The following is a 115,343-nucleotide window of genomic DNA, read 5'->3' as shown; positions in this document are numbered from 1 at the left end:
GGGGCGCGCTCCCAGCGGACCGGGCCTGCCCCCGTCTCCGAGGGCGGCAGGGCGATGTAGCCGCCCTCGCCGTGGAAGCGCAGCGAGCCGGGCACGAAGTCCTTGGCGTAGAGCAGTTCGCCGAGCCGCTCCAGGGAGTAGGGCTCGACGAGGATGGACCAGCGCGCCGACGAGGCGACGACCGGGCCGAGCCGCATGCCCGCCCGGTCCAGGGTGCGCAGGGCGCTCGCCGCCGCCAGCGCCGGCAGGCTCACCGCGCAGGGCGCCTTGCCGCCGGTGGCCAGGACGATCGGCGCGGCGGGCCGGTTGGTCCACCACCAGCGGACCATCCGGGCGTCGGTGGTCGCCGCGAGCAGGCCGGGGTCGAAGGGGTGTGCGCCGGGCACCGTGCACTCGGGGTCGGGGCAGGCGCAGCGCTCGGGCCGCCGCGCGTCCCTCGCCACGCCCGGGAGCACCGGCCACTGCCACTGGGCGGCGAAGGTCAGGGCCGCGTCGATCGGCTCGGGCCTCCCGTCACCGCGCCTGGACAGGAGCCTGCGTCGCCTTCCGGGGATCTCGCGCATGAGCGCTCGTCCTTTCCGTTGCACCGCTGGCAACACCGTGGACCACATCACACCATGTGTCGATCACTTCACTGGGCGTACCTGTTGGCGCATCACACCCCTGCCGTCAGCACGGGGAACCCTCTGGGCCGGGCACCGGCTGCTTCCGCTGCAGCCCTGCCCATACGCGTCTCTCAAGAGCATGGGCGTGGCGCGGGGTGGCGGAGTGTGGCGTTTTGCTGTCGCGCGTTCTGCTCTCCGCCGCCGTCACGCGAGGATGGGGCACGGCCGTCGGTGGATAGGACGCCCGGGTCCGTCGCCAGGTTCCGGGCAGCTCCCAACCACCCCTGGTCTTCTCCGAGTACGTACCCATCACGACCGCTGTGACGCTCTGTGGAGCGAAACCAGTCGACCGCAATAAGCCGTTACCCGAGGCAGTTTCAAGCCAACTTCGTTGATACGCAAGAGTCCAGGCACATCACCACGGCAGGCGCGCTGACACCAGGAATCCCGGCAGGACAATGCTGGACATCCCCTCACGAGTGCGTGTACATGTGGAGACACTGCCGGCGGCGCAGAATGACATGGGGGTTTGCGATGCTTTTGAGCAGTACGCACCGGTCGGAAAGCCGGACGCCATGAACGCCCCGCACCCTCCGAAAGTGGCCGGAATCGATTCAACGGTTCCCGCACCCGCACACACTGTCGCGCCCGTCCCCCCTGCCGCGGACGCCTCCTCCGCCGCCGGCGCGAGCAGCGCGCACTCCGCGCACACCGCCCATCCGCCGGGCGCCCTCCTCCAGGACCGGCTCGCCGGCTGGGTCTCCGACCTCACCACGCTGCACGAACTGACGGAGCGGCTGGCCCGTACGAACCGGCTCGACGCCGCGCTGGAGGAGCTGCTGCACGCCGGCGCCGCCCTCGTGGGCGCCCGGCGCGGCCTGGTCGTCCTCGAACCGGACGACGGACTCGGCCCCGACACGACCGTCGGCCTGGGTCTGGCCCGCGCCGACCTGGGCCACATCGAGACCGTCCCGCGCGCCTCGATGCCCTACGGCGCCCTGCTGGACACCGCGGCGGGACTGCCCGGCGGCGACGGTGAGATCGTGCGCGCCGACCTGTTCGCCGAGGAGGGCCTCGACCCCCGCCACCGCGAGGTGGCCGCCCGGCTCGGCTACGCGGCAGGCTACGCGCTGCCCCTGTCCACCGAGGCCGCCGGCCGGCTCGGCGCCGCGACCTGGCTCTACGACGAGCCCGCCGAACCCGACGAACGGCAGCGCCACCTGGCCGGTCTCTACGTCCGCTTCGCCACCGAGCACCTGGCCCGGCTGCTCGAAGGCGAACGCACGCGCGCGTGCATGGCGACGATGCGCGAGGAACTGCTGCCGTCCCGGCTGCCGCGGGTGCCCGGTGTCCGGCTGGCCGCCCGGCACCGCACCGGCCCGCGCGGCGGCGGCGACTGGTACGACGCGCTGCCGCTGCCCGACGCCGCGCTCGGCCTCGCGGTCGGCTCGGTGACCGGTTCCGGGCCCGGCGCGGTCGCCGCGATGGGCCGGCTGCGCGCCTCCCTGCGGGCGTACGCGGTGATGGAGGGCGAGGACCCCGTCGCCGTCCTGTCCGATCTGGAGCTGCTGCTGCGGCTGACCGAGCCCGCCCGCTCCGCCACCGCCCTGTTCGCCTACTGCGAGCCGGCGCTGCGCCGGATCACCGTGGCCGGGGCGGGGCACTGCCCGCCGCTGGTGCTCGGCGAACGGCGCACCGAGTACGTGGAGACGACCGTGTCCGCGCCGCTCGGCATGCTCGCCTGCTGGGAGGCGCCCAGCGTGGAGTTCCAGGTCGGCGCAGGCGAAACGGTGCTGCTGTACACCGACGGGCTGCTGCACCGTACCGGCGACCCCGCCGACCGTGCCTTCGCGCGGCTGCGCGCCGCCGCGGCCGGGGTCCCGCGCGCGGTGCGCCACGACCCGGACGCGGTCGCCGACCATGTGCTGCGCACCGTCCTGCCCGACGGCCTGGACGTGACCGACGGCATGGAGGACGTGGCCCTGCTGGTGGCCCGTTTCGAGTAGCTCCCCCGGCACTCCGGGTCACTGCCGCGCCCGTGGCGGACGCTCTCCTCGGACCCCTTCCGTACGACCGTACGATGGGAGTGGTCCAGTGCCGTATCAAGGAGGAAGACCGTGGCGAAGGAGCTCCCGGAGACCCCGGAGACTGCCGAGGAAGAGCCGATCAAGCAGCGCAAGAACGGCCTGTACCCGGGCGTGTCCGACGAGCTGGCCGAGAGCATGAAGTCCGGCTGGGCCGACACCGAGCTGCACGAGCTGGAGCCCGTCGAGCAGGCCGCGCACACCGCCCGGCGCCGCGCCGCGCTCTCCGCGCGCTTCCCCGGTGAGCGCCTGGTCGTCCCCGCGGGCAACCTGAAGACCCGCTCCAACGACACGGAGTACTCCTTCCGCTCCTCGGTCGAGTACGCCTACCTCACCGGCAACCAGACGGAGGACGGCGTCCTGGTCCTGGAGCCCACCGCCGACGGCCACCAGGAGACCATCTACCTGCTGCCCCGCTCCGACCGCGAGAACGGCGAGTTCTGGCTGGACGGGCAGGGCGAGCTGTGGGTCGGCCGCCGCCACTCCCTGACCGAGTCCGAGGCGCTGTACGGCATCCCGGCGGCCGACGTCCGCGAGCTGGCCGACGCGCTGCGCGAGGCCACCGGCCCGGTCCGCGTGGTGCGCGGCCACGACGCCGGCATCGAGGCGGCCCTGACCGACAAGGTCACCGCCGAGCGCGACGAGGAACTGCGCGTCTTCCTGTCCGAGGCCCGCCTGGTCAAGGACGACTTCGAGGTCGGCGAGCTGCAGAAGGCCGTCGACTCCACGGTGCGCGGCTTCGAGGACGTGGTGAAGGTCCTCGACAAGGCCGAGGCGACCAGCGAGCGCTACGTCGAGGGCACCTTCTTCCTCCGCGCGCGTGTGGAGGGCAACGACGTCGGCTACGGCACCATCGCCGCCGCCGGCCCGCACGCCTGCACGCTGCACTGGGTGCGCAACGACGGCCCGGTCCGCTCCGGCGACCTGCTCCTGCTGGACGCGGGCGTGGAGACGCACACCCTGTACACCGCGGACGTGACGCGCACGCTGCCGATCGACGGCACGTACAGCGAGATCCAGAAGAAGATCTACGACGCCGTGTACGACGCCCAGGAGGCGGGCATCGCGGCCGTGAAGCCCGGAGCCAAGTACCGCGACTTCCACGACGCCGCGCAGCGCGTGCTGGCCGAGCGGCTCGTCGCGTGGGGCCTCGTCGAGGGCCCGGTCGAGCGGGTCCTGGAGCTGGGCCTCCAGCGCCGCTGGACGCTGCACGGCACCGGTCACATGCTCGGCCTCGACGTCCACGACTGCGCCGTCGCGCGCACCGAGACGTACGTGGACGGCACGCTGGAGCCGGGCATGGTCCTCACCGTCGAGCCCGGCCTGTACTTCCAGGCCGACGACCTGACGGTCCCCGAGGAGTACCGCGGCATCGGCGTCCGCATCGAGGACGACATCCTGGTCACCGAGGACGGCAACCGGAACCTGTCGGCCGCGCTGCCGCGCCGGTCCGACGAGGTCGAGGCGTGGATGGCGGCCCTGAAGGGCTGATCGGCGAAGAGCGGCCGGGCACCCGAGCGGTGCCCGGCCGTACACATGCCCAGGGGGAGGGTTTCGTGCAGGTGGACGGCTTCTTGCCCGGTGCCGGGGTGGATCTGCATCTGGAACCGGACGCGGCGGCGGGCCGCCGGGCCGGACTGGAGAAGGCGCTCAGGGCCGCGGTGCGGGAGGGACGGCTGGCTCCCGGGGCCAGACTGCCCGCGACCCGGCGTCTCGCCCTCGAACTGGGCGTCTCGCGGGGCACCGTGAAGGCCGCCTACGACCAGTTGGTCGCCGAGGGGTACCTGACGGCGCGGCAGGGCTCGGGCACCCGGGTCGCCGCGCTGCCCGCCGTGGACGCGGAACAGCCCGGAGCGGCGGCACGCGCGCGTGCGCCCCGCTTCGACCTCAGGCCCGGCAGCCCGGACGTGGGCGCCTTCCCGGCGGCCGCCTGGCTGCGGGCGCTGCGCCGCGCCATCGCGACGGCGCCCTCGCTGGCGTACGACTACGGCGACCCGCGGGGCCGCATCGAGCTGCGCACCGCGCTGTCGGGGTACCTGGGGCGGGCCCGCGGGGTGGTGGCGCCGCCGGAGCGGATCGTCGTCACCTCCGGATACGTGCAGGGGCTGGCCCTGCTCACCCGGGTGCTGGACGGCGCCTCGGTCGCCATGGAGGACCCCGGGCTGCCCTTCCACCGGGACGTGGTGCGGCACAACGGCGGGACCGTGGTGCCGGTCCGGGTCGACGAACGCGGGGTGCGCGCGCAGGACCTGGGCGAGCAGTCGGCCGTCGTCGTCACCCCCGCGCACCAGTACCCGACCGGCGTCACCCTGCATCCCGAGCGGCGGCGGGCGCTCACCGACTGGGCACGCGCGCGTGGCGCCCTGATCGTCGAGGACGACTACGACGGGGAGTTCCGTTACGACCGCCAGCCGGTGGGCGCGCTCCAGGGCATGGCGCCCGGTCATGTCGCCTACCTCGGCACCGCCTCCAAGACTCTGGGGCCCGCACTGAGACTGGGCTGGATGGTGCTCCCGCCGCACCTGGTCGACGCGGTGGCCGAGGCCAAGCTGCACAGCGACCACCACACCGAGTCCATCGGGCAGCTGGCCCTCGCCGAGCTGATCGACAGCCACGCCTACGACCGGCATGTGCGCGCGTGCCGGCTGCGCTACCGGCGCCGCCGGGACCAGCTCCTGGGGCGGCTGGGCGGGCGCCGTCCGGTGCGCGGGATCGCCGCCGGGCTGCACGCCCTGGTCGATGTGGCGGACGAGGAGCGGGTGCTGGCCCGCGCCGAGGAGGCGGGGCTGGCGCTCGGCCGTCTCGGCGAGCACTGGCACACGCCCGGCGCGGGCCACCCGCAAGGGCTCGTCGTCGGCTACGGGACGCCCAGGGAGCGGACCTACCCGGAGGCGCTGGAGGCGCTGGCGAAGGTCCTGGACGGCGCGTGAGGCCGCGCTGCCGCCGGGGCGGCGGGGTGGTGCCACCGGGGGTGGCGGGGGCTACGGGGGCGACCGCAGTCAGACCGCCGCCAGCGGAGCGTCGTCGCGCCACTTGAGGATCTTGTCGAAGCTCACCACCGCACCGCCCCGCCCCGGCTCGTTGCCGATGTGGACGTGGTCGGCCAGCTCCCGGATGAGGCACAGGCCACGGCCGTGCTCGGCGTCCGTGTGCGGGGCGCGGACCGGCACGCGGTGTCCCTCGCCCGGGAAGCCGGGGCCGGTGTCGGCCACCTCGATACGGCACTTCTCCCCGTCGAGGTAGGCGGTCACCCGGTAGTCCTGCGAACTGGCGCCGTCCCCGCCGTGCTCCACGGCGTTCGCGCAGGCCTCGCTCAGGGCGACCGACAGGTCGAAGGAGATGTCGGGGTCGACGCCCGCGGTCTCCATCGTGCCGAGCAGGAGCCGCCGGGCGAGGGGCACGCTCGCAGCGTCACGCCGCAGATGGAGTGACCACCAGATGCTCATGCTCCAGCCTCCTGGCCGCGGCTCGACATACCGATACGTATTGCCCGGCGTGCCCGGCCGTAAGCACCGCGTTGACACGGCGACGCCCGTTCGGCGGATGCGAGGACGGAGGGGATCGGTGTATGCACGGGCGCATACGCCGTGGAAGGTGACCTGTCCGGAGGTACCGCACCTTGTGGACCTGCCGTACGGAGCACCGGTGCCCAGTGGGATGATGAGGCCGCCATGACTGCCCCCCACTCGCGCGCGGCATCCGCCGGACGCGATCTCAGGCTGCTGCGGGCCGCGGTGTTCGCCGCGGTCTGCGTCGTGCTGGCCGCGGCGGGGCACACCCTGGGCTCCTGCGCCACCGTCCCGCTGTGGACGCTGGGCGCGGGTTTCCTGGGGGCGCTCGTGGTCGTCGTACCGCTGGCCGGGCGCGCCCGCTCGCTGCCCGGGATCGCGGCGCTGCTCGCGGCGGGCCAGCTGGTGCTGCACGTGCTGTTCGGACTCGGACAGCACGGGGCAGGCATGGTGTCCGGCGCGATACCGATGGGCTCGACGGGTTCCATGGGAGCCATGGGGCCCCTGGGCTCGACGGTTTCGGCGGGCGCGGCGGGTTCGGCGGTGCCGGGCGGTTCCCTGGGCCACGCGGGCCATGTGCTGTCCGACGCCGCGCTGGTGGAGCGGGCCGCGCGATACCTGTGCGGCACCACCACCGCGGGGATCACCCCGGCACGGGCCTACCGGATCCTCGTCGACGCCCATGTCTACCCGTCCGGAGCCGCGGCACCGACCGGCGCGACCGGTCCGGCGGCCGTCCCGCACGGCGCCGGGTCCCTCGCCGCGCTGCTGCCGTCCCTGCCCATGCTGCTCGGCCATGTGCTCGCCGCGCTGGCCGCGGGCTGGCTGCTGCGCCGTGGCGACCTCGCCCTGGTGCGGCTGATCGCACTGTCGGCGCACGGAGTCGCCGAGGGCGCGCTCGTACGGTCCCTGCGCGGGGCGCTCGCCCTGGTGTGCGCCCTGTGCGCCGGGCTGCCGGCGCTGCCGGGCACAGGCCCGCGCGTCCCGCGCGCCGCCGACCGCGTCCTGCCGCCGCCGACCGCCACCGCCCTCCAGCACACGGTGATCCGGCGCGGTCCGCCTGCCGCCGTCCTCGTCCTCGCCGCCTGACACGACGCGACCAGCACTCCACGGTCCCGGCCCACCCGGCCGGAACGGAGGGGGAGGCCGCCGTCGTGCGGCGTCCCCGCGCGTGCCCGCCCCGCGGGCGGTGCGCACCGGCGTACGTCCCGGTGCGCACGCTCCCTCGCACCGCCCCGGAGTACGCGCCCTCTCCCGACCACCGGATCCACCGGACCACCGGACCACCGGACCCACTCGAAGTGGAGTGTTCTCTGTGATGCAGGCCATCAGCCGCAAGACCTCTCGTCTCGCCACCGTCGGCGCCCTCGCGGGCGCGGCCGTCCTCGCCGTCTCCGTCCCCGCGTTCGCGCACGTCACCGTGGCGGCGGAGGGCGCCGCGGCCAAGGGCGGCTACGCCGTCGTCGACTTCAAGGTGCCCAACGAGCGCGACAACGCCTCCACCACCAAGCTGGAGGTCGCCTTCCCGACCGATCACCCGCTGGCCTCGGTGATGCCGGAGCCGGTCAACGGCTGGAAGGTCGAGGTCACCAAGTCCAAGCTGGACAAGCCCCTGGAGATGCACGGCAAGCAGATCTCCGAGGCGGTCAGCAAGGTCACCTGGACCGCCACCGACGGCAAGGGCATCCTGCCGGGCTACTTCCAGAAGTTCCCGGTGTCCGTGGGCGCGCTGCCCCAGGACGCCGACCAACTCGTCTTCAAGGCCCTCCAGACGTACTCCAACAAGGAGGTCGTCCGCTGGATCGAGGTCCCGCAGAAGGGCCAGGCCGAGCCCGACAACCCGGCACCGACGCTCCAGCTGACCGCCGCGGCGGACGACGCCCACGGAGCGGCGGCCCAGAACACCTCCGCCGGTTCCAAGTCCGCCGAGAGCACCCCCACCGCCGCCGCCGCCGAGAGCGGCAGTGACACCACCGCCCGCGTCCTCGGCGTCGTGGGCATCGTCGTCGGCGCGGCCGGCGTGGCGTACGGCGTGTTCGCCGGGCGCCGCCGGACCGCCGCCTGATCCTGCTCGTCCGTGCCGCGCACCGGGACCGCACGAGGTCCGGGTACGGCCGTCCCCCCGTGTGGGGCGTACGGGCCCGGTGCGCGCCGGAGTTCTCACATCTGGGACATTTTTCTATGCGCAAGAAGACGTTCGCCGCGGCCGCACTGCTCGCCGCCGCGACGATGACCCTGTCCGCCTGCGGCAGCGGCGACGGCGACGAGAAGGCCGCCACCGTCGTCGCCGAGCAGCCCTCGCAGCAGCCCGCGACCGTGCTCGACCAGCCCTTCGAGAAGCCCGACCTGGTGCTGACCGACGTCCACGGCAAGAAGTACGACCTCCGCAAGGAGACCGCGGGCCGGCCCACCCTGATCTACTTCGGCTACACCCACTGCCCCGATGTCTGCCCGCTGACGATGAACAACCTGGCGGTCGCCAAGAAGGCCCTGCCCAAGGCGGACCAGGACAAGCTGCGGGTGGTGTTCGTCACCACCGACCCCGGCCGAGACACACCCGCCGAACTCGGCAAGTGGCTCAACGGCATCGACCCGCAGTTCGTCGGTCTGACCGGCGACTACGCCACCATCGAGGCCGGTGCGCGCAGCATCGGCATCACCGTCGAGCCGACCAAGAAGGACAAGAACGGCAAGCTCGTGTCGGTGCACGGCGCCCAGGTCGTCGCTTTCTCCCCGAAGAACGACACGGGTTATGTGGTCTACGACGAGGACGCCACCGTAGGCGACTACACCAAGGGCCTGCCCAAGCTGATCAAGGGAGAGAACCCGTGAGGCGCCGGGCGGCGGCCGGACTGACGGTGGTGGCCCTGGCCGGCACGGCCCTGCTGAGCGGCTGCGGCGGCTCGGCCTCCGGCGCCGAGTCCGCCGGGAAGGCCGAACTGTCCGTCAGCGGCGCCTACATGCCCCAGCCGGTGTCCGACTCGATGGCGGCCGGTTTCCTGACGATAGTCAACAAGGGCGACGCCGACGACGAGCTGACGTCGGTGACCAGTGACGCCGCGGGTTCCGTGACCGCGCACCGCACGGTCGGCCAGACGATGCAGGAGGCGGACCGGCTCACCGTGCCCGCCCACGGCCGGCTGGTGTTCAAGAGCGGTGCGAACCACCTGATGTTCGACATGCTCAAGCACCGGCCCCAGCAGGGCCAGACGGTCTCCGTCCAGCTGCACTTCGCCAAGTCCGGCGATCTGCGGGTCGAGATGCCGGTGAAGCCCGCCACGTACGTCCCCGAGACCGGACACTGAGGGAGGGACCACCTTGACGCCGACCATCACCCCCCGCGTACGGAACCTGGTGCTGCTGTTCCTGGCCGTCGCCTGCGCGGTCCTGGCCGGTGCCGCACCGGCCTCCGCGCACGCCGCGCTGACCGGCAGCGACCCCCGGCAGGGGGCGGTGGTCGCCCAGGCACCCGCCCAGGTCTCGCTGACCTTCTCCGAGGAGGTCGCGATGAACGGTGACTCGCTGCGGGTGCTCGATCCCAAGGGTGCCCGCGTCGACACCGGAAAACCGGCCCACGTCAGCGGCACCACGTACAGCGTGCGGCTGCGCGGCGGGCTGGCCAAGGGCACGTACACCGTCACCTACCAGGTGGTCTCCGCCGACAGCCACCCCGTGGGCGGCGCCTACACCTTCTCCATCGGGGCGCCCTCCAAGACCGCGGTCGTGGCCGGCGGCCAGGACGTGGGCGGCGGGTTCGTCGGCTGGCTGTACGGCATCGGGCGCTATGTGTCGTACGCCGGTTTCATCGTCCTGACCGGCGGCGCCGCCTTCGTCCTGGCCTGCTGGCAGCGCGGCGCCGGGGTGCGGGCCGTGCAGCGGCTCGTCGTCTCCGGCTGGGTCGCGCTCACCGCGGCCACCCTGGCGCTGCTGCTCCTGCGCGGCTCCTACACCACCTCCGGGAAGGCCGGGGACATCTTCGACCTGAACCTGCTCGGAGAGGTGCTCCAGACCAAGACGGGCGCCGCCCTCGTCTCCCGGCTGCTGCTGCTCGCCGCTGCGGCGCTCTTCGTCGCGGTGCTCTTCGGGGCGTACGAGAAGCGGCAGGACGAGGAGAAGCGGGACCTGACGTTCGGGCTGGCGATCGGGGGCGTCGTGGTCGCCGCCGGGCTTGCGGCGAGCTGGGCCCTGGCCGAGCACGCCTCGGTCGGCCTCCAGCCGGGCATCGCGATGCCGGTCGACGTCGTCCATCTGCTGGCCGTCGCCGCCTGGCTGGGCGGACTCGTCGCGCTGCTGGTCGCGCTCTACCGGGCGCCCGCCGACACCCCGGTCGAGGCCGCGGCCGTACGCCGCTTCTCCCGTCTCGCCTTCGGCTCCGTGGTGGCCCTGGTCGCCACCGGCATCTACCAGTCCTGGCGCCAGGTCGGCTCCTGGACGGCGCTGACCGGCACCCGCTACGGGCAGCTGCTCCTGATCAAGGCCGGTCTGGTGCTGCTGATGGTCGCGGTCGCCTGGTTCTCCCGGCGCTGGACGGGGCGGCTGGCGGACACGGTGGGCGGTGGTGCCGCCGACCGGACGGCCACCGGATCCGCGGCCGGTTCCTCGGCTGGCTCCTCGGTTGGTTCCGCAAGCGGCTCTGTCACGGGTCCGCGCAAGGCGCCGGCCGGCGCGAAGAAGCCGGTCGGCGCGCGGAAGGGTGCGGCGGACGGGGAGACGGGGGGAGACGGCGCGGACGGGGACGCGGCGGAAGAGACGGACAGCGGGGCAGCCGGTAAGGGCGGGGCAGCCGGTAAGGCGGCTGCGAAGGCGAGCGACTCCGGTCGGGCCGCCCAGCTCGCCCGGCAGCGGGCCGCCGTGGACGCGGCACGGCAGAAGCGGCTGCGAGACGGTGACCCGAACCGGTTCGGGTTGCGCCGCTCGGTGCTGATGGAGGCCGGTGTCGCCGTCGTCCTGCTCGCCGTCACCACCGTGCTGACCCAGACGGAGCCGGGCCGCACGGAGGAGGAGGCCAAGGCGGCCACCTCGTCCTCGTCCACCTCCGCCGCCTCGTCCTCGACCGGTGCGGCCGCCCTCGACCTGCCGTTCGACACCGGCGGCCAGAACGGCCGGGGCGTCGTCCGGATCGACCTCGACCCCGCACGCGTGGGCGCCAACGAGCTGCACGTCTACGCACAGCGGCCGGACGGCAAGCCGTTCGACGTCGCCGAGCTCAAGATCGCCTTCACCCTCCCCGACCAGAAGATCGGGCCGCTCCCCGTCGCCCCCGACCACATCACCACCGGACACTGGGCGGCGGACGGGGTGCAGATCCCCATGGCGGGCGACTGGGAGGTCGCCGTGACCGTGCGGACCTCCGACATCGACCAGGTGACCGTCACCAAGAACGTCAAGATCGGCTGAACCACCATGCCCGACCAGTCCACCCCGAAGAACGCCTCCCGGAACACCCGGGCTTCCCGGGCTTCCGTCCCCGCCGCCGGCTCCGGCTCCGCTTCGGCCGTGCCCGAGCCCAGGGCGGCCGACGCCGCCGCCGGGGCGGGCATCTCGCGGCGGCGGCTGCTCGGCACGGCCGGTGCCAGTGGGCTGGTCCTGGGTGCGGCAGGCGCGGCCATCGGATACACCGCCGCGCCCGCCGGTGCCACCCCGCTGACCGCGCTCGGCTCCGATCGGGCCGTGTTTCACGTGAAACACCAGCCCGGGATCACGGAGGGGCTCCAGTCCAGCGGCCATCTCGTCGCCTTCGACCTGACGGCCGGGTCGGGCCGCAAGGAGGCGGCGGCCCTGCTGCGCCGGTGGTCGGGGACCGCCGAACGGCTGATGGCGGGCGAGCCCGCCGCGCACGGTGACACCGGCGTCGCACGGGACGCGGGCCCCTCGTCCCTGACGATCACCTTCGGCTTCGGCCGGTCGTTCTTCGACCGGACCGGCCTGGCACAGCAGCGGCCCGCCGCCTTGGAGCCGCTGCCCGCCTTCTCCTCCGACCGGCTCGACAAGGCCCGCAGCGACGGCGATCTCTGGGTGCAGATCGGCGCCAACGATGCCCTGGTCGCCTTCCACGCTCTGCGTGCCCTCCAGAAGGACGCGGGCAGCGCCGCCCGGGTGCGCTGGCAGATGAACGGTTTCAACCGTTCCCCGGGCGCCACCGCGCACCCCATGACGGCCCGCAACCTGATGGGCCAGGTCGACGGCACCAACAACCCTAAGCCCAAGGACCCCGACTTCGACCAGCGCATCTTCGTCCCTGACGGGGGCCGGCCCGCCTGGATGGCGAACGGCTCCTACGTCGTCGTACGCCGGATCCGCATGCTCCTGGACGACTGGGAGAAGCTGTCCCTGCCCGAGCAGGAGAACGTCATCGGGCGCCGCAAGTCCGACGGCGCACCGCTCAGCGGGGGCACCGAGACGACCGCCATGGACCTGGAGAAGGCCGGCCAGGACGGCACCTACGTCGTCCCGGTCAACGCGCACGCCCGCATCACGCGCCCCGACCAGAACGGCGGCGCGGCCATGCTGCGGCGCCCGTTCTCGTACCACGACGGCATCGCACCGGACGGCACACCGGACGCGGGGCTGCTGTTCATCTGCTGGCAGGCCGATCCGCTGCGGGGCTTCGTACCGGTGCAGCGCAAGCTGGACCGCGGCGACGCGCTGTCGCCGTTCATCCGGCACGAGGCGAGCGGGCTGTTCGCCGTGCCGGGCGGGGCCGCACGGGGCGAGTACGTCGGGCAGCGGCTCCTGGAGGGATGACGCCTCGGAGGGCACAGCCCCGGAGGGCACACCTCTTCGAGGGTGAGGGGAACCGGGGCGGACCGTAGGGTGAGGGCATGTCAGCGAGCTACGCCTATCTCGGTCCGGAAGGCACCTTCACCGAAGTGGCGCTCCGCAGACTTCCGGAGGCGGCCACCCGGGAGCTGGTTCCGCATGTGTCCGTGCAGTCGGCACTGGACGCGGTCCGCGACGGAGCGGCCGAGGCCGCGTTCGTGCCCATCGAGAACTCCGTCGAGGGCGGCATCACCACGACGCTCGACGAACTGGTCGCGGGCCGCCCACTGATGATCTACCGCGAGGTGCTGCTCTCGATCGCCTTCGCGCTGCTGGTCAGGCCCGGTACCGGCCTCGACGCCATCCGGACGGTCACCGCCCATCCGGCCGCCCAGCCACAGGTGCGCAACTGGCTGAAGGCGCGTCTGCCCGACGCCCGCTGGGAGTCGGCCGCCTCCAACGCCGACGGCGCCCGGCTGGTCCAGGAAGGCCGCTACGACGCCGCCTTCGCCGGTGCGTTCGCCGCGGCCCGGTACGGGCTCGAAGCACTGGAGACGGGCATCCATGACGCGGAGAACGCGCAGACCCGGTTCGTTCTCGTCGGCCGTCCCGCGCGGCCGGCCGCGCCGAGCGGTGCGGACAAGACGTCCGTGGTCCTCTGGCAGCGGGCCGACCATCCCGGCGGACTGCGCGACCTGCTGGGCGAGTTCTCCGGCCGGGGGATCAACCTGATGCTGCTCCAGTCCCGTCCCACCGGCGCGGGCATCGGCAACTACTGCTTCTGCATCGACGCCGAGGGACATATCGCCGACCGCCGGATGGCCGAGGCGCTGACGGGCCTGAAGCGAGTCTGCCCGGAGGTGCGCTTCCTCGGCTCGTACCCGCGCGCGGACATCGGCGCCGCGGACGTGCGGCCCCCGTTCGCCGGAACGTCGGACGAGGAGTTCATGGCCGCCGCCGAGTGGGTGGCACGCTGCCAGGACGGCCGTTTCTAGTCACTTCCGACCGGGTACGACCAGTCCTACCTGCAGATCTTCGTTATCCACAGAAGTTATCCACAGGTCCGCTTCTCGACCTGGGGACAAGTCGACACCGGCAGGTGAGTCGGTCGACAAATCGCCCTTCAGGCCCCAGGGCGGGCCATCGGACGGCAGGTCACCCTTCGTCCACTCGTTTCCCATGGTTCATCTTTTGGGGCGACCCTTTTCCACCCGAAAGTGGGTGTCGAACCCGTTTGGGCCGGGAATTCTTGCGGTGCCCCGTACTTCCGGAGTGATCAATTCCGAAGTCCACAGATCTTTCGCACAGCCTGTGGATAACTTTTCCGCAGTCCTGGATTCCTGTGGACAACCCATCCTCCAAGTCCGGTTGCCCACAAGGGAATCCAGTCAACAGGACGGCCACCGGCCGCCCTCTTCCAGGGGCCCGCCGGGGCCCCTATTGACACGGTGCGCAATTCTGCCCTGACCGTGCGTACGGCCCCGCGGAGCGGCGGGCCCGAATCGCAGGGGAGCGGACCCGAATACTGGGTCGTGAGCCGGAACGCCGCACCGGTAGCCTTGAGCATGTGATTGACCTTCGTCTGCTCCGTGAGGACCCTGACCGTGCGCGCGCCTCGCAGCGCGCCCGTGGAGAGGACGTCGCGCTCGTCGACTCCCTCCTGTCTGCCGACGAGCGGCGCAGGTCGTCCGGCGTCCGCTTCGACGAGCTGCGCGCCGAGCAGAAGGCGCTGGGCAAGCTCATCCCCAAGGCCGCCGGTGACGAGAAGGCCGAGCTGCTGAAGAAGGCCGGCCAGCTCGCCGCCGACGTCAAGACGGCCGACGCCGAGCGCGACGCGGCCGACGCCGAGACCCAGGAGCTGCTGCTCCGGCTCGGCAACCTCGTCCACCCCGAGGTCCCGGTCGGCGGCGAGGAGGACTTCGTCACGCTGGAGACGCACGGCACCCACCGCGACTTCGCCGCCGAGGGCTTCGAGCCCCGGGACCACCTGGAGCTGGGCCAGCTCCTCGGCGCGATCGACGTGGAGCGCGGCGCGAAGGTCTCCGGCTCCCGCTTCTACTTCCTCACCGGTGTCGGCGCCCTGCTGGAGCTGGCCCTGGTGAACGCGGCGATCGCCCAGGCCACCGCCGCCGGCTTCACGCCCATGCTCACCCCGGCGCTGGTGCGCCCGCAGTCCATGGCCGGCACCGGTTTCCTCGGGCAGGCCGCCCAGGACGTCTACCACCTCGACAAGGACGACCTGTACCTGGTCGGCACGTCCGAGGTGCCGCTGGCGGCCTACCACATGGACGAGATCATCGACGCCGACCGGCTGCCGCTGCGCTACGCGGGCTTCTCGCCCTGCTTCCGCCGCGAGGCCGGCTCGCACGGCAAGGACACCCGGGGCATCTTCCGTGTGCACCAGTTCGACAAGGTCGAGATGTTCTCCTACGTCGCCCCCGAGGACTCGCGGGCGGAGCACCAGCGGCTGCTGGAGTGGGAGAAGCAGTGGCTGACCTCGCTGGAGCTGCCGTTCCGCGTGATCGACGTCGCCTCGGGCGACCTCGGTTCGTCGGCCGCGCGCAAGTTCGACTGCGAGGCGTGGATCCCGACCCAGGGCAAGTACCGCGAGCTGACCTCGACCTCGGACTGCACCGAGTTCCAGTCGCGGCGGCTGTCCATCCGCGTCCGCGACGGCAAGCAGGTCAAGCCGCTGGCCACGCTGAACGGCACGCTGTGCGCCGTACCGCGCACCATCGTCGCCCTGCTGGAGAACCACCAGCAGGCCGACGGCTCCGTGCGCGTGCCCGAGGTGCTGCGTCCCTACCTCGGCGGCCGGGAGGTCCTGGAGCCGCTGGCCAAGTGACCGCCACCGCCACCACGGCCGTCGGCGAGAACTCCGGCGGCCTCCCCTACCGGCTGGTCGCGACCGACCTCGACGGCACCCTGCTGCGGTCCGACGAGTCGGTCTCGCCCCGCACCCGTGAGGCGCTCGCCGCGGTCACCGCGGCGGGTGCCGCGCACATCGTCGTCACCGGCCGCGCCACCCCCTGGACCCGGCACATCCTGGACGACCTCGGCTACCGCGGCCTCGCGGTCTGCGGCCAGGGCGCCCAGGTGTACCACGCCGGCGAGCACCGGCTGCTGACCTCGGTGACCCTGGACCGGCAGCTGGCCGGGGTGGCGCTGGCCAAGATCGAGGCCGAGGTCGGCCCGCTCTACCTGGCGGCCAGCCGGGACGGGCTGGACGGCGAGGTGCTGGTGGGCCCCGGATACGCCGTGACCGGCGCCCTGCCCGCCACCCCGCTGACGGACGCCTCCGATCTGTGGAGCGCCCCGCTCAACAAGATCTACATCCAGCACCCGACGCTCTCCGACGACGCGCTCGCCGAGGCCGCGCACCGGGCGGCGGGCGGCTTCGTCTCGGTCACCATGGCCGGCGAGGGCATAGTGGAGCTTCTTCCGCTCGGCCTGTCGAAGGCGACGGGGCTGTCACTGGCCGCCCGGCGGATGGGTCTGAAGCCGGCCGACACGATCGCCTTCGGCGACATGCCCAACGACATCCCCATGTTCGCCTGGGCCGCCCACGGGGTGGCCATGGCCAACGCCCACGAGGAGCTGAAGGCGGTCGCGGACGAGGTGACGGCCTCCCACGAGGAGGACGGCATCGCGGTGGTGCTGGAACGGTGGCTGGGCTGAGCCCGGAGCATCACGCCACCCAGCCCGACCACGCCCTGTGATTTGCGCCCGTGCGTCGTGCGCTTTCTGGTCTCTGGGGCCTCTGGTCTCTGCGGAGGATGCACGGATCGAACGTGCGCGGGGGTGACCCCGACCACGGCTTAGCAAGCCGGTGCCTTACCACTCGGCCAATCCTCCGGGTGGGCGGCTCACGCGACAGCGGGTCGCGTGCTCGAAGCAGCCGCCCCGGGCAGTGCCCCGTGCGGGGCGGGCTCCACGGAGCGGCTCAGCGCTCCGGACTCCGCCGCGGGCTGCCCTGTCGGGAGCCGGGCGTACTGCCGTGCATGGGCATCGCCTCGCTCCTCTCCCGGAACATGGGCGCCGGTCCGATCCGGCGCTGCGGACATCACCACTGTGCCCACCCGGCAGCCACGGCGCCACTGAATTAGCCCCGGCCGCCCGGCCGTTCGGCACCGCCCTCGTCGGCAACGGCCCTGCCGGGCGAGCTGGCGGCCGGGCGAACTGCCGACCGGGTGAGCGAGGGGCCGTGCCCGCTCGCCCACCCCGGGACATGTCCGGTTCTCACTCCTCGCCGGCGAGGGTCAGGGCCCGCAGCTTCTGCCCCGCGTACCAGGTGGCCAGCACGGTCACCAGCACCAGCAGGACCGTCGCCGTCGTCAGCCCGACCTCGGAGGTCACCAGGTCCCCGCCCGCGACCTTGTGCGCCACGGCCAGGGCCCACTGCTGGATGCTCAGGGTGCGCGCCCCGGGCACCAGGGAGCCGAACAGCGCCTCCCAGACCAGCGCGTAGACCAGTCCGAAGACCACCGCGTGCCGGGAGACCGTGCCCAGCAGGAGGAAGAGGGCGGCGTAGGCGATGGAGGCGACCAGCGCCGCCACCGTGTAGGCCACCGCGACCTGCTGGCCGTTGCCGTTGAGGATCAGTCCGGCGATCAGCGTCGGCACCGCGGAGAACACCATCGTCACGGCGATGGCCACGATCAGCTTGGTGAAGATGATGACCGGCCGCTTCAGCGGCTTGGACAGCAGGTACACCACCGAGCCGTCGTCGATCTCCGGTCCGATGGCGCCGGTGCCGGCGATGACGCCGATGATCGGCACCATCGTGGCGAGGGCGAAACCGCCGAGGACGTTCACCGCGGTCTGGTCGTCGGCGCCGGTGAGGGCGCGGACGGCCACGGCGATGACGATCAGCAGCAGGGGCAGCGCGCCGAGGATGAGGGCCCGGCGGCGGCCGAGCAGAGCCCGATAGGTGAGCCGGGCGACTGTGGGGTCGTACATCGTGGGGCCTCCTACGCCGCGACAAGATACGAGAAGACGGACTCGAGGGACTCGTCGGACGGCGAGACCGTGTGCAGCCGGATGCCGTGGTCGCGGGCCACCCGCGGCAGCAGCGTGGTGAACCGGCCGAAGTCGACGGCCTGGATGCGCAGCGCGCCCTCGGCGAGGTCCACCTCGATGCCGGAGGTCGACGGGTCGGCGATCAGCGCCGCCGCGAGGGCCCGGTCGTCACTGGAGCGCACCAGGTAGCGGTGCGGACGGTCGGTCATCAGACGGCGGATCTTGCGGAAGTCACCGCTGGCCGCGTGCCGGCCGGCGACGATGACCTCGATGTGCCAGGCGAGCTGCTCGACCTCCTCCAGGATGTGGGAGGAGAAGAGCACCGTGCGGCCCTCGTCGCCCATGCGCCGCAGCAGATCCATCAGCTGCATGCGCTGGCGCGGGTCCATGCCGTTGAACGGCTCGTCCAGCAGGAGCAGCGAGGGGTCGTGCACGAGGGCGCTGGCCATCTTCACGCGCTGGCGCATGCCCTTGGAGTACGTGGAGATCTTCCGGTCCTGCGCGTACTCCATCTCGACCGTGGCCAGTGCCTTCTGCGCGGCCTTGGCGCCCAGGCCGTGCAGTTCCGCGTTGGCGACGACGAATTCGCGGCCGGTGAGGAAGTCGTACATCGCCTCCCGCTCGGGGACCACGCCGATGTGCCGGTAGATCTGTTCGTTGCGCCAGACCGGCTGGCCGTCGAGGGTGACGGTGCCGGTGGAAGGGGCGAGGAAACCGCCCATCATGTTGATCAGCGTGGACTTCCCGGCGCCGTTCGGGCCGAGCAGGCCGGTGACGCCGGGGCCGATGTTCATGGTGATGTCGTTGACGGCGACCACGTTGCCGAACCAGCGGGAGACGTGGTCGATGCTCAGCGTGGTCACAGTCCCACCTTCTTGTAGCGGCGCAGCAGGAGACCGTAGGCGGCGGCGATGAGGCCGAGGACGACCAGGACGTAGACGACGCCCTGTCCGCTGTTGGGGCCCGCGGCTCCGGGGGCCGAGGAGGTCGCGCCCAGGAAGGCGGTCTGCACGCCGTCGATGAGGGTGACCGGTGAGAACAGGCCGATCCACGGGATGGCGGAGGTGCTGTTCTGGGCGTCCGCGATGGCTTCGAGCGTGGAGACCGCACCGTAGGAGATGACGAGCACGGCGATCACGGCGGCGATGCCGAAACCGCGGCGCGGGGTGATCGCCGCGATCACCAGGCCGATGCCGGCGAAGAGCAGGGAGAGCAGGGCCACGGAGACGAGTCCTTCGGCGAATCCCTTGGTCTGGTCGGCGAAGTCGAGCTTGGCCAGCAGGGCGCCCACGTAGAGGACCAGCAGGGGGGCGGCGGTCAGGATGAACAGCGCCGAGGCCAGCGCCGCGTACTTGGCGCGGACGTAGTCGGCGGTCTCGATGGGCCGCGAGAAGTACAGCGGCACGGTCTTGAAGCGCAGGTCGCGCGAGACGGACTGGGGCGCCTGCGCGGCGACGTACAGGCTGATGACGCCCTGCATGATGATGGCGTAGCGCGTGTAGTCGACGGGCAGGTCCTTGGCCTTGGTGGCGACCGCGACGGCGACCATGATGGCCGCGGGCACGCACATCACCACGAACAGCAGCATCGGCAGCACCTTGGACTTCACCGAGCGGCCGAGGCCGTAGGCGCCGCGCAGGGACTGCGAGTACAGGGAGCGTCGGGCGTAGGCGCGGCCCAGGCGCGGACCGTCGTAGTTGCGGTAGCCGATGTTGTGGATCCGGGTCTGGTCGCCCGAGGGCGGCACCGGGTTGCGCAGGGGCTGCTCAATTGCCATGGCCGACCGCCTCCTTCCGCTGTCCGTCGCGCTGTTCGTCGTCCCGGAAGACCTCCGAGATGTGGTGCCGGCGCTGCTCCATGCGCACCAGGCCGAGTCCGAGGTCCGCGATCACGTCCCGGACCAGGTCGTACGTCTCCTCGCTCTGGGCGGTGAGGAGCAGCACATGGCCCGCGCCGGGCAGTCCGGTGCCGTCCTCGGTCTGCACGCCGCGGGCGGTGAGGGCCTCGCGCACCGCGCGGGTGCCGTCCGGGTGTTCGTCGTTGTCGGTGACCTCGACGGCGAGGGTGGTCGTGGTCTGGGTGAAGTCGGTGGTGGAGCTGGAGCGCAGGAGCTTGCCGCCGTCGACCACGACGACGTGGTCGCAGGTGCGCTCCAGTTCGCCCAGGAGGTGCGAGGTGACCAGGACCGAGATGCCGAAGTCGGTGTGGATGCGGCGGATGAGGCCGAGCATGTCGTCGCGGCCGACCGGGTCGAGGCCGTTGGTCGGTTCGTCGAGGAAGACCAGCTGCGGGTCGTGCACCAGGGCCTGGGCGAGCTTGACGCGCTGCTTCATGCCGGTGGAGTAGCCGCCGATGGGCCGGTACCGCTCCTCGTAGAGCCCGACGTGGCGCAGGGTGTCCGCGGTGCGCTCGCGGGCGGCGGTGGGCGGCAGGCCGGACATGCGCGCCATGTGGACGACGAACTCGGTGGCCGAGACGTCCGGCGGCAGGCAGTCGTGCTCCGGCATGTAGCCGACCCGCTCGCGGATCTCGGCGCCCTTGGTGGCGACGTCGAGACCGAGCACCTCGGCGCGGCCCTCCGTGGCGGGGGACAGACCCAGCAGGATCTTGATCAGTGTGGACTTGCCGGCCCCGTTGGCGCCGACGAGTCCGGTCACACCGGGTCCGACGTCCACGGAGAGCCGGTCAAGAGCGGTCACCCGGGGGAACCGCTTGCTCAGGCTTTCGGTCGCGATCACAGTCACGTCTTCGACGATAGTGACGCCCGCCACGCGAGTCGTCAGACCCCAGAGCCGTCTTCGCGTCCCTCTGGAGTATTACGGGGCCCTAGGGGGTGCGGCTCTGAAGTCCTACAGGTTCCGGACAACCCGGCCTTGTGCGACAGGGCCGAGCCTCGCGGACACCCTATTGACGTTCAGTCTAACAACTGCCACAGTCGCCCACGTCGCATGACAGGCGCGCGTCCCCGGCCGAGGGGCGAGCGGGGGGAGCGTGCCGCCGGGCGGAGGAGAGGTGATGCGCGTGTCGCCGCTGGAGGGCGCGCGGGAACGCCGGGTACGGTCCGGCGAGGTCGAGCTGTGCGTGGCCGAACTCGGGGATCCCGGGCGGCCGACGGTCGTCCTGGTGCACGGCTACCCGGACAGCAAGGAGGTCTGGTCCGAGGTGGCCGGGCGGCTGCGCGACCGCTTCCACGTCGTGCTGTACGACGTCCGGGGTCACGGCCGCTCCACCGCCCCGCGGCCGCTGCGCGGCGGATTCACCCTGGACAAGCTCACCGACGACTTCCTGGCGGTCGCGGACGCCGTCAGCCCGGACGAGCCGGTGCACCTGGTCGGCCACGACTGGGGCTCGGTCCAGTCCTGGGAGTTCGTCACCGTCGCGCGCACCGAGGGCCGCATCGCGTCCTTCACCTCCATGTCCGGACCGTCGCTCGACCACTTCGGCCACTGGATCAACTCGCGTCTCACCCGCCCCACCCCGCGCCGGGTCGGCCAGCTCCTCGGCCAGGGCGCCAAGTCCTGGTACGTCGGCGTGCTGCACACCCCCGTACTGCCCGAACTGGCCTGGCGCGGCCCGCTCGGCAAGAGGTGGCCGAAGCTGCTCCAGCGCCTCGAACAGGTGCCCGCGGGCGACTATCCGACCGCGTCACTGCCCCAGGACGCGGCGCACGGCGCCTGGCTGTACCGGGACAACGTCCGGACGCGGCTGCGCCGGCCGCGGCCCGACGCGCGCGCCCACGCGCCGGTGCAGCTCATCGTCCCGGCGGGCGACGTGTTCCTGTCGGAACGGCTGTACGACGGCCTGGAGCAGTGGGCCCCGCACCTGGTGCGCCGCACCCTTCCCGCCCGGCACTGGGTCCCGCGCACCCGGCCCGACCGGCTGGCCGACTGGATCACGGAGTTCGTGGACACCGTCGAGGACGGCCGGCCCGCTCCGGCGGCCACCGGCCGCCACGCCGACCGCTTCGCCGGACAGCTCGTGCTGATCACGGGCGCGGGCAGCGGCATCGGACGGGCCACGGCACTCGCCTTCGCCGCCGCCGGGGCGCGGATCGTGGCCGTGGACCGGGACGGCGAGGCCGCGGCCCGCACGGCCGGGCTGGCCCTGCCGCTGGGCGCGCGGGCCGCCTGGGCGGAGACGGCGGACGTCTCCGACGAGAGCGCCATGGAGAAGCTCGCCGAGAAGGTCGCCGCCGAGTACGGCGTGGTGGACGTCCTGGTGAACAACGCGGGCATCGGCCTGTCCGGCTCGTTCTTCGACCACACCGCGGAGGACTGGAGAAGGGTCCTCGACGTCAATCTGTGGGGTGTGATCCACGGCTGCCGGCTCTTCGGGAAGCAGATGGCCGAGCGCGGCCAGGGCGGCCACATCGTCAACATCTCGTCGGCGGCCGGCTACCAGCCGTCGCGGGCGCTGCCCGCCTACAGCACGTCCAAGGCCGCGGTGCTGATGCTCAGCGAGTGCCTGCGCGCGGAACTGGCCGGGCAGGGGATCGGGGTCACGGCGATCTGCCCCGGCTTCGTCAACACCGACATCACGTCCACGACACACTTCGCCGGCGTCGACGCGGAGGAGGAGAAGCGCCGCCAGAAGCGCACGTCCCGGCTGTACGGACTGCGGAACTACCCGCCGGAGAAGGTCGCCGACGCGCTCCTGCGCGCGGTCGTGCGGGACGCGGCGGTGGTGCCGGTGACCCCGGAGGCGCGCCTCTTTCACGCCCTGTCCCGCTTCAGTCCCCGCACCCTGCGCAGGCTGGCACGGGTGCGGCCACGTCTGTGAGACCTGCCCGGCGCGTTGCCGGGCAGGTCCGGGACGGGTGAAATCCCTTCCTCTGGACGTCAGTTGTCCACAGAAACCTCAATCTGCCTGTGGATAACTCCACTTGGCTGTGGATCAAACCTGCTCGGCGAAAAAGTTCAGCGGGAGGCTCGTCTCTCGCGGCAGGCTGGTGGCATGGACGAACAACGCACCGTGAAGGTGTCGAAGTACCTCTCCCGGCATCTGCGCCACCAGCCCGAGAGGATCGGGCTCACGCTCGACGAGGCCGGCTGGGTCGGCATCGAGGCCCTGATCGCGGCGGCGGCCGGCCATCGCTTCCGGTTCACCCGTGAGGAGCTGGACCATGTGGTCGCCACCAACGACAAGCGGCGCTTCGAGATCCGGGGCGACCGCATCCGGGCCAGCCAGGGGCACAGCGTCGACGTGGACCTCGGGCTGCCGCCGGCGACCCCGCCGCAGTACCTCTTCCATGGGACGGTGGCCCGCGCCCTCGACGCCATCCGCGCCGAGGGGCTGCGGCCCATGAACCGGCACGACGTGCATCTCTCGCCCGACCGGGAGACCGCGACCCGCGTGGGTGCCCGCCGCGGACGGCCGGTCGTGCTCTCCGTGGACGCCGCCGCGATGCACCGCGACGGCCATGTCTTCCGGGTCAGTGCCAACGGCGTGTGGCTGACGCAGGCCGTACCGCCGCGGTACCTGCGGTTCGGCTCGGGTCACTGACCCGGTCCGGCATGATCGTGGGTATGGACCGTCATCTCGCCACGACCGAAGCCGCCGTCACCGCCTGTCGTGACCTCGCCGCCGCCTACGCACGCGAGATCGAGGTGACCCACGACATCGGCGCCGACCAGACCTCCCGGCGCAGCTCCGCGGGGGTCGGCGTCGCCACCGATCCGGACGGTTCGCTGCCGCACGAGGCGTTCGTCGAGTTCGGCGGGCTGCCCCGGCTGACCGTGCAGCTCTATCCGGAGGACGACGCCCTGATCACCGTCGAGGGCGTCCGGTTCCACGACGTGCCCCGCGACGACGTCCCCGCGTTCCTGCGCTCCGTCCTGGAGGGCACCGCGTTCGTCAAAGCGCGGCGTTTCCCGCCCGGCTACCGCCTGGTCGTCCCCCTGCCCGGCGACCGCACGTACAAGGAGCTGGTCCCGATGATCGGTCTCACCTCATGGCTGAGCCGCCACGTGCGGTGACTCGTTTCACGTGAAACACCCGGGGCCCTAGGCTCGGTGTCATGAGTCTGCGCCTGAGCACCGTCATCCTCCCGTACCGCCGCTGGCACGAGGGCGGCCGCGCGGCGTGGACCCGCGCCGAGCAGCTCGGATTCCACACCGGCTACACCTACGACCATCTGTCCTGGCGCACCTTCCGGGACGGCCCGTGGTTCGGTGCAGTGCCGACTCTGACCGCCGCGGCGACCGCGACCGAGCGCATGCGCCTGGGGACCCTGGTGACCTCGGTCAAGCCTTGCTCACACATCTCGTAGTGGCCGGCTGCGAAGCAGTTCGCCGAGCCGGTCGCCGATGACGGAGACTCCGGGGCGCTGCTCGGTCTCGACGTACCAGGGCTTGCGTCGGCGCAGGAGCGCGTTGCCATGCCTGTTCCAGGTGAAGTCGGGCTGCCGCAGGAGTCTGCGGAACACCGTGTCGACGGTTTTCGGGTGTGCGGCGGCCAGTCGGCGGATCGGCAGCGGCGTGATCGAGTCCTCGCGCAGGTACGTGCGGAGCAGGTCCTGATGGTGTTTGCGGCCCGGAAGGTCGGGGTTCGCGAAGAGGTCCCGCAACGATCCGTAGTCCGCGTAGAAGTTGAGTCCATCGACCTGGTCGTAAATGACGCCGACAGTTCCCGCATGCGCCAGTTCGGGTGACAGCGTGAAGAGAGACGAGTTCGAGGCGGTGTGCTGCCGATGGCGGTAGTAGGCATTGAGCCGGTCCTCGGTTTCCTCGGGCGTGAGGATCAGCTCATCGCTGCCGAAGAACTCGACGAAGGCGGCTCGGTCCTCACGCATCGAGTGCCATCCCTGCTCGATTTTCTCCGGGTTGCGGAAGACGAGGTCGGGTCGGCTGATGGCCAGGTCAAGGGTCGCAGCGGCGATCTCCGGCGCGGCGGTGCGAGGGTAGGAGGACATCACACCGGAGAAGAGCCACGCGTCGGGCACTGGTGCCAGTGCTACCAGTCGGGCGCTGAGGAAGCCTCCCTTCTTGACCGTGTGGAGGGCCGTGTGCCCGGCGTTGGTGTAGGCGCGGTACTCGAGGTCGTCCAGCAGATTGAGCAGGAGCAGGGAATCGCCGTGCTTGCTCCTCACCTCGAAGAGCCCTTCCACGGGGTCACGCCAGGCCAGGACCATCTGCCGGTCGGCATCGGTCAGGGTCGTCCGCCGGGCGACGAAGCGGTCGGCGACCGTCTTGCCGTCCGGAAGGCGGTACTGCAGCAGGAAGTGGTCGATGACGTTGGTCGCGCTCGCCTCGTCCCATACGCCTTCGGGACCGGAGGCTTCCAACAGGAGTGGGTCGAGGAACCGTTCGAAGGCGCGGCTCTCTCCGAACGCCACGAGCTCTTCCTTCAGTTCGGCACTACGGCGCAGGGCCTGTGCGAGGCCTGTAGCGGTGTTCATGGCGTGCTCCGGCGGGCTTCGGGTCTCGTCCGCTTTCTCTGCATCAGGAACCGGACCAGCGCCGGTACGCATCGATCCAATGCGTTCCCTCCGGGGGTGGCTGCGGCAGGGGCAGTTCCGCAAGGCCGATGGCCTGCTGGAGTCCATTCCGCACGCAGTGGGCGACCAAGCGGGAGTCGTTCGTGAGGCCGATTTTCACCACGTTCACGTCGACCCCCAGAACGGTCGTGGTGAACGGGACGGCCAAGTGCTCATCGATGACTGACAGGAAGGCGCTGATCGCCTCGACCTCGTCGTACGTGTCGACGATCGCTTCTTCGATCAGCACGTCCAGTTCGCGGCCACTCCTCTTCTTCACGTTGCCAGGTTAGCGAGCCTGTGCGCGCTCGATCGCCCGCCTCTACGAGACCGCCGGGACGATCGTGCTTCGCAGCCGGCGCGCTTTCCGGCGCTCGTAGAATCGTCCCCATGCGTCTGAGCACTGTCATTCTGCCGATCTACCGCTGGGCCGAAGGCCGGAGGGTGTGGGAGGGCGCCGAGGAACTCGGCTTCCACGCGGCCTACACCTACGACCACCTGTCCTGGCGGTCGTTCCGGGACGGGCCGTGGTTCGGGGCGATCCCGACGCTGACGGCAGCGGCGGCGGTGACGCGGAGTATGCGATTGGGCACCCTCGTGACCTCGCCGAACTTCCGGCACCCGGTCACTCTTGCCAAGGAACTGATCTCGCTCGACGACATCTCCGGCGGCCGGGTCACGCTGGGCATCGGGGCGGGCGGCACCGGCTTCGACGCCACCGCGCTCGGACAGGAGCCCTGGACACCGCGAGAGCGAGCCGACCGGCTGACCGAGTTCGTGCCGCTGCTGGACCGGCTGCTGACGGAGGACACGGTGTCGTACGAGGGTGACTTCTACTCGGCGCACGAGGCGCGCAACATCCCCGGCTGTGCGCAGCGGCCCCGGCTGCCGTTCGCCGTGGCCGCCACGGGTCCGCGCGGGCTGCGGCTCGCGGCGCGGTACGGGCAGGCGTGGGTGACCACCGGTGATCCCACGCTGTACGAGGAGGGCACGCCGGAGCAGTCCGTCCAGGCACTGCGTGGCCAGGTGGAGAAGCTCGGTGCCGCGTGCGAGGCGGTCGGACGGGACGTGAGCGGTCTGGACAAGATCCTGCTCACCGGATTCACCCCGGACCGGGGGCGTCCTCTGGAGTCCCTGGACGCCTTCGTCGACTTCGCGCGGCGGCATCAGGAGCTGGGGTTCACCGAGATCGTCCTCCACTGGCCGATCCCGGACTCCGATTTCGCCGCGGACGAGAAGGTCTTCGAGCAGATCGCCACGGACGCCCCCGCTCAGCTGGCGTGACCGGAGCCCGTTCAGCCCGGCGTGACCGAAGCGACGTCTCACCTGTGCGCAGACCCGCACGATCGTGCGGGGCGATACGGGACAATGAGGCGGTGACCTCAGCGACGCGACAGCCCGAGCCCCCGGCCTCCTCCCAGCTCTCGACCTCGCTCGCGCGGGAAGAGGCCCCCGCCGTCCCCCCGCGGCTGATCGCAACCGATCTTGACGGAACGTTGCTGCACGACGACAAGTCGGTCTCCCCGCGCACGGTCGCCGCCCTCGCCGCCGCCGAGGAGGCCGGTATCGAGGTCTTCTTCGTCACCGGCCGCCCGGCCCGCTGGATGGATGTCGTCAGCGAGCATGTGCACGGCCACGGCCTGGCGATCTGCGGCAACGGCGCGGCCGTGGTCGACCTGCACGGCGGGCCGGGCGCCCACCGTTTCGTCAAGGTGCGGGACCTCGCCCGGGAGAACGCGCTGGAGACCGTGCGGCTGCTGCGCGACGCGGCGCCCGGCACCGCGTACGCGATCGAGCAGACATACGGTTTCCATCAGGAGCCGGACTATCCGAAGCTGCACATGGAGGCGCCGGACACCCTGGCGCCCGCCGAGGAACTGCTGGCGCCCGACGGCGCCGCCGCCCGGTACCCGATCCTGAAGATCCTCGCCTCGCACCCGACGATCGACCCCGACGCCTTCCTCACCGCGGCCCGGCTCGCGGTCGGTGACCGCGCCACCGTCACCCGCTCCAGCCCCAGCGCCCTGCTGGAGATCAGCGGACCCGGCGTCTCCAAGGCCAGCACCCTCGCCCTGTGCTGCGCCGACCGCGGCATCTCCCACGAGGAGGTCGTCGCCTTCGGCGACATGCCCAACGACATCGAGATGCTCACCTGGGCCGGCCGGTCCTACGCCATGGGCAACGCCCACCCGGACGCCGTCGCCGCCGCGACCGGGCACACCGCGGCCAACAACGACGACGGCGTCGCCCTCGTGATCGAGCGGATCCTGGCCGAGCGGCGCTGACGGCCACCGCCCGCGGTGCGCCCGGCCCGGCCGGTCCTCGGCTCTTCTAGCGCGCCGCCACCAGCGGTTCGGCGGCCGACTCCCGCTCGGCCATGCTCCGCAGCGGACCGGGCAGGGCGAGCAGTTCCGCGTACGGTCCGCGCTGGACCACTCGTCCCTCCTCCAGGACGATCACCTCGTCCACGGCGTCGAGCCCGGCCAGCCGGTGCGTGATGAGCAGCGTCGTACGGCCCTCGGTGGCACCCAGGAGATCGGCGGTGAGCGCGTCGGCGGTCGGCAGGTCCAGATGCTCGGCCGGCTCGTCGAGGACCAGGACCGGGAAGTCGGCGAGCAGGGCACGGGCCAGCGCCAGCCGCTGCCGCTGGCCACCCGAGAGCCGGGCGCCGTGCTCCCCGACGAGCGTGTCGAGACCGTCGGGCAGGCTGTCGGCCCAGTCCAGCAGCCGGGCACGGGCGAGGGCGGCCCGCAGCGCGGGCTCGTCGGCGTCCTTCCTGGCCAGCAGCAGGTTCTCCCGCACCGAGCTGTCGAAGAGGTGGGCGTCCTGGGCGCACAGGCCCACGAACCGCCGTACGGTGTCGCCGTCGAGGGAGCGGGCGTCGACCCCGCCCAGGCGGTACGTGCCCGACGCCGGGTCGAGGAACCGCAGCAGGACCTGCGCGAGGGTCGTCTTGCCGGCCCCGGAGGATCCGACCACCGCGACCCTGCGGCCCTCCTCCAGGGTGAGGTCCAGGCCGGCCAGCGCGTCCGTCTCCTGGCCGGTGTGCCGGGCCGTGAGGGACCTCACGGTGAGCGGGAAGGGCGTCGCGGGCGCCGGGTGCGCCGCCTCCGGCTCGCGGACGGGCTCGGGGGCGTCCAGGATCTCGTACACGCGCTCGGCGCTGCGCCGCACCCGCTGGCGGTGGCGGACGGCGAGCGGCATGCCGAGGACGGCCTCGAAGGCGGCCAGCGGGGTGAGCACGACGACGGCCAGGGCCACCCCGCTCAGCCGGCCCTCGGTGACCGCCTGGGCGCCGACGAGTGCCGCCCCCGCCACGGTCAGGCCCGACAGAAGAGCGGTGAGCCCGTCGCCGAGCGCGGTCGCGGTGGCGGCGCGCGAGGCGATCCGGGTCAGTACGCCGTCGGCGCGGCGGGCCTCGGCGGTCCGCGCGGGCAGCGCACCGGCGACCGTCAGCTCGGCGGTTCCGGTGAGCAGGTCGGTCACACGGGTCGCGAGGACACCGCGGGCGGGAGCGAGCCGCCGCTCGGCCCGGCGTGCCACGGCACCGGTGATCAGCGGGACGCCCGCTCCGGCCGCCAGCAGTCCCGCGGCGAGGACCGCACCGGCCTCGGGCAGCAGCCAGGCCGTGAAGGCGACGGAGGTGGCCGACACGGTCACCGCCGCACCGGCGGGCAGCAGCCAGCGCAGCCAGTAGTCCTGGAGCGCGTCCACATCGGCGACGAGCCGTGACAGCAGATCGCCCCGGCGTGCCCGGCGCAGCCCGGCGGGAGCCAGCCGCTCCAGCCGCCGGTAGACGGCCACGCGGGTCTCGGCCAGCATCCGCAGGACCGCGTCGTGCGACACCAGCCGCTCCGCGTAGCGGAAGACGGCCCGGCCGATGCCGAAGGCCCGGGTCGCCGTGACGGCCACCATCAGATAGAGCACCGGAGGGTGCTGGGACGCCCGGGAGATCAGCCAGCCGGAGGTGGCCATCAGTCCCACGGCGCTGCCGAGGGCGAGGCTGCCGAGCAGCAGGGCCAGGGCGAGGCGACCGCGGCGGCGGCCGCAGGCCGCACGGACACGGGCTAGGACGTCGCCCGCCGCCGGTGCGGGTCCGTGCTCGGCCGCCTGTTCCTCCGCTGGGGGCGCGGCCGGTCCGGCCGTCGTGTCCGTCGCCGCCGTCGCCCCCGCCCCGCTTCGCCCGGACGCCGCTGCCGGGTGCGTCCGGCCTCGCGACTCGGTGCCCTCCAGGTGCACCACCCGGTCCGCGACCTCCAGCAGCGCGGGCCGGTGCACCACGAGCAGCACCGTGCGTCCCGCGGACAGGCGCCGTACCGCTTCCACGATGCCGGCCTCGGTCTCCCCGTCCAGCGCCGCCGTCGGCTCGTCGAGCAGCAGGACGGGACGGTCGGCGAGGAAGGCGCGGGCGAGCGCGAGCCGCTGTCGCTGTCCCGCGGACAGTCCCGTGCCGTCCTCGCCCAGCACGGTCCCGGTACCGTCCGGCAGGGCGTCGACGAACGTCAGCGCGCCCGCGTCGGCCAGCGCCGTACGGACCGCGGCCTCGTCCGCGCCGGGCCGGGCGAGGCGGACGTTCTCGGCGATGGTCCCGGCGAACAGCTGGGGCCGCTGTGGCACCCAGGCGATGTGCGACCGCCACTGCTCCGGGTCGATGTCGAGCAGGTCGGTGCCCGCGACGCGTACACGGCCCGCGGTCGGCCGGAGGAATCCCAGCAGGACGTTCAGCAGCGTCGACTTGCCCGCGCCGCTCGGACCGACGAGCGCCACGGTCTCGCCCGCCTCCACCGTGAAGGACACCTCGGACACGGCGTCCGCCGAACGCCCGGGGTAGCGGACACCGACGCCCTCGAAGGCGAAGGCGCCGGCGGGAACGGCCGCCGTACCGGTCTCCGGCACCGGTGTCCCGAGGACGTCGAAGATCTCCTCGGCCGCCGCCAGCCCTTCGGCCGCCGCGTGGTACTGCGCGCCCACCTGACGCAGCGGCAGATACGCCTCGGGGGCCAGCACGAGGATGACCAGGCCGGTGTACAGGTCCATGCCGCCGCTGACGAGCCGCATCCCGATCGTGACGGCGACCAGGGCGACCGACAGCGTGGACAGCAGTTCCAGCGCGAAGGAGGACAGGAAGGCGATGCGCAGCGTGCGCAGGGTCGCCCGCCGGTATTCGTCGGTGATGCGCCTGATCGACTCGGCCTGCGCCTTGGCCCGGCCGAACACCTTCAGGGTCGGCAGGCCGGCCACCACGTCCAGGAAGTGCCCGGACAGCCTGGACAGCAGACGCCACTGCCGGTCCATACGGGACTGTGTGGCCCAGCCGATCAGCATCATGAAGACGGGGATGAGGGGCAGGGTGCCGACGATGATGGCCGCAGACACCCAGTCCTCGGTGACGACCCTGACCAGCACCGCCACCGGGACGACGACCGCGAGCCCGAGCTGCGGCAGATAGCGGGAGAAGTAGTCGTCCAGGGCGTCGATCCCGCGCGTGGCCAGCGTGACCAGCGAACCGGTCCGCTGCGCGCTCAGCCAGCCGGGGCCCAGTGCCGTGGCGCGGGCGAGCAGCCGCCCGCGCAGCTCGGACTTCACCGCCGCGCTCGCCCGGTGCGCCGCCAGCTCGGTGAGCCAGGAGACCAGCGCCCGGCCGCAGGCGACGGCCACCAGAAGCAGCAGGGGGGTGCGGAGTTCGGCGACCGGCATCCGGTGCTGGAAGGCGCCGACCACCACCTCGGCGATGAGCATGGCCTGTGCGATGACGAGCCCGGCGCCGAGCGCGCCCAGAGCGATGACAGCCATCAGGAAAAACCGGGTGGCACGGGCGTAGCGGAGGAGACGCGGATCGATCGGTTTCACGTGAAACATGCCCTTCGGCCCATCGGGGTGCGTTTCACGTGAAACGCACCCCTCACCGGACTCAGTGCGCGGCTTCGGCGATGTGCTGTGTGCCGATCCGCTTGCGGAACACCCAGTACGTCCACCCCTGGTAGAGCAGGACGATCGGCGTGGCGATCCCCGCACACCAGGTCATGATCTTCAGGGTGTAGGGGCTGGACGAGGCGTTGGTGACCGTCAGGCTCCAGTCCGCGTCGAGCGTGGACGGCATGACGTTCGGGAACAGCGACAGGAAGAGCATCGCCACGGCGGCCACGATGGTGACGCCCGACAGGGCGAAGGACCAGCCCTCGCGCCCTGCCTGGTTGGCCACCAGCGCGGCGACCAGAGCGGCGACCGCGACGACGAGCGCCACCAGGCTCCGGCCGTTGCCCGTGTCGGCCTGTGTCCACAGCAGGAAGGCCAGCGCCACCACGGCCGTCACCAGACCCACGCGCAGCGCCAGTGCGCGGGCCCGCTCCCGGATCTCACCCACGGTCTTCAGTGCCGTGAACACCGCGCCGTGGAAGGTGAAGAGCGTCAGGGTGACGGCGCCGCCGAGGAGCGCATACGGGTTGAGCAGGTCGCCGAAGCTGCCGACGTACTCAAGATTCCGGTCGATCTTGACGCCCCGGACGATGTTGCCGAAGGCCACGCCCCACAGGAACGCGGGGATCAGCGAGCACCAGAAGATCGCGTGCTCCCAGTTGCGCTGCCAATTCTCCTCGGGCCGCTTGGCGCGGTACTCGAAGGCGACACCGCGCACGATCAGACAGACCAGGATGATCAGCAGCGGCAGGTAGAAGCCGGAGAACAGCGTGGCGTACCACTCGGGGAAGGCGGCGAAGGTCGCGCCGCCCGCGGAGAGCAGCCAGACCTCGTTGCCGTCCCAGACCGGGCCGATGGTGTTGATCAGTACCCGCTTCTCGGTCCGGTCGCGGGCCAGCAGCTTGGTGAGGACACCGACTCCGAAGTCGAAGCCCTCCAGGAAGAAGTAGCCGGTCCACAGGACGGCGATGAGGACGAACCAGACGTCGTGCAGTTCCATGACGGTGCCTTCCTCGGCCTAGTAGGAGAAGGCCATCGGCTTGTCGGCGTCACGGTGGTCGCCGCCGATCTTCGTGGGCGGGTTGAGGTCGGCGTCCGTCAGCTCGGGCGGTCCGGCCTTCACGTACTTCACGAGCAGCTTCACCTCGATGACGGCGAGGATGGCGTACAGCGCCGTGAAGACGGTCATGGAGGTGAGGACCTCGCCCTGGGAGACGCCGGGGGAGACCGCGTGCCGGGTCTGCAGCACGCCGTAGACGACCCACGGCTGACGGCCCATCTCGGTGAAGATCCAGCCCCAGGAGTTGGCGATCAGCGGGAAGCCCAGGGTCCAGATGGCGACGAGCCAGTACAGCCGGCCGAGCTTGGGGCTGAGCGCCTTGTTCTTGAAGAGGACCAGATGGGGGACCTCGTCCTCACCCACCCGCAGATGCTGCGGCAGCATGAACTTCTTCCGGGTCAGCCAGAGCCCGGCCAGTCCGATGGCGAACGAGGCCATGCCGAAGCCGATCATCCAGCGGAAGGCCCAGAAGGTGACCGGGATGATGGGCCGGTAGTCGCCCGGACCGTACTTCTGCTGCTCGGCCTTGTTGGTGTCGTTGATGCCGGGCACGTAGGAGTGGAAGTCGTCGTCCGCGAGGAAGGACAGTATTCCGGGGACCGACAGCTCGACGGAGTTGTGCCCCTTGCTGACGTCGCCGTACGCGAAGACCGAGAACGGCGCGGAGTTCTGGCCGTCCCAGAGCGCCTCGGCAGCGGCCATCTTCATGGGCTGCTGCTTGAACATGACCTTGCCGAGCGTGTCGCCGCTGATCGCGGTGAGCAGACCGGCGACGACGACCGTGATCAGGCCCAGCCGCAGCGAGGTCTTCATCACGGAGACGTTCTTCTTGCGGAACAGATGGAAGGCGGCGATGCCGACCATGAAGGCGCCACCGGTCAGGAAGGACGCGGCGAGTGTGTGGAACGCCTGGGCGACCGCGGTGTTCTGGGTCAGTACGGCCCAGAAGTCGGTGAGTTCGGCGCGCCCCTTGGCCTGGTTGATCCGGTAGCCGACCGGGTGCTGCATCCACGAGTTGGCCGCGAGGATGAAGTACGCCGACAGGACCGTGCCGATCGAGACCATCCATATACAGGCCAGATGGATCTTCTTGGGGAGCTTGTCCCAGCCGAAGATCCACAGGCCGATGAAGGTGGACTCGAAGAAGAACGCGATCAGCGCCTCGAAGGCGAGGGGAGCCCCGAAGATGTCACCGACGAAGCGGGAGTAGTCCGACCAGTTCATACCGAACTGGAACTCCTGCACGATGCCGGTGACCACGCCCATGGCGATGTTGATCAGGAAGAGCTTGCCCCAGAACTTGGTCGCCCTGAGGTACTTCTCCTTCTCCGTGCGCACCCAGGCGGTCTGCAGCCCGGCCGTGAGGGCGGCCAGGGAGATCGTCAGGGGAACGAACAGGAAGTGGTAGACGGTCGTGATGCCGAACTGCCAGCGCGCCAGTGTCTCCGGCGCCAAAGCCAGGTTCACGTCGTCACTCTCCTTACGTCGCCGTGCCCTACGGCGGCGGTTTGCCCTGGTGTGACCTGCACAACAGGGCAGCAATCGGACTAGCTTGTGAACGCGTTCACATTCACAAGCAATTATGACGCACACCCGCCCGGCACCCGAAGGGGGGTCCCTTTCCGGCCAGCCCCTTGGCAGAGCCTTCAACACATTGTTGAATCCGCGGCATGCGGACACAGCCCGGACGACCGGCACAGCCCGGACAGCCCACGCCACCGACGCAGATACGGATCTCCTGGCCGGCGGGACACCTCACCGCGGCCCTCGACGACACCCCGACCACGCGGGCACTCGCCGGTGAACTCCCCCTCGTCTCCACCGCGCGCACCTGGGGCGAGGAGGTCTACTTCGACACGGGCACCCGTGTTCCACGTGAAACGGACGCCCGGCAGGTCGTCGAGCCCGGCACGGTCGCCTTCTGGACCGACGGCGACGCGCCGGCCCTCCCCTACGGGCCCACGCCCCTCTCACAGGGCACCGAATGCCGTCTCGCGAGCCCGTGCAACATCCCCGGCCGCATCGACGGCGACCCGCGCCGCCTGGCGACGGTGCGCGACGGCGACCCGGTACGTGTGGAACTCCTCACGTCGCCCTGAGGGCCGCACGGATCCCGGGAACGGCCGGAAAAGGCCACTCGGCGGGGAGCGGCGGCCCTCAAGGACCTGTCGCCCCGCTCTCAGACTTCCTTGAAGAACGCCTCGGCCGTCTTCAGGAAGATGTCGTTCGCCTCGGTCTCCGCGACGGTCACCCGCACCCCCTCGCCGGGGAACGGCCGCACGACCACGCCCGCACGCTCACAGGTCTCGGCGAAGGCCGCCGTGCGCTCCCCCAGCCGCAGCCACACGAAGTTGGCCTGCGTCTCGGGAACGGTCCAGCCCTGCGCGCGCAGCGCGTCGACCACGCGCGTGCGCTCGCACACCAGCGAGCCCACCCGGCCCAGCAGCTCGTCCTCCGCCCGCAGGGAGGCGATCGCCGCTTCCTGCGCGAGCTGGCTCACCCCGAACGGCACGGCCGTCTTGCGCAGCGCCGCCGCGACCGGCTCGTGGGCGATGGCGAACCCCACCCGCAGTCCGGCGAGGCCGTACGCCTTGGAGAAGGTGCGCAGCACGCAGACGTTGGGCCGGTCCCGGTAGAGCACGGCGCCGTCCGGCACCTCGGGGTCCCGGATGAACTCGCGGTAGGCCTCGTCCAGCACCACCAGCACATCGCCGGGCACCCGGTCGAGGAACCGTTCCAGCTCGGCCCGGCGCACCACCGTGCCGGTCGGGTTGTTGGGATTGCACACGAAGATCAGGCGGGTGCGCTCGGTGATCGCGTCCGCCATCGCGTCCAGGTCGTGCACATCGCCCGGCGTGAGCGGCACCTTCACCGAGGTCGCGCCGCTGATCTGCGTGATGATCGGATACGCCTCGAAGGACCGCCAGGCGTACATGACCTCGTCGCCGGGGCCGCTGGTGGCCTGGATCAGCTGCTGGGCCACCCCGACGGAACCGGTGCCGGTGGCCACGTGCGCGGCCGGCACGCCGAAGCGCTCGGCCAGTTCGTTGACCAGATCGGTGCAGGCCATGTCCGGGTACCGGTTGAAGGAGGAGGCCGCCGCCGTCACGGTCTCCATGACACCGGGCAGCGGCGGATAGGGGTTCTCGTTGGAGGACAGCTTGTACGCCACCGGGCCGTCGCCCGCGGCGGCCTTGCCGGGCTTGTAGGTGGGGATGCCCTCCAGCTCGGCGCGCAGCTTCGGGTTCGTCTCGCTCACCGCAGTCCTCCTCATGGCCACCACCGACATCCAATACTCCATACCTTATGAGGATTGGGCGCTGCTGCGAATGGGTCGGAAGCCATCACCTCGGACCGGTCCCGCACTCGCCGTCGACCCCGCACGGCGGCTCGTGCGACATCACGGGCGTCTTCGTACGAATATGTACGAATGAGGGGCGCATCTCACATATATCTATGCGCCGGTGGCTTGCGCCGTGGCGCGCGTCGCTCGTGCAGGTGAGTTGAGACCTCTTCGAGACCTCCAGGGCTCGACAGGCCCATGGGTGTCGTCACATCACGTCCTGGCACGAAATCGCTTAACTGGCTCACTTTCTAAGGCAGTTGGTCCTTTATGACCATGCAGAAACGTGCCTGTCAATGCGTGCATATGCGTCCGCACTACCCCACCGCATGAGCCCTACTATCGGCTCGCCATGACAGCAGCAGGGAAGCACCAGGTGAGCCGCGCGGATACCTCTCGTCGAGGCAGCCGGCCGGGTCGGGCGGGCATCAGAGACGTGGCCGCCGCCGCCGGAGTCTCCATCACAACCGTCTCCGATGCCCTCAACGGCAAGGGCCGGCTCCCGGACGCCACCCGCCGCCATGTCCGTGAGGTCGCCGACCGGCTGGGGTACCGCCCCTCGGCCGCAGCACGCACGCTCCGTACCGGGAAGTCGGGCCTCATCGGCCTGACCGTGACGACGTACGGGGATGAACCTTTCACCTTCACCGAGTTCGCGTACTTCGCCGAGATGGCGCGGGCCGCCACCTCGGCCGCGCTCGCCCGCGGCTACGCGCTCGTCATCCTCCCGGCGACCTCGCGCCACGACGTGTGGTCGAACGTCGCCCTGGACGGCACGGTCGTCATCGACCCCTCCGACCAGGACCCGGTCGTCAGCGAGCTGGTCCGGCAGGGCTTACCGGTGGTCAGCGACGGCCGCCCGGCCGGCGCCCTCCCGGTCACCGCCTGGGTCGACAACGACCACGAGGCCGCCGTCCTCGACATCCTCGACCACCTCGCCGAGGCCGGCGCCCGCCGCATCGGCCTGCTCACCGGCACCACCACCGACACGTACACCCATCTGTCGACGACCGCCTACCTGCGCTGGTGCGAGCGCGTCGGCCAGGACCCGGTCTACGAGTCCTACCCCGCCCACGATCCGTGCGCGGGCGCCGTCGCCGCCGACCGGCTGCTGGCACGCCCGGACCGGCCCGACGCCGTCTACGGGCTGTTCGACCCCAACGGCACGGACCTGCTCGCCGCCGCCCGCCGCTACGGCCTGCGTGTCCCCGACGACCTGCTGCTGGTGTGCTGCAGCGAGTCCACGGTCTACGCCAACACCGAGCCGCCGATCACCACGCTCTCCCTCAAACCGCGCCGCATCGGCACCGCGGTGGTCCAGCTCCTCATCGACGCCATCGAGGGAGTCGAGTCGGACCAGCCGGTCGAGCAGGTCATACCGACCGAGCTGATCGTGCGCACCTCCTCGCAGCGGCGCCCGCCGCGCACGACCGTCAGCCCGCCCCGGTCACCGGAGGAGCAGTAGGAGCGTCGCGCCGCGGGCCCGCCGAAGAGTGTCCAAACGGGGCGAAAGCCACGGTGAACCTGAGTCCCGTTCCGATTCACCACCCCTGGGTCATCACACGGCGCGATCCGCATTCCTATGATGGGCGCACGACACCGCGGGCCGCTGCGACCAGGCAGTCCGAAGCGGTGCAGACGCGGCGCGATGGTGGAGGGGTCGATGACTCAGGGGGCCGGTCAGGGACCCGAGGTGGAGCGGACGGCGACACTGCGCGACTTCCGCGTGCCCGCGTACATGAACGAGGCCGCTCCGTACCCCCCCGGCGCGCCTCCCGCCGAGAGCGCGCCGCCGCTCGAGGAGGACCGCCCGGCGCCCGAGGAGGGCTACCCGGACGTGTACACGCCGACCCAGCGCGACCTGCCCGTCATCCACCGCGGCGACACGGTCCAGGTGACGGTGGACCCCGTCGCCGCGCAGGCCCCGGCCGGGCCCGGACCGCTGTTCGTCGTCGGCGACGTGCACGGCTATCTCGACCAACTGGTCGCCGCGCTCCAGGAACAGGGACTTGTCGACGCCGCGGGCCAGTGGTGCGCCGGCACCGCGCGGCTGTGGTTCCTCGGCGACTTCACCGACCGCGGCCCGGACGGCATCGGCGTCATCGATCTGGTGATGCGGCTGTCCGCCGAGGCGGCGGCGGCCGGCGGCTACTGCAAGGCCCTCATGGGCAACCACGAGCTTCTGCTGCTGGGTGCCAAGCGGTTCGGCGACACCCCCGTCAACTCCGGTGCGGGCACCGCCACCTTCCAGGCGGCCTGGCTGCTCAACGGCGGCCAGAAGTCCGACATGGACCGCCTCCAGGACCACCACCTGCAGTGGATGGCCCGCCTCGACGCGATGGAGGAGGTCGACGGCTACCTCCTCGTGCACTCCGACACCACCTCCTACCTCGACTACGGCGACTCGATCGAAGCGGTCAACGACACGGTCCACGACACCCTCACGCGCAATGACGCGGACGAGTGCTGGGACCTGTTCCGCAAGTTCACCAAGCGCTTCTCCTTCCGTGACGAGGGCGGCGCCGACGCCGTGCGCTCGCTGCTCGGCACCTACGGCGGCGCCCGCATCGTGCACGGCCACAGCCCCATCCCGTATCTGCTGGGCGAAGTCGGCTCCGAGGACGGCGACGAGACCGCGGGCCCCGTCGTGGAGGGACCGCACGTCTACGCCGAGGGCCTCGCCATCGCCATGGACGGCGGCGTGACGATGGCCGGAAAACTGCTGGTCCAGCAACTTCCGCTGGACGTCTGACCGTTCCACGACGCCCCCGTCGGTGCCGGGCCGGTCCGCAGCCCGGCACGCAATTTGTGGAAACCCCCTGTCACCGCGCACCGTCGCGGCTCTACCATCGGGTTATCCGTAGCAGGCTCCCCTCCGTTTCTGCCCGACGGCTCGCTGTCATGCGAGCCCCAAGCCCTACGGAGCATCGGGGGATGCACATGAACAGCGTTCCGCAGCACCTGCTGAGCGAGGACCGCCGGGAGTACGAGCGGATCCTCGATGAGGCGCTGCGCTCCGCCCCACACCACCTGGAACCGACCGCCGTCGGACAGCGGCTCACCACCGAACAGCTGCGCACCATGGCGCTCAACGCCACCGCTCTGATCACCGCGGCCGCGGCGACCGAGTACCACCACTACGTGACGGTCCGCGAGAAGCTGCGCCGGCCGGCACCGGCCGGAGCACCGGCCGTCCGGGGCCGCGGCACCGCGGAACCGGACCCGGCCGTGACGGAGCTCGCGGCCACCGTCGGCGAGGCCGCGGAGACCGGCGGCGCGGGGGCCGCCGCGGTGGTCGCGGTCCTCGCCCCCGTCCTCGCCGGGATCGCCGCCGCCCTCTTCCTCCTCGTCGGCTACGCCCTGAAGGTGCTCGACCCGGCGCCGGCCTTCGCGCAGAGTCTGGTCACCGTCGGCTGGGTGTTCGGCGCCGTGACCGCGGCGGCCCTCCTGGCGGCCGGTGTGGCACTGCTGGCCACCGCGCTGCGCAACCGGCCCGCACCGGACGCCGGGCCGTACGGCGTCCTCGACGAGGATCTCGCACGGGCCCGGGACGCCTGGCACGACGCCCTGCTCGAACGGGGCCTCCTGCCGTTCCTGCGCGAGGCCCTCGCGGCCTCCGCGGGTGCGGCGCCGCACCGCATGGACCCCACGGCGCCCAGCGGCCGGATGCCGCACCTGGGCTACGGCCGCCCCGGCTTCAGCAGCCCGGACGACGGTGCCGCCCCGGGCTCCCGTCCGAGCTACTCCAGCCCGGACTTCTCCAGCCCGGACTTCGGGGGTCCGGAGCACCGCCCGGAGTGAGCGACCGGACCGGTGCCGGCTGTCACACCGGTCTCACTCCGCGATCGGCAGGTACACCCGGTTGCCCGCGGCGGCGAACTCCTTCGACTTCTGGGCCATGCCCTCCGCGATGTCGGCCTCGGCCCGGCCGGTGCCGTGCTCGCGGCGGATGTCCTGCGAGATCTTCATCGAGCAGAACTTCGGACCGCACATGGAGCAGAAGTGGGCGGTCTTGGCGGGTTCCGCCGGAAGGGTCTCGTCGTGGAACTCCCGGGCCGTGTCCGGGTCGAGGGCCAGATTGAACTGGTCCTCCCACCGGAACTCGAACCGGGCGTCGGAGAGCGCGTCGTCCCACTCCTGGGCTCCCGGGTGCCCCTTGGCGAGGTCGGCCGCGTGGGCGGCGATCTTGTAGGTGATGACGCCGGTCTTGACGTCGTCGCGGTTGGGCAGGCCCAGGTGTTCCTTGGGCGTGACGTAGCAGAGCATGGCCGTGCCCCACCAGGCGATCATGGCGGCGCCGATACCGGAGGTGATGTGGTCGTACGCCGGGGCGACGTCCGTCGTCAGCGGTCCGAGCGTATAGAACGGAGCTTCATCGCAGATCTCCTGCTGAAGGTCGATGTTCTCCTTGATCTTGTGCATCGGGACATGTCCCGGGCCCTCGATCATCGTCTGTACGTGGAAACGCTTGGCGATCGTGTTGAGTTCCCCGAGCGTGCGCAGCTCCGCGAACTGTGCCTCGTCGTTGGCGTCCGCGATGGATCCGGGCCTGAGGCCGTCGCCGAGCGAGTACGTGACGTCGTAGGCGGCGAGGATCTCGCAGAGTTCCTCGAAGTTCTCGTAGAGGAACGACTCCCTGTGGTGGGCGAGGCACCAGGCCGCCATGATCGAGCCACCACGCGAGACGATGCCGGTCTTGCGGTTCGCGGTCAGCGGCACATACGCGAGGCGTACGCCGGCGTGGACCGTCATGTAGTCCACGCCCTGTTCGGCCTGCTCGATGACCGTGTCCTTGTAGACCTCCCAGGTCAGCTCCTCGGCCCTGCCGTCGACCTTCTCCAGGGCCTGGTAGAGCGGCACCGTGCCGATGGGCACGGGGGAGTTGCGCAGCACCCACTCGCGCGTGGTGTGGATGTTGCGGCCGGTGGAGAGGTCCATGACGGTGTCGGCGCCCCAGCGGGTCGCCCACGTCATCTTCTCGACCTCCTCCTCGATCGACGAGGTGACCGCGGAGTTGCCGATGTTGGCGTTGACCTTCACCAGGAACCGCTTGCCGATGATCATCGGCTCGATCTCCGGGTGGTTCACGTTGGCCGGGAGCACCGCACGGCCCGCGGCGATCTCCTCGCGGACGACCTCTGGGGAGACGTTCTCCCGGAGGGCCACGAACTCCATCTCGGGGGTGATCTCCCCGCGGCGCGCATAGGCCAGCTGCGTCACCGCCTCTCCGCCGCGCCCCCGCCGCGGCTGGCGCGGCCGGCCGGGGAACACCGCGTCGAGGTTGCGCAGTCCTCCGCGCGGCGAGGTGTGCTTGACCCCGTCGTCCTCGGGACGGACGGGACGGCCCGCGTACTCCTCGGTGTCGCCGCGGGCGATGATCCAGTTCTCCCGCAGCGGCGGCAGACCGCGCCGGACGTCGGTGTCCACGAGCGGGTCGGTGTACGCGCCCGAGGTGTCGTAGAGGGTGACCGACTCCCCGTTGGTGAGGTGCACCTGACGGACCGGCACCCGCAGGTCGGGGCGGGTTCCCTCGACATACGCCTTGTGCCAGCCGATGGATTTCCCGGCCTCCTGGGACTGTTCGTCCTGGACGGAGGCAGGCGTGCGTGCGTCCTTGTTGGTCATGAGACCTACTCCCTACGCCGGCATTACCCGGTAACAGGTTCGGCGGTCGACGCAGCGGCTTCCGTCCGGCGGCATTTCCCGGGGAACGTCGTACGTTCCACGTGAAACATCGCGAAGACGGAGGTCAGCGCCCTCTCAGCCCGGTGCTCCGAGCTCCCGCGTGTGCAAAGGTGCCTCCACGCTAGCGCCATGTGTGGCGCGGTGAACAGTGGGCCCCCGGCGTTCTTGCGATGATCGGGCGGTGACCACGACGCAGCAGTTCCCCCATCCGCCGCCGGAACCACGCCCCGGTCCCGAGTCCGGGCACGGCCATGGATCCGGACACGGTCACGGGCATGCGCACAGCCACGGTCACGGCCCGGCCGCGCCGGTCTCGCAGCACCTCCGCAAGATCATCGCTGCGGTCCTGGTCCCGTTCGCCGCCGCCGTGGTGGTCGGGCTCGTCGTGCTCTGGCCCGGCGGCGCCCCCGCGCACCAGCGCACCGGCGTGGGCTTCGACCGGCAGACGCAGCAGGCAACGGTCACCCAGGTGGTGGCGGTGAGCTGCAAGGCGGTGAACACCTCCGGCGACACACCGACCGGCGACACCTCCACCGCCGAGGGCGCCTCCGCCCAGGCGCAGGCGTCCGGCACCTGCAAGAAGGCCACGATCCGCGTCGACACCGGCAAGGACAAGGGCCGTACCTTCACCGAGATCGTGCAGCCGGACCAGTCACGGCAGTTGCACCGGGGCGAGAAGGTCGTGGCCGCCTACGAGCCCGCCGCGCCGAGGGAGTTGCAGTACTCGGTCACGGATGTGAGCCGCGGCTTCCCCATGGCGCTGCTGGCCGGGATCTTCGCACTCGCCGTCGTGGTCGTCGGGCGGATGCGCGGGGTCATGGCGCTGGTCGCGCTGGCCATCAGCTTCGTGGTGCTGGACCTCTTCATCCTGCCCGCGATCCTGCAAGGGTCGAATCCGCTGGTCGTGGCCGTGGTGGGAGCCAGCGCGATCATGCTGATCGCGCTGTACATGTGCCACGGCCTGTCCGCCCGTACCTCGGTGGCCGTGCTCGGCACGCTGGTCTCGCTGGTGTTGATCGGCGTCCTGGGTTCGCTGTTCATCGGCTGGGCGTCGCTCACCGGCAACACCGATGACAACACCGGACTGATCCATGGCCTGTATCCGTCGATCGACATGAGCGGCCTGCTGCTCGCCGGGGTGATCATCGGGTCGCTCGGTGTCCTCGACGACGTGACGGTCACGCAGACGTCGGCGGTCTGGGAACTGCACGAGGCCAATCCAGCGCTGGGCTGGCGGGGGCTGTACCGCGCGGGCATCCGGATCGGGCGCGACCACATCGCGTCCGTCGTCAACACCCTGGTCCTGGCCTACGCGGGCGCGGCGCTGCCGCTGCTGCTGCTCTTCTCGATCGCGCAGAGCAGCGTGGGGACGGTGGCCACCAGCGAACTCGTCGCCGAGGAGATCGTGCGCACGCTCGTGGGCTCGATCGGCCTGGTCGCCTCGGTGCCGGTCACCACGGCGCTGGCGGCTCTCGTCGTCTCGGTCGACCGGCCGCAGCCGGTGTCCGCCCCCGCCGCGGCGGGGCTGCCCGCACCGGCTCGCGGGGGCCGGGGCAGGCGCCGCAAACGGTGATCCGCCCCGGGGCGGGAGCATGGCCCGCAGGGACGGCGAAAGGGTCACGGACCATGTGGTGAAGCGTTACTCCTCCGCACACGCTCGGTTGCGGAAACGCTTCATCCCGCGTTCTGCTCTTCCGCCAGGATGCGGTCCAGGGCTTCGTCGAGATGCGCGTCGAAGTCCTCCAGAGCGCCTTCCTGGCCCAGCGGGACCAGTTTGTCCGTGCGGTCGAGGAACGCCACCAGCGGTGCGGTGGAGGACCGGAACAGCGCCCGGTCGGCGCCGACCTGAAGGCGGATCAGCACCTCGGCCAGCTCCTCGTTGTCGGCGGGACCGATGCGCACATCGCCGTCGCCGCACGGCCTGCCCACCCCGTCGACCAGCAGTTCCCGGCCGAAGGCCCAGGTGACGGGGGCATCGCCGGGCAAATGGAAGGTCAGCCGTACGGCATAGGGATCACGGGTCTCGTACCGCAGTTCCACCGGAATGCGGAAGGAGAGCTCCTCGGACACGAGAAAGCTCATCATGACCTCTGCCTGTACGGACTCGCGCATCGCTACCCCGTCATCTGCCGTCGACTGGCCGGGAATGGTCCCCTTGATACTGGTGGCATCTTGCTGAACGTATATGGCAGATCACAAGGAGTGAGTTTTCAGATACTGATAGCGAGCGCGAGGGAGCCGACACGCCGTCCCACCTCGGCCTGGAGCTGCCGCGCCGCGGGCAGCAGGCGGTCGGCCTGGTGCGCGGGGAGCGAGAGCGCCATCGTGGCCGCCGTGGCCCCCACAGTGATCGGCACGGCCGCGCAGACCGTCCCCAGCGCGTACTCCTGGCGTTCCGTCACCGGCTGCATCCTGGGCATCCGTTCGAGCCGCCGCAGCAGGGTGTGGTCGTCACGGACGGTGTACGGCGTGATGGACCGCGCCGGATAACGGGACAGATGGTCCCGGCGGGCGTTCCCGTCCAGCTGGGACAGCAGGCACTGGCCGATCGCGTGCGCGTGCCCGGTCTCCCGGAAGTCCGCCCACTCCTGGACGGCCGGGTTCGCCGGGGTGTCGGAGACGCACACCACCTCGATCTCACCGTCCTGGTACATCGCGTAATACACCGGGACGCCGATCAGATCACGCCATTGTGCGAGCGAGTCGACGACCGTGCTGCGACGTTTCTGCGCCGCTCCGCTGCTGCTGAGCCGCTCGGCCGCGGCCCCGAGAAAGAACAGCCCGCGGTCGCGGTACAGATAGCCCTCGTGGACCAGGGTGCGCAGCAGGTGGTAGGCGGTGGGGAGGGCGAGGCCGGTCTCCCGGGCCAGCTGTTTGGCCGGGGCACCGTGCTCGTGCCCCGCGACGGTCTCCAGCAGGCGCATCGCACGCTGCACGGATCCGATGAGGGTCTGCCCCGCCGGGGCGGGCGGCCGCTGCTGCTCCGGCACACCGACGCGCGGACGCTCCACCGCGGGCGCGGAGCGCGGCTGCGCGGGAAGCCCGGTGGAACCGGACGGCGCCCGGGGGCCCGGGGGCGCGTGCGGTTCTGCGGGTGCGGTGTCAACCGTGGCCAAGGGTCACTCCCGTAGCGCGAGGGGCAGCCCGTGCGGAGGACACGGGTGGGGGAACGCTGCCCGCGGGGGCCGGCCCCCGCGTCGATTCCCGGACCCTATCCGCCTGTCACCGCTCCAGGACGGCCTGTCCGGAAAACTTCCCTCCCGCGGGGGACCCGGCGACGCCCCTCACGGGTCACCGGTGTCCCCTGAGGCTCACCAGTCGCCGCGCGACGACGAACTCGACATGAACTTCCGCACGATGTAGATCAGACCGCCGATCAGCGCCACGAAGATCAGCAGCTTGAACAGCAGACCGATCACGAAGCCGACGACCGTCGCTATCAGGCTGCCGAAGACGACCAGGGCGATGACCGGCACCGCGATCCACTTCACCCACCACGGCAGTCCCGTGAAGACTTCTCGCATTGCCCTCGTCCTTACCTCTCCGCCGGCCCAGCGCCGGGTGCTCGATGGCCCGCACCGTCCGGTGCCGGGACCTGTCGTACGTCCTGCTTCGATGCTAGGGCCGATGCGGGCCCGGACGGGGCTTCCGCATCCCTTGTCCTCCCCTGACCGTTCCCCTAGGGAACCCTGAGACGGCGCCTCACGCTTCCGGCGGAGAGAACACCACGAGGACCCGCAGATCCTCGCTGATGTGGTGGAACTTGTGGGCGACTCCGGCCGGTACGTACACCACGCTGCCGCGCGCCACCTCGGTCGTCTCCAGGCCCACCGTCAGGGAGGCGCGGCCGCTCACGACGAAGTACACCTCGTCCTGGCGGTGCGGGTTCTGCGGGTCGTGGCCGCCCGCGTCCAGCGCGTACAGGCCGACGGACATGTTCCGCTCCCGCAGGAACTGCAGGTACGCGCCGTCGTTGGCGGCCCGCTCCGCCTCCAGTTCGTCCAGCCGGAATGCCTTCATCACCCTCGCCCGTGTTCGTGGCCGATCTCGTCTGCCACGATCAGACACATGAAGAATTTCGTAGTCAAGACGATCGCCAACGCAGGCGCCCTGGCCGTCGCCGTCTGGCTGCTCGACAAGATCACACTGACCGGGGACAACACGGCCAAGGAGGTCGGCACCCTCATCGGTGTCGCGCTGGTGTTCGGGCTGGTCAACTTCCTGGTCAAACCGGTGGTGAAGGTGCTGACCTTCCCGCTGTTCATCCTGACGCTGGGCCTGATCACCCTCGTCGTCAACGCGCTGATGCTGCTGCTGACGTCCTGGGTCTGCGACAAGGTCGACCTGAGCTTCCATGTCGAGGGCTTCTGGACCGCCGTCCTCGGCGGGCTGATCATCTCGGTCGTCTCCTGGGCGCTGCACATGGTCCTGCCGGACGAGGACTGAGCGGGTGCCGGACCGCCGCGTCCCTCGCCGCGGAGGATGCGGTACCGGCCCGGCTGCGGTGTCCTGAGAGGGTGGTTACGGCGAGCCACAGTCTGCTTGCCACGGCGAGAGAGCATGTGAAGGGACGGGCGGCATGGACGATTCCGCTGCGGGCGGCGAAAACGGTGGGCACGGGGTCGCCCGTACGCCCGTCGGTGACGGCACACGCGCCGTCCGGGCCGGACTCCCCGAGCCGGTCAAGCACGAACCCACGCTCCCCGGCCCGGTGTTCGCCGCCCACTTCCATCTGCCCGGCGACCCGACCGGGCCGTACACCTACGGCCGCGACGAGAACCCGACCTGGACCCTGCTCGAACGCGCCATCGGCGAGCTGGAGGCGCCCGGCGCGCAGGGCGCGGACGGTGTCGAGACCCTGGTGTTCGCCTCCGGCATGGCGGCCGTCTCCTCGGTGCTCTTCTCCCAGCTGAGCGCGGGCGACGCGGTGGTCCTGCCCGACGACGGCTACCAGGCACTGCCCCTGGTGCGCGACCAACTGGAGGCGTACGGCATCGAGGTGCGCACCGCGCCGACCGGCGGGGACGCCCAGTTGGAGGTGCTGGACGGCGCGCGGCTGCTGTGGATCGAGTCCCCCTCGAACCCCGGGCTCGACGTGTGCGACGTCCGGCGCCTGGCCGAGGCGGCGCACGCGCGGGGCGCCCTGGTCGCCGTGGACAACACCCTCGCCACCCCGCTGGGGCAGCGGCCCCTGGACCTGGGCGCCGACTTCTCCGTGGCCAGTGGCACCAAGCAGCTCACCGGGCACGGCGACATCCTGCTGGGCTATGTCACCGGCCGGGACCGGCCGGCCATGGCCGCCGTCCGCCGCTGGCGGAAGATCGTCGGAGCCATCCCCGGCCCGATGGAGGCGTGGCTCGCACACCGCTCGATCGCGACCCTGCAACTGCGCGTCGCCCGGCAGAACACCTCCGCGCTGGCCGTCGCCGAAGCGCTGCGCGGGCGCCCCGAGGTGACGGGACTGCGTTACCCGGGGCTGCCCGACGACCCCGCCCACGCGATCGCCTCGCGGCAGATGCGGCGCTTCGGGTGCGTGGTCTCCTTCGTGCTGCCCACGCGCGCGCGGGCCGAGCGGTTCCTCGACGCGCTGCGGCTCGTGGACGACGCGACGAGCTTCGGCGGAGTGCGCTCCACCGCCGAGCGGCGCGGGCGCTGGGGCGGTGACGCGGTCCCGGAGGGCTTCATCCGGCTGTCCGTCGGCGCGGAGGACCCTGCTGACCTGGTGGCGGACGTCCTGCGGGCGCTGGACGCGTCGGCGCACTGACGGCAGGTGCGGCGGGCGGTCCGAACCTCCCCCCCCTCGTGGCTCGGACCGCCCTCGGTTCCGCGCGCGAAGAACCGCCCGAACAAGGCTAGTTGACTCTGAGTCAGTGTCCAATCACCGTAGCGACAGGGGCCTATCGACATATTTATAGTGGGGCGGCCGGGGGCTGGACGGGGGCACCGAGAGGGGAGGGCGTTCCGTGGACCTGGCGTTGCTGCGCACCTTTGTGACCGTGCACCGGGCCGGCTCGTTCACCCGGGCGGCAGCGCTGCTCGGCCTCTCCCAGCCGGCCGTCACCTCCCAGATCCGCACACTGGAGCGGCAATTGGGACGGCCCCTGTTCCTGCGCCAGGCCCGCGGCGTGACACCGACGTCCATCGGGGAGGAACTCGCCCACAAGGCCGCTCCGCATCTGGACGCGCTGGTGGAGATCGCCGAGGCGGGCCTCGACGAGGAGTCCTCCTTGCGGACGCTGCATCTGGCCGGGCCCCCGGAGTTCACCGCCGAGCGGGCACTGCCCGCACTGAGCGAGCTGACCGGGTACGAGGGCCAGGGCTTCGCACTGCGCGCCTCGTTCGGAACCGCCGAGGAAGCTCTGGAGGGGCTGTCCGCCGGTCATCACGACCTGGTCATCAGCACGGCCCAGCCGCGTGGCGCGCTGCTCACGGCGACGGCGCTGTGCGACGAGGAGCACGTCCTGGTCGCCGCTCCGCGCTGGGCCGACGGCAACGGCTCCGTCCGGCGCGCGGGCAGGAAGGCGCCCGCCCCGGAGGACGTCCCGGTGATCGAGGTCCATGAGTCGCTGCCGTTCGTCTCCCGCTACTGGGCCTCGGTGTTCGACACCCCGCCGACCGGCTCCGGCACGGTGATCGTCGCCGACCTGCGAGCGGTGCTCGCCTGCGCGGTGGCGGGCGCGGGGCTCGCGGTGCTGCCCCGCTATCTGTGCGCCGCGGCCCTGGAGCGCGGGGACGTGGTGGCACTGCACGAGCCGGCGGTGCCGCCGCTGCGGACGTACTTCCTGGTGATTCGGACCGGCACCATGGCCATGCCGCACATCGCGCGAGCTCACGACTGGCTGCTGCGCGCGGCCGCCGACTGGTGCTGAGGACGTCAGGGGGCATCGCGGCACAACAGCGGCGATGACGTCCCGCGATGTTTCACGTGGAACCAGCGGGGCCACATTTCTCCCATGACCGTCCGACCCGTGGTCAAGCGCACCGCCCGAGCCGTTCTCCTCGACGGTGACGACCTGATCCTGATCAAGCGCACCAAACCAGGTGTCGATCCCTACTGGGTCACGCCCGGCGGCGGGGTCGAACCGGACGACACCACCGTCGTCGAAGCCCTGCACCGCGAGGTCCATGAGGAGCTGGGCGCCAAGATCGTCGACGTGGTCCCCTGCTTCGTGGACACCGTGGAGCACATCGGTGCGGACGGCGGCGCGACCGGAGTGAAGGTGCAGTACTTCTTCGTGTGCCGTCTGGAGTCGATGGACCCGTCCCTGCGGCACGGACCAGAGGTGGACGAGCCCTCCGGCGAGTACGAGATCGTACGGGTGCCGTTCACCCGGGTCGGCATCGCCTCGGTCCACCTCGTCCCCTTGTCGCTGAGGCACTACCTCGACGGGAACATCGAGGGCGTTCGGGCCCTGCACACCCCGGATCTGAGCTGAGCACGAGAACCCCGGCCGTGCCGCGCGGTCACGTTTCACGTGAAACACCCCAACAGCCCCGATCCGGGCGGGACCCCATCGGCCAGCGATTCGTCCTCCACACCCGCACCCGGCCCGTGACGTGGCCAAAAGCACGTACGTCTCTCACGAAACAAGTGGACGCCGACGACATCCATCGGACAGCCTGACCTGCGTGTCGACTCCTTCCCCCGCCGCGTGGCCCATTCGCCCTCTGACGCGCCGTGACCTCACCGCCTGCGCCGACCTTTCCGAGAACCGGGGCTGGCCACGGGAGGAACACAAATGGGGCCTCCTCCTCTCCGCCGGGAAGGGGTACGGCATCGACGACCCCGACGGGGGACTGGTGGCGGCCTGCGTCGTCACCGGGTACGGGCCGCAGGACGGACCGGACCTCGCTGCCGTCGGCATGGTCCTGGTCGCCGAGCGCCATGCACGCCGCGGCATCGGCCGCCGGCTGATGCGGCACATCGTCACCGCGGCGGGCACCACACCGCTGACCCTCTACGCCACTCCGAACGGCCGTCCACTGTACGAGGAGCTCGGCTTCAAGGTCATCGGCCGCTCCGAGATGGTGCGCGGACGATTCTCACCGGAGCCCCGGCCTGAAGGCCCCGCCACCCGTCCGGCCTCCGCCGAGGACCTCGCCGCGATCCTGCGGCTGGACGAGGAGGTGTTCGGCGCCGACCGGACCCCGATCATCACCCGGCTGCCCGCGTTCGCCGACCAGTTCCGGGTGGCCGAGGAGAACGGCCGGCTCATCGGCTACGCCGCTGCCTGGCCGAACATGGACACGCACGTGGTGGGCCCGCTGATCGCCCGGGACACCGAGACCGCGAAGGCCCTCATCGCCTCTCTCGCCGCCCACACCGACCGCCCCCTGCGCACCGACATCGACGTGCGCCACGAGGAGCTGCGGGAGTGGGCCGCACAGCGCGGACTGGCCTCCGTCTCCTTCAACTCCGTCATGACGTACGGGATCCCCGAGCTGCCCGGGGACGGCGCGCGCCGGTTCGCCCCGCTGACCGTCGCGGCGGGCTGAGCGGCCTGATCCTCCGCGACGCCTCAGCGCCGGGCTCCGTCCCCGAGCGGGATGGAGTCCGGCGCTCATTCCCGTGCGGCCGGTGTCAGACGAGCCGCTCCAGCGCGGCGACGGCGAAGCCATGATCCTGTTCCGGCGCTCCGCCGCCGACCCCGATCGCTCCGACCAGGCGGCCGTCACGGTGCACGGGCACGCCGCCCGCGATGAACAGCAGCGGCCGGTCCAGTGCCGTGGGCAGCGTGTGGAAGGGGGCGCCCGGCTGCACGGCGTCGACGAGTTCGGCCGTGGCGGAGTCCAGCTGAAGGGCTGTGTACGCCTTGCGGGTGCTGGTCTCCCCGGAGATCAGGACGGCCCGGTCGTCACGGCGGAAGGCGAGCAGATGACCGCCCGCGTCCAGCACGGTGACGCTGACGGCGACACCGGCCGCCTCGGCGGCGCGATGGGCCGCGGTGACCAGGGTCTCGGCGTCCTGGATGGTCAGCGGGGCGACGGCGTGGATGGTGCTCATCTGAGGGTTCTCCTGGTGGGTGGTGCCATGGGCGGGAGTGCCGTGGGCGGGGACGGTGCAGCCCCGGGGACGCCAGGGGCGGACGGTGCCGTGAGCTGCCACGGGCCGGGTGGGAGGGCGGTGATCTGGGCGGTGCGGCGTCGGCGCCGGCTCCACGGCGCCCGGTCGTCCCGGGTCAGTGGTGGACGGGGGCCGGGCGCTCCGCCGGGGCCGACCCGGTGACGACCGTGCCGGAGGCGCTGTCCCGGCGTTCCAGCGCGGCGGAGACGACGGCGAGCACCAGGGCGCCCGCCGCGAGTGCGGCGCCGACCCAGTTGGGCGCGGTGTAGCCGAAGCCGGCGGCGATGACCAGTCCGCCGATCCACGCGGACAGGGCGTTGCCGAGGTTGAAGGCGCCGATGTTCACGGCCGAGGCCAGGGTCGGGGCGCCGTGCGCCTGGTCGAGGACGCGCTTCTGCAGCGGCGGTACGGTCGCGAAGCCGAGGGCGCCGATGAGGACGATGGTCACGGCCGCCGCGATCTTGTTGTGCGCGGTGACGGTGAAGAGCGCCAGGACCAGGGCGAGGGCGCCCAGGGAGACGTACAGCAGGGGCATCAGGGCGCGGTCGGCGAACCGGCCGCCGACGAGGTTGCCCCCGACCATGCCGAGACCGAAGAGGACGAGCAGCCAGGTGACGGAGCTGTCCGAGAAGCCGGCGACATGGGTCATCATCGGTGCGATGTAGGTGATGGCGGCGAAGACACCGCCGAAGCCGAGCACGGTCATCGCCATGGCCAGCAGCACCTGGGCGTTCTTGAAGGCGGCGAGTTCGTGGCGCAGGCGGGCGCCTTCGGGCCGGGGCAGGTCGGGGACGAGCCGCGCGATGCCGACCAGGCCGACGACGCCGAGGGCGGCGACCGCGGCGAAGGTGACGCGCCAGCCCGCGGACTGCCCGATCAGGGTCCCCAGGGGTACGCCGACGACGTTGGCGACCGTGAGACCGGTGAACATCATCGCGATGGCCCCGGCGCGCTTGCCGGGGGCGACCAGCCCCGCCGCGACCACCGAGCCGATGCCGAAGAAGGCGCCGTGGGCCAGCGAGGCGACCACCCGGCCGATCAGCATGACGGAGAAGGAGGGGGCCAGCGCCGAGAGCAGGTTCCCGGCGACGAACAGGCCCATCAGCAGCATCAGCATCCGCTTGCGGGAGATCTTGGTGCCCAGAACGGTCATCAGGGGGGCGCCGAGCATGACGCCGAGGGCGTAGCCGGTCACGAGGAGACCCGCTGTGGGGATGGAGACCCCGAAGTCGCCCGCGACCTCGGGCAGCAAGCCCATGATCACGAACTCGGTCGTGCCGATCCCGAAGGCCCCGATCGCGAGGGCCAGAAGCGCGAGAGGCATGGGGAGGAACCTTCCCAGAAGATTGCAGGAGCGCTTTACGTTCGCTGACAATAGTTGCATACGCGGGTTAATGGCAAGCGATGGCAATTGCGCCACTGCTCTATCCTGGAAACAGCCACCCAGGGATGGAGGGACAACGCCCATGACAGCGACGGATCCGGCGCTCACCGCGCTCGCCCAGGGCTGGTGCGCCCTCTCCCTGCTGCACGGCAGGATCGAGACGCACATCGAGCGCGCCCTCCAGACGGGACACGAGCTGAGCGTGCGCGAATACTCCCTGCTCGACGTGCTCAGCCGGCAGCACGACGGCGAGGGCGGCCATCTGCAGATGAAGCAGGTCGCCGACGCGGTCGTCCTGAGCCAGAGCGCCACCACCCGGCTCGTCACACGGCTGGAGGACCGTGGCCTGCTGGAGCGGTACCTGTGCCCGACCGACCGCCGCGGCATCTACACCGACGTCACCCCGGCGGGCCTCCAGCTCCTGGAGGAGGCCAGGCCGACGAACGACACCGCTCTGCGGGAGGCGCTCGACGAGGCCGCGCAGAAACCGGAACTGGCCCCGCTGGTGCGCGTCGTGGAGTCGCTGCACGCCCCCGCCCCGGCTCCGGCGCCCGCGTAGACCCTGGCGCCCCGCGTTCATCGTCTCCGCCTAGGCTTCGGGCCATGGGAGATCTTGAGATACGCGCCGCCACCGCCGAGGACGTCCCCGCGATCGTCGCCCTGCTCGCGGACGATCCGCTGGGCGCGCTGCGCGAATCCCCCGACGACCTCGCGCCGTACCTGGCCGCCCTGGAGCGGCTCCGTGCCGATCCGAACCAGCATCTGGTGGTCGCCGTGCGTCAGGGCCGTGTCATCGGCACCCTCCAGCTCACGATCGTCCCCGGGTTGTCCCGGCGCGGAGCCACCCGGTCGATCATCGAGGGGGTCCGCGTCCACGCCGGGGAACGTGGCAGCGGCCTGGGTACCCAGCTCATCGAGTGGGCGGTCGACACATCAAGGCGCGAGGGCTGCGCCCTGGTGCAGCTGACGACCGACCGGAGCCGCACCGACGCGCATCGCTTCTACGAACGGCTGGGCTTCGAGGCCTCGCACGTGGGCTACAAGCTGCCCCTGTGACCGCTTCGCGGGCCGATGGAGGTGCGCTCCGCGCGCCCCGGGCCACACCCCCGACCGCGACCTCGGCCCGCGATGGTGGCCGTTTCACGTGAAACGGCCACCGCTCAACTCGTCGACGGCTAGCCGATGCCCCGCCACCCCTGCGGGTCCACGCCCCCGGGCACGGCAGAGCGGCTGTCGTACGGCTGACGGGTGAACACGAACGAGCCGAGATCGAGGTGGTCCACGGACCCGTCCGGCCGCCGTACGACCCGCAGCGGCTCACCGGCGTAGTACCCCTCCAGCCCCGTCCAGGTGCCGTCACCGTTCGCCCGGAACCGCGACCGGCGCCCGGGGCCGGCCAGCGGCTCCAGCGAGAGGAGCCCGTCGCCGGTCAGCCTCAGACCGAAGCCATGGGTTCCCCAGTACCACTGCCCCGCCAGCTCCAGCACCGCCGGATCGATGTCCCGCAAGGGCCGCCAGGGCTCCGGGATACGTGGTTCGGCATCGGCCACGATGCGGACCAGGTCGGCTCCCACCGTGGTCGTCGGGACACCCGAGGTGCAGTTGGCCAGCACCACGGCGGCCACATCGTCGTCCACGGCGAGGGTGAGCGAGGCGAGGAAGCCGGGCAGCGACCCCGAGTGCCCCACCAGGAGCCGTTCGCCGGAGCGCCGCAGCTCCATTCCCAGCCCGTACGCGTACCCCGTCACCACGTCCGCCGCCGCGCCCGGGGCCGCAGGAGTGCGCATCTCCTGGAGCGACCGGAGGCCGAGCACCCGGTCGTCGCCCCGGGCGAGGAAGGAGGCGAACCGGCCGAGGTCCCCTGTCGTGGACCAGAGTTGCCCGGCCGGAGCCATCCGCCCGAGGTCCTCCACGGGCTCGGGGAGCATCACATCGGCCCACGGGTGCACGGCCCAGCCGCCCGCGTGCGGCGCCCTGGGCCGTACTCCCGTCGCGCTCAGCCCCAGCGGATCGAGCACCTCGCGCCGGAGGACGTCCTCCCACGCGGCCCCGCGCACCTTCTCGACCAGCGCGCCCAGCAGGGTGTAGCCCGGGTTCGAGTAGTGGAACCGCCTGCCGACCGGGTGCCGCAGCGGCTCCTCCCCCAGGACGTCGGACAGTTCGGGGCGCAGCGTCCCCGGTGTCCGCTCCCACCAGGGGCCGGGCGCCTCGGCGGCCAGCCCGCCGGTGTGGGCCAGCAGGTCGACGAGGGTCGCGTCGCCCGCGCCGGTGCCCGGCAGATGCTTCTCCAGCGGGTCGCCGAGGTCGAGCAGGCCCTCGTCGCGCAGCCGCAGGACGAGCACGGCGGTGAAGGTCTTGGTGAGGGAGCCGATGCGGTACTGGGTGTGCTCGTCCGGTGCATGTCCGTCCACCGACGTCCGCGCGCCGTGCCAGACCGTCCGGCCGTCCCGCACGACGGACGCGACGAGCGAGGGCGCCCGCCCTTCGGCCTGGGCGACGGCGATCCGGTGCGTCAGGGCGCGACGGGTGCCGGGCAGCAGTTCATCCTGAGGTGTCGTCATGCCCCCAGTCCATCCGGGACGGCTGTGCGCGTCGAGCCCATTTCACCGGGCCGCGCCTCGCCGTGCGGCCGGACGCCCGCTCAGTCTCGGTCCGTGGCCTCCGGTACGTGGGGCAGCAGGGGGAACAGCCGCGTGATGAGTGCCACCGGCCGGGCATCCTCCGGGCGGGCCAGCGGCCGCTGTTCACGGTCCTGGTAGGGCGCGAGGGCCTGCCGGACCGCTTCCGCGACGCGGTTCATCTCCCCGGGCGTCAGATAGGCGACGGCGCTGAAGGCCGCGTCGTGGCGCCACTCGGGAGGGGCGCCGTCCCGCTGGGTCAGCCAGCGCTGCCAGCTCTCGTCCTCCAGCCCTCTGGCCAGATCGCCGAACGCGTCCTGGGCCGGCCCGTCGGCGGCGCGATCGTGCCGCACCAGGCGCCAGGGCCGGGCGCGTCCTCCGCGGTGCGGCGCCTCCTCGATGCGGCCGTGCCGGGCGAGCTGCCGCAGATGGAACGAGCACAGGCCGGAGCTGTAGCCCAGCCGGGACGCGGCCTCGGTGGCGGTGACGGTGCCGACCTCGGCGAGCAGCTCCAGCAGCGCGGTGCGGACCTCGTGCTCACGCAGTCCGCCGTCGGCGTCACCCGTGCGGCCGCGCGGGATGTCGCGGTCTTCAGTCACTTTGCAAATTCTGCTACTTTGCAAAGTCCGGCGCAAGCCGAAGAGCCGCAAACCGAAGAGCCGCAAGTCGAAGAGCCGCAAGTCGAAGAGCCGAAGAGCCGAGGAGAGACGCCGTGACCGAGCGAACCGGGCGTTCCCGCCCCGCCGACCGGCGGGTCCGCGTGCAGGGCCGTCCCGTCGACACCTTCCCGGACCGGACCGCGCGGGCGGAGCACGGCTCGTTCCGCCGGATCACGGTGGTGGGCGAGGAGGTGCTGAGCCGTCCGTGCCAGGAGGTGACCGCGTTCGGGACCGGGGAGCTGTCGGCGCTGATCGACGACATGTTCCTGACCATGTACCTGGCCGACGGGGCCGGTCTCGCCGCCAACCAGGTCGGCGTCGGCCTGCGGCTCTTCGTGTACGACTGCCCGGACGACGACGGGATCCGGCATGTCGGCCACCTGGTCAATCCGGTCCTGGAACTGCCCGAGCCGGGCGGCCGGCGGCTCATCGACGACGTCGAGGGCTGCCTGTCCGTACCCGGCGCGAACATGACCGTGCCCCGCACCGACCGCGCCGTGGTGCGCGGATTCGACCAGCAGGGCGCCCCGCTCGTCATCGAGGGCACGGGCTACTTCGCCCGCTGCCTCCAGCACGAGACCGACCACCTGGCCGGTCACACCTACCTGGACCGGCTCTCCGCACGCGACCGCAAGGACGCGCTGCGCCAGATGGCGGACCGCCGCGAGGCCGTCTTCGCCCAGCGGGCGTCCCGGGCCGCGGCGCTGAACAGCTGAGGCCCGGACGGCCGGGTGCACCGCACCGAGCCCCGAGCACAAGGGCTGCCGGCGAGCCCGGATCGCGCGCCGATGAGTTTCCCGCGCCGCTCCGGTCCGTACGCCGGACACCCACGGACGGAAGGCTGGGCCATGCGGAAACTGATCTACGGCATGAACCTGACCCTGGACGGCTTCGTCACCGCGGCCGGCGACGACATCGGCTGGAGCGGACCGCCGAGCGACGAGTTGTTCCAGTGGTGGCTCGACCATGAGCAGGCGAGCGGCCTGGCGCTGTACGGGCGCAAGCTGTGGGAGACGATGAGCTCCTCCTGGCCGACCGGCGACCGACAGCCGGGCGCCACCCCGGCGGAGATCGGGTTCGCGCGGAACTGGCGGGACACACCGAAGGTGGTGTTCTCCTCGACGCTCGACACGGTCGACCGGAACACCCGCCTGGTCACCGGCGACGCGCTCGCGGAGATCACCCGGCTCAAGGCCGAGGACGGCGGCCCGATGACCATCGGCGGCGCCACGCTCGCCGGAGCGGCCCTGCGCGCCGGGCTGATCGACGAGTACGTGATCGCCGGTTGAGGTCAGCTCGTCGCTGCACGTCCGAGGAGCCAGGCTCTTCGAGAGTCCGCGGATAGCGGCACCTCGCCGATGCGTCATCTGGGGACCGACCTGTTCCGGGGTGCCCGGTCGCGGAGGACAAGCAGGGTCCAGCCACGGCCGGCTGGATCGAGTGGTCTGGTCGCGGCTGTGAAGAGCTCGGCGGCCCGGCGGTAGGAAAGCCGTCCCCGGCCGGTCACCGGGCAGCGGTCAGCTGCCGGTGTGGGGGCCGGGGCCCGTCGGTCGGTGACGAACACCGGCCCCGCAGTGCGCCCGGCCAGCAGCATGGGCAGCAAGCGCGCCGTGCCCCGTTCCCAGCTCAGGGATGCTGCCGCGCGCGCCCGGGTGCGGCGACCAGGTAGGTCGAGGTCGTCGATATTGAGGGCAAGCACCTGTTCTACGGGGGCTCTCGACTCATGGAGGAGGTGCCACAGAGTCAACTCCCGGAGCGGAGCCCGCAAAGCGAGGGCAGCGTGGGCCCGATCCGGGTCGGCGGCGGTCACCCTCGTAGCCGTGGAAGCACCAGAGGCGTTCGGTATCGGTCCAGGACACGGAGGCGGCGGTGCCAGCCCGGCGGCCGGGTCTGCGGTGATCCAGCCTTCTGCCAGCCACCACGCCGTAGCGGCTCGAAGGCAGGCCAGTTCGCGGGCCAGTGTGCGTGGCTCGGCAGCAGCGGCGCGGTCGGTCAGTCCCCGTTGCAGCCGCTCCGGGGCCTTCGGGTCGTCGAGCAGGGCAAACGGAACAACGGGTGGGTGAGCTCCCCGGCGCTCGCGACCGGCCGGAGCCTGGCGGTCGACCAATGGCCAGGACCACCCGACCAGCGAGATGCGGTACACGCGGCGGGAGGCGCTGCCGAGATCGGCCGCAGCGAGATAGCGGTCGACGGCGGCGCTGTACTCCACCGGCGCCGGACGAGGTGTGCCCACACTGTCGGTTTCACGCTGGATCACACTGGCCATCCGCAGTAAATAAACCCCATGGAGCCTGCCCCATTCTTCTTCCGGTGAGCCTACCACCAGGCAAGTTGCAGTAAATAGAGGCCATTTACTGCGCCAGTTAAACCGGAACAATAACTACTCGCGAAAGACTCAGATTTCTTTCCCGGAAACGCTTGCCCGAAATAGGTTGATGGAGGAACAGTGCGGAGCCATGACGCTTCGCACTCGCCCGCCCGCTGCATCCAAGCCCCGAACAGCCACTCACCGCCTGCGCACGCTGCGATACTCCCGGTTCCGCCGCTTCCTCGCCGGCCAGAGCACGTCGTTACTCGGCACCGGGATGAACACGATCGGTACGACCTTCGCCGTGCTGCAGATGCCTGGCGGCGGGGTGGACGCCGTCGGCGTGGTGATGGCGGCGCGGATCCTCGCGGTGCTGGTCGTACTGCTGCTCGGCGGCGTGTTCACCGATCGGCTCGGAGCCCGTGCAGTCATGCTGACAGCGGATCTGCTCCGGTTCACCGCCCAGGGCACGCTGGCCGTACTGCTGTTCACCCATAGCGCGAAGGTCTGGGAAGTGGTCGTGCTGGCGGTGCTCCTCGGAATCGGTGAGGGAGGGTTCAGTCCGGGCCTGACAGCTCTGGTGCCCCACCTCGTTCCTGCGGATGACCTTGCGGACGCCAACTCGCTGCTGCAGATCACCCAGGCTGTGACCTCGGTCGCAGGTCCAGGTCTAGCCGGCCTGCTCATCGCTGTTTCTGATGCGGGCACCGTGGTCGCTGTCGACGCGGCCAGCTACGGCGTGAGCGTCATAGCCTTGGCTGGGCTGCCCCTGTCGCAGTTGGCCACGCCCCGCCATGGATTGTTCACCGACCTGGGACGCGGCTGGAAGGAGTTCACCTCCCGCACGTGGCTGTGGGTCACGACCCTCCACATCAGCCTCTTCAACTTCGTCCTCTGGGCACCGTTCCTGGTACTGGGCCCGACTCTTGCCCAGCAGCGGCTCGGCGGTGCCGGTGCCTGGGGGCTGGTGCTGGCCCTCTACGGCATCGGCTCAATCGGGGGCGGCCTGGCGCTGCTCGGCAGGAACCCCAGCCGGGCACTCGTCTGGTCCGTGGCCGCATCCGCGGGCTGGGCAGTCCCGGCGGCAGCGTTGGCGGCGCGGTTGTCGTTGGGCTGGGTGGCCGCAGCCGCACTCTTCGCAGGGGTCGGAGCAGCGGTGTGCAACACCCTCGTGACGACCGTCATGCAGCGCGAGATCCCCGTCGAGGTCCGCGGACGTGTCAGTGCGTTCGACAGCCTGGGTGCCTTCGCCCTGGGGCCGCTCGGGCTGGCGCTGGCCGGGCCGGTGTCGGGTGCCGTAGGGGCAGACCGGCTCCTCGGGCTTGGTGTGTTGTGGCAGCTGACCGCAGTCGGGGTGGTACTGGCGTTCCCGTCCGTTCGAAGGCACGGCGCAAGGTGACGGGTGGGGCTGTCTTCTTCGCCCTCCAGGGAGCCGAGGTCAGGTCTGGGCCATGTCCACGAAGCGGGAGTAGTGGCCCTGGAAGGCGACCGTGATCGTCGCGGTCGGGCCGTTACGGTGCTTGGCGACGATCAGGTCCGCCTCGCCCGCGCGCGGGGACTCCTTCTCATAGGCGTCCTCGCGGTGCAGCAGGATGACCATGTCCGCGTCCTGCTCGATGGAGCCGGACTCACGCAGGTCGGAGACCATCGGCTTCTTGTCGGTGCGCTGCTCGGGACCACGGTTGAGCTGGGAGAGGGCGATGACGGGCAGCTCCAGTTCCTTGGCGAGCAGCTTGAGGTTACGGGACATGTCCGAGACCTCCTGCTGACGGCTCTCGGCGCGCTTGGAACCGCCGGACTGCATCAGCTGGAGGTAGTCGATGACGACCAGCTTGAGGTCGTTGCGCTGCTTCAGACGGCGGCACTTGGCCCGGATCTCCATCATCGACAGGTTGGGGGAGTCGTCGATGTAGAGCGGGGCGGCGGAGACGTCCGGCATCCTGCGGGCCAGCCGGGTCCAGTCCTCGTCGGTCATCGTGCCCGAGCGCATGTGGTGCAGGGCGACGCGGGCCTCCGCGGACAGCAGTCGCATCGCGATCTCGTTGCGGCCCATCTCCAGCGAGAAGATGACGCTGGGCAGGTTGTGCTTGATGGAGGCGGCGCGCGCGAAGTCCAGGGCGAGCGTCGACTTGCCCATCGCGGGACGGGCGGCGATGACGACCATCTGGCCGGGGTGCAGGCCGTTCGTCAGCGAGTCGAAGTCGGTGAACCCGGTGGGCACGCCCGTCATCTCGCCGCTGCGCGACCCGATGGCCTCGATCTCGTCGAGGGCGCCTTCCATGATGTCGCCCAGCGGCAGGTAGTCCTCGCTGGTGCGCTGCTCGGTGACCGCGTAGATCTCGGCCTGGGCGCGGTTGACGATCTCGTCGACGTCGTCGTCGCCCGCGTAACCCATCTGGGTGATCCGGGTGCCGGCCTCGACCAGGCGGCGCAGCACCGCGCGCTCGTGGACGATCTCCGCGTAGTAGGCGGCGTTCGCCGCGGTGGGCACCGTCTGCACCAGCGTGTGCAGATACGAGGCACCGCCCACCTTGTTGATCTCGCCGCGCTTGGTCAGCTCGGCCGCGATGGTGATGGGGTCGGCGGGCTCGCCCTTGGCGTAGACGTCGAGGACGGCCTGGTAGATCGTCTCGTGGGCGGGCTTGTAGAAGTCGTGGCCCTTGAGGATCTCGACGACGTCCGCGATGGCGTCCTTGGACAGGAGCATGCCGCCGAGGACGGACTGCTCCGCGTCGAGGTCCTGCGGGGGGACCCGCTCGAAGGCCGAGCCGCCGCCCTCCCAGGCGTCGCCCTCCCGGCCCCGGTCGTGCTGTTCGTCGCGGCCGCGCCCTCCTTCGGGCCGCCGACGGGAGGCAGGCAGACGATCACCTGGTCCGCTGTCGGCCCACGGGTCGTCCAAGGGCTCGGAAATGCTCACCGAGCGGCCTCCTCCCGTCCGCCGAGCGGACCTCGCCGTGCCTCTCATTTCTACGGCACGGCACTGACATATCGAGCAGCCCGCCTCCGCTTCCGGCGCGTCGTCTCACGACGTGTTCGGGAGCAGGCGAAAGGAGCAGGCGCCGGACCACGGTAGGCCCCCGGGCACCGTCAGCCAATCTGGTTATCCACAGGCCATGTGGACGACGGGCCCGATGCTGTGGAGAACTCGGCGAAACCTGTGCACGACCCGGTGGACAGTGCTGTGAACAAGCCCTCGCAGGATTCCAGGGACCACTGCTGACCTGCTGGTTTCCCGTCCACCGGCTGTGCAGAAGAAAAACTTTCCCCATCGGACCAAGATCGCTTCGAACAGTGCGCACACCTGCACAGTTCACCGGCAAAAGTAAGGGTCCAAAGCGCTTTGCATCGCTTACCTGTGGACGGTTAGATTGGTGCCCATGACACAGGCCCCCGCACGACCTGCGGCCGACCGCCGTCGGCATGACCGAGAGATCGTCGCACTGGCGGTTCCGGCCTTCGGCGCACTCGTCGCCGAGCCGCTCTTCGTGCTGGCCGACAGCGCGATCGTCGGCCACCTCGGCACGGCGCAACTGGCCGGCCTCGGGGTCGCCTCCGCCCTGTTGACCACCGCCGTCAGCGTGTTCGTCTTCCTCGCCTACGCCACCACGGCCGCGGTCGCACGCCGCGTCGGCGCGGGCGATCTCCAGGCCGCGATCCGCCAGGGGATGGACGGCGTATGGCTGGCGCTGCTGCTCGGCGCCGCCGTCATCGTGGCGGTCCTGCCCAGCGCACCGGCGCTGGTGGACCTCTTCGGCGCCTCGCACACGGCCGCCCCGTACGCGACCACGTATCTGCGGATCTCCGCACTGGGCATCCCCGCCATGCTCGTCGTGCTCGCCGCCACCGGGGTGCTCCGCGGTCTCCAGGACACCCGGACCCCCCTCTACGTCGCCGTGGGCGGCTTCGTCGCCAATGCCGTCCTCAACGTCGGACTGGTCTACGGCGCCGGCCTCGGCATCGCGGGCTCCGCCTGGGGCACCGTGATCGCCCAGTGCGCCATGGCCGCGGTCTACCTCGTCGTGGTCGTCCGCGGAGCCCGCAGGCACGGCGCGTCCCTGCGCCCCGACGCCGCGGGCATCAGGGCTTGTGCACAGGCCGGTGTTCCCCTGCTGGTGCGCACGCTCTCCCTGCGGGCGATCCTGATGATCGCCACGGCGGTCGCGGCCCGCCTCGGTGACGCGGACATCGCCGCCCATCAGATCATCCTGTCCCTGTGGAGCCTGCTCGCCTTCGCGCTCGACGCCATCGCGATCGCCGGACAGGCCATCATCGGCCGCTTCCTGGGCGCCGGTGACACTGCGGGCGCCCGGGACGTCTGCCGGCGCATGGTGCAGTGGGGCGCGGTGGTCGGTGTCGTTCTCGGACTTCTCGTGGTCGTGAGCCGCCCGGTGTTCCTGCCCCTGTTCACCGGCGATGCCACGGTGAAGCACACCGCCCTTCCCGCTCTGCTGCTGGTGGCGCTCTCCCAGCCGGTCTGCGGCATCGTCTACGTCCTCGACGGCGTACTGATGGGCGCGGGCGACGGCCCGTACCTGGCCGGGGCGATGATCCTCACCCTGGCGGTGTTCACCCCCGCCGCGCTTCTGGTGCCCGTGTTCGGCGGCGGACTCACCGCGTTGTGGGCCGCGATGGCGCTCATGATGACCGTGCGCCTGCTGACCCTGTGGATACGAACCCGGTCGGGCCGCTGGCTGGTGACGGGCGCGACGCGCTGAGGCCGGCGCCCGCCCGTCACCGCCGCGGTGATCGAGCTGTTTCACGTGAAACCGTGAAAACCGGCGAGACCGCGAAACACGGACGCCCTTCCCACCTCGTGAGCCGCGCTCGCACGCCGTAGAGCCTGCACGGCACGGGCCCACCCGCGACCACGAAGAGGGGCCGCACCCAGCCGGGTGCGGCCCCTCTCTCAGCTGCGTTCAGCCGAGCACGGCGATCAGGCCGCGACGACCTCGATGCTGACCTTGGCGGCCACCTCGGGGTGCAGACGCACGGACGTCGCGTGGGCGCCCAGGGTCTTGATCGGCGCGCCCAGCTCGATGCGGCGCTTGTCGACCTCGGGACCACCGGCGGCCTTGATCGCCGAGGCGACGTCGGCCGGGGTGACGGAACCGAAGAGACGACCGGCGTCGCCGGAGCGGACGGCCAGACGGACCTTCACACCCTCGAGCTGGGCCTTGATCTGGTTGGCCTGCTCGATGGTCTGGATCTCGTGGATCTTGCGAGCACGACGGATCTGCTCGACGTCCTTCTCGCCACCCTTGGTCCAGCGGATCGCGAACTTCCGCGGGATCAGGTAGTTGCGAGCGTAACCGTCCTTGACGTCGACGACGTCGCCCGCGGCACCGAGGCCGGTGACCTCGTGGGTCAGGATGATCTTCATGAATGGCTCACCCTTCCCTTATCGCGCGGTGGAGGTGTAGGGCAGCAGCGCCATCTCACGGCTGTTCTTGACGGCCGTGGCGACGTCACGCTGGTGCTGCGTGCAGTTGCCGGTCACGCGGCGGGCACGGATCTTGCCGCGGTCGGAAATGAACTTCCGCAGCATGTTCGTGTCCTTGTAGTCCACGTACGTGACCTTGTCCTTGCAGAAAGCGCAGACCTTCTTCTTAGGCTTGCGCACAGGCGGCTTCGCCATGGTGTTTCTCCTGTGTGATCAAGAAGTGTGGGTACGACCCACCCTCGGTCGCACCGGGTCCGGGGACCCGGTGCACAGACCTAGAAGGGGGGCTCGTCCGAGTAGCCGCCACCGCCGCCGGAGCCGGAGCCGGAACCGCCGCCCCAGCCGCCGCCACCCTGGTTGCCACCGGCAGGAGCGCCGGTCGCCCACGGGTCGTCGGCGGGAGCGCCGCCACCGCCCTGCTGGCCGCCGCCGGGGCCGCCGCCCCAGCCGCCGCCACCCTGGCCGCCACCGCCACCGCCGCCGTAACCACCCTGGCCGCCGCCGCGGCCGCTGGTCTTGGTGACCTTGGCCGTGGCGTTGCGCAGGCTGGCGCCGACTTCCTCGACGTCCAGCTCGTAGACCGTGCGCTTGACGCCCTCACGGTCCTCGTAGGACCGCTGCTTCAGCCGACCCTGCACGATGACGCGCATGCCTCGCTGGAGCGACTCCGCGACGTTCTCCGCCGCCTGACGCCAGACCGAGCAGGTCAGGAAGAGGCTCTCGCCGTCCTTCCACTCGTTCGTCTGGCGGTCGAAGGTGCGGGGCGTGGACGCGACGCGGAACTTCGCGACCGCCGCACCGGAGGGGGTGAAGCGCAGCTCGGGGTCGTCGACGAGATTGCCGACGACCGTGATGACGGTCTCGCCTGCCATGGGGGTACCTCTCGGCGGGTTTGCTGCTGGCTGCTGGTGCTGCTACTCGGATCCCGAGATCGCTGAGCCGGGGCTCAGTGGGTCTCGGGGCGGAGGACCTTGGTCCGGAGGACCGACTCGTTCAGGTTCATCTGGCGGTCGAGCTCCTTGACGACCGCAGGCTCGGCCTGCAGGTCGATGACCGAGTAGATGCCCTCGGGCTTCTTCTTGATCTCGTACGCGAGACGGCGACGGCCCCAGGTGTCGATCTTCTCGACCTTTCCGCCACCGTCACGGACGACAGAAAGGAAGTTCTCGATCAGCGGGGAGACAGCGCGCTCCTCGACATCGGGGTCGAGGATGACCATCACCTCGTAGTGACGCATGTGGAACCCACCTCCTTCGGACTCAGCGGCCACGGTCGTTCCGTGGCAGGAGGGTTGTGATGCGTACGCAATCGTGTGTGCCAGTAAAACAGCCGGCACTGACAACGGGGCCGGACCGGCGGATTCTCCGGGCCGTCCTCGGGTTGTCCCGTGCACGGGCCGGGCAGACACAAGTGCAGACGGTACAGACTACCCGCACCCGGCTTCCGGTTGAAATCCGGGCACAGAACCCGGCAATCTGGACACCTCGGGTGACTCGGCGCTACGAAGCGCTGCCTCTCGCAGGAGGTGCCCCATGGCACAGACGATGCGACCGAACACCGCCGCGAACAACGGCCTCCTCGCCACGGACGGCAAGTCCCACCCTCTCCAGGACGCGCTGCTCGCGACGACCCTGGTGCTGGGCGTCCTCGCCTTCATCACCGGCCTCCTCTTCCACAGCCTGCATCTGGTGAGCTCCTGGGCCGGGCTGGTGGGCATCCTCACCGGCGCGTACGGCCAGTGGATCTCGGTGACCACGCGCGAGCGCTTCGGCCTCATCCTCGGTCTCGGCGCCTCGGCGATCGGGTTCTTCCTCGGCATGGCCCACGGCGGCCTCTTCGGCGGCGTCATCAGCTGACGCCGCACCGGGCCGGCCGGATCGCGGACGGCGTCCGCCGCACCCCGCGGGCGCCGTCCGCGCGCCGTGCGCCGCTGCCGCCCCGGGCGACAGGCCGGGGCGAAGGTGGTGTGCGGCCAGTCTGCGCGCTCCCCTGGCGCAGTAGGCTTCGGCGCGAGAGCCGGAGCCCCTGAACCCATGGGGACACGCCAGCCCGAGGAGCGCCCCGAATGAGCCTGACCCTGAGGACCATCAGTCGAGAGCAGCATCTGGCCTACATCCAGAGCCTGCCGGCGGCGAGTCACATGCAGGTCCCGGCCTGGGCCGACGTCAAGGCGGAGTGGCGCTCCGAGAGCCTCGGCTGGTTCGACGAGCGTACGGGGTACATGGTCGGCGCCGGGCTCGTGCTGTACCGCCAGCTGCCCAAGATCAAGCGCTACCTCGCGTATCTGCCCGAGGGCCCGGTCATCAACTGGTTCGCGCCCAACCTCGACGACTGGCTCCAGCCGATGCTGGCCCATCTGAAGCGGCAGGGCGCCTTCTCGGTCAAGATGGGTCCGCCGGTGATCATCCGGCGCTGGAACTCCGAGAGCATCAAGAAGGGCATCCAGGACGCGGACGTCAAGCGGCTGCGCGACCTGGAGGCCGACTTCATCGAGCCGCGCGCCTTCGAGGTCGCCGACAAGCTGCGCCGCATGGGCTGGCAGCAGGGCGAGGACGGCGGTGCCGGCTTCGGGGACGTCCAGCCCCGCTACGTCTTCCAGGTGCCGCTGGCCAACCGCTCCCTGGAAGAGGTCCACAAGAACTTCAACCAGCTGTGGCGCCGCAACATCAAGAAGGCCGAGAAGGCCGGTGTCGAGGTCGTCCAGGGCGGCTACCACGACCTGGAGGAGTGGCAGCGGCTGTACGAGATCACGGCCGTGCGCGACCACTTCCGGCCCCGGCCGCTGTCGTACTTCCAGCGCATGTGGTCCGCCCTCAACACCGAGGACCCCAACCGCATGCGGCTGTACTTCGCCCGGCACAACGGGGTGAACCTGGCCGCGGCGACGATGCTCATCGTCGGCGGGCACGTCTGGTACTCCTACGGCGCCTCGGACAACATCGGCCGCGAGGTCCGGCCCTCGAACGCGATGCAGTGGCGGATGCTGCGCGACGCCTACGCGCTCGGCGCGACGGTCTACGACCTGCGCGGCATCTCCGACTCGCTGGACGAGACCGACCACCTCTTCGGCCTGATCCAGTTCAAGGTCGGCACCGGCGGCCAGGCGGCCGAGTACCTCGGCGAGTGGGACTTCCCGCTGAACAAGCTGCTCCACAAGGCGCTCGACATCTACATGTCGCGGCGCTGACCCCGCGCTCCGCTCCGACGGCGCCGGTGGTCCCCTCCACCTCTCTGCCACACCTCACCACACCGCAGCCACGAGAAAGGTCCCAGGTCCGGCCATGGCGCTCACGCTCTACGTCGACACCGCGCGCTGGCGGGCGCATCACAAGCACGTGCAGGAGCAGTTCCCCGGACTGGTCCCGGTCTGCAAGGGCAACGGCTACGGCTTCGGGCACGAGCGCCTGGCCGAGGAGGCCACCCGGCTCGGCTCGGACATCCTCGCCGTCGGCACGACGTACGAGGCCGCCCGGATCAAGGACTGGTTCGGAGGCGACCTGCTGGTGCTGACGCCCTACCGGCGCGGCGAGGAGCCGGTGCCCCTGCCCGACCGGGTGATCCGCTCGGTGTCCTCCATCGACGGCGTCTACGGCCTGGTCGGAGCCCGCGTCGTCATCGAGGTGATGTCCTCGATGAAGCGGCACGGTGTCAGCGAGCAGGAGCTGCCGCAGCTGCACGCCGCCATCGAGAACGTCCGCCTGGAGGGCTTCGCGATCCATCTGCCGCTGGACCGGACGGACGGCTCGGACGCCGTCGAGGAGGTCATCGGCTGGATGGACCGGCTGCGCGCGGCCCGGCTTCCGCTGCACACCATGTTCGTCAGCCATCTGAAGGCCGACGAACTCGCCCGGCTCCAGCAGCAGTTCCCGCAGACCCGCTTCCGTGCCCGGATCGGCACCCGGCTGTGGCTGGGCGACCACGAGGCCACCCAGTACCGCGGCGCGGTCCTGGACGTGACGCGGGTGGCCAAGGGCGACCGCTTCGGCTACCGGCAGCAGAAGGTGGCCTCCGACGGCTTCCTGGTGGTCGTGGCGGGCGGTACGTCGCACGGCGTGGGTCTGGAGGCGCCCAAGGCGCTGCACGGCGTCATGCCGCGCGCCAAGGGAGTCGCACGGGCCGGCCTCGCCACCGTGAACCGGAACCTCTCGCCGTTCGTCTGGGGCGGCAAGCAGCGCTGGTTCGCCGAGCCGCCGCACATGCAGGTCTCGATCCTGTTCGTGCCCTCGGACGCGCCGGAACCGACGGTCGGCGACGAACTCGTCGCCCATCTGCGGCACACCACCACGCAGTTCGACCGGATCGTGGACCGCTGAGCCCGGTCGCCGTCACGCGTGGATGAGGCCCTGCCCGGTGGTCGCCGGGCAGGGCCTCATGCAGGGCATACAGGGCGCCATCAGTGCCGTTCGCTCAGAGCGAACGCCCCTCGGGGTGCTCCGGCTCTTCGCGGTGCTCCGCGGGGACACCGGCCCATTCGGCCTCGGCGTCGACGTCGGCGTCCTCGTAGAAGGCCATGTGCCGTGCCGGGCGGGCCGCGGCTCCCAGCACGAAGACGTCCTCGGCCCCGTCGAGCACACCGCCCGAGGGATCGTCGTCCCCGGACCGGCGCACCACGTCGCGGTCCGGCACGAGGATGTCGCGCACGACGACCGCGCACAGGTACAGCGTCCCCGCCAGGTGGACGGCGATCGCCCAGTGGTAGCCGTCGGTCGGCAGTCCCTTGTGGGCGTCTTCGCTGGTCGTGTACGCGAGGTACAGCCAGATCCCGAGGAAGTACGCCACCTCGCACGCCTGCCAGATCAGGAAGTCGCGCCACTTCGGGCGGGCGAGCACGGCCAGCGGGATCAGCCACAGGACGTACTGCGGTGAGTAGACCTTGTTGGTGAGGATGAAGACCGCCACGATCAGGAAGGCGAGCTGGGCGAACCGCGGTCGGCGCGGGGCCATGAGCGTGAGCGCCGCGATACCGAGGGAGCACACCACCACCAGCAGCGTGGCCACGGTGTTCACGAAGTCGGTGCTGGGCGGGTCGGTCGAGTTCTGGGCCCAGATCAGCCAGAAGGATCCGAAGTCGACGCCCCGGTCGTGGCTGAACCGGTAGAACTGCCACCAGCCGTCACCGGCGAAGGCCATCACCGGCAGATTGACGACCAGCCAGGCGACGACCGCGCCCGCGAGCGCCTTGCCGAACTCGCGCCACCGGCCGGCCCGCCAGCACAGAACGAGCAGCGGGCCCAGCAGCAGAGCGGGATAGAGCTTGGCGGCCGTGGCGAGCCCGAGCAGGACACCGAAGGCGACGGGACGCTCGCGCGCCCACATCAGCATCGCCGCGGCCGTCAGGGCGACCGCCAGCAGGTCCCAGTTGATCGTGGCGGTCAGGGCCAGGGCCGGCGCCAGGGCGACCAGCAGGCCGTCCCACGGGCGCCGGGCGTGTGTCCGGGTCACACAGACCGCGATGACGGCCGCGCACGCCATGAGCATCCCGGCGTTGACCATCCAGTACCAGCGCTCCTGGTGCTGGATGCTGCCGCTGTGCGGGGTCAGCCAGGAGGCCACCTCCATGAACACACCGGTCAGGACCGGGTACTCGAGGTAGGGCATGTCCCCGGTGAGCTTGTCGAAGTACGGCACGAGCCCGTCGGCGAATCCACGCCCCTGGTAGAGGTGCGGGATGTCCGAGTAGCAGGCCTTCGTGTACTGCGAACTCGCGCCGAAGAACCAGGCGCTGTGGTAGCACGGCGCCTTCTGGACCAGGCCGAGGGCGAACATGCCGATCGCGAGCAGGGCGATCACCCGCACCGGGGTCCACCAGGACGTCCCGAGCAGCGCGTACCGTCCGACAGGGCCGCCGATCAGCTCACTGCCGGCCGCGGCGACCTCGTCCTCCGCGGTCGGCCGGACCGGGCCTGGCTCGTGCACGCTCGCTTGCGTCGATTCAGCACTGGGCATGCCGCACATCCTGCCGTACGCGTCAGTGAAAACGCCGTGGGCCGCCGCACCCAGTGGGTGCGGCGGCCCGTGTTTCACGTGAAACGGTCCGGCGGAGCGATGCCCCGGCTCATGGCCGACGGCGGCGAGGAGGCGGCCCCAGCCGCTGTGGCACCGTCTCTACGGCCACCATGACGACTTCGTGGGCGACGGCGAGGTGCCGGTGCCTCCGTTCGCATCGCCCCCGCCACCGGGTCCACCGCCGTCGCCGCCATCACCCCCATTGCCACCGTTGGCACCATTGCTGCCGTTGGCCCCGTTGTTTCCGTTCTGTCCACCGATGTCGTCGCAGCCCCAGAAGTTGCAGTGCGTCTGCGTGGGCGACGGCGGAGGCGGCGGCGCGACCGGGCTGTTCTCCGGCTTGCTGGGAGTGGTCGACGGGGACGGAATGTTCTCCTCGGTCCGGGTGGCCGTCGGAGTGGGCGTCGGGCTGGGCGCGGCGTTGACGATCTCACCGATGGGCTCGGGCGTCGGGAACTTCTCCGCGGGCTGGCCCTTGAGCGCTTCCATCATGTAGTCGTGCCAGATCTCGGACGGGAACGAGGAGCCGTGGATCTTGTCCTGGCCACCGGTGTGGTACATCTCCAGGAACGTGCGCGACTTGTTCTTCTCGTTGTCGTCCAGCCGGAACATGCTGATCGCGGTGGACAGCTGCGGGGTGTAGCCGACGAACCAGGCCGACTTGTTGCCGTCGGTGGTACCGGTCTTGCCCGCCACTTCCCGTCCGGGCAGCTTGGCGTTGGTACCGGTGCCCTTCTCGACCACGGTCTTCAGGACGTCGGTGACGTTGTCGGCGACGTTGGCGTCGAAGGCCTGCTTGGCCGCGCTCTTGTGCTCGTAGACCGTACCGTCCTGGTTGTCGATCTTCATGACGGAGAACGGTTCGTTCTGCTTCCCGCTGGTGGCGAACGTCGCGTAGGCGCCCGCCATGCGGATCGCGCTCGGGTCGGAGATACCGATGGAGAACGACGGGAAGGTGGTGCCGGTCAGGCTGTCCTTCTTCAGGCCCGCGTCCAGCGCGGCCTTCTCGACCTTGTCCAGGCCGACGTCCATGCCGAGCTGCACGAAGGCGGTGTTGACCGACTGCCGCATCGCCTCACGCAGGTCGATCATGTAGTTGGGCGCGGTACCGACCGACTCGTTGTCGTCGTTCGTCTGGAGCCACTCCTCGCCCTTCTCGTTCTTCCAGACGGTCCCGTCGTACCTCTTGATCTTGAGCTTGTTCTTGCCGCTGAAGCGGCTCTTGGGGGAGACGAGGGTGCGTTCGTCCGCCCCCTGGTTCTCGCCCCCGTCCGGATCACGGACACCGTCACGCATGGCCGCCGCCAGCACGAACGGCTTGAACGTCGAACCGACCTGCGCACCGGTGGCGTCCGCGTTGTCGGTGAAGTGCTTGGTCCAGTCCTCACCGCCGTAGATCGCCTTGATGGCACCCGTCTTGGAGTCCACCGAGGCGCCGCCGAACTGCACGTGCGTGTCGTACTTCGGACGCTTCTTGGGGTCGATGTTGTTCTTCTGGACCTTCTCCACCGCGGCCTTCAGCTTGTCGACCTTGTCCTTCTCGAAGGTCGTGTGGATCTGGTAGCCGCCCTGCTGGAGCTTGTCCGCGGTGATGCCGGTGTTGTTGATCACGTAGGCCTTGGCGAGGTCGACGAGATAGCCGACCTGGCCGCTCAGCCGGGTGTTCGACCGGGGGCTCTGCCACTTGGGCAGCGACCGGTACTTGTCCCGCTCCGCGGCGCTCAGATGCCCGTACTCGACCATCTTGTTGAGCGTGTCCTGCATCTGGTTCATGACGCGCTTGGTGTTGGCCTGGGGTGTCGCCGACGGGTCGATGGACGTCGATCCGGCCGGGTCGTAGTACGTGGCGCCCTTGAGCACCGCTGCCAGGAAGGCGCACTCGCCGGCGTCCAGGTTCTTGGCGTCCTTGTTGAAGTAGGCCCGGGACGCCGCCTGGAGCCCGTAGGCCCCGCGACCGTAGTAGGAGGAGTTGAGGTACCCCGCCATGATCTGGTCCTTGGGCACCTTGGTCCCGACCTTGATCGACACGAAGATCTCCTTGAACTTGCGGGAGATCGTCTGCGACTGGTCGTTCAGCATCGCGTTCTTGACGTACTGCTGGGTGATGGTGGACCCGCCCTGGGTCTGCTGACCCCGGGCCATGTTGAGCAGGGCGCGCGTGATGCCCTTGGGGTCGATGCCGCTGTCGGTCTCGAAGGTCTTGTTCTCCTGCGAGATGACCGCGTTGCGCATGTTCTTGGGGATGTCCGAGTAGCTCAGGATCTGGCGGTTGATCTCACCGCCCGTCCGGACCATCTCGCTGCCGTCGGCCCAGTAGTACACGTTGTTCTGGGCGGTCGCGGTCTCCTGGATGTTCGGGACGCTCACCATCGCGTACCCGATGCCGGCCACCGCCACCAGGCTGCCGACGAAGCCGATGAACAGCCCCGTGACCAGCTTCCAGGACGGCATCCAGCGCCGCCAGCCGTACTTGCCCGCGCGCGGATAGTCGATGAACCGCTTCTTGGCGGGTGGAGCCGTCCGGCCCTGGCCGCGTCCGGGCCCGGTGGGGCCACCGGGCCCGCCTCCGCGCCGCCGGCCGCCGCGCTGCGCCGCCCGGCGGGCCTCGGCCCGGCCGCCGTAGGGGCGCTCCTCCTGTGCCGCGCCGTACGAGCCAGACCCGTGGGACGTGGACCCGGAGGCGGACCCAGCGGAGTCGGCTGAAGATCCGTTGGCGCCTCGCGGTGCCGCGCGGCGGCCGGAGGACGAGCCGGACTGGCCGCGTCGGGCCGCGGCACGTCCGCCTCCCTGCGGCTGCGGCGGTTTGCGACGGTGCTCGCTCATCGAACGATTACTCCTCGGGCAGGCGCACCCGTGCGCGCCTGGAAACAGCGGCTGGTTTCCGGTCCCCCCGAACGTACGGATGTGGCCGGTCGCGCCTTCACCCGTACTGCACCAGGGACAAGGACGTCCCCATGCGTCGCTAGGTTCCCGGTGTCATGCATGGCGGACAGACTACGCACCGTCAAAACCCACCGGGTCCCGAAGTTCACCCCAAATCAGGCAACTTGGCTGCAACGAAACGGTGATGTGATCCCGTTCACCCTGTCCCCCCTTGTCGCACGCGCGGGGTCGTTCTATCGTCTGGATGTATCGAGTCGATACATCAGCGCGACATAAAGACCGTCACGGCACCCGGTACGGCGTGAGCCGGCACCGGGTCGCGGCAGAGAGGAGGCGACGATGGGCCGGCGTTCCGGAATCCTTGAGTTCGCCGTACTCGGCCTGCTCCGCGAGTCCCCGATGCACGGCTATGAGCTGCGCAAACGGCTCAATACGTCGCTGGGTGTGTTCCGTGCGTTCAGTTACGGGACGCTGTATCCCTGCCTCAAGACGCTGGTCGCCAACGGCTGGTTGACCGAGGAACCGGGGAACACCACCGAGGACGCCCTCGCCGCCCCGCTCGCCGGGCGCCGCGCGAAGATCGTCTACCGGTTGACGGCAGAAGGTAAGGAGCACTTCGAGGAGCTGCTCTCCCAGACCGGCCCCGACGCGTACGACGACGAGCACTTCGCCGCGCGCTTCGCCTTCTTCGGGCAGACCTCGCGCGATGTGCGCATGCGCGTGCTCGAGGGCCGCCGCAGTCGGCTGGAGGAGCGTCTGGAGAAGATGCGCGCCTCCCTCGCGCGCACCAGGGAGCGCCTCGACGACTACACCCTCGAGCTCCAGCGCCACGGAATGGAGTCCGTGGAGCGCGAAGTGCGCTGGCTGAACGAGCTCATCGAGAGTGAGCGGGCCGGGCGGGACCTCAAGGGTTCCGCCGACGGGGGGACCGCTCAGCAGGACACCACCAATGGAGCGACGGGCGGCCTGCCCCGGACCGGGGATCCTTCCCGGCCGGATACGCCCGGCGACACCGCCACGTGAGGTCCCGTCGGGGCTTCACCGAGTACACACAGGGAGCAACCGGAATGGGTTCGGTTCGCGTAGCCATCGTCGGTGTGGGCAACTGCGCCGCATCGCTGGTGCAGGGCGTCGAGTACTACAAGGACGCCGACCCGGCGGCCAAGGTCCCGGGCCTCATGCACGTGCAGTTCGGCGACTACCACGTGCGTGACGTCGAGTTCGTGGCCGCCTTCGACGTAGACGCGAAGAAGGTCGGTCTGGACCTCTCGGACGCCATCGGCGCCTCCGAGAACAACACCATCAAGATCTGCGACGTGCCCTCCGCCGGTGTGACGGTGCAGCGCGGCCACACCCTCGACGGCCTCGGCAAGTACTACCGCCAGACCATCGAGGAGTCCGCCGAGGCTCCGGTCGACGTCGTCCAGGTCCTCAAGGACAAGCAGGTCGACGTCCTCGTCTGCTACCTGCCGGTCGGCTCCGAGGACGCGGCGAAGTTCTACGCCCAGTGCGCCATCGACGCCAAGGTCGCCTTCGTCAACGCCCTCCCGGTCTTCATCGCCGGCACCAAGGAGTGGGCGGACAAGTTCACCGAGGCGGGCGTCCCGATCGTCGGTGACGACATCAAGTCGCAGGTCGGCGCCACCATCACGCACCGTGTCATGGCGAAGCTGTTCGAGGACCGGGGCGTCGTCCTGGACCGCACGATGCAGCTGAACGTCGGCGGCAACATGGACTTCAAGAACATGCTCGAGCGCGAGCGCCTGGAGTCCAAGAAGATCTCCAAGACGCAGGCCGTCACCTCGCAGATCCCCGACCGGGACCTCGGCGAGAAGAACGTCCACATCGGCCCGTCCGACTACGTGGCCTGGCTGGACGACCGCAAGTGGGCCTACGTCCGCCTCGAGGGCCGTGCCTTCGGTGACGTCCCGCTGAACCTGGAGTACAAGCTCGAGGTCTGGGACTCCCCGAACTCCGCGGGTGTCATCATCGACGCCCTGCGCGCCGCGAAGATCGCCAAGGACCGCGGCGTCGGCGGCCCGATCCTGTCGGCGTCCTCGTACTTCATGAAGTCCCCGCCGGTCCAGTACTTCGACGACGAGGCCCGCGAGAACGTCGAGAAGTTCATCCGCGGCGACGTCGAGCGCTGACGTCACGCTGAACGCTCCTGCCAGGGCTGGGAGGGTCCCCGAGGCGATCGCCCCGGGGACCCTCCCGTCTGTGCCCCGGGGGCCCTCGCGTATGTGAGGCTGTGCCCCATGGCCGTCGTCCGTGACCTGCGCGTCCTGCTGCGCCAGCGGGGCTTCCGACGGCTGCTCACCATACGGTTGCTCTCCCAGGGCGCCGACGGCGTCTATCAGGTCGCGCTCGCCGCCTACGTCGTCTTCTCCCCCGAGCACCAGGCCTCGGCCGGCGCCGTCGCCTCGGCGATGGCGGTGCTGCTGCTGCCCTACTCCCTGGTCGGTCCGTTCGCCGGTGTGCTGCTGGACCGCTGGCGGCGCCGTCAGGTCTTCCTCTACGGCAATCTGGCCCGCGCGGTGCTGGCCGCCGCCACCGCCGTGCTGATGGCGGCGGGCGCAGCCGACTGGCTCTTCTACGCCTCCGCCCTGTGCGTCACCGCCGTCAACCGCTTCGTCCTGTCGGGCCTGTCCGCCGCGCTGCCGCGGGTGGTGGACGCCGAGCGGCTGGTCGTCGCCAACTCCCTGTCGCCGACCGCGGGCTCCCTCGCGGCCTTCGGGGGCGGCGGCCTCGCCTTCGCCCTGCGCCTGGCCGGGGCCGACTCGGATGCCGCCGTGGTGCTGCTGGGCGCCGTCCTCTATCTGTGCGCCGCCCTCACGTCGCTGCTGATGGCCCGGGACCTCCTCGGTCCCGACCGCGACCCGGCGCCGCCCCGGCTGGGTACCGCGCTGACCGGCACCGCGCGGGGCCTGCTGGCCGGTGTGCGGCACCTCGCCGCGCCGCCGCGCCGGGCGGCGGCGCGGGCTCTGGGCGCGATGGCGCTGATGCGGTTCTGCTACGGCGCGCTGACGGTCATGGTGCTGATGCTGTGCCGCTACGGCCTGTCCGCGCACACGGACGACGGGCTGCGGCTGCTCGGTCTCGCGCTGGGCGCGTCCGGGGCCGGGTTCTTCGCCGCGGCGCTGGTCACTCCCTGGGCCGCCGGGCGGCTCGGCCCCCTGCGCTGGATCGCCGTGTGCGCCGGTTCCGCCGCGGTGCTGGAACCCGCTCTCGGGCTGCTGTTCGCCACCGGTCCCCTGCTGGTCGCGGCCTTCGTGCTCGGGCTCGTCACCCAGGGAGCGAAAATCGCCACGGACACGGTCGTGCAGTCCTGCGTCGAGGACGGCTTCCGCGGCCGGATCTTTTCCGTTTACGACGTGCTGTTCAACGTCGCCTTCGTCGGCGCGGCGGCCGTCGCGGCGCTGATGCTGCCTCCGGACGGCCGCTCGTCGGTCCTGGTCATCACGATTGCCGTGATCTACGGAGCGGTTGCGGCGACTATGGCCCGGTTTGAACACCGCTGACTGTCACATCAAAGACACAGAGTCTCCTGGGAAGTACAGGGATGTCAGCGGGGGCCTGTAGCTTACGTGCGTCTTATTTCGACGCCGTGTTCGCGTCATCGTGTCTACGTTCCAGGGGGACCCCCAAGTGACTACTCCGCCGCCGCCCCAGGGCCAGAACCCGTACGCCCAGGCCCCCACCGCTCCCATGGGGCAGCAGCCCGGTCAGCCGGGAGTCCCGCAGCAGCCCTACCCGCCGCAGCAGCCGTACGCCCCCTTCCCGCAGCAGCAGGGCGCGCCGGTGCCGCCGCCCGCGCCGGCCGGCAAGCGTCTGGGCAAGAAGGCCATCCGCATCATCGGTGTGATCGTGGTCGCCGTCATCGTCGCGCTCCTGAAGTTCGGCGCGGGCTGGTTCCTGACCCGCGACGACGCGGAGACCACCTCGGTGGGCTCGTGCATGCACAACGACGGGTCGATGACCAAGGCCGACCTCAAGGAGGTCGACTGCTCGTCCGCCAACGCCCAGTACAAGGTGGTCGAGAAGTTCGACGGCTCCACCGACACGGAGAAGTGCAAGACCGTCACCGACGCGACGATCTCCTACGTCCAGTACGGCGGCGGCCACGACGTGGTGCTCTGCCTGAAGGAAGCCAAGTAACGCCCGGCTCGGCGGTACGACGAAGGGGCGGTGTTTCACGTGAAACACCGCCCCTTCGTCATGGCCGGGTGCCGCGGAGGTCATGTTTCACGTGAAACACGGCCTCCGCGCTGTCAGCTCTCCTGCTGGGCCCACCACTCCCGAAGGGCCGCCACAGCGGCATCGTGCTCCATCGGGCCGTGCTCCAGGCGCAGCTCCAGCATGTGCTTGTAGGCGCGGCCGACCGCGGGGCCGGGCGGGACGCCGAGGATCTCCATGATCTGGTTGCCGTCGAGGTCCGGGCGGATGGAGTCCAGCTCCTCCTTCTCCTGGAGCTGGGCGATGCGCTCCTCCAGACCGTCGTACGCACGGGACAGCGCGAGCGCCTTGCGCTTGTTCCGGGTGGTGCAGTCGGACCGGGTCAGCTTGTGCAGGCGGTCGAGCAGCGGACCGGCGTCGCGGACATAGCGGCGGACCGCCGAATCCGTCCACTCGCCGGTGCCATAGCCGTGGAAGCGCAGATGCAGCTCGACCAGGTGCGAGACGTCCTTCACCAGCTCGTTGGAGTACTTCAGGGCGGTCATGCGCTTCTTGGTCATCTTCGCGCCGACCACCTCATGGTGGTGGAAGGAGACCCGGCCGTCCTTCTCGAAACGGCGCGTACGGGGCTTGCCGATGTCGTGCAGCAGGGCGGCCAGCCGGAGGGTGAGGTCGGGACCCGCCTCCTCCAGGTCGATCGCCTGCTCCAGAACGATCAGTGTGTGGTCGTAGACGTCCTTGTGCCGGTGGTGCTCGTCCCGCTCCAGCCGGAGGGCGGGCAGCTCGGGCAGCACCCGGTCGGCCAGCCCGGTGTCGACGAGCAGGGTCAGGCCCTTGCGCGGGTGGGTGGAGAGGATCAGCTTGTTCAGCTCGTCCCGTACCCGCTCGGCGGAGACGATCTCGATGCGCCCGGCCATCTCCTTCATCGCCGTGACGACCTCGGGGGCGACCTCGAAGTCGAGCTGCGCGGCGAAGCGCGCGGCCCGCATCATCCGCAGCGGGTCGTCCGAGAAGGACTCCTCCGGGGTGCCCGGTGTCCGCAGCACTCGCTCCGCCAGGTCCTCCAGACCGCCGTGCGGGTCGATGAACCTCTTCTCCGGCAGGGCGACGGCCATGGCGTTCACGGTGAAGTCCCGACGGACCAGGTCCTCCTCGATGGAGTCGCCGTACGCCACCTCGGGCTTGCGCGAGGTGCGGTCGTACGCCTCGGACCGGTAGGTCGTCACCTCGATCTGATAGCCGTCCTTCTGCGCACCGACCGTGCCGAAGGCGATCCCGACCTCCCACACGGCGTCCGCCCAGGGCCGCACGATCTTCAGTACGTCCTCGGGACGCGCGTCCGTCGTGAAGTCCAGGTCGTTGCCGAGCCGGCCGAGCAGCGCGTCGCGGACGGACCCGCCGACCAGGGCGAGCGAGAACCCGGCCTCCTGGAAACGGCGCGCGAGGTCGTCGGCGACAGGGGCCACCCGCAGCAGCTCGCTGACCGCGCGCTGCTGCACCTGGCTCAGGGCAGGGGGAGTGTCATCGTTGGCGTTCGGCACAACAGAAGAGGGTACGTGCCCAGGCGGCCCGGCCGTGTCGTTCCGGTGCGCGCGCGGGGACGCCCCCTTGCTTACCCGTTCAAGACCGTCCCATCGTGATGTAACGAACGGCATCCCCGGATACGCGGATATCCAGGGCGCGCGCCGGATTCCCGTCGATCTTGTGGCCGCCTCCGCGGCACTTCCGCTCCGCAGGTCTCGTTACCATGCGGGGACGCACATTCCGACGACCACTGACGACGAGGGACGGGCGAGCGCGTGGCCGAGGCGGCAGACTTCCTGGGGACCAGTCCCTCACCTGCCCGCCGCTGGCTGCGGCGAACCGGGGCCCTGCTCGCCGGGGCGCCACTGCTGACCGGTCTGCTCCAGCTCTCCGCCCCGGCCGCGCACGCCTCCGGCCAGGAAGCGCCCCGGGCCGCCGTCTCCGGGTCGCGCACCGTCGCGGTGTCCCTCGACTCCCTCAGCCCCAGCATCCCCTCCGCGGGAGACACGGTGACCGTGTCGGGCACGGTGACGAACAAGGGGAAGCAGCCGGTCACCGACGCGCACGTCGGGCTGCGGGTGGGCCCGCTCCTGGACACCCGCTCCGAGATCGACACCGTGGCGCAGCGCACCGACTTCGAGCCCGGCACCGACGGCCCGGAGATCGACGGCACGTACACGCAGAAGTTCACCGCGCTCCAGCCCGGCGTCGCGCAGCACTTCAGCATCTCGGTCCCGGCCGCCAAGCTGGACCTCGGCGCCGACGGCGTCTACGAGTTCTCCGTCTCGCTGTCGGGGCAGACGCCCGTCCAGCGGTGGGACCAGGTCCTGGGCATCCAGCACACCTTCCTGCCGTGGCAGCCCTCCGCCGCGTCGGTGAAGACGAAGACGACCGCCCTGTGGCCCCTCGTCTCCACCGTCCACATGACGGCGGAGACCGGCCCCGGCACCGTGCAGACACCGGTCTTCCTCAACGACGACCTCGCCAAGGACCTCGCCCCGGGCGGCCGGCTGGAACGGATGCTCACCCTGGGCAAGGATCTCGACGTCACCTGGGTGATCGACCCGGACCTGCTGGCGTCCGTCGACGCCATGACCCGCAACTACCGCATCCGGACGGACCCCGGGGCGGACCCCGTCGCCGGGACCCACCAGGCGGTGGCCAAGCAGTGGCTCGCCGAGCTCCAGCAGGCGGTGGCGGGCAAGGAGGTCGTGGCGCTGCCGTTCGCGGATCCGGATCTCGCGGCGCTCGCCCACCGCGGCACCAGCGTCTCCGGCACCCTGAGCCTGCTCAAGGACGCCACGGACGTCGCCGCCAGCACGGTGGAGACGGTGCTCCACGTCAAACCGGCCACGGACTTCGCCTGGCCAGTGAACGGCGCCGTCGATCCGTCGATCATCCGGGTCGCCACCTCCGCCGGAGCCGACAAGGTCATCGCGCGCAGCGACAGCCTCGAAGAGCCCGACAGCATGACCTACACGCCGTCCGCGGCCCGGCCCATCGGCCAGGGCACCACCGCGGTCGTCGCGGACGCGCGCCTGTCGACCTCGTTCGAGGGCGATCTGTCGCAGGCCGGTGCCAGCACGCTCGCGGTGCAGCGGTTCCTCGCCCAGAGCCTCGAACTCAACGGTCAGACGAGCAAGCAGCGCAGCGTCGTCGTCGCCCCGCAGCGCATGCCCAGCACCAGCCAGGCCCAGGCCATGTACCAGGCCCTGCTCGCCCTCCAGCAGGGCACCTGGTCCCAGTCCCAGGATCTGGCCGGCGCGGCCAAGGCCGATCCGGACCCCAAGGCCACGACGAAGGTTCCGTCCGCGTCCCGCTACCCCTCGTCGCTGCGCAAGCGCGAGCTGCGGGGCCCGGCCTTCACGGAGATCGCCGACACCCAGGGCAAGGTCGACAACTTCGCGGTGGTGCTCACCGACGAGTCCCGGGTCGTCACGCCCTTCGGACGCGCGATGAACCGCGAGATGTCCACGTCCTGGCGCGGCCGCGACAGCGCGGCCGCGGGCTTCCGCGACGGAGTGAAGGCCTACCTCGACGACCTCTCCGAAGAGGTCAAACTGATCGACAAGTCGGAGACCAAGCTCTCCGGCCGCAGCGCGACGATCCCCGTCACGGTCCAGAACAACCTGGTGCAGGGCGTCGACCACCTGGTGCTGCGGCTCACCTCGTCCAACCCCACCCGGTTGAAGATCGGCGGCAAGGCGTACGCGGAGCAGCCGATCACGGTCTCCGGCGGGCACAGCCAGTCCGTGAAGTTCACCACGTCGGCCAACGCCAACGGGCCCGTGACGGTGATCGCCCAGCTGTACACGCAGGACAGCCAGGAGTACGGCGCGCCCGTCAGCTTCGACGTGAAGGTCACCGAGGTCACCGCCACCGTCATGCTGGTCATCGGCGGCGGTGTGCTGCTGCTCGTCCTCGCCGGTTTCCGCATGTACACCCAGCGCAAGCGGGCGGCGGCCGGGGAGGAGCCGCAGGACGGCGAGAACGCGCAGGCCACAGGGGACGCCGAGGGACCGGGCGACACCGGGGCGGACGGCGGCGACGGCCCCGGCCGCGGCGACGGCGGTTCCGGCGGCTCTCCCGCCCCCGACGGCTCCGCCGAGACCGGCCGGGAACCGGGTGACCGGGAGAACAGCGAACCGGAGAACCCCGCGGGCCCCGCGGAACGTCTCACGCAGGAGTCGGGCAGCCGGTCCCCCGCAGCAGACCGGGAGCAGGCGAGTGACCCGACACCGGACACCGCATCCGAAAGCGCCGACCCGTCCGGCACGGGTGAGAAAGTGGACCGTTGAGGATGTCGTGGCCCGGAGGGCCCGGGACGATGAGGTGGGGTAACCATGAACGCGCCGTACGACCCTGACCACGGCCGGGCCGTGGGCGGCTCGGGCCACCCCGGTACCCCGCCGCCCGAGCACGGCCAGGTGCCGCAGCAGCCGCCCGCGGACATGTACCTCCAGGACGCCTACGCCGAGGACCCGTACCGGCAGCAGGACCTCACCGCCCAGGACCCGGTCGGCGAGGCGCTGTACGACCGCGCCGCGCACCCGCCACCACCGCCGGGCGCGTACGAGCCGCAGCAGCCGCTGTACGGCAGCCCACCACCATCCCCGTATCCGCCGGACCCACGGATCTGGGCCCAGACCCCGCCGCCCGAGCCGTCGGGCACCACCCAGTACCTGCCGTACGGCGAGGATCCCCGCACCACGCAGTTCGTGGGCGTCGACGACCTGGTCAGCCACTCCGCCGAGGAGCAGCACGAGCCGGACGCCTTCGCGCACCTCTTCCGCGACCAGCAGCAGGGCGGCTACCCCCAGGACCCCCGGCAGGCGGCCTACCAGAACCAGCAGGAGGCCGGGCCGTACGGCTACGACCCCCGCCAGAGCGGTTACCAGGCCCCCGGGCAGCCCGCCTACCAGGACCAGCAGGGCTACGGGTACCCGCCCGCGGACCAGCAGGGCTACCAGGCCGGCCGACAGGACTACCAGGTCCCGCAGGACATGGGCGGGTACCCGCCGCAGCCCGAGCCGACGTCCGTACCCGGCCCCGCGCCGGTCCCGGGCGCCGGTCAGGGCCCGATGGGTCCCTACGCCCCTGCTCCCGGCGCCACCCGGACCGTGGCCGAGGCACCTGCCCCCGCCCCCTCGGCCGCCCCGGCGGCGAAGAAGGGCGGCAAGGCGTCGGGGCTGCTCAAGTCCAGTGCCGTGATGGCGGCCGGCACGATGGTCTCCCGGCTCACGGGCTTCATCCGCTCCGCGATGATCGTCTCGGCGCTGGGCGTCGGCCTGCTCGGCGACACCTTCCAGATCGCCTACCAGCTGCCGACGATGATCTACGTCCTGACCGTCGGCGGCGGCCTCAACTCGGTCTTCGTACCGCAGCTCGTCCGGGCCATGAAGGACGACGACGACGGCGGCGAGGCCTACGCCAACCGGCTGCTGACGCTGGTCATGGTGGCGCTGGGAGCGCTCACCGTGCTCGCGGTGGTCGCGGCGCCGCTCCTGATCCGGGTGCTGTCCCCGTCGGTGGCGGGCGACCCGGCGGCCAACCAGGTCGGCATCACCTTCACCCGCTACTTCGTGCCCTCGATCTTCTTCATGGGCGTCCATGTGGTGATGGGGCAGGTCCTCAACGCGCGCGGGAAGTTCGGCGCGATGATGTGGACCCCGGTCTTGAACAACATCGTCATCATCGTGACGCTCGGCACGTTCATCTGGGTGTACGGCACCGCCGCCCACTCCGGCATGGGCGTGGCGAGCATCCCGCCGGAGGGCCAGCGGCTGCTCGGTGTGGGCATCCTGCTCGGTCTCATCGTCCAGGCGCTGGCGATGATCCCGTACCTGCGGGAGACCGGGTTCCGGCTGCGGCTGCGCTTCGACTGGCGGGGGCAGGGGCTCGGGAAGGCCGCGAGCCTCGCCAAGTGGACCATCCTCTTCGTCCTCGCCAACCAGGCCGGCGCGATCATCGTCACCCGGCTGTCGACCGCGGCGGGCAAGCAGTCCTCCGTCGACGGCGTCGGCTTCGCCGCCTACGCCAACGCCCAGCTGATCTGGGGTCTGCCGCAGGCCATCATCACCGTCTCCCTGATGGCCGCCCTGCTGCCGCGGATCTCCCGCTCGGCCCACGAGGACGACACCGGCGCCGTCCGCGACGACATCTCGCAGGGGCTGCGCACCACGGCCGTCGCCATCGTGCCGATCGCCTTCGGGTTCCTCGCGCTCGGCATTCCGATGTGCACCCTGATCTTCGGCTCCTCGGGCACCGGTGAGGCCACCAACATGGGATTCATGCTGATGGCCTTCGCCCTCGGCCTCATCCCCTACTCCGTGCAGTACGTCGTCCTGCGTGCCTTCTACGCCTACGAGGACACCCGGACGCCCTTCTACAACACGGTCATCGTGGCCGCGGTCAACGCGAGCGCCTCGGCCGTGTGCTACTTCGTGCTGCCGGCCCGCTGGGCCGTGATCGGCATGGCCGCCGCGTACGGCCTCGCCTACGCGATCGGTGTGGGGGTCGCCTGGAGCAGGCTGCGCAAGCGGCTCGGCGGCGACCTCGACGGCTCCCGCGTCCTGCGGACCTACGCCCGGCTGTGCATCGCCGCGGTGCCGGCGGCGCTGGTCAGCGGCGCGGCCTGCTACGAGATCAGCCACCTGCTGGGCCAGGGCGTCGTCGGTTCGTTCGCCGCGCTGCTGGCCGGCGGTCTGCTGCTGCTCGGCATCTTCTTCGTCGCGGCCCGGCGCATGCGGATCGAGGAGATGAACTCGCTCGTGGGCATGGTCCGCGGACGGCTGGGACGTTGAGGCGGGGGTAGGCGCACAACCATCGTCCGCCGCCGTGTGTCGTGCATAGCGCCGGACTGTGGGCACAATTGGTTTCGGCGTCGGACAGCGCGATGGATGGGGAGGCAGGAGCGACGGTGGCGGAACGGAGCACGGCTGCCGTCGACGTGGCAGACAACAGCGGTGACGAACCGCTGACCGCCGAGGCGGACCAGTCCACGGCCGACGGGGTGGCCCAGAACCGGGAGCGGGACACGGACAACGACGAGGCGCAGGGGAGCGGCGGGACCGAGCGTCCCGGTCAGAAGGCCTCACCGCCCGAACTGCACAGCGGTCACAAACTGGCCAGACGCTACCGCCTGGAGGAGTGCGTCACCCGTCTGGACGGATTCAGCAGCTGGCGCGCGGTGGACGAGAAGCTCCGCAGGGCCGTCGGCGTGCACATCCTGCCCGCCGACCACTCCCGTGCCCGCTCGGTCCTGGCGGCGGCCCGTTCCTCGGCCCTGCTCGGGGACCCGCGCTTCGTCCAGGTCCTCGACGCCGTCGAGGAGAACGACCTCGTCTACGTCGTCCACGAGTGGCTTCCCGACGCCACCGAGCTGACCACCCTGCTGTCCACGGGCCCGCTGGAGCCGCACGACGCCTACCAGTTGGTCAGCCAGGTCGCCTCCGCCATGGCCGTCGCGCACCGCGAGGGCCTGGCCCATCTGCGTCTGAACCCGAACGCGGTGCTCCGCGCCTCCACCGGTCAGTGGCGCATCCGCGGCCTGGCCGTGAACGCCGCGCTCCGCGGGATCAGCTCCGAGACACCCCAGCGGGCCGACACCGAGGCGATCGGCGCGCTGCTGTACGCCGCGCTCACCCAGCGCTGGCCGTACGAGAACGACGCCTACGGGCTGTCCGGCCTGCCCAAGGCCGTCGGCCTCATCCCGCCGGACCAGGTCCGCGCCGGGGTCCACCGCGGTCTGTCCGAGCTGGCCATGCGCGCCCTGGTCAACGAGGGCGCCACCGCCTCGCGTCACGAGTCTCCGTGCACGACGCCGGAGGAGCTGGTGAAGGCGATCGGTGAGATGCCGCGGATCCGTCCCCCGGAGCCCGTCTTCACCGCACCGCCGGAGTACCAGGGCACGTCGTACCAGCAGGGCACGTACGGACGTCCGGCACCGCGCCCCGGCGTCACCCAGCCGGTGCCTGCCCCGCCGCCCCCGCTGCAGAGCCGGACCGGCAAGGCCCTGAAGTGGGCTGTCTCCGCCCTGCTCATCGCCGCGCTGGGGCTGGGCAGTTGGCAGCTCGCCGACGCCCTGATGGACCAGGGCGGCAAGTCAACCAAGGACAGCCAGACCCAGACGCAGGACGGCAGCGACAAGAAGGACAAGCAGCAGCCGAAGCCGCTCCGGCCCCTCCCCGTCCAGGGGGCGCAGGAGTTCATCGCCAAGGGGGACGCACAGCACCCAGGCGACGTCGGCAAGACGTACGACGGCAACCCGTCGACGTACTGGAAGACGAGCACCTTCATGGAGGGCCCGCCTCTCGCACCGTTCAAGCCCGGTGTGGGGATCGTCTACGACCTCGGCTCGGAACAGAACCTCAGTCAGGCGTCCGCCGGTCTCCTCTACAGCGGCGACCACACCACGGTCGAGCTGTACGCGGCGGACTCCCTGTCCCCCGGGTCGCTGGAGTCGATGCGGAAGATCGGCGACGCCACGACCAGCGGCGCCACCGTCACGGTGAAGACCGCCAAGCCGGAGAAGACCCGGTACGTCCTCGTCTGGATCACCGCCATGCCCTACTCGGGTGCCGACGCGAACACGTACAGCACCGCCGGCTACAAGCAGGCGATCACCGAAGTGAAGTTCGCCGGCTGACGCCGCACCGAGGGGGAGAGGCCCGATGGCGGACGACAGCGCCTACCACGATGCGAGCGACCAGGACCTCCTGTCCCGCCATGTGGAGGGCGACCACGACGCCTTCGGTGAACTCGTGCGGCGTCACCGCGACCGGCTCTGGGCGGTCGCCCTGCGCACGCTCGGGGACCGCGAGGAGGCCGCTGACGCCGTGCAGGACGCGTTCGTCTCCGCCTACCGGGCCGCCCACACCTTCCGCGGGCAGTCGGCCGTCACCACATGGCTGCACCGGATCACGGTCAATGCCTGCCTCGACCGGGTCCGCAAGGCGGCCTCACGGAAGACCTCCCCGGTGGACGACACCGAGCGCCTGGAGCAGCTGCTGGAGCCGCACGAGTCGGCCTCCGCGCCTGCCGAACGGAACGACGTGCAGCGGCAGCTCATCGAGGCGCTGGGCACACTCCCGGCCGACCAGCGGGCCGCTCTGGTGCTCGTGGACATGCAGGGATATCCCGTCGCCGAGGCCGCCCGCGTCCTCGATGTTCCGGTGGGCACGGTGAAGAGCCGTTGCGCCCGGGGCAGAGCAAGGCTCCTCCCTCTGCTCACCCATCTCCGGCCGAACGGCTCCGGCGCCGAGGCCGGCGAGGCGCCGGGCCCGGGACGGAACCGGACGCAGGGGGCATCCGTCCCACCGGCGGCGGGTCCTCCGGACCGGGAGACACGCAACGGCGAGCCAGGCGATTCAGCTGCGGTGAAGGGCGGAGGTGGGCGAGCGTGACTGCCACGACGGACACGGACGGGCACCCGGACGTCTCGGAGATCTCCGACTTCACCGAAGGATTGCTCGCGCCTTCCCGGGCCGAGGATCTGCGACGGCATCTGAGCACCTGCGCCGACTGCGCCGACGTCCGGGCCTCGCTCGACGAGATCCGGAGCCTGCTCGGCACCCTCCCGGCACCGCACCACATGCCGAGCGACATCGCGGACCGGATCGACGCCGCTCTCGCCGCAGAGCCCCACCCCGCCGCCCCCGAGGTGAAGATCACCGGTGGCGCCCGCCATGTTTCACGTGAAACAAGCGGCGATGTTTCACGTGAAACATCGGCACCTCCCACGGCGGACCGCCCGGTCGGCAACGTCCGCACGTCCCGGACCGGCCCCGGCCGTAAACCGCGCCCGCGCCGTGTGCGCCGCGGGATCGCTGTCCTGAGCGCTGCTCTCACCGTCACCGCGCTCGGAGTCGCCACGGTCGTCCTGACCTCTCAGAGCGACGACCAGCACGCCGACACAGCGGCTTCTGCCCGGTCGAGCACCTCCGCACAGACCTTCTCCGAGGGAAGCCTCGCGCGTCAGGTCACCAGCCTCCTCGACGGGACACCGAAGACACACGGCACGACCCACGCCCCGCACAGCTTCGGAACCGACGCCGGTCCGGACACCGGTGCGGAACCAGGCGCCACCACGCGCACCAGCCCAGGTGCCGAGCAGCCCCACATCCTCAAGGACGACCCGACCGTCGCGGTCCCCTCCTGCATCCGCCAGGGCATCGACAGCACCGGCGCCCCTCTCGCCGCGCAGCCGGGTCTCTACGCCGGCCGGGACGCCTATCTGGTGGTGCTGTCCGACCCCGCCGGCGCGAGCTCCCGGGTCACCGCCTATGTCGTGGACGCGTCCTGTGTGCACGATCCCGCCATCACAGCCCGGGTCCTGCTGTCACACACCTACACGCGCTCCTGAGCAGGGATTCCCGAAGACGCCGCATCCCATCGCCGCCCTCCGTACTTCCGCCGTGTCCGGGCGCCTCCGTGTGCCCGAGGACACCGGGAATGCACGCCCCTTAGGATCCGTTGGGTGGGGTGAGAGCACCGAGAGCAGCTCCACCGGCCGTAGGACACAGTCCAGAGACGAGGAAACAAGCCGTGAGCGACGTCCGCAACGTGATCATCATCGGCTCCGGGCCCGCCGGCTACACGGCGGCCCTCTACACCGCGCGCGCGTCGCTGAAGCCGCTGGTGTTCGAAGGCGCCGTCACCGCGGGTGGTGCGCTGATGAACACCACCGAGGTGGAGAACTTCCCCGGCTTCCGCGACGGCATCATGGGCCCGGACCTCATGGACAACATGCGGGGCCAGGCCGAGCGCTTCGGCGCCGAGCTGATCCCGGACGATGTCGTCTCCGTCGACCTCACGGGTGAGATCAAGACCGTCACGGACACCTCGGGCACCGTGCACCGGGCCAAGGCCGTCATCGTCACCACCGGCTCGCAGCACCGCAAGCTCGGTCTGCCCAACGAGGACGCCCTCTCCGGCCGGGGTGTGTCCTGGTGCGCGACCTGTGACGGGTTCTTCTTCAAGGACCAGGACATCGCCGTGATCGGCGGCGGCGACACGGCGATGGAGGAAGCCACCTTCCTCTCCCGGTTCGCCAAGTCCGTGACGATCGTCCACCGCCGGGACACGCTGCGCGCCTCCAAGGCGATGCAGGAGCGCGCCTTCGCCGACCCGAAGATCAAGTTCGTCTGGGACAGCGAGGTCGCCGAGGTCCAGGGCGAGCAGAAGCTGTCCGGCCTGAAGCTGCGCAACATCAAGACCGGCGAACTCTCGGACCTCCCGGTGACGGGTCTGTTCATCGCGATCGGCCACGACCCGCGGACCGAGCTGTTCAAGGGCCAGCTCGACCTGGACGAAGAGGGCTACCTGAAGGTCGACGCGCCCTCCACGCGCACCAACCTCACCGGTGTGTTCGGTGCCGGTGACGTCGTCGACCACACCTACCGCCAGGCCATCACCGCCGCGGGCACCGGCTGCTCCGCCGCCCTGGACGCCGAGCGGTTCCTTGCTGCTCTCGCGGACAACGAGCAGCAGGCAGAGCCCGAGAAGACCACTGTCTGACCCCCTGACCGCCCCACCCCGCACGAACGCGAAGAAACTAAGGAGCCCGCCGTGGCCGGCACCCTGAAGCACGTGACCGACGCCTCCTTCGAGCAGGACGTCCTGAAGAGCGACAAGCCCGTACTGGTGGACTTCTGGGCCGCCTGGTGCGGTCCCTGCCGCCAGATCGCCCCGTCCCTCGAAGCCATTGCCGCCGAGTACGGCGAGAAGATCGAGATCGTCAAGCTCAACATCGACGAGAACCCGGACACGGCTGCCAAGTACGGCGTCATGTCGATCCCGACGCTGAACGTCTACCAGAACGGCGAGGTCGCCAAGACCATCGTCGGCGCGAAGCCGAAGGCCGCGATCGTCCGCGACCTTGAGGACTTCATCGCCTAGCTAGGACCTGACCTAGTGACCCGCGCCGCGACCGGCGGTGCATGTTTCACGTGAAACACGAAGGGGCCGGCCCGTCAGGGTCGACCCCTTCGCATGCAACGGGTTCACAGCGGTCGCAGTGCCGGTTCCTTCTGTACCGCTCCCAGCAGCCGGTCAAGTGCCATCTCCACGTCTTCCTTCCAGGAGAGGGTCGAGCGCAGCTCCAGGCGGAGCCGGGGGTGCGCGGGGTGGTGCCGGACCGTCTTGAAGCCCACCGCCAGCAGATGATCCGCCGGCAGCACACAGGCGGGTTCCTTCCAGCGGGCGTCCCCGAAGGCCTCGATGGCCTTGAAGCCGCGGCGCAGCAGATCCTTGGCGACGCTCTGCACCAGCACCCGCCCCAGCCCTTGTCCCTGGTAGCCGGGCAGTACGAAGCCGGTCATCAGCTGGACCGCGTCCGGTGAGACCGGGCTCGTCGGGAACGCCGTGGAGCGGGGCACATAGGCGGGCGGGGCGTAGAGCACGAATCCCACCGGCACATCGTCGACGTAGGCGACGCGACCGCACGATCCCCAGTCCAACAGGACGGCGGAGATCCAGGCTTCCTTCTCCACGGCGGGCCTGCCCGCTCTGACCGCGGCCTCGCCACTGACCGGGTCCAGCTCCCAGAAGACGCATGCGCGACAGCGCTGGGGAAGATCCTCAAGGTTGTCCAGAGTGAGCGGCAGGAGCCTACGGCCCATGAAGGCTGATCCTCGCTTCCTTCGCCCGCTGCGTCACGAGCGGCCGTCCCTCCGGGACGAGGCGTCAAATGGATGCGTCATACCTGATCGCATCGTATCCACGATGGGTTTCGGTGGACACCGAGGAGAAGCAAAGGCGGGCCGTGAACCGGTGGTGTTCCGCCGGTTCACGGCCCGCCTGTGCGGAGCGTCTGTCCGCCCTGCCCGCCGAGGGGTCAGGAGTCCGTCTCGGTCTCCTCCGGACCGCCGTCCAGCAGGCCCTTCTGAAGCACGGGCCCCTCACCGGGAGCCAGTGAGCCGAGAATGCGCTCAAGGTCTTCCATTGAGGCGAACTCGACGGTGATCTTGCCCTTCTTCTGCCCCAGGTCGACCTTCACCCGGGTCTCGAAGCGGTCGGACAACCGGGTCGCGAGATCGGACAGGGCGGGAGACAGACGAGCCCCGGCACGCGGTCCCTTCGACCGCGGTGATGCCTGCGGCCGTGACCCCATGAGCGTCACGATCTCCTCCACGGCCCGCACCGAGAGGCCCTCGGCCACGATCCGGTGAGCGAGCCGGTCCTGCTCCTCCGAGTCCTCGACCGAGAGCAGCGCCCGCGCATGTCCGGCCGACAGCACTCCGGCGGCCACTCGGCGCTGCACCGCCGGCGAGAGCCGCAGCAGGCGCAGGGTGTTGGAGACCTGCGGACGGGAGCGGCCGATGCGGTCGGCCAGCTGGTCATGGGTGCAGTTGAAGTCCTTCAGCAGCTGGTCGTAGGCGGCAGCCTCCTCCAGCGGGTTCAACTGGGCCCGGTGCAGGTTCTCCAGCAGGGCGTCGAGCAGCAGCTTCTCGTCGTCCGTGGCTCGTACGATCGCCGGAATGGCTTCGAGCGCGGCCTCACGGCAGGCCCGCCAGCGCCGCTCGCCCATGATGAGCTCGTAGCGCTCGGGAGCGATCTGCCGTACGACGACCGGCTGGAGCAGGCCGACTTCCTTGATGGAGGTGACCAGCTCGGTCAGCGCCTCCTCGTCGAAGACCTCACGGGGCTGACGAGGGTTCGGTGTGATGAAGTCCAGGGGGATCTCCGCGAAGTGGGCGCCCACCGGCGGGGGCGGCACCATGGCCACCTTGGCCGCGGCCACTCCCCGGTCGGACATCAGCACCGGGCCGGGGTGGCCCGCCGGACCCGGCAGCGGGGTCCTCTCCGTCGGAGCGGCAGGGATCAAGGCCCCCAGGCCCCGGCCCAGCCCAGGCCTCCGTCGCTCACTCACTGGATCCCCTCCACCATGCTCGGGTCGCTCTGTGCGCCGATGTGGGCATGCGTGGCGTCATAGCTGACCCCGACGCCCTTCAACGCGATTTCTCGTGCCGCCTCAAGGTAGGAGAGGGCACCGCTCGATCCTGGATCGTAGGTCAGCACCGTCTGCCCGTAGCTGGGTGCCTCGGAGATACGCACCGAGCGGGGAATGCTCGTCCGCAGCACCTCGTCGCCGAAGTGGCTGCGCACCTCGTCGGCGACCTGGGACGCCAGGCGGGTCCGGCCGTCGTACATGGTGAGCAGGATGGTCGACACATGCAGGGTGGGGTTCAGATGCCCCCGCACCAGATCGACGTTGCGCAGAAGCTGCCCCAGTCCCTCCAACGCGTAGTACTCGCACTGGATCGGGATGAGGACCTCCTGGCCGGCTACCAGGGCGTTGACCGTCAGCAGACCGAGCGAGGGCGGGCAGTCGATGAGGATGTAGTCCAGCGGCTGCTCATACGCCTGGATGGCCCGCTCCAGTCGGCTCTCCCGGGCCACCAGGGACACCAGCTCGATCTCCGCACCGGCGAGATCGATCGTGGCGGGGGCGCAGAAGAGACCCTCGACATCGGGAACGGGCTGGACGACCTCCGCCAGAGGCTTGCTCTCCACCAGCACGTCGTAGATCGACGGGACTTCGGCGTGGTGGTCGATCCCCAGCGCGGTGGAGGCGTTGCCCTGCGGGTCGAGGTCGACCACCAGGACCCGGCTGCCGTGCAGAGCCAGCGAGGCAGCGAGGTTGACGGTCGTCGTCGTCTTGCCGACGCCGCCCTTCTGGTTGGCGACCACCATGACACGGGTCTGTTCGGGGCGGGGCAGGCCCTCGCCGGCCCGGCCTAGAGCCTCGACCGCCAGTTGGGCAGCACGACCGATGGGGGTGTCGTCCATCGGGGGCGGTGTTTCACGTGAAACATGCTCCCCGATCGACTCGGTACGGGGACCGGGGACCGGATCGGTCATCGGCCCCGCGATGTTGGCGTCGGACCGCAAGGATTCACTCTCCTCGACTTCAGGCTCGCGATGAACAGAGCCTCCCATGCCTTCGGGGTCGCGAACCAGTGAGGCCTGTCGTTCTGTGGAGAAATCCACCTCTGTGGACAACTCCGTTCCCTCTCTGGGTGAACCGAGAGGCTTGCGGTCGCGGGGATGGGCCGCAGCGCGGCCGCGGTTGATGATGCCGTGCAGCAGTGAGCGACGTTTCACGTGAAACACGATGACAACAATTCGCCCTTTTTGTGAGCGACACTCCGCCAGGCGCCTCCCAGCGGAGTCCGCCCGGCGGAGCAGAGACTCATCGCCTCCGGCGCACCCGGCCCGTCCGGGCCGCCTTCGCGCGCTTCGCGGCGAAGCGCACTCCGCCCGGACTCTCGCCGACCTCCACACGGACCACGGTGGACAGCGGATCCACGATCCCCTCACCCACATGCAGGATGGAGGTCTCCACCGCACCGAGTTTGCTCAGCGCGGTTCCGGCGCTCTTCAGCTCCTCCTCCGCCGTGTCCCCCTTGAGCGCCAGCATCTCGCCATAGGGGCGCAGCAGCGGGATGCCCCAAGTGGCCAGTCGGTCCAGCGGGGCGACTGCCCTGGCGGTCACCACATGGACCGGCGGAATCTTGCCCATGAGCTCCTCGGCGCGTCCCCGGACGACGGTGACATGGTCGAGTCCCAGGAGCTCGACGACCTCGGTGAGGAAGTTGGTGCGCCGCAGCAGCGGCTCCAGCAGTGTGATCTTGATGTCGTCACGGACCAGGGCCAGGGGGATGCCCGGCAGACCGGCGCCGGAGCCGACATCGCACACGGTCACCCCTTCGGGGACGACCTCGGAGAGCACCGCGCAGTTCAGCAGGTGCCGCTCCCACAGGCGGGGTACCTCCCGTGGGCCGATGAGCCCTCGCTGGACCCCTGCCTCGGCCAGCAGCTCGGCATACCGGACCGCATCCGCGAAGCGATCACCGAATACCTCACGTGCCTGCTCGGGCGCAGGGGGGAGCTCTGCTGCCTCCGTCACGGGAACCGTCCTTCCGTACCGCATCAGCGCGATCAGCGCCGACCATCAGAACTACCAGGCTGACAAGGTTCGGCCCCGTCTGCGCTACAGACGGGGCCGGTGGAACGCGGGGTCCGCTCAGGCGGGGAGCACGACGACGAAGCGCTGCGGCTCCTCGCCCTCGGACTCGCTGCTCAGGCCCGCGGCCTTGACGGCGTCGTGCACGACCTTGCGCTCGAACGGGCTCATCGGCTTGAGCTTCACGGGCTCGCCGGTGCTCCGGGCCTCGGCCGCGGCCTTGGCACCCAGCTCGGACAGCTCGGTCCGCTTCTGGGCGCGGTAGCCCGCGACGTCCAGCATCAGACGGCTGCGGTCACCGGTCTCCCGGTGCACGGCCAGCCGCGTCAGCTCCTGGAGCGCCTCCAGCACCTCGCCGTCCCGCCCGACCAGCTTCTGCAGGTCACGGGTGCCGGCGTCGCTGATGATCGAGACAGAGGCGCGGTCGGCCTCGACGTCCATGTCGATGTCGCCGTCGAGGTCGGCGATGTCCAGCAGACCCTCAAGGTAGTCCGCCGCGATTTCGCCCTCCTGCTCCAGGCGGGTCAGGGCGTCTGCGCCCTCGGCAGCGGCGGAGGTGGTGCCTTCCGTCACGGGATGGGCTCCTTCTTACTTCTTGGACGGGGACTTGGGGCGCTGCGGGCCCTTGCGCTGGCCGGACTGGGCCTTGCTGCGGGTGCCGCCCGCCGACTTGGCGGCCGGCTTCTTGGCAGCGGCGGGAGGAGTGTCCTGCGGTGCGTCGGACTCGCTCTCCGTCTCGGCCTTGGTCAGCGACGGGGCCTGCTCGGACTCGCCGGTGCCGGCTGCCTTGGCACCGCCCTGGCGCTGGGACTTGCTCTGCCGCTTGGGCTGCTGGCGCCGGGGAGTGGTGCCGGCCGTGGTGGTGACCGTGCCGTCCTCGGTCTCCACGACGGTGGCGGTGTCGCTCTTGATCACGGTGCCGTCGGCCTGGGCCGCCAGTCCGGCCTTGGTCAGGCCGTTGACGAACTTGCGCTCGAACTCGTTGCGGTCGCGGCCCTTGGCGACGATCGCCTTGACGATGGCCTTCTCGCCCCGGCTGCGGATCTTGCCGTGGTGCGTGACGTGCTTGTACAGGCGCTCCAGGTAGGCGGCCTGGGCCTTGGAACCCGGGGGTCGGGTTGTTGTGGATCACGTACATCTGCTGGCCCATGGTCCACACGTTGGTGGTCAGCCAGTAGACGAGGACACCGACCGGGAAGCGGATGCCGAAGAAGGCGAACATGATGGGGAAGACGTACATCAGCATCTTCTGCTGCTGCATGAACGGCGTCTTCACCGTGGTGTCGACGTTCTTCGTCATCAGCTGGCGCTGCGTGTAGAACTGCGACGCCGACATCAGGACGATCATGATCGCGGTGACGACCCGGACGTCGGTCAGCGAGGCACCGAGCTTCTGCACCGTGTCGGCGCCGTCCAGGAACTTCGCGGCGAGCGGCGCGCCGAAGATGTGCGCCTGACGGGCGCTCTCCAGCAGCGAGTCGTTGATGACGCCGATCTTCTTGCCCGAGGCGATGCCGTTGAGCACGTGGTACAGGGCGAAGAAGAACGGGGACTGCGCCAGGATGGGAAGGCACGAGGAGAGCGGGTTGGTGCCCGCCTCCTTGTACAGCTTCATCATCTCTTCGGACTGGCGCTGCTTGTCGTTCTTGTAGCGCTCCTGGATCTTCTTCATCTCCGGCTGGAGCGTCTGCATCGCCCGTGTCGCCTTGATCTGCTTCACGAAGAGCGGGATCAGGCAGATACGGATGAGGATCACCAGGGACACGATGGACAGGCCCCAGGCCCAGCCGGTATCAGGTCCGAAGATCGCCCCGTACACCGTGTGGAACTGGACGATGACCCAGGAGACGGGCCAGGTGATGAAACTGAAGAAACTGGCAATCGTGTCCACTAATCATGCTCCTTGGGCATGGGACGAGGTCTTCGCGGCCGGGCTCGGCGGGAGGTCCCCGTCGGTGGCCGGTTCGGCGGCGGAGGGCCCGCCCTTGCGCGCACGCCAGGCGGCACGCAGCGATTCGTGCCACCGCGGGCGTTTGCGCGGAGGAACGTGGTCCACACCGCCCAGCGACCACGGGTTGCAGCGCAGGATGCGCCAGGCGGTGAGTGCCGTTCCCTTGACGGCGCCGTGCCGGTCGATGGCCGTGTAGCCATAGTGGGAGCACGACGGGTAGTACTTGCAGACCGGCCCGAGCAGTGGACTGATCGTCCACTGGTACAGCTTGATCAGGGCCAGCAGCGGGTACTTCATCGCGTGCCCCCTCCCAGCAGTCGTTGAAGGGCGGCATCCAGGTCGCGGGCCAGTTGTGCGTGATCGGCGTCGCCCGCACCGGGTAGCGCTCGTACGACTACCAGGCTACCGGGGGGCAACTGGTCGACCCGGTCGCGCATCAGATGGCGAAGCCTTCGCTTCACCGTGTTGCGTACGACCGCGCCGCCCACTGCCTTGCTCACGACGAAACCCGCACGCGTCGGGGGAGCGCTCTCCCCAGGCGCGTGCGGGTCCGTTGCACCGCTACGAAGATGGACGACGAGGAGTGGGCGGCCGGCCCGGCGTCCTCGTCGTACCGCGGTCGCGAAGTCCTCGCGCCGCCTCAGCCGGTTCTCGGTGGGCAGCACGACGGCATGACCTGACCGGGATCAGGCGGACAGACGGGCGCGACCCTTGCTACGGCGGGACGCGAGAATCGCGCGGCCGGCACGGGTGCGCATACGCAGCCGGAAGCCGTGGGTCTTCGCGCGACGACGGTTGTTCGGCTGGAAGGTGCGCTTGCTCACTCGGGGGCTCCAGAAAGAATCGGTAGTGGCGGGGTGCCGTCCTGGCTGTCACCGTGCGCCCACGATCAGCTCGTAGTCACGCGCGTGTGTACCGCTTGACCGATCACCTTGACGCGATCTGTGCCCTTCGGAGGCAGGCGGCAGCAGCCATCGACAACTCGACCTGGTTACGGTACGCGCGGCTAGGCCATCCGGTCAAACCGCGCAGTGCCGGGACACACTTGTCCACAGCCTGGGGACAACAACTTGAACGGTACCCGCCGCGCTGACTACCGTGGGCGGACTCCCCTTCGTTCCCTTGTCCCCCCTTTACATCCCGACCCGTCCCGAACCACACGTTCGTGGGACCCCGTGAGAGAGCGTGCCCTGTGGCTGACGTACCTGCCGATCTTGCCGCAGTGTGGCCACGCGTACTGGAGCAGCTCCTCGGCGAGGGCCGGGGGCAGGGCCTGGAGACCAAGGACGGACGCTGGATCCGCCGCTGCCAGCCGCTCGCGCTGGTCGCGGACACCGCGCTGCTCGCCGTGCCGAACGAATTCGCGAAGAACGTCCTGGAGGGCCGTCTGGCCCCGGTCGTCAGCGAGAGCCTGAGCCGCGAGTGCGGCCGGCCGATCCGCATCGCGATCACCGTCGACAGCTCCATCGGCGAGTCCCAGCCCCCCGCACCATCGGCCCAGCCCTCCCCGGCGGCTCCCCCGTCCTCGAAGCAGCGCTACGACGAGTACGGGGAGTACGAGGAGCAGGAACTCCCCACCGGCCAGGGCGGATACGAGGGATACGGCCGGCACCGGGCCGAGCCCCACCGCCCGGACCGCCCGGATCACTCCGAGCGGCGCGACCAGCACGACCACCCCGACCGCCCCGACCGCCCGGGGCGGCACGACCGGCGCGAGCGGCAGGACCGCCCCGGCCGCGGCGACGAGCGCCCCGGCGGCTCCGGCAAGAGCGGCGCGAGCGGCGATCCGCTGCCCCCGCGCCCCGGCCCGGCCGACGGCGCTGACCAGCTGCCGACCGCCCGCCCCGCCTATCCCGCGGAGTACGGCGACTACCAGCGCCCCACGCCCGGGTCCTGGCCGCGCCCCGCCCAGGACGACTACGGCTGGCAGCAGCAGCGGCTCGGCTTCCCGGAGCGGGACCCGTACGCGTCGCCCGCCCAGGAGCCGTACGGCTCACGCGACCAGTACGGACCGCAGGAGAGCTACGGCGCGCCGGAGGGGTACGGCGGCGCCAAGGACGCGTACAGCGGCGGGCACGAGCCCTATCCGCCGTCCCAGGAGTACTCCCCGTCCCAGGACTACCGCCCACGTCCGGTGGAGCGCCCCGCGTACGACCCCTCGCGCTCCGACTACGACTCCGCCCGGTCCGAGTACGACCAGCGCGACCCGGTCCGCCGGGAGCTGCCTGAGCCGCCGCCGGGCGGCGGGCCCGCGCACCGCGGCGGTCCGGCGGTCCCGTCCCCGTCCGGCGGCGGCTCAGGCCATGCGGCCGGGCACTCGGGGCAGGGCCACGGACCGGGCGAGCCGACCGCGCGGCTCAACCCGAAGTACCTCTTCGACACGTTCGTCATCGGCGCGTCCAACCGGTTCGCGCACGCCGCCGCCGTGGCCGTCGCCGAGGCACCCGCCAAGGCGTACAACCCGCTGTTCATCTACGGCGAGTCGGGTCTCGGCAAGACGCACCTGCTGCACGCGATCGGGCACTACGCGCGCAGCCTCTACCCGGGCACGCGCGTGCGGTACGTCAGCTCGGAGGAGTTCACCAACGAGTTCATCAACTCCATCCGCGACGGCAAGGGCGACAGCTTCCGCAAGCGCTACCGCGAGATGGACATCCTCCTCGTCGACGACATCCAGTTCCTGGCGGACAAGGAGTCGACGCAGGAGGAGTTCTTCCACACCTTCAACACGCTGCACAACGCCAACAAGCAGATCGTGCTGTCCTCGGACCGGCCGCCCAAGCAGCTGGTCACCCTGGAGGACCGGCTGCGCAACCGCTTCGAGTGGGGCCTGATCACCGACGTCCAGCCGCCCGAGCTGGAGACGCGCATCGCGATCCTGCGCAAGAAGGCGGTGCAGGAACAGCTCAACGCCCCGCCGGAGGTGCTGGAGTTCATCGCCTCCCGCATCTCGCGCAACATCCGCGAGCTGGAGGGAGCGCTGATCCGGGTCACGGCGTTCGCCTCGCTCAACCGGCAGCCGGTGGACCTGGGGCTGACGGAGATCGTCCTCAAGGACCTCATCCCCGGCGGCGAGGACAGCGCGCCCGAGATCACGGCGCCGGCCATCATGGCGGCCACGGCCGACTACTTCGGCCTCACGGTCGAGGACCTGTGCGGTACCTCGCGCGGCCGGGCGCTGGTCACGGCACGCCAGATCGCCATGTACCTGTGCCGTGAGCTGACCGACCTGTCGCTGCCGAAGATCGGCGCGCAGTTCGGCGGCCGCGACCACACGACCGTCATGCACGCCGACCGCAAGATCCGCGCGCTGATGGCCGAGCGGCGCTCCATCTACAACCAGGTCACCGAGCTGACCAACCGCATCAAGAACGGCTGACCACCCGCCGTACGACGGCGCAGGGCAGCACGAGGCGGCACGAGGCGGCACGAAGGGCGCCCCCGCGGAACGCATCCGCGGGGGCGCCCTTCGCTGTGCCCAGGAGGCCCGGCACCGGCGGGAAGGCTTCCTGAGGCCCGGCGCGAGGCCGCCCGCGGCCCGGCACGGACCGGCACGGACCGGCCTCGGACCGCCGGGGCCCGCCCTCGGACCGCCCTCGGGCAGCCCTCGCGCCGGGCGGCCCGGACGCGATCGGCGCCCGGCCGCACCTCGCCCACCAGTCCCCGCTGTTCGATTACCTGCCGGGTTACGGCCGCCCTCCACAGATTGGGCGACTTTCTTCCGTCCACATGCTGGGGACTGGGAAGTTGTCCCGAACGGCGTCCACAGGCAGGCTGAGGATCGAGCGTCCGCCCAGCTCAGCCCCCTGTGGAATCGTGGACGAAGGATCTCCACAGCCTGTGGACAAAGCGGAGATCCACAGGCTGTGCACGAAGTTGTCCACGGACAACCCACAGGCTGTGGCTGGTTGTCCCCAATGATCGGCCGCTTCTCCACATGGTTGTCCACTGTTCGGCAACGCGACGCCCCCGGTCACCGTGTCGAGTGAAAGCCGTCACACCAAGGTGCCGGATTGGGGTGTGGGAAACGTGGGTAAACCTGGGGACGCAGCTGGGGAGAACTGCCCTCGATCTGTGGGTTAGGTGTGCAGAACTTTCTGTTCTCCACAGAGACCCCGAGTTGTCCACCGCCGTCACCCACAGGGCCAGTGGACAAAATTCCCGCGCTGAGCTGGGCAAACGTGGTTATCCACGGTATCCACAGGCCCTACTACTACTCCCAACCAGTAAGAGAGCGGAATCCGTTTCGAAGCGGGTCCTGTGCACAACTCGCGCTCTCGAGCCCGGCCGCCCCTCGGAGCGACTTGACCCCGACCGGCACCTACTGTCAGTGCGGTGCGTCAGACTGGTCCCCGGTGCTCCTCCCGTCACAGCGGGCGGTGACACCGAGTCGGAGGACTCAGTAGCAACAGCAGGAGGCGGCTTACGGTGAAGATCCGGGTGGAACGCGACGTACTCGCGGAGGCAGTGGCCTGGGCGGCACGCAGCCTCCCGGCCCGTCCGCCGGCGCCTGTTCTCGCCGGCCTGCTGCTGAAGGCGGAGGACGGCCAGCTGAGCCTGTCGAGCTTCGACTACGAGGTCTCCGCGCGCGTCTCGGTGGACGCCGAGGTCGAGGAGGAGGGCACCGTCCTGGTCTCCGGCCGGCTGCTCGCCGACATCTCCCGCGCGCTCCCCAACCGGCCGGTGGAGATTTCCACAGACGGTGTACGGGCGACGGTGGTCTGCGGCTCCTCGCGCTTCACCCTCCACACCCTGCCTGTGGAGGAGTACCCGGCCCTGCCCCAGATGCCGAACGCCACCGGCACGGTCCCCGGCGAGGTCTTCGCCTCCGCGGTGCAGCAGGTCGCCATCGCCGCCGGCCGCGACGACACGCTGCCCGTGCTCACCGGTGTCCGCATCGAGATCGAGGGCGACACGGTCACCCTGGCCTCCACCGACCGCTACCGCTTCGCGGTCCGCGAGTTCCTGTGGAAGCCGGAGAACCCGGACGTCTCCGCGGTCGCCCTGGTGCCCGCCAAGACGCTCCAGGACACCGCCAAGGCGCTGACCAGCGGCGACAGCGTCATCCTTGCGCTCTCCGGCTCGGGCGCGGGCGAGGGCCTGATCGGCTTCGAGGGCGCGGGCCGCCGGACGACCACCCGCCTGCTCGAAGGCGACCTGCCGAAGTACCGCACGCTGTTCCCCACCGAGTTCAACAGCGTCGCCGTCATCGAGACCGCCCCCTTCGTGGAGGCCGTCAAGCGCGTGGCCCTGGTCGCCGAGCGCAACACCCCGGTCCGGCTCAGCTTCGAGCAGGGCGTGCTCATCCTGGAGGCCGGCTCCAGCGACGACGCACAGGCTGTGGAAAGGGTCGACGCCCAGCTGGAGGGCGACGACATCTCCATCGCCTTCAACCCGACGTTCCTGCTGGACGGCCTGAGCGCCATCGACTCCCCGGTCGCCCAGCTGTCGTTCACCACGTCCACCAAGCCCGCGCTGCTCAGCGGCAAGCCGGCCGTGGACGCCGAGGCGGACGAGGCGTACAAGTACCTGATCATGCCGGTCCGCCTGAGCGGCTGAGCAGCCCGTCCCGGCCCGACGGTGGGGGCGTACGCGCGTACGTATGAGCGCGTATGCCCACGGATGTGCCCGAGCGTCCGGGTCTAGGCTCGGAGCCGGGCACTCCAGTGCCCCCACATCACGTCGGACACCTAAGGACACAACTGATGGAGCTCGGTCTCGTCGGCCTCGGCAAGATGGGCGGCAACATGCGCGAGCGGATACGCCGCGCGGGCCACACCGTCTTCGGATACGACCGCAACCCCGACCTCGCGGACGTCCACAGCCTGCAAGAGCTTGTGGACAAGCTGGACGGCCCGCGCGTGGTCTGGGTGATGGTCCCGGCCGGAGCCCCGACCCAGTCGACCATCGACGAGCTGGCCGAGCTGCTCGAACCGGGTGACGTGGTCGTGGACGGCGGCAACTCCCGCTGGACGGACGACGAGAAGCACGCGAAGGAGCTGGCCGCCAAGGGCATCGGCTTCGTCGACTGCGGAGTCTCCGGCGGCGTGTGGGGGCTGGAGAACGGCTACGCGCTGATGTACGGCGGCGACCAGGAGCACGTCGACCGGGTGCTGCCGGTCTTCGACGCGCTCAAGCCGGAGGGCGACTTCGGCTCGGTGCACGCGGGCAGGGTGGGCGCGGGCCACTTCGCGAAGATGGTCCACAACGGCATCGAGTACGCGATGATGCAGGCGTACGCCGAGGGCTGGGAGCTGCTGGAGAAGGTCGACTCCGTGGACAACGTCCGCGAGGTCTTCCGGTCCTGGCAGGAGGGCACCGTCATCCGCTCCTGGCTGCTCGACCTCGCCGTCAACGCGCTGGACGACGACGAGCACCTGGAGAAGCTGCGCGGCTTCGCCCAGGACTCCGGTGAAGGGCGCTGGACCGTGGAGGCGGCCATCGACAACGCCGTGCCGCTGCCCGCGATCACGGCCTCGCTGTTCGCCCGGTTCGCCTCCCGGCAGGACGACTCGCCGCAGATGAAGATGATCGCCGCGCTGCGCAACCAGTTCGGCGGCCACGCCGTAGAGAAGAAGTAGTCCTAAGGACGTCGCGGTCCGAGGACCGCGAGGACCCGGGCCCCGGACGGTCCGTACGACACGGGACCGTCCGGCGGTCCACCCGCTGGAGGAGGCCGGCGCACGACCATGCACGTCACGCATCTGTCGCTGGCCGACTTCCGCTCGTACCCCCGGGCGGAGGTCCCGCTGGACCCGGGCGTCACCGCCTTCGTCGGTCCCAACGGCCAGGGCAAGACGAACCTCGTCGAGGCGGTCGGCTACCTCGCCACCCTCGGCAGCCACCGGGTCTCCTCCGACGCCCCCCTCGTCCGCATGGGCGCCGAGCGGGCGGTGATCCGCGCGCAGGTCCGGCAGGGCGAGCGGCAGCAGCTGGTCGAGCTGGAGCTGAACCCCGGCCGCGCCAACCGGGCCCGTATCAACCGGTCCTCGCAGGTCAGGCCGCGTGACGTGCTCGGCATCGTGCGGACGGTGCTGTTCGCGCCCGAGGACCTCGCCCTGGTCAAGGGCGACCCCGGTGAGCGCCGCCGCTTCCTCGACGAGCTGGTCACCGCCCGCTCCCCGCGGATGGCGGGCGTCCGCTCCGACTACGAACGGGTCCTCAAGCAGCGCAACACCCTGCTGAAGTCCGCGGCGCTCGCCCGCCGCCACGGCGGGCGGACGGGGGCGGACCTGTCCACCCTGGACGTGTGGGACCAGCACCTCGCGCGCGCGGGCGCCGAACTGCTGGCCCAGCGCCTCGACCTGGTCGCCACCCTCCAGCCGCTGGCCGACAAGGCGTACGAGCAGCTGGCGCCCGGCGGCGGACCGGTCGCCCTGGAGTACAAGCCGTCGGCGCCCGGTGACGCGCACACCCGCGAGGACCTGTTCGCGCAGCTCATGGCCGCGCTCGCCGAGGTCCGCAAGCAGGAGATCGAGCGGGGCGTCACCCTGGCCGGCCCGCACCGCGACGATCTGGTGCTCAAGCTCGGACAGCTGCCCGCCAAGGGCTACGCCTCCCACGGGGAGTCCTGGTCCTACGCCCTCGCCCTGCGTCTGGCCTCCTACGACCTGTTGCGCGCCGAGGGCAACGAGCCGGTGCTGGTCCTGGACGACGTCTTCGCCGAGCTGGACGCCCGGCGCCGCGAGCGGCTGGCCGAGCTGGTCGCGCCCGGCGAGCAGGTCCTGGTGACGGCGGCGGTCGACGACGACGTACCGCATGTGCTGGCGGGCACGCGGTTCACCGTGTCGGACGGGGCGGTGGAGCGCGTATGAGCGGCGGGAGCGATCCGGCGGCCGGTGCCGGGAAGGCCACCGGGGCGGCGCCGCCGCCCAAGGCGTCCGGGCGGCCCCTCGAGCCCTCCGGCGTCGACCTCGCGCGCGTGGCGCTGCGCGCGGCCAAGGAGGCGGCACGCGCGCGCGGGGACGCGACGCGGCAGAAGAAGCAGGCGCGGCGCGGCGGAGGTCTGCGCTCGGGTGCCCGCGCCGACGGCCGGGACCCGATGGCGCTCGGGGCGGCCATCAACCGGCTGATCACCGAGCGCGGCTGGGAGACCCCGGCCGCGGTCGGCGGGGTGATGGGCCGCTGGCCGCAGATCGTGGGCGCGGACGTGGCCAAGCACTGCGTGCCGGAGCGGTACGACGAGGACGAGCGGGTGCTGGCCGTGCGCTGCGACTCGACGGCCTGGGCGACGAACCTGCGGCTGCTCGCGCCGAATCTGGTCGCCCGGCTCAACGAGGACCTCGGGCACGGCGCGGTCCGGCTGATCAAGGTGCACGGGCCCGGTGCGGGGCCCCGCCGCTACGGCCCGCTGCGCGCGCCCGGGAGCAAGGGACCCGGCGACACCTACGGGTGAAATGCCCCTTTTGTGCCCCGGGGTGCGGGCGGTGTGGCACCCGTGGGGCGGTCGGCGGACCACCACCCGAAAAGGTGACGGAGATCACATCGGGCGGTCACGGAGGGCTGCCGGCGGGCCGGCCGCAGCACCTCACCGCACAACCGCACGCGCTTGCGAATCCCGACCTGACCCCGGAGTAGCGAAGGGTTGACATCCGGAAGCGCTGAGTGCCGCTGTGAGCCTCTTGGAGCCCCCTTCCGCATATCGGGACCCGGCGAAGGCCGGTTCAGGGCGCCACATGCGGACTCAGGTACCCGCAAACCCCCATCACTGTCGGCGCTACCGGTAGACTGGGAGCAGATCCCGCCCCGCCCGTGGGGACCGTCCGGGAAAAGCTGAGCAACGCTGATCAAAGGCTTACCAACGCAACATGCCGCAGCCGCTCCGGCGACCCTCCCCCAAAGGGGGCACCCCCAGGAGCCCGGCTCGTGCTGTGCCAGAAAGGGCGCTTCGTGGCCGATTCCGGCAACCCCAACGAGAACATCCCGTCCACCGACGCCGACGCCGAGCCGTCGGCCGCCTCTTTGCACAGTGAGGCCACGGCCTCGTACGACGCCAGCGCCATCACCGTCCTCGAGGGTCTGGACGCGGTCCGCAAGCGACCCGGTATGTACATCGGCTCCACCGGTGAGCGCGGTCTGCACCACCTTGTGTACGAGGTCGTCGACAACTCGGTCGACGAGGCGCTGGCCGGGCACGCGGACACCATCGACGTGACGATCCTGCCCGACGGCGGGGTCCGCGTCGTGGACAACGGCCGCGGTATCCCGGTGGGTATCGTCCCCTCCGAGGGCAAGCCCGCCCTGGAGGTCGTACTCACCGTGCTGCACGCGGGCGGCAAGTTCGGCGGGGGCGGCTACGCGGTCTCCGGCGGTCTGCACGGCGTCGGCGTCTCCGTGGTGAACGCCCTGTCGTCCAAGGTCTCCGTCGAGGTCAGGACCGACGGGCACCGCTGGACCCAGGAATACAAGATGGGTGTCCCCACCGCCCCCCTGGCCCAGCACGAGGAGATCGAGGAGACCGGCACCTCGGTCACCTTCTGGGCCGACCCGGACATCTTCGAGACCACCGAGTACTCCTTCGAGACGCTGTCGCGGCGCTTCCAGGAGATGGCCTTCCTCAACAAGGGCCTGACGATCCGGCTGACCGACGAGCGCGAGTCGGCCAAGGCCACCACCGGTGCGGACGAGGCGGGCGCGGACCAGAAGGACGAGGTCAAGTCCGTCACCTACCACTACGAGGGCGGCATCGTCGACTTCGTGAAGTACCTCAACTCCCGCAAGGGAGAGGTGGTGCACCCCACGATCATCGACCTGGAGGCCGAGGACCGGGACAAGAGCCTGTCCCTGGAAGTCGCCATGCAGTGGAACGGCGGCTACAGCGAGGGTGTGTACTCGTTCGCCAACATCATCCACACGCATGAGGGCGGTACGCACGAGGAGGGCTTCCGGGCGGCCCTCACCAGCCTGATCAACAAGTACGCGCGCGACAAGAAGCTGCTGCGCGACAAGGACGACAACCTCACGGGCGACGACATCCGCGAGGGCCTGACCGCGATCATCTCGGTCAAGCTGAGCGAGCCGCAGTTCGAGGGCCAGACGAAGACCAAGCTGGGCAACACCGAGGCGAAGACCTTCGTCCAGCGCGCCGTCTACGAACACCTGAACGACTGGCTGGACCGCAACCCGGTCGAGGCGGCGGACATCATCCGCAAGGGCATCCAGGCGGCCACCGCGCGCGTCGCGGCCCGCAAGGCCCGCGACCTCACCCGCCGCAAGGGCCTGCTGGAGTCCGCCTCACTGCCGGGCAAGCTCTCGGACTGCCAGTCGAACGACCCCACCAAGTGCGAGATCTTCATCGTCGAGGGCGACTCCGCCGGCGGCTCGGCCAAGTCCGGCCGCAACCCGGAGTACCAGGCGATCCTGCCCATCCGCGGCAAGATCCTCAACGTCGAGAAGGCGCGGATCGACAAGATCCTCCAGAACCAGGAGATCCAGGCGCTGATCTCCGCGTTCGGCACGGGTGTGCACGAGGACTTCGACATCGAGAAGCTCCGCTATCACAAGATCATCCTGATGGCGGACGCCGACGTCGACGGCCAGCACATCAACACCCTGCTGCTGACCTTCCTGTTCCGCTTCATGCGGCCGCTGGTCGAGGCCGGCCATGTGTTCCTGTCCCGCCCCCCGCTGTACAAGATCAAGTGGGGCCGGGAGGACGTCGAGTACGCCTACTCCGACCGCGAGCGCGACGCGCTCCTGGAAATGGGCCGCCAGCGCGGCAAGCGGGTGCGCGAGGACTCGATCCAGCGCTTCAAGGGCCTCGGCGAGATGAACGCCGAGGAACTGCGCGTGACCACCATGGACCAGGAGCACCGCGTGCTCGGCCAGGTCACCCTCGACGACGCCGCCCAGGCCGACGACCTGTTCTCGGTCCTGATGGGCGAGGACGTCGAGGCCCGCCGCCAGTTCATCCAGCGCAATGCCAAGGACGTCCGCTTCCTCGACATCTGAGTCGGTCTCAGCTGACCGCACCAGGAAGGATCCTCACCAGCAATGGCCGACGAGAACACTCCAGTCACCCCTGAAGAGGGCGGCGACATCGCCATGCGCATCGAGCCCGTCGGGCTCGAGACGGAGATGCAGCGCTCGTACCTCGACTACGCGATGTCCGTCATCGTCTCGCGTGCGCTGCCCGACGTCCGGGACGGTCTCAAGCCCGTCCACCGGCGCGTGCTGTACGCCATGTACGACGGCGGCTACCGCCCCGAGCGCGGCTTCTACAAGTGCGCCCGCGTCGTCGGCGACGTCATGGGCAACTACCACCCGCACGGCGACTCCTCGATCTACGACGCGCTGGTCCGCCTGGCGCAGCCGTGGGCGATGCGGATGCCGCTGGTGGACTCCAACGGCAACTTCGGCTCGCCGGGCAACGACCCGGCGGCGGCCATGCGCTACACCGAGTGCAAGATGGCGCCGCTGTCGATGGAGATGGTCCGCGACATCGACGAGGAGACCGTCGACTTCACGGACAACTACGACGGCCGCTCCCAGGAGCCGACCGTCCTGCCCGCCCGCTTCCCGAACCTGCTGATCAACGGCTCGGCCGGCATCGCGGTCGGCATGGCGACCAACATCCCGCCGCACAACCTGCGCGAGGTCGCCGCCGGTGCCCAGTGGTGCCTGGAGAACCCGGACGCCTCGCACGAGGAGCTGCTCGACGCGCTCATCGAGCGCATCAAGGGCCCGGACTTCCCGACCGGCGCGCTGGTCGTCGGCCGCAAGGGCATCGAGGAGGCGTACCGCACCGGGCGCGGCTCCATCACCATGCGCGCGGTCGTCGAGGTCGAGGAGATCCAGAACCGGCAGTGCCTGGTCGTCACCGAGCTGCCGTACCAGACCAACCCGGACAACCTCGCGCAGAAGATCGCCGACCTGGTGAAGGACGGCAAGATCGGCGGCATCGCGGACGTCCGCGACGAGACCAGCTCGCGCACGGGCCAGCGCCTGGTCATCGTCCTCAAGCGGGACGCGGTCGCCAAGGTCGTCCTGAACAACCTCTACAAGCACACCGACCTCCAGACCAACTTCGGCGCCAACATGCTGGCCCTGGTCGACGGCGTGCCGCGCACCCTCTCGCTGGACGCGTTCATCCGCCACTGGGTGACGCACCAGATCGAGGTCATCGTCCGCAGGACCCGCTTCCGGCTGCGCAAGGCCGAGGAGCGCGCGCACATCCTGCGCGGCCTGCTGAAGGCCCTGGACGCCATCGACGAGGTCATCGCCCTCATCCGGCGCAGCGCGACCGTGGACGTGGCGCGCGGGGGTCTGATGGACCTGCTGGAGATCGACGAGATCCAGGCCAACGCCATCCTGGAGATGCAACTGCGCCGGCTGGCCGCCCTGGAGCGCCAGAAGATCGTCCAGGAGCACGACGAGCTCCAGGCGAAGATCACCGAGTACAACGCGATCCTGGCCTCCCCGGTCCGCCAGCGCGGCATCGTCAGCGAGGAGCTGGCCGCGATCGTCGAGAAGTACGGCGACGACCGCAAGACCAAGCTCATCCCGTACGAGGGCGACATGTCCATCGAGGACCTGATCGCCGAGGAGGACATCGTCGTCACGGTCACCCGCGGCGGCTACATCAAGCGGACCAAGACCGACGACTACCGCGCCCAGAAGCGCGGCGGCAAGGGCGTGCGCGGCGCGAAGCTCAAGGAAGACGACATCGTCGACCACTTCTTCGTCTCCACCACGCACCACTGGCTGCTGTTCTTCACGAACAAGGGCCGGGTGTACCGGGCGAAGGCGTACGAGCTGCCGGACGCCGGCCGGGACGCGCGCGGCCAGCACGTGGCGAACCTGCTGGCCTTCCAGCCGGACGAGGCCATCGCCGAGATCCTGGCGATCCGCGACTACGAGGCGGCCCCCTACCTGGTGCTCGCCACCAAGGCCGGACTGGTCAAGAAGACGCCTCTGAAGGATTACGATTCGCCTCGCTCGGGCGGCGTCATCGCGATCAACCTGCGCGAGGGCCAGGACGGCGCCGACGACGAGCTGATCGGCGCGGAGCTGGTCTCGGCCGACGACGACCTGCTGCTGATCAGCAGGAAGGCGCAGTCGATCAGGTTCACCGCCTCGGACGACACCCTGCGGCCCATGGGCCGTGCCACCTCGGGTGTGAAGGGCATGAGCTTCCGCGAGAGCGACGAACTGCTGTCGATGAATGTGGTGCGAGCCGGTACGTTCGTGTTCACTGCCACCGACGGCGGGTACGCCAAGCGGACCCGGGTCGACGAGTACCGCGTCCAGGGCCGCGGCGGCCTCGGCATCAAGGCCGCCAAGATCGTGGAGGACCGCGGTTCGCTCGTGGGCGCGCTGGTGGTCGAGGAGAGCGACGAGATCCTCGCCATCACACTCTCGGGCGGAGTGATTCGCACGCGAGTCAGCGGGGTCAGGGAGACGGGCCGTGACACCATGGGCGTCCAACTGATCAACCTGGGCAAGCGCGATGCCGTCGTCGGTATCGCACGTAACGCCGAGGCGGGACGCGAGGCGGAGGAAGTCGACGGCGACGTGGCCGTGGACGAGACCGCCGAGGGTGCCGCGACCACCGGCACGGACGAGGGTGAGGCGCCCTCGGCCGAGTAGCACGAGGAGTGAGTCATCGTGAGCGGAGCCACGGGCGCCGGATCGTCCGGTACCTCCACTGGTACGGAATCGGGCGGCGGCCGTGGCTCCGCCGCGCGTGCGACGGACTCGCACACCACCAACCTGAACGCGATCAAGTCGCCCGCGACCGACTCGCACTCTCCCACGCACGGATCCCAGGGGGGAACGGTGACGGACACCAGAGGCCCGCAGACGCAGGGTCAGCCCGGGGCGGCCCAGCAGCACGCTGCGGCCTCCCCGCTGCCCGGGGAGCGGCAGCCGCAGCAGCACGGCGGCCCGTACCACCCGCCCCAGGCCTACCCGGCGGCCGGCGCGGACCGGTCCGGCACCGTGCGCAGGCCGCGCACCGGCGCCAGGACCACCCCGCGCACCCGCAAGGCGCGGCTGCGCGTGGCCAAGGCCGACCCGTGGTCGGTGATGAAGGTCAGCTTCCTGCTCTCCATCGCGCTGGGCATCTGCACCGTCGTGGCCTCCGCCGTGCTGTGGATGGTCATGAACGCGATGGGCGTCTTCTCGACGGTCGGCGGGACCATCTCGGAGGCGACCGGCTCCACCGAGTCGAACGGCTTCGACCTCCAGTCCTTCCTGTCCCTGCCGCACGTCCTGATGTTCGCGGCGATCATCGCGGTCATCGACGTCGTCCTGGCGACGGCGCTGGCGACCCTCGGCGCCTTCATCTACAACCTCTCGGCGGGCTTCGTCGGCGGCATCGAACTGACGCTGGCCGAGGACGAGTGAGACGTCGTCCGTAGCCATCTCCGGCGGCCCCTCGTGGGCCGCCGGAGCCCGTCCTCCCACCGATTTTGGGACTGCCCCCGTCGTGCGCTAATCTTCAGGGGTCAGCGCGCGGGACATACACCGCAGAGCGCGGCGGGGCTATAGCTCAGTTGGTTAGAGCGCATCCCTGATAAGGATGAGGCCACAGGTTCAAATCCTGTTAGCCCCACCAGCGAGAAGACCCCCAGCCGGTATCGGTTGGGGGTCTTCTCCGTTCACGGCCGCCTCCGGCCGCGGTCCTGCGTGCCACCGGCAAGCAGGACCGGCCAGAACTGCCTGATTGAGGCACTGCGCCGACTGACCTCCGCTTGACATGATCCGGGCACGGCACTCCTTGCAGAGACAAAGGTGGTTGACCTCATGAGACCGACTCGCGTGATCCTCGCTGTGGCCGCAGGCGCTCTTGCCCCGGCGCTGGTGCTCACCACACCGTCCATGGCCGCCTCCACCGCCTCCACCGCCTCCACGGCCCCCGCGATCACCGCCGCGACGGCCGGCTCGCCCTACGACGACATGGGCCTGGACGACCTTCGGGTGGCGATATCCCGCATCCTCGCCGACCCGGCCAGCGGCAAGCGCGTGATCCGGGAGGCGAACGCGCTGCTCGACAGCGGCACGGTGGAGCAGATGCGCGCCTGGCTGGAGACGGGTTACCCGCTCGCGCAGGCCGAGGACGACAAGGTCGCTCTCTTCAGGATCCTGGCGAAGCCGGAGAGCGGTAAGCGCGTCGTCGCCGAAGTCAACCGGCTTCTGGACGGCAACGATGCCCAGGAGATCCGCGCCTGGCTGGAGACGGGCTACCGCCTGGCGCAGGCCGAGGACGACCGGGTCGCCATCTTCCGTGTCCTCGCCGACCCCAAGACCAGCGCCACCGTGCGGGCGGCGGCCCAGGCCGCCCTCGACGACAACAGCCCGGAGGCGCTGCGCCACTTCCTGGAGACGCACCGGTAGGAGGCCGGCCGGGCCGTAGCGGGCATGGGGAGGACCCGGTCGGCGGGCCGACCGGGTCTTCGGGCTGACGGGGTGGTGCGGTGGTGCGGTGGTGCGGTGGTGCGTTTCGGGGAGGCCGTACGCGCTTCGCCGTTACGTCAATGGGTGCGGAGGAGGGCTCCGGCGGTGCCGGGGCGGTCCTGTCAGCGCTGGAGCGGGATGCTGGGGCGGGCCGGAGGTTCGTCGGGTTCGCATTCCGGGTCGGTGGCGAGCGACTGCGCGTCCGCGAGCGGGCGGTGGCGGCAACTCGGTGACTTTCCGTGCGCCTCGGCGCGGATCCGCTGCTTCATCGTGGGGGGCAGGGACCGGGCATGGGCTCTGGGCCTGCTCGCCGTCGTCTGGGCCGGCACCCTCGCCGTGGTGCTCTTGGGCGCCGTCTCGGGCTGCGGAGCGACCGTGGCCGCGCTGGCGGTCGTGGTGACGAGTCCGAGCGCCGTGCAGAGCGCGAGGAAGGCGGTGACGATGGCGGTCCACAGCTTCTTGACCCTGAGCTGGTCCATGGCCCCTCACTTTCGGGTTGGGCGATTTGCGTACTTTGCTCATCATGTGTATGAGCGACGCGAAGTGGTGGACCGACGCCCGTGGCGCGGGGATCTTCGGATGAACACCACTCGGATGGACGCATGAGCGGCGAAAAGCTCCGGAGACGGGAGGAGCGTGGGCAAATGTCACGGTCCGTGCGGATGTGATCACCCTCCGATCGGAACGCTTCGACGGCTGTCTACTGCGTTCCGCCCCCTGACAGTTGAGGGCGGACGCAGGTCACCGATCGGTATCGACCGGTGTGTATAGTCGGGCGCCAGAGGTCCCCTACGTCAACGAAAGACGAGGTCGCGCGGTGAAGAAGCTTCTCCTGGTCGCACTGGCCGCCATCGGCGGGCTCCTCGTGTACCGCCAGATCCAGGCGGATCGCGCCGAGCAGGATCTGTGGACGGAGGCGACTGACTCCGTGCCCACGGGTTCGTGAGCACCGACCACCGGTCCTGAACAGACCCCGGCCGCCGCAGCGGTCGGGGTTTTGTGTGTCCGGAGCCGCTCCCGTGTTGCGGACCCGGACCGCGTGAGGTAGCCGTGGGGTGGCCCCCGCCTTTCGACCCCGATGTTTCGGACGCCCGTACGCGATACGCGGATGGCGCAACCCCGCCCGGGGCAGGATGGCCGACGTCCGGAGCGGCGACGGCGAACGCGAGGGGTGGCGCGGGGATGAGACGGCCCACGACAGGACGGGGGCCCCGCGCGGGCGGTGCCGGGACGGGACCGACGCGTCCGAGAGTGCGCCCGGTGGTGGTGGCGGTCGCGGCCGCGGTGCTGGGCCTGGTGGCCGCCGTGGCGGCGCCGGGGGCGTTCGCGGCCGGGACACCGGCCCCGTACGCCTTCGCCGACGGCGCCCGGTCCGTCGCCGGAGCGGCGTCCACGGGCGGCGCGCCCCGCCTCGAACCCGGCCGCACCTACCGCAGCGCCCTGCCCGGCGGCGGCCGGCTCTACTACCGCCTCGACCTCGGCGCCGCGACCACCGCCTACGTCTCCGCCACGGCGGTCCCCGGCCCCGGCGGCGCGGTCGCCGCCACGGACGGCCTCAGGGTCACCGTGCGGGACGCCCACGGCACCTCCTGCTCGTACCAGACCGCCCGCTTCGGCACGAGCCGCAGCCCGCACCCCATCGCCGCGTGGGGCGCCCGGGAGGTCTCCTCCGGGCAGGCGCTGTGCCAGGGTGCCGGCGCGTACTACGCGCTCGTCGAGCGCATCTCCGCCGAGGGCTCCGCACCGGACACCTGGCCCCTGGAGCTGACCGTGGCGTCCGAACCCGGTCTCGAGCGGGCGGCCGGGGCGACGGACACCCCGCGGGCCGTGGACTCCGCCTCCGCCGCGCCCGTCACCGGCCCGGTGGCGGACCGGGCGGGCGGCGCCGGGTTCGAGCGGGCCGCCCCGGTCGGGCAGGGCGTCTGGCGGGACCGGATCCGGCCCGGCGGGACGCTCTTCTACCGGGTGCCCGTGGACTGGGGGCAGCGGCTGGACGCCACGGCCGGGCTGGGCGGTGCGAGCGGTGGCAGCGGATACGCCGACGGGGCGCTGACCCTGTCGCTGTACAACCCGGTGCGCGGCTCGGTGGAGGAGGCGTACGCCGGTTACAGCGGGCATCCGGCCTCCGCCGCCCTGGCCCCCCTGCCGCCCGTCGCCTACGCCAACCGCCACGGTTTCACCGACCCGGGCAAGGGCATGCGGTTCGCCGGCTCGTACTACCTGGTCGTGCATCTCGCCGCGCAGACGGCCGGTGTGTTCGGGGACGGGCTCTACGACTTGACCCTGCGGGTGCGGGTGAGCGGCGCCGCGGGGCCGGGGCCGGGGTACGCGGGCCGCTCCGAGCCCGCAGGGCTGTTCGAGGTCACGGCCCGCGACCGGGAGGCGGCGGCCGGGGGCCGGGACCCCGGGGGCTCCGGCGGCCCGGGTGCGGCGACCGGCCCCACGGGGCTGCGGGTGCTCGCCGTGGCCGGACTCGGCACGGGGACCGCGCTGCTGGCCGTCCTCGGGGTGTGGACCCTGACCGCCCGGCGCGCGGCGGGGGCCGGGGCGGGGACCAGGCCGTAACCCGGGGCGGGCTGGCCCCACGGCCTCCACGCCTCCACGGTCTCCAGGTCTCTGCGGCCTCCACGCCTCCACGGGCTCCAGGTCTCTGCGGCCCTCACAGCCGGAACAGCGCCCAGAGGCCGACGGCGTAGCAGGCCAGCGCGAGCAGGAGCAGCGTGATCGCCACCGCGGTGGGCGGCCCGGGGCGCCGGGCGCGGGCGGCGCGGTGCCGGGAGAACTCCCGTGCCCTTCGGGGCGGTTCCTGCGGGGTCTCGACGGTGTAGGGCGCTGTGGAGGTGTCGTCGGCCGTCGAGGACCGGGCGGCGGGAGTTACCGGAGGGCCGGAGCGGTGGGGCGGCGCCAGGGGGAAGCCGCCGGTGTCCGGCAGGGCAGCGGACTCCCTCCGCGCGGAGGGAGGGGAAGGGAGGGGAGCCGAGGGGGCGGCGCCGGGGCGCACGGGGAGGGTGGCGGAGGGCGCGGTCGGCAACGGGGGCGGTGGAGCGGTCGCGGGGAACGGCGGCGGCGGGAAGGACGGGGTGTCGAGGCCGGGAGCAGGTCCGGTACCGCTGCCCGAGCCCGTGCCCGGGGTGGCGGGATCGGGTGGTGAGAAGTCGCTGCGGGCCACTTTGCGAGGCTGACGCGGGTGCTGCGGGCCGTCCCCAGGAGGCAGCGGCCCGGTCGAAGCGTGTCCGGGCGCCTGGGCGCCGTCCTGCACCACAGGACCGGTCGTCGGGGATACGGCCGGTCCCGATCCGGCCGCGCTTGCTCCGGCCGTGTTCGATCCGGGCGCGCTCGATCCGGGCGGCGCGGAGCCGGCGGGCGGGGTCGGGCGCGGCACCGGCCGGGCCGGCTCCGCCCCGGGCGGCAGCGGTACGCCCGAGTCGGCCGCGTCCGGCGGTGAACCGCCTGCCGCCGCCCCGCGCGGCAGTGACCCGCTCGGTTCCGCCGCACGCGGCGGCGAACCGCCCCGTCCCGCCCCGTGCGGCAGCGGGCCGCCTCCGCTGAGGCCGGCCGCGTCCGGCAGGGACGCGGGGGTGCCGGGCCCGCGCGGGGGCGGGCCGTCCGGGCCGAAGTCCGGGGGGAGGGGGCCGAGCTGGTCGAAGATCTCGATGGGTTCGTCGTCGGGGCCCGGGGGCGGGAGGAGTTCGAGGGCCGAGGCGAGGGCCTTGCGGGCTCCGGTGGCCGTGCGGAACCTGACCCGGGGGTCCGGCTCCAGCAGGCCGGCCACGACCTGCCACAGCGGCTCGGGAATGCCCTGGGGCGCGCCCGGTGTCCCGTGCTCGGCGAAGTGCTCGACGAGCGCTCGGGTGTCGGGTCTGGCGCCCTGGAGCAGATAGAGGGCGACCAGGCCGGTGGCGAACAGGTCGGCGGGGAAGTCCGGGTCGGCACCCATCATCTGCTCGGGTGCGAGATAGCCGGGCGTCCCCACGACCAGGTCGGTCTCGGTCAGCCGGGGCTCGCCCAGCCGCATCGCGACGCCGAAGTCGGACAGCCGCAGCCGCGGCCGCGCGGTGCCGGTGGCCTCCAGCAGGATGTTCGCGGGCTTGATGTCCCGGTGCACGACGCCCTCCGAGTGCACCGCGGCGAGCCCCGCGAGCAACTGGTCCAGGAGGACGCAGACGAACCGCGGCGGCAGCGGGCCGTAGTCCCCGACCAGATGGACCAGCGAGCCGCCGGCGACCAGGTCCATGGTGAACAGGACCTTGTCGTCGTCGGCGGCCCAACTGGCCGGTGCGAGCACATGCGGATGGTCGATCCGCAGTGCCTGTTCCCGCACGAAGCGCAACAGGGAGTGCGCGTCGCTCTGCTGGAGGACCTTCGCGGCCACGTACCGGCGCCGGCGGTGGTCCCAGGCGCGCCAGACCGCGCCGACCCCACCGCGTCCGATCGGGTCGGCCAGCTCGTACCGGCCGGCGAAGACCTCACCCATGGCTGCGCGTCGCTCCTCCCCCAGGGGTCACCTCCCCTTGGCTTCCCCCGCGACGCGCGGTACGACCCTTCCCGGTGGGGTCAGTTCTGGTGGGACTGGTAGTGCGCCACGGCGTCGGAGGTGCGGCCGGCGCCGTACACCCGCAGGAACTCGGCCAGTTCGGGATGGGTGGCGGTGAGGCTGTCCGCGGCGTCGATGATGTCGCCCGCCGCGGCGACCGAGCGCAGCAGCGACTGGATCTCGCGGACCACGCGCTTGACGGTGGGAGCGCCCGAACCGCTCGTCGTCTGAGTGGTGTTGCTGAGCACCGAGCCCCCCTGCGACCTCTTGATCTCTTCCATGCGCTCGGTCGCCTCGGCCGCGCTGACGCTGCCGTCCGCCACCTGCCCCGCCAGGTCCTGGAGCAACTGCACCCGCTGGACCACCGCCGGATTGCCGATCTTCGCCCGCTGGCCGCTCATCAGCTGCGAGAGCATCGGCGCGGACAGCCCCAGCACCCCCGCCAGACGCGCCTGGTTGAGCCCCAGATCGTCTATGAGCTTACGGAAGAGCGCCCCCAACGGCTCCCCGTACCAGTTCCGCTGAAGTTCCCGCGCTCTCGCGGTCGCTTCCTGCTGTGCGGCGTCCATTGCGTCTCCCCATCGCTTCCCCAAGTACCGCGGTTCGCTGTCGCGAACCCCGCCGAGCATCTTACGGAGAGTGGTCGGTCGCGGGGAGCCCCCATCTTTTTGCGAGATCCGGGGGGTGACCCGGTACTCTGGTCTGCGGCACCCGGCCGGCAGGCGGTTCACCGGACGGATGCTCCTCTTCCGGGGCCTTAGCTCAGTTGGTAGAGCGCTGTCTTTGCATGGCAGATGTCAGGGGTTCGACTCCCCTAGGCTCCACAAGCAGTAACGCGCAGGTCAGAGGCCCCCCGCCCACTCGGGCGGGGGGCCTCTCTGTACCCGGATTCCACATAGAGTCCACATCGCCACGCGATCACAGCGCCGCTATCACTCGAACGGGGGATAGCCTGCATGCATGCGCCACGTAGAGTGGCGCCCACGAGAGGGGCAGGAGTGTCTCCCCACGCACGCCTGAGACGCGCCTCTCGCGCACCTGCACGGCGCTGTCGGGGAGGACAGCCCGAGCAGGCCAAGGCCCCCACCGCAGCTGTCGGTGGGGGCCTTCTGCTGCCCAACGTAGACCGCCCCGGAGCCAGTGGCTTCCGGGGCGGGACGCTTTGACCGAGTCTTAGCGTCTAACGGCCGAGTCTGGGCGGAGACGCGTACGCCCGCCCGGCCGCTCCGATCCGCCCACCGTCCGAACAGGGCGTGCAGCAGACGGAGTCTTCAAGATCACAAAAAGCCTGGTGATGCCAGGCTGACATAGGTTCGCGCAGGTCACAGCGTTTGTCGAGTGCCTGAGAACGAGTGGCTGGACAGCGAAGGGCAGCGCATTGGCAGGCGCATCCGCGAAGTCCGCGAGCACCACAACCTCACCCAAGAGCGGGTCTTCCTGGCGGTCCCCATGAACAGGGCCCACTACCAGGACATCGAG

General features: G+C 70.8%; 99 protein-coding genes, 3 tRNA genes and 4 pseudogenes (2 of these 106 only partly in view). 63 read left to right on the top strand and 43 right to left on the bottom strand.

The features are described 5' to 3' along the window. Positions 1–563 carry the 5' portion of a bifunctional DNA primase/polymerase gene (locus tag R4Z62_RS17110; RefSeq protein WP_064533999.1) on the bottom strand. 103 nt of this gene lie to the left of the window's left edge, so only the first 563 of its 666 coding nucleotides appear in the window; it begins with the start codon at positions 561–563; its stop codon lies beyond the left edge, outside the window. A gap of 500 nt (positions 564–1,063) precedes the next feature. Here R4Z62_RS17110 and R4Z62_RS17105 point away from each other — a divergent pair, with 500 nt between their 5' ends. The 3 genes from R4Z62_RS17105 (at position 1,064) to pdxR (ending at position 5,619) form a co-directional block, all read left to right on the top strand. After that, positions 1,064–2,611 (top strand): PP2C family protein-serine/threonine phosphatase, encoded by a 1,548-nt coding sequence (locus tag R4Z62_RS17105; protein WP_491520232.1) that lies wholly within the window; start codon positions 1,064–1,066, stop codon positions 2,609–2,611. Positions 2,612–2,722: 111 nt separating this feature from the next. After that, on the top strand, positions 2,723–4,180 hold the full coding sequence (locus R4Z62_RS17100) for an aminopeptidase P family protein (RefSeq protein WP_491520231.1): 1,458 nt from the start codon (positions 2,723–2,725) through the stop codon (positions 4,178–4,180). Between the two features lie 71 nt (positions 4,181–4,251). Then, positions 4,252–5,619 (top strand): MocR-like pyridoxine biosynthesis transcription factor PdxR, encoded by a 1,368-nt coding sequence (pdxR, locus tag R4Z62_RS17095; RefSeq protein WP_389596905.1) that lies wholly within the window; start codon positions 4,252–4,254, stop codon positions 5,617–5,619. Positions 5,620–5,688: 69 nt separating this feature from the next. Here pdxR and R4Z62_RS17090 read toward each other — a convergent pair whose 3' ends face one another. Next, on the bottom strand, positions 5,689–6,135 hold the full coding sequence (locus tag R4Z62_RS17090; RefSeq protein ID WP_491520230.1) for an ATP-binding protein: 447 nt from the start codon (positions 6,133–6,135) through the stop codon (positions 5,689–5,691). A 225-nt stretch (positions 6,136–6,360) separates the two neighbouring features. On the opposite strand from R4Z62_RS17090, the gene R4Z62_RS17085 reads away from it, so the two are divergent. From R4Z62_RS17085 to R4Z62_RS17045, 9 genes are all read left to right on the top strand, one after another. Continuing rightward, positions 6,361–7,287 carry a hypothetical protein gene (locus R4Z62_RS17085; protein ID WP_385501919.1) on the top strand — a complete coding sequence of 309 codons (927 nt, stop codon included), beginning with the start codon at positions 6,361–6,363 and terminating at the stop codon, positions 7,285–7,287. 229 nt (positions 7,288–7,516) lie between these two features. Further along, positions 7,517–8,263, top strand: coding sequence for a YcnI family copper-binding membrane protein (locus R4Z62_RS17080; protein ID WP_355477825.1), 747 nt, complete (start codon positions 7,517–7,519; stop codon positions 8,261–8,263). Positions 8,264–8,379: 116 nt separating this feature from the next. After that, positions 8,380–9,030 (top strand): SCO family protein, encoded by a 651-nt coding sequence (locus tag R4Z62_RS17075; protein WP_064534005.1) that lies wholly within the window; start codon positions 8,380–8,382, stop codon positions 9,028–9,030. Next, positions 9,027–9,503, top strand: a complete 477-nt coding sequence (locus tag R4Z62_RS17070; RefSeq protein WP_491520229.1) for a copper chaperone PCu(A)C — start codon at positions 9,027–9,029, stop codon at positions 9,501–9,503. The genes R4Z62_RS17075 and R4Z62_RS17070 overlap by 4 nt, the downstream gene beginning before the upstream one ends. A gap of 13 nt (positions 9,504–9,516) precedes the next feature. Beyond that, positions 9,517–11,595 carry a copper resistance protein CopC gene (locus R4Z62_RS17065; protein WP_491520228.1) on the top strand — a complete coding sequence of 693 codons (2,079 nt, stop codon included), beginning with the start codon at positions 9,517–9,519 and terminating at the stop codon, positions 11,593–11,595. 6 nt (positions 11,596–11,601) lie between these two features. Then, entirely contained in the window at positions 11,602–12,942 is a 1,341-nt protein-coding gene (gene efeB, locus R4Z62_RS17060; protein ID WP_382848241.1) for an iron uptake transporter deferrochelatase/peroxidase subunit, read from the top strand. A gap of 77 nt (positions 12,943–13,019) precedes the next feature. Further along, entirely contained in the window at positions 13,020–13,952 is a 933-nt protein-coding gene (pheA, locus tag R4Z62_RS17055) for a prephenate dehydratase (RefSeq protein WP_064534008.1), read from the top strand. A gap of 572 nt (positions 13,953–14,524) precedes the next feature. Continuing rightward, positions 14,525–15,802, top strand: coding sequence for a serine--tRNA ligase (gene serS / locus R4Z62_RS17050; protein ID WP_064534009.1), 1,278 nt, complete (start codon positions 14,525–14,527; stop codon positions 15,800–15,802). Then, a complete protein-coding gene (locus tag R4Z62_RS17045; RefSeq protein ID WP_064534010.1) occupies positions 15,799–16,635 on the top strand; it encodes an HAD family hydrolase in 837 nt (278 codons plus the stop codon). The genes serS and R4Z62_RS17045 overlap by 4 nt, the downstream gene beginning before the upstream one ends. A 92-nt stretch (positions 16,636–16,727) precedes the next feature. On the opposite strand, the gene R4Z62_RS17040 is transcribed toward R4Z62_RS17045, so the two are convergent. From R4Z62_RS17040 to R4Z62_RS17020, 5 genes are all read right to left on the bottom strand, one after another. Continuing rightward, a tRNA-Ser gene (locus R4Z62_RS17040) sits at positions 16,728–16,812 on the bottom strand. A 384-nt stretch (positions 16,813–17,196) separates the two neighbouring features. Next, positions 17,197–17,916, bottom strand: a complete 720-nt coding sequence (locus R4Z62_RS17035) for an ABC transporter permease (RefSeq protein ID WP_064534011.1) — start codon at positions 17,914–17,916, stop codon at positions 17,197–17,199. Between the two features lie 11 nt (positions 17,917–17,927). Continuing rightward, on the bottom strand, positions 17,928–18,839 hold the full coding sequence (locus R4Z62_RS17030) for an ABC transporter ATP-binding protein (RefSeq protein ID WP_355477836.1): 912 nt from the start codon (positions 18,837–18,839) through the stop codon (positions 17,928–17,930). Further along, complete coding sequence (locus R4Z62_RS17025) at positions 18,836–19,753, bottom strand: ABC transporter permease (RefSeq protein ID WP_491520227.1); 918 nt, start codon at positions 19,751–19,753, stop codon at positions 18,836–18,838. The genes R4Z62_RS17030 and R4Z62_RS17025 overlap by 4 nt, the downstream gene beginning before the upstream one ends. Continuing rightward, a complete protein-coding gene (locus tag R4Z62_RS17020) occupies positions 19,743–20,714 on the bottom strand; it encodes an ABC transporter ATP-binding protein (RefSeq protein ID WP_382848257.1) in 972 nt (323 codons plus the stop codon). Before R4Z62_RS17020 ends, R4Z62_RS17025 begins: the two co-directional genes overlap by 11 nt. Positions 20,715–20,991: 277 nt before the next feature. On the opposite strand from R4Z62_RS17020, the gene R4Z62_RS17015 reads away from it, so the two are divergent. From R4Z62_RS17015 to R4Z62_RS17000, 4 genes are all read left to right on the top strand, one after another. Continuing rightward, on the top strand, positions 20,992–22,755 hold the full coding sequence (locus tag R4Z62_RS17015; RefSeq protein WP_491520226.1) for an SDR family oxidoreductase: 1,764 nt from the start codon (positions 20,992–20,994) through the stop codon (positions 22,753–22,755). 174 nt (positions 22,756–22,929) lie between these two features. Beyond that, positions 22,930–23,478: an RNA 2'-phosphotransferase gene (locus R4Z62_RS17010; RefSeq protein WP_064534013.1), complete on the top strand. Its 549-nt coding sequence runs from the start codon at positions 22,930–22,932 to the stop codon at positions 23,476–23,478. Between the two features lie 11 nt (positions 23,479–23,489). Then, on the top strand, positions 23,490–23,951 hold the full coding sequence (locus tag R4Z62_RS17005) for a hypothetical protein (RefSeq protein ID WP_389596886.1): 462 nt from the start codon (positions 23,490–23,492) through the stop codon (positions 23,949–23,951). Between the two features lie 41 nt (positions 23,952–23,992). Further along, the gene (locus tag R4Z62_RS17000; RefSeq protein ID WP_491520225.1) at positions 23,993–24,244 is read left to right on the top strand and encodes a hypothetical protein; all 252 of its coding nucleotides are present in this window, start codon (positions 23,993–23,995) and stop codon (positions 24,242–24,244) included. Here R4Z62_RS17000 and R4Z62_RS16995 read toward each other — a convergent pair. Both R4Z62_RS16995 and R4Z62_RS16990 read right to left on the bottom strand, forming a co-directional pair. Continuing rightward, positions 24,230–25,372 (bottom strand): hypothetical protein, encoded by a 1,143-nt coding sequence (locus R4Z62_RS16995; protein ID WP_491520224.1) that lies wholly within the window; start codon positions 25,370–25,372, stop codon positions 24,230–24,232. The two genes, R4Z62_RS17000 and R4Z62_RS16995, sit on opposite strands and share 15 nt — an antisense overlap. A gap of 43 nt (positions 25,373–25,415) precedes the next feature. Further along, entirely contained in the window at positions 25,416–25,730 is a 315-nt protein-coding gene (locus tag R4Z62_RS16990; protein WP_064534017.1) for a hypothetical protein, read from the bottom strand. A gap of 110 nt (positions 25,731–25,840) precedes the next feature. On the opposite strand from R4Z62_RS16990, the gene R4Z62_RS16985 reads away from it, so the two are divergent. After that, the gene (locus R4Z62_RS16985; RefSeq protein WP_491520223.1) at positions 25,841–26,734 is read left to right on the top strand and encodes an LLM class flavin-dependent oxidoreductase; all 894 of its coding nucleotides are present in this window, start codon (positions 25,841–25,843) and stop codon (positions 26,732–26,734) included. Between the two features lie 92 nt (positions 26,735–26,826). Further along, the gene (locus R4Z62_RS16980; RefSeq protein ID WP_491520222.1) at positions 26,827–27,735 is read left to right on the top strand and encodes a Cof-type HAD-IIB family hydrolase; all 909 of its coding nucleotides are present in this window, start codon (positions 26,827–26,829) and stop codon (positions 27,733–27,735) included. 46 nt (positions 27,736–27,781) lie between these two features. On the opposite strand, the gene cydD is transcribed toward R4Z62_RS16980, so the two are convergent. Genes cydD through R4Z62_RS16965 form a run of 3 tightly spaced genes read right to left on the bottom strand, consistent with a single transcriptional unit; the run spans position 27,782 to position 33,893 of the window. Beyond that, positions 27,782–31,309: a thiol reductant ABC exporter subunit CydD gene (cydD, locus tag R4Z62_RS16975; protein ID WP_491520221.1), complete on the bottom strand. Its 3,528-nt coding sequence runs from the start codon at positions 31,307–31,309 to the stop codon at positions 27,782–27,784. A 52-nt stretch (positions 31,310–31,361) separates the two neighbouring features. Further along, on the bottom strand, positions 31,362–32,366 hold the full coding sequence (gene cydB / locus R4Z62_RS16970) for a cytochrome d ubiquinol oxidase subunit II (protein ID WP_389596876.1): 1,005 nt from the start codon (positions 32,364–32,366) through the stop codon (positions 31,362–31,364). A gap of 18 nt (positions 32,367–32,384) precedes the next feature. Then, a complete protein-coding gene (locus R4Z62_RS16965) occupies positions 32,385–33,893 on the bottom strand; it encodes a cytochrome ubiquinol oxidase subunit I (protein ID WP_491520220.1) in 1,509 nt (502 codons plus the stop codon). 203 nt (positions 33,894–34,096) lie between these two features. Between R4Z62_RS16965 and R4Z62_RS16960 the strand changes: the two genes are divergently transcribed. Beyond that, positions 34,097–34,525, top strand: a complete 429-nt coding sequence (locus R4Z62_RS16960) for a cyclophilin-like fold protein (RefSeq protein ID WP_491520219.1) — start codon at positions 34,097–34,099, stop codon at positions 34,523–34,525. 80 nt (positions 34,526–34,605) lie between these two features. Here R4Z62_RS16960 and hisC read toward each other — a convergent pair whose 3' ends face one another. Next, the gene (gene hisC / locus R4Z62_RS16955) at positions 34,606–35,685 is read right to left on the bottom strand and encodes a histidinol-phosphate transaminase (protein WP_064534024.1); all 1,080 of its coding nucleotides are present in this window, start codon (positions 35,683–35,685) and stop codon (positions 34,606–34,608) included. A 436-nt stretch (positions 35,686–36,121) separates the two neighbouring features. Between hisC and R4Z62_RS16950 the strand changes: the two genes are divergently transcribed. From R4Z62_RS16950 to R4Z62_RS16940, 3 genes are all read left to right on the top strand, one after another. Next, complete coding sequence (locus R4Z62_RS16950; RefSeq protein ID WP_078510031.1) at positions 36,122–37,234, top strand: LacI family DNA-binding transcriptional regulator; 1,113 nt, start codon at positions 36,122–36,124, stop codon at positions 37,232–37,234. 183 nt (positions 37,235–37,417) lie between these two features. Continuing rightward, positions 37,418–38,521 (top strand): metallophosphoesterase, encoded by a 1,104-nt coding sequence (locus tag R4Z62_RS16945; protein ID WP_355477854.1) that lies wholly within the window; start codon positions 37,418–37,420, stop codon positions 38,519–38,521. A 182-nt stretch (positions 38,522–38,703) separates the two neighbouring features. Next, entirely contained in the window at positions 38,704–39,570 is an 867-nt protein-coding gene (locus R4Z62_RS16940) for a hypothetical protein (protein ID WP_385490481.1), read from the top strand. Between the two features lie 33 nt (positions 39,571–39,603). Here R4Z62_RS16940 and thiC read toward each other — a convergent pair whose 3' ends face one another. Next, positions 39,604–41,394, bottom strand: coding sequence for a phosphomethylpyrimidine synthase ThiC (thiC, locus tag R4Z62_RS16935; RefSeq protein WP_382848906.1), 1,791 nt, complete (start codon positions 41,392–41,394; stop codon positions 39,604–39,606). 241 nt (positions 41,395–41,635) lie between these two features. On the opposite strand from thiC, the gene R4Z62_RS16930 reads away from it, so the two are divergent. Next, positions 41,636–43,027, top strand: a complete 1,392-nt coding sequence (locus R4Z62_RS16930) for a YibE/F family protein (RefSeq protein ID WP_385490485.1) — start codon at positions 41,636–41,638, stop codon at positions 43,025–43,027. 101 nt (positions 43,028–43,128) lie between these two features. On the opposite strand, the gene R4Z62_RS16925 is transcribed toward R4Z62_RS16930, so the two are convergent. From R4Z62_RS16925 to R4Z62_RS16910, 4 genes are all read right to left on the bottom strand, one after another. Next, entirely contained in the window at positions 43,129–43,566 is a 438-nt protein-coding gene (locus R4Z62_RS16925; RefSeq protein ID WP_064534029.1) for an SsgA family sporulation/cell division regulator, read from the bottom strand. Between the two features lie 98 nt (positions 43,567–43,664). Continuing rightward, positions 43,665–44,444 (bottom strand): IclR family transcriptional regulator, encoded by a 780-nt coding sequence (locus R4Z62_RS16920; RefSeq protein WP_385491069.1) that lies wholly within the window; start codon positions 44,442–44,444, stop codon positions 43,665–43,667. Between the two features lie 321 nt (positions 44,445–44,765). Beyond that, entirely contained in the window at positions 44,766–44,978 is a 213-nt protein-coding gene (locus tag R4Z62_RS16915) for a DUF5326 family protein (RefSeq protein ID WP_018566258.1), read from the bottom strand. A 178-nt stretch (positions 44,979–45,156) separates the two neighbouring features. Beyond that, positions 45,157–45,474, bottom strand: a complete 318-nt coding sequence (locus tag R4Z62_RS16910) for a cupin domain-containing protein (protein WP_018566257.1) — start codon at positions 45,472–45,474, stop codon at positions 45,157–45,159. A 48-nt stretch (positions 45,475–45,522) separates the two neighbouring features. On the opposite strand from R4Z62_RS16910, the gene R4Z62_RS16905 reads away from it, so the two are divergent. The 5 genes from R4Z62_RS16905 (at position 45,523) to R4Z62_RS16885 (ending at position 49,950) form a co-directional block, all read left to right on the top strand. Beyond that, on the top strand, positions 45,523–45,900 hold the full coding sequence (locus R4Z62_RS16905; protein WP_018566256.1) for a phage holin family protein: 378 nt from the start codon (positions 45,523–45,525) through the stop codon (positions 45,898–45,900). A gap of 133 nt (positions 45,901–46,033) precedes the next feature. Next, positions 46,034–47,218, top strand: coding sequence for a cystathionine gamma-lyase (locus R4Z62_RS16900; protein WP_385490493.1), 1,185 nt, complete (start codon positions 46,034–46,036; stop codon positions 47,216–47,218). 199 nt (positions 47,219–47,417) lie between these two features. Then, positions 47,418–48,323 (top strand): LysR family transcriptional regulator, encoded by a 906-nt coding sequence (locus tag R4Z62_RS16895; RefSeq protein WP_064534031.1) that lies wholly within the window; start codon positions 47,418–47,420, stop codon positions 48,321–48,323. Between the two features lie 84 nt (positions 48,324–48,407). Beyond that, complete coding sequence (locus R4Z62_RS16890; RefSeq protein ID WP_385490496.1) at positions 48,408–48,890, top strand: NUDIX domain-containing protein; 483 nt, start codon at positions 48,408–48,410, stop codon at positions 48,888–48,890. Positions 48,891–49,083: 193 nt separating this feature from the next. Then, positions 49,084–49,950, top strand: a complete 867-nt coding sequence (locus R4Z62_RS16885; protein WP_064534033.1) for a GNAT family N-acetyltransferase — start codon at positions 49,084–49,086, stop codon at positions 49,948–49,950. 85 nt (positions 49,951–50,035) lie between these two features. Here the strand turns inward: R4Z62_RS16885 and R4Z62_RS16880 are convergent, their stop codons facing one another. Then, a complete protein-coding gene (locus tag R4Z62_RS16880; protein ID WP_064534034.1) occupies positions 50,036–50,458 on the bottom strand; it encodes a GlcG/HbpS family heme-binding protein in 423 nt (140 codons plus the stop codon). 175 nt (positions 50,459–50,633) lie between these two features. After that, complete coding sequence (locus R4Z62_RS16875; RefSeq protein WP_491520218.1) at positions 50,634–51,842, bottom strand: MFS transporter; 1,209 nt, start codon at positions 51,840–51,842, stop codon at positions 50,634–50,636. Positions 51,843–51,984: 142 nt separating this feature from the next. Here R4Z62_RS16875 and R4Z62_RS16870 point away from each other — a divergent pair, with 142 nt between their 5' ends. Next, entirely contained in the window at positions 51,985–52,461 is a 477-nt protein-coding gene (locus R4Z62_RS16870; RefSeq protein WP_355482684.1) for a MarR family winged helix-turn-helix transcriptional regulator, read from the top strand. 44 nt (positions 52,462–52,505) lie between these two features. Next, positions 52,506–52,958: a GNAT family N-acetyltransferase gene (locus R4Z62_RS16865; RefSeq protein ID WP_491520217.1), complete on the top strand. Its 453-nt coding sequence runs from the start codon at positions 52,506–52,508 to the stop codon at positions 52,956–52,958. A gap of 119 nt (positions 52,959–53,077) precedes the next feature. Here R4Z62_RS16865 and R4Z62_RS16860 read toward each other — a convergent pair whose 3' ends face one another. Continuing rightward, positions 53,078–54,463 carry a serine hydrolase domain-containing protein gene (locus tag R4Z62_RS16860; RefSeq protein WP_355482686.1) on the bottom strand — a complete coding sequence of 462 codons (1,386 nt, stop codon included), beginning with the start codon at positions 54,461–54,463 and terminating at the stop codon, positions 53,078–53,080. Between the two features lie 80 nt (positions 54,464–54,543). Further along, on the bottom strand, positions 54,544–55,119 hold the full coding sequence (locus tag R4Z62_RS16855; protein WP_491520216.1) for a winged helix-turn-helix domain-containing protein: 576 nt from the start codon (positions 55,117–55,119) through the stop codon (positions 54,544–54,546). 113 nt (positions 55,120–55,232) lie between these two features. On the opposite strand from R4Z62_RS16855, the gene def reads away from it, so the two are divergent. The 3 genes and pseudogenes from def (at position 55,233) to R4Z62_RS16840 (ending at position 58,886) form a co-directional block, all read left to right on the top strand. After that, positions 55,233–55,895 (top strand): peptide deformylase, encoded by a 663-nt coding sequence (def, locus tag R4Z62_RS16850; protein WP_491520215.1) that lies wholly within the window; start codon positions 55,233–55,235, stop codon positions 55,893–55,895. Positions 55,896–56,027: 132 nt separating this feature from the next. After that, positions 56,028–56,462: pseudogene (locus R4Z62_RS16845) on the top strand (dihydrofolate reductase family protein); the annotation flags it as partial. Between the two features lie 1,173 nt (positions 56,463–57,635). Then, positions 57,636–58,886, top strand: coding sequence for an MFS transporter (locus tag R4Z62_RS16840; RefSeq protein WP_491520214.1), 1,251 nt, complete (start codon positions 57,636–57,638; stop codon positions 58,884–58,886). A gap of 39 nt (positions 58,887–58,925) precedes the next feature. Here the strand turns inward: R4Z62_RS16840 and dnaB are convergent, their stop codons facing one another. Further along, positions 58,926–60,404, bottom strand: coding sequence for a replicative DNA helicase (gene dnaB, locus R4Z62_RS16835; protein ID WP_064534043.1), 1,479 nt, complete (start codon positions 60,402–60,404; stop codon positions 58,926–58,928). 460 nt (positions 60,405–60,864) lie between these two features. Here dnaB and R4Z62_RS16830 point away from each other — a divergent pair, with 460 nt between their 5' ends. Then, on the top strand, positions 60,865–62,202 hold the full coding sequence (locus R4Z62_RS16830) for an MATE family efflux transporter (RefSeq protein WP_382848927.1): 1,338 nt from the start codon (positions 60,865–60,867) through the stop codon (positions 62,200–62,202). 218 nt (positions 62,203–62,420) lie between these two features. Here the strand turns inward: R4Z62_RS16830 and rplI are convergent, their stop codons facing one another. From rplI to rpsF, 4 genes are all read right to left on the bottom strand, one after another. Then, positions 62,421–62,867 carry a 50S ribosomal protein L9 gene (gene rplI, locus R4Z62_RS16825; RefSeq protein WP_018566241.1) on the bottom strand — a complete coding sequence of 149 codons (447 nt, stop codon included), beginning with the start codon at positions 62,865–62,867 and terminating at the stop codon, positions 62,421–62,423. A gap of 18 nt (positions 62,868–62,885) precedes the next feature. After that, the gene (gene rpsR, locus R4Z62_RS16820) at positions 62,886–63,122 is read right to left on the bottom strand and encodes a 30S ribosomal protein S18 (RefSeq protein ID WP_003949403.1); all 237 of its coding nucleotides are present in this window, start codon (positions 63,120–63,122) and stop codon (positions 62,886–62,888) included. Positions 63,123–63,202: 80 nt separating this feature from the next. After that, positions 63,203–63,799 carry a single-stranded DNA-binding protein gene (locus R4Z62_RS16815; RefSeq protein WP_018566240.1) on the bottom strand — a complete coding sequence of 199 codons (597 nt, stop codon included), beginning with the start codon at positions 63,797–63,799 and terminating at the stop codon, positions 63,203–63,205. 74 nt (positions 63,800–63,873) lie between these two features. After that, positions 63,874–64,164, bottom strand: coding sequence for a 30S ribosomal protein S6 (rpsF, locus tag R4Z62_RS16810; RefSeq protein ID WP_018566239.1), 291 nt, complete (start codon positions 64,162–64,164; stop codon positions 63,874–63,876). A 295-nt stretch (positions 64,165–64,459) separates the two neighbouring features. On the opposite strand from rpsF, the gene R4Z62_RS16805 reads away from it, so the two are divergent. The 3 genes from R4Z62_RS16805 (at position 64,460) to R4Z62_RS16795 (ending at position 67,240) form a co-directional block, all read left to right on the top strand. Then, entirely contained in the window at positions 64,460–64,783 is a 324-nt protein-coding gene (locus R4Z62_RS16805) for a hypothetical protein (protein ID WP_018566238.1), read from the top strand. Positions 64,784–64,992: 209 nt separating this feature from the next. Beyond that, entirely contained in the window at positions 64,993–66,114 is a 1,122-nt protein-coding gene (gene femX, locus R4Z62_RS16800) for a peptidoglycan bridge formation glycyltransferase FemX (protein ID WP_064534046.1), read from the top strand. Positions 66,115–66,208: 94 nt separating this feature from the next. Then, positions 66,209–67,240, top strand: a complete 1,032-nt coding sequence (locus R4Z62_RS16795) for an alanine racemase (protein ID WP_018566236.1) — start codon at positions 66,209–66,211, stop codon at positions 67,238–67,240. 94 nt (positions 67,241–67,334) lie between these two features. On the opposite strand, the gene R4Z62_RS16790 is transcribed toward R4Z62_RS16795, so the two are convergent. Next, entirely contained in the window at positions 67,335–68,873 is a 1,539-nt protein-coding gene (locus tag R4Z62_RS16790) for a glycosyltransferase family 87 protein (RefSeq protein WP_491520213.1), read from the bottom strand. Between the two features lie 159 nt (positions 68,874–69,032). Beyond that, positions 69,033–71,756 carry a transglycosylase domain-containing protein gene (locus tag R4Z62_RS16785; RefSeq protein ID WP_079158981.1) on the bottom strand — a complete coding sequence of 908 codons (2,724 nt, stop codon included), beginning with the start codon at positions 71,754–71,756 and terminating at the stop codon, positions 69,033–69,035. A gap of 399 nt (positions 71,757–72,155) precedes the next feature. Here R4Z62_RS16785 and R4Z62_RS16780 point away from each other — a divergent pair, with 399 nt between their 5' ends. The 4 genes from R4Z62_RS16780 (at position 72,156) to R4Z62_RS16765 (ending at position 75,974) form a co-directional block, all read left to right on the top strand. Continuing rightward, positions 72,156–72,839, top strand: coding sequence for a PadR family transcriptional regulator (locus R4Z62_RS16780; RefSeq protein ID WP_018566233.1), 684 nt, complete (start codon positions 72,156–72,158; stop codon positions 72,837–72,839). A gap of 44 nt (positions 72,840–72,883) precedes the next feature. Beyond that, complete coding sequence (locus tag R4Z62_RS16775; RefSeq protein WP_026252267.1) at positions 72,884–73,966, top strand: inositol-3-phosphate synthase; 1,083 nt, start codon at positions 72,884–72,886, stop codon at positions 73,964–73,966. A gap of 108 nt (positions 73,967–74,074) precedes the next feature. Continuing rightward, positions 74,075–75,337: an MFS transporter gene (locus R4Z62_RS16770; RefSeq protein WP_382849817.1), complete on the top strand. Its 1,263-nt coding sequence runs from the start codon at positions 74,075–74,077 to the stop codon at positions 75,335–75,337. Between the two features lie 127 nt (positions 75,338–75,464). Continuing rightward, entirely contained in the window at positions 75,465–75,974 is a 510-nt protein-coding gene (locus R4Z62_RS16765; protein ID WP_173860854.1) for an LppU/SCO3897 family protein, read from the top strand. Between the two features lie 113 nt (positions 75,975–76,087). Here the strand turns inward: R4Z62_RS16765 and R4Z62_RS16760 are convergent, their stop codons facing one another. Next, a complete protein-coding gene (locus R4Z62_RS16760; RefSeq protein ID WP_355482703.1) occupies positions 76,088–77,533 on the bottom strand; it encodes a CCA tRNA nucleotidyltransferase in 1,446 nt (481 codons plus the stop codon). 258 nt (positions 77,534–77,791) lie between these two features. On the opposite strand from R4Z62_RS16760, the gene R4Z62_RS16755 reads away from it, so the two are divergent. From R4Z62_RS16755 to trxA, 7 genes are all read left to right on the top strand, one after another. Further along, a complete protein-coding gene (locus R4Z62_RS16755; protein ID WP_385490523.1) occupies positions 77,792–80,314 on the top strand; it encodes a DUF6049 family protein in 2,523 nt (840 codons plus the stop codon). A gap of 45 nt (positions 80,315–80,359) precedes the next feature. Beyond that, positions 80,360–82,819, top strand: a complete 2,460-nt coding sequence (murJ, locus tag R4Z62_RS16750; RefSeq protein ID WP_385490526.1) for a murein biosynthesis integral membrane protein MurJ — start codon at positions 80,360–80,362, stop codon at positions 82,817–82,819. A gap of 116 nt (positions 82,820–82,935) precedes the next feature. Beyond that, positions 82,936–84,663, top strand: a complete 1,728-nt coding sequence (locus R4Z62_RS16745; RefSeq protein ID WP_382849827.1) for a protein kinase family protein — start codon at positions 82,936–82,938, stop codon at positions 84,661–84,663. Between the two features lie 25 nt (positions 84,664–84,688). Then, positions 84,689–85,420 carry an RNA polymerase sigma factor SigM gene (sigM, locus tag R4Z62_RS16740; protein WP_355482711.1) on the top strand — a complete coding sequence of 244 codons (732 nt, stop codon included), beginning with the start codon at positions 84,689–84,691 and terminating at the stop codon, positions 85,418–85,420. Continuing rightward, positions 85,417–86,379: an anti-sigma factor family protein gene (locus R4Z62_RS16735; RefSeq protein ID WP_491520212.1), complete on the top strand. Its 963-nt coding sequence runs from the start codon at positions 85,417–85,419 to the stop codon at positions 86,377–86,379. Before sigM ends, R4Z62_RS16735 begins: the two co-directional genes overlap by 4 nt. A 182-nt stretch (positions 86,380–86,561) precedes the next feature. Then, positions 86,562–87,533 (top strand): thioredoxin-disulfide reductase, encoded by a 972-nt coding sequence (gene trxB, locus R4Z62_RS16730; RefSeq protein ID WP_491520211.1) that lies wholly within the window; start codon positions 86,562–86,564, stop codon positions 87,531–87,533. A 51-nt stretch (positions 87,534–87,584) separates the two neighbouring features. Beyond that, the gene (gene trxA / locus R4Z62_RS16725; protein ID WP_018566222.1) at positions 87,585–87,914 is read left to right on the top strand and encodes a thioredoxin; all 330 of its coding nucleotides are present in this window, start codon (positions 87,585–87,587) and stop codon (positions 87,912–87,914) included. 104 nt (positions 87,915–88,018) lie between these two features. On the opposite strand, the gene R4Z62_RS16720 is transcribed toward trxA, so the two are convergent. The 10 genes and pseudogenes from R4Z62_RS16720 to rpmH all read right to left on the bottom strand — a co-directional run bounded on the left by R4Z62_RS16720 (position 88,019) and on the right by rpmH (position 94,758). After that, positions 88,019–88,636, bottom strand: a complete 618-nt coding sequence (locus tag R4Z62_RS16720; RefSeq protein ID WP_064534062.1) for a GNAT family N-acetyltransferase — start codon at positions 88,634–88,636, stop codon at positions 88,019–88,021. A 215-nt stretch (positions 88,637–88,851) separates the two neighbouring features. Further along, positions 88,852–89,886: a ParB/RepB/Spo0J family partition protein gene (locus R4Z62_RS16715; protein ID WP_491520210.1), complete on the bottom strand. Its 1,035-nt coding sequence runs from the start codon at positions 89,884–89,886 to the stop codon at positions 88,852–88,854. After that, entirely contained in the window at positions 89,883–90,956 is a 1,074-nt protein-coding gene (locus tag R4Z62_RS16710) for a ParA family protein (protein WP_078510029.1), read from the bottom strand. Before R4Z62_RS16710 ends, R4Z62_RS16715 begins: the two co-directional genes overlap by 4 nt. Positions 90,957–91,209: 253 nt before the next feature. Further along, complete coding sequence (rsmG, locus tag R4Z62_RS16705; protein ID WP_064534067.1) at positions 91,210–91,926, bottom strand: 16S rRNA (guanine(527)-N(7))-methyltransferase RsmG; 717 nt, start codon at positions 91,924–91,926, stop codon at positions 91,210–91,212. A gap of 117 nt (positions 91,927–92,043) precedes the next feature. Beyond that, entirely contained in the window at positions 92,044–92,556 is a 513-nt protein-coding gene (locus R4Z62_RS16700) for a Jag family protein (RefSeq protein WP_355482719.1), read from the bottom strand. Between the two features lie 15 nt (positions 92,557–92,571). After that, positions 92,572–92,898 (bottom strand): hypothetical protein, encoded by a 327-nt coding sequence (locus R4Z62_RS16695; RefSeq protein WP_491521968.1) that lies wholly within the window; start codon positions 92,896–92,898, stop codon positions 92,572–92,574. A gap of 88 nt (positions 92,899–92,986) precedes the next feature. Beyond that, positions 92,987–93,874 (bottom strand): annotated as a pseudogene (gene yidC / locus R4Z62_RS16690) (membrane protein insertase YidC); the annotation flags it as partial. Between the two features lie 3 nt (positions 93,875–93,877). Continuing rightward, a complete protein-coding gene (gene yidD / locus R4Z62_RS16685; protein WP_018566215.1) occupies positions 93,878–94,231 on the bottom strand; it encodes a membrane protein insertion efficiency factor YidD in 354 nt (117 codons plus the stop codon). Then, positions 94,228–94,599 (bottom strand): ribonuclease P protein component, encoded by a 372-nt coding sequence (gene rnpA / locus R4Z62_RS16680; RefSeq protein ID WP_078510028.1) that lies wholly within the window; start codon positions 94,597–94,599, stop codon positions 94,228–94,230. Before rnpA ends, yidD begins: the two co-directional genes overlap by 4 nt. Positions 94,600–94,620: 21 nt before the next feature. After that, positions 94,621–94,758: a 50S ribosomal protein L34 gene (rpmH, locus tag R4Z62_RS16675; protein WP_003956500.1), complete on the bottom strand. Its 138-nt coding sequence runs from the start codon at positions 94,756–94,758 to the stop codon at positions 94,621–94,623. Between the two features lie 368 nt (positions 94,759–95,126). On the opposite strand from rpmH, the pseudogene R4Z62_RS16670 reads away from it, so the two are divergent. From R4Z62_RS16670 to R4Z62_RS16620, 11 genes and pseudogenes are all read left to right on the top strand, one after another. After that, a pseudogene (locus tag R4Z62_RS16670) lies at positions 95,127–95,625 on the top strand (chromosomal replication initiator protein DnaA); the annotation flags it as partial. A gap of 128 nt (positions 95,626–95,753) precedes the next feature. After that, a pseudogene (dnaA, locus tag R4Z62_RS16665) lies at positions 95,754–97,313 on the top strand (chromosomal replication initiator protein DnaA); the annotation flags it as partial. 1,049 nt (positions 97,314–98,362) lie between these two features. Then, positions 98,363–99,493 carry a DNA polymerase III subunit beta gene (gene dnaN / locus R4Z62_RS16660; RefSeq protein WP_018566212.1) on the top strand — a complete coding sequence of 377 codons (1,131 nt, stop codon included), beginning with the start codon at positions 98,363–98,365 and terminating at the stop codon, positions 99,491–99,493. A 146-nt stretch (positions 99,494–99,639) separates the two neighbouring features. Continuing rightward, entirely contained in the window at positions 99,640–100,515 is an 876-nt protein-coding gene (gnd, locus tag R4Z62_RS16655) for a phosphogluconate dehydrogenase (NAD(+)-dependent, decarboxylating) (protein ID WP_037894498.1), read from the top strand. A gap of 108 nt (positions 100,516–100,623) precedes the next feature. Next, positions 100,624–101,748 (top strand): DNA replication/repair protein RecF, encoded by a 1,125-nt coding sequence (gene recF / locus R4Z62_RS16650; protein ID WP_491520209.1) that lies wholly within the window; start codon positions 100,624–100,626, stop codon positions 101,746–101,748. Continuing rightward, complete coding sequence (locus R4Z62_RS16645; RefSeq protein ID WP_491520208.1) at positions 101,745–102,329, top strand: DciA family protein; 585 nt, start codon at positions 101,745–101,747, stop codon at positions 102,327–102,329. Before recF ends, R4Z62_RS16645 begins: the two co-directional genes overlap by 4 nt. 470 nt (positions 102,330–102,799) lie before the next feature. Beyond that, positions 102,800–104,884: a DNA topoisomerase (ATP-hydrolyzing) subunit B gene (gene gyrB / locus R4Z62_RS16640; RefSeq protein ID WP_355484387.1), complete on the top strand. Its 2,085-nt coding sequence runs from the start codon at positions 102,800–102,802 to the stop codon at positions 104,882–104,884. Between the two features lie 42 nt (positions 104,885–104,926). After that, a complete protein-coding gene (gyrA, locus tag R4Z62_RS16635) occupies positions 104,927–107,521 on the top strand; it encodes a DNA gyrase subunit A (protein WP_064534084.1) in 2,595 nt (864 codons plus the stop codon). A gap of 18 nt (positions 107,522–107,539) precedes the next feature. After that, a complete protein-coding gene (locus R4Z62_RS16630; protein ID WP_079158983.1) occupies positions 107,540–108,280 on the top strand; it encodes a DUF3566 domain-containing protein in 741 nt (246 codons plus the stop codon). Positions 108,281–108,414: 134 nt separating this feature from the next. Next, a tRNA-Ile gene (locus tag R4Z62_RS16625) sits at positions 108,415–108,491 on the top strand. A gap of 188 nt (positions 108,492–108,679) precedes the next feature. Continuing rightward, a complete protein-coding gene (locus R4Z62_RS16620) occupies positions 108,680–109,270 on the top strand; it encodes an ALF repeat-containing protein (protein ID WP_491520207.1) in 591 nt (196 codons plus the stop codon). 182 nt (positions 109,271–109,452) lie between these two features. On the opposite strand, the gene R4Z62_RS16615 is transcribed toward R4Z62_RS16620, so the two are convergent. Beyond that, entirely contained in the window at positions 109,453–109,809 is a 357-nt protein-coding gene (locus tag R4Z62_RS16615) for a DUF6344 domain-containing protein (protein WP_064534091.1), read from the bottom strand. 338 nt (positions 109,810–110,147) lie between these two features. On the opposite strand from R4Z62_RS16615, the gene R4Z62_RS16610 reads away from it, so the two are divergent. Then, entirely contained in the window at positions 110,148–110,276 is a 129-nt protein-coding gene (locus tag R4Z62_RS16610) for a DLW-39 family protein (protein WP_003999697.1), read from the top strand. A gap of 305 nt (positions 110,277–110,581) precedes the next feature. Further along, entirely contained in the window at positions 110,582–111,895 is a 1,314-nt protein-coding gene (locus tag R4Z62_RS16605) for a hypothetical protein (RefSeq protein ID WP_491520206.1), read from the top strand. A 94-nt stretch (positions 111,896–111,989) separates the two neighbouring features. Here the strand turns inward: R4Z62_RS16605 and R4Z62_RS16600 are convergent, their stop codons facing one another. Beyond that, entirely contained in the window at positions 111,990–113,804 is a 1,815-nt protein-coding gene (locus R4Z62_RS16600; RefSeq protein ID WP_491520205.1) for a serine/threonine-protein kinase, read from the bottom strand. An 80-nt stretch (positions 113,805–113,884) separates the two neighbouring features. Beyond that, positions 113,885–114,433, bottom strand: a complete 549-nt coding sequence (locus R4Z62_RS16595; protein WP_064534097.1) for a helix-turn-helix domain-containing protein — start codon at positions 114,431–114,433, stop codon at positions 113,885–113,887. A gap of 182 nt (positions 114,434–114,615) precedes the next feature. Between R4Z62_RS16595 and R4Z62_RS16590 the strand changes: the two genes are divergently transcribed. Both R4Z62_RS16590 and R4Z62_RS16585 read left to right on the top strand, forming a co-directional pair. Then, a tRNA-Ala gene (locus R4Z62_RS16590) sits at positions 114,616–114,688 on the top strand. A 514-nt stretch (positions 114,689–115,202) separates the two neighbouring features. Beyond that, a protein-coding gene (locus R4Z62_RS16585) for a helix-turn-helix domain-containing protein (RefSeq protein ID WP_491520204.1) crosses the window boundary here: on the top strand, positions 115,203–115,343 show its 5' portion. Its footprint extends 84 nt past the window's final position; the window shows 141 of its 225 coding nt (coding positions 1–141); it begins with the start codon at positions 115,203–115,205; its stop codon lies off the right edge, out of view.

This window comes from Streptomyces sp. PL-25 (assembly GCF_058344915.1).
This window is presented reverse-complemented; position numbering and strand designations above follow the sequence as displayed.

Bases quoted from the DNA above. Each gene is read 5' to 3' on its own strand.
- R4Z62_RS17105 (WP_491520232.1), top strand. From the start codon at position 1,064: ATGCTGGACATCCCCTCACGAGTGCGTGTACATGTGGAGACACTGCCG.
- R4Z62_RS17090 (WP_491520230.1), bottom strand. From the start codon at position 6,135: ATGAGCATCTGGTGGTCACTCCATCTGCGGCGTGACGCTGCGAGCGTG.
- R4Z62_RS17085 (WP_385501919.1), top strand. From the start codon at position 6,361: ATGACTGCCCCCCACTCGCGCGCGGCATCCGCCGGACGCGATCTCAGG.
- R4Z62_RS17080 (WP_355477825.1), top strand. From the start codon at position 7,517: ATGCAGGCCATCAGCCGCAAGACCTCTCGTCTCGCCACCGTCGGCGCC.
- R4Z62_RS17075 (WP_064534005.1), top strand. From the start codon at position 8,380: ATGCGCAAGAAGACGTTCGCCGCGGCCGCACTGCTCGCCGCCGCGACG.
- efeB (WP_382848241.1), top strand. From the start codon at position 11,602: ATGCCCGACCAGTCCACCCCGAAGAACGCCTCCCGGAACACCCGGGCT.
- pheA (WP_064534008.1), top strand. From the start codon at position 13,020: ATGTCAGCGAGCTACGCCTATCTCGGTCCGGAAGGCACCTTCACCGAA.
- R4Z62_RS17035 (WP_064534011.1), bottom strand. From the start codon at position 17,916: ATGTACGACCCCACAGTCGCCCGGCTCACCTATCGGGCTCTGCTCGGC.
- R4Z62_RS17025 (WP_491520227.1), bottom strand. From the start codon at position 19,753: ATGGCAATTGAGCAGCCCCTGCGCAACCCGGTGCCGCCCTCGGGCGAC.
- R4Z62_RS17015 (WP_491520226.1), top strand. From the start codon at position 20,992: ATGCGCGTGTCGCCGCTGGAGGGCGCGCGGGAACGCCGGGTACGGTCC.
- R4Z62_RS17010 (WP_064534013.1), top strand. From the start codon at position 22,930: ATGGACGAACAACGCACCGTGAAGGTGTCGAAGTACCTCTCCCGGCAT.
- R4Z62_RS17005 (WP_389596886.1), top strand. From the start codon at position 23,490: ATGATCGTGGGTATGGACCGTCATCTCGCCACGACCGAAGCCGCCGTC.
- R4Z62_RS17000 (WP_491520225.1), top strand. From the start codon at position 23,993: ATGAGTCTGCGCCTGAGCACCGTCATCCTCCCGTACCGCCGCTGGCAC.
- R4Z62_RS16995 (WP_491520224.1), bottom strand. From the start codon at position 25,372: ATGAACACCGCTACAGGCCTCGCACAGGCCCTGCGCCGTAGTGCCGAA.
- R4Z62_RS16985 (WP_491520223.1), top strand. From the start codon at position 25,841: ATGCGTCTGAGCACTGTCATTCTGCCGATCTACCGCTGGGCCGAAGGC.
- cydD (WP_491520221.1), bottom strand. From the start codon at position 31,309: ATGTTTCACGTGAAACCGATCGATCCGCGTCTCCTCCGCTACGCCCGT.
- cydB (WP_389596876.1), bottom strand. From the start codon at position 32,366: ATGGAACTGCACGACGTCTGGTTCGTCCTCATCGCCGTCCTGTGGACC.
- R4Z62_RS16960 (WP_491520219.1), top strand. From the start codon at position 34,097: ATGCGGACACAGCCCGGACGACCGGCACAGCCCGGACAGCCCACGCCA.
- R4Z62_RS16950 (WP_078510031.1), top strand. From the start codon at position 36,122: ATGACAGCAGCAGGGAAGCACCAGGTGAGCCGCGCGGATACCTCTCGT.
- R4Z62_RS16945 (WP_355477854.1), top strand. From the start codon at position 37,418: ATGGTGGAGGGGTCGATGACTCAGGGGGCCGGTCAGGGACCCGAGGTG.
- R4Z62_RS16940 (WP_385490481.1), top strand. From the start codon at position 38,704: ATGCACATGAACAGCGTTCCGCAGCACCTGCTGAGCGAGGACCGCCGG.
- thiC (WP_382848906.1), bottom strand. From the start codon at position 41,394: ATGACCAACAAGGACGCACGCACGCCTGCCTCCGTCCAGGACGAACAG.
- R4Z62_RS16925 (WP_064534029.1), bottom strand. From the start codon at position 43,566: ATGCGCGAGTCCGTACAGGCAGAGGTCATGATGAGCTTTCTCGTGTCC.
- R4Z62_RS16915 (WP_018566258.1), bottom strand. From the start codon at position 44,978: ATGCGAGAAGTCTTCACGGGACTGCCGTGGTGGGTGAAGTGGATCGCG.
- R4Z62_RS16910 (WP_018566257.1), bottom strand. From the start codon at position 45,474: ATGAAGGCATTCCGGCTGGACGAACTGGAGGCGGAGCGGGCCGCCAAC.
- R4Z62_RS16905 (WP_018566256.1), top strand. From the start codon at position 45,523: ATGAAGAATTTCGTAGTCAAGACGATCGCCAACGCAGGCGCCCTGGCC.
- R4Z62_RS16900 (WP_385490493.1), top strand. From the start codon at position 46,034: ATGGACGATTCCGCTGCGGGCGGCGAAAACGGTGGGCACGGGGTCGCC.
- R4Z62_RS16890 (WP_385490496.1), top strand. From the start codon at position 48,408: ATGACCGTCCGACCCGTGGTCAAGCGCACCGCCCGAGCCGTTCTCCTC.
- R4Z62_RS16880 (WP_064534034.1), bottom strand. From the start codon at position 50,458: ATGAGCACCATCCACGCCGTCGCCCCGCTGACCATCCAGGACGCCGAG.
- R4Z62_RS16875 (WP_491520218.1), bottom strand. From the start codon at position 51,842: ATGCCTCTCGCGCTTCTGGCCCTCGCGATCGGGGCCTTCGGGATCGGC.
- R4Z62_RS16870 (WP_355482684.1), top strand. From the start codon at position 51,985: ATGACAGCGACGGATCCGGCGCTCACCGCGCTCGCCCAGGGCTGGTGC.
- R4Z62_RS16865 (WP_491520217.1), top strand. From the start codon at position 52,506: ATGGGAGATCTTGAGATACGCGCCGCCACCGCCGAGGACGTCCCCGCG.
- R4Z62_RS16860 (WP_355482686.1), bottom strand. From the start codon at position 54,463: ATGACGACACCTCAGGATGAACTGCTGCCCGGCACCCGTCGCGCCCTG.
- R4Z62_RS16840 (WP_491520214.1), top strand. From the start codon at position 57,636: ATGACGCTTCGCACTCGCCCGCCCGCTGCATCCAAGCCCCGAACAGCC.
- R4Z62_RS16830 (WP_382848927.1), top strand. From the start codon at position 60,865: ATGACACAGGCCCCCGCACGACCTGCGGCCGACCGCCGTCGGCATGAC.
- rplI (WP_018566241.1), bottom strand. From the start codon at position 62,867: ATGAAGATCATCCTGACCCACGAGGTCACCGGCCTCGGTGCCGCGGGC.
- rpsR (WP_003949403.1), bottom strand. From the start codon at position 63,122: ATGGCGAAGCCGCCTGTGCGCAAGCCTAAGAAGAAGGTCTGCGCTTTC.
- R4Z62_RS16815 (WP_018566240.1), bottom strand. From the start codon at position 63,799: ATGGCAGGCGAGACCGTCATCACGGTCGTCGGCAATCTCGTCGACGAC.
- rpsF (WP_018566239.1), bottom strand. From the start codon at position 64,164: ATGCGTCACTACGAGGTGATGGTCATCCTCGACCCCGATGTCGAGGAG.
- R4Z62_RS16805 (WP_018566238.1), top strand. From the start codon at position 64,460: ATGGCACAGACGATGCGACCGAACACCGCCGCGAACAACGGCCTCCTC.
- femX (WP_064534046.1), top strand. From the start codon at position 64,993: ATGAGCCTGACCCTGAGGACCATCAGTCGAGAGCAGCATCTGGCCTAC.
- R4Z62_RS16795 (WP_018566236.1), top strand. From the start codon at position 66,209: ATGGCGCTCACGCTCTACGTCGACACCGCGCGCTGGCGGGCGCATCAC.
- R4Z62_RS16790 (WP_491520213.1), bottom strand. From the start codon at position 68,873: ATGCCCAGTGCTGAATCGACGCAAGCGAGCGTGCACGAGCCAGGCCCG.
- R4Z62_RS16785 (WP_079158981.1), bottom strand. From the start codon at position 71,756: ATGAGCGAGCACCGTCGCAAACCGCCGCAGCCGCAGGGAGGCGGACGT.
- R4Z62_RS16780 (WP_018566233.1), top strand. From the start codon at position 72,156: ATGGGCCGGCGTTCCGGAATCCTTGAGTTCGCCGTACTCGGCCTGCTC.
- R4Z62_RS16775 (WP_026252267.1), top strand. From the start codon at position 72,884: ATGGGTTCGGTTCGCGTAGCCATCGTCGGTGTGGGCAACTGCGCCGCA.
- R4Z62_RS16770 (WP_382849817.1), top strand. From the start codon at position 74,075: ATGGCCGTCGTCCGTGACCTGCGCGTCCTGCTGCGCCAGCGGGGCTTC.
- murJ (WP_385490526.1), top strand. From the start codon at position 80,360: ATGAACGCGCCGTACGACCCTGACCACGGCCGGGCCGTGGGCGGCTCG.
- sigM (WP_355482711.1), top strand. From the start codon at position 84,689: ATGGCGGACGACAGCGCCTACCACGATGCGAGCGACCAGGACCTCCTG.
- R4Z62_RS16720 (WP_064534062.1), bottom strand. From the start codon at position 88,636: ATGGGCCGTAGGCTCCTGCCGCTCACTCTGGACAACCTTGAGGATCTT.
- R4Z62_RS16710 (WP_078510029.1), bottom strand. From the start codon at position 90,956: ATGGGAGGCTCTGTTCATCGCGAGCCTGAAGTCGAGGAGAGTGAATCC.
- yidD (WP_018566215.1), bottom strand. From the start codon at position 94,231: ATGAAGTACCCGCTGCTGGCCCTGATCAAGCTGTACCAGTGGACGATC.
- gnd (WP_037894498.1), top strand. From the start codon at position 99,640: ATGGAGCTCGGTCTCGTCGGCCTCGGCAAGATGGGCGGCAACATGCGC.
- recF (WP_491520209.1), top strand. From the start codon at position 100,624: ATGCACGTCACGCATCTGTCGCTGGCCGACTTCCGCTCGTACCCCCGG.
- R4Z62_RS16645 (WP_491520208.1), top strand. From the start codon at position 101,745: ATGAGCGGCGGGAGCGATCCGGCGGCCGGTGCCGGGAAGGCCACCGGG.
- gyrA (WP_064534084.1), top strand. From the start codon at position 104,927: ATGGCCGACGAGAACACTCCAGTCACCCCTGAAGAGGGCGGCGACATC.
- R4Z62_RS16620 (WP_491520207.1), top strand. From the start codon at position 108,680: ATGAGACCGACTCGCGTGATCCTCGCTGTGGCCGCAGGCGCTCTTGCC.
- R4Z62_RS16615 (WP_064534091.1), bottom strand. From the start codon at position 109,809: ATGGACCAGCTCAGGGTCAAGAAGCTGTGGACCGCCATCGTCACCGCC.
- R4Z62_RS16600 (WP_491520205.1), bottom strand. From the start codon at position 113,804: ATGGGTGAGGTCTTCGCCGGCCGGTACGAGCTGGCCGACCCGATCGGA.
- R4Z62_RS16595 (WP_064534097.1), bottom strand. From the start codon at position 114,433: ATGGACGCCGCACAGCAGGAAGCGACCGCGAGAGCGCGGGAACTTCAG.